The 96333-nt window shown below is 61.8% G+C and carries 61 protein-coding genes and 3 pseudogenes; 30 read left to right on the forward strand and 34 right to left on the reverse strand.

Annotated features, from left to right (window positions below; all coding sequences use genetic code 11):
* Window positions 1–226 precede the first annotated feature (226 nt).
* Window positions 227–1183: a threonine dehydratase gene (locus tag ACTJK7_RS25550; protein ID WP_064382254.1), complete on the reverse strand. Its 957-nt coding sequence runs from the start codon at window positions 1181–1183 to the stop codon at window positions 227–229.
* A 97-nt stretch (window positions 1184–1280) separates the two neighbouring features.
* Between ACTJK7_RS25550 and ACTJK7_RS25555 the strand changes: the two genes are divergently transcribed.
* The gene (locus ACTJK7_RS25555) at window positions 1281–2126 is read left to right on the forward strand and encodes a helix-turn-helix transcriptional regulator (protein ID WP_440780863.1); all 846 of its coding nucleotides are present in this window, start codon (window positions 1281–1283) and stop codon (window positions 2124–2126) included.
* A 170-nt stretch (window positions 2127–2296) separates the two neighbouring features.
* Entirely contained in the window at window positions 2297–3136 is an 840-nt protein-coding gene (yghU, locus tag ACTJK7_RS25560) for a glutathione-dependent disulfide-bond oxidoreductase (protein ID WP_440780861.1), read from the forward strand.
* Window positions 3137–3190: 54 nt separating this feature from the next.
* Here the strand turns inward: yghU and ACTJK7_RS25565 are convergent, their stop codons facing one another.
* The 3 genes from ACTJK7_RS25565 to ACTJK7_RS25575 are packed head-to-tail and all read right to left on the reverse strand — an operon-like array spanning window position 3191 to window position 5503.
* Window positions 3191–3682 (reverse strand): DUF2269 family protein, encoded by a 492-nt coding sequence (locus ACTJK7_RS25565; RefSeq protein ID WP_440780860.1) that lies wholly within the window; start codon window positions 3680–3682, stop codon window positions 3191–3193.
* A gap of 2 nt (window positions 3683–3684) precedes the next feature.
* Window positions 3685–4812: a saccharopine dehydrogenase family protein gene (locus tag ACTJK7_RS25570; protein WP_440780859.1), complete on the reverse strand. Its 1128-nt coding sequence runs from the start codon at window positions 4810–4812 to the stop codon at window positions 3685–3687.
* A gap of 49 nt (window positions 4813–4861) precedes the next feature.
* Window positions 4862–5503: a LysE family translocator gene (locus ACTJK7_RS25575; RefSeq protein ID WP_440780857.1), complete on the reverse strand. Its 642-nt coding sequence runs from the start codon at window positions 5501–5503 to the stop codon at window positions 4862–4864.
* Window positions 5504–5658: 155 nt separating this feature from the next.
* Here ACTJK7_RS25575 and glcD point away from each other — a divergent pair, with 155 nt between their 5' ends.
* The 5 genes from glcD to ACTJK7_RS25600 all read left to right on the forward strand — a co-directional run bounded on the left by glcD (window position 5659) and on the right by ACTJK7_RS25600 (window position 13122).
* A complete protein-coding gene (gene glcD / locus ACTJK7_RS25580) occupies window positions 5659–7158 on the forward strand; it encodes a glycolate oxidase subunit GlcD (RefSeq protein WP_440780856.1) in 1500 nt (499 codons plus the stop codon).
* Window positions 7158–8222: a glycolate oxidase subunit GlcE gene (glcE, locus tag ACTJK7_RS25585; RefSeq protein ID WP_440780854.1), complete on the forward strand. Its 1065-nt coding sequence runs from the start codon at window positions 7158–7160 to the stop codon at window positions 8220–8222. Before glcD ends, glcE begins: the two co-directional genes overlap by 1 nt.
* Before the next feature lie 3 nt (window positions 8223–8225).
* On the forward strand, window positions 8226–9443 hold the full coding sequence (gene glcF / locus ACTJK7_RS25590) for a glycolate oxidase subunit GlcF (RefSeq protein ID WP_108561288.1): 1218 nt from the start codon (window positions 8226–8228) through the stop codon (window positions 9441–9443).
* A gap of 105 nt (window positions 9444–9548) precedes the next feature.
* Window positions 9549–12167, forward strand: a complete 2619-nt coding sequence (locus ACTJK7_RS25595; protein ID WP_108561285.1) for a bifunctional diguanylate cyclase/phosphodiesterase — start codon at window positions 9549–9551, stop codon at window positions 12165–12167.
* 184 nt (window positions 12168–12351) lie between these two features.
* Window positions 12352–13122, forward strand: coding sequence for a helix-turn-helix transcriptional regulator (locus ACTJK7_RS25600; protein ID WP_323151844.1), 771 nt, complete (start codon window positions 12352–12354; stop codon window positions 13120–13122).
* Between the two features lie 67 nt (window positions 13123–13189).
* Here ACTJK7_RS25600 and ACTJK7_RS25605 read toward each other — a convergent pair whose 3' ends face one another.
* The 5 genes from ACTJK7_RS25605 to ACTJK7_RS25625 form a co-directional block, all read right to left on the reverse strand.
* The gene (locus tag ACTJK7_RS25605) at window positions 13190–15145 is read right to left on the reverse strand and encodes a MacB family efflux pump subunit (protein WP_323162387.1); all 1956 of its coding nucleotides are present in this window, start codon (window positions 15143–15145) and stop codon (window positions 13190–13192) included.
* Window positions 15146–15147: 2 nt separating this feature from the next.
* The gene (gene macA, locus ACTJK7_RS25610; protein ID WP_323151818.1) at window positions 15148–16296 is read right to left on the reverse strand and encodes a macrolide transporter subunit MacA; all 1149 of its coding nucleotides are present in this window, start codon (window positions 16294–16296) and stop codon (window positions 15148–15150) included.
* A 66-nt stretch (window positions 16297–16362) separates the two neighbouring features.
* A complete protein-coding gene (locus ACTJK7_RS25615; protein WP_440780853.1) occupies window positions 16363–24663 on the reverse strand; it encodes an amino acid adenylation domain-containing protein in 8301 nt (2766 codons plus the stop codon).
* Window positions 24660–37658, reverse strand: a complete 12999-nt coding sequence (locus ACTJK7_RS25620; RefSeq protein ID WP_440780852.1) for an amino acid adenylation domain-containing protein — start codon at window positions 37656–37658, stop codon at window positions 24660–24662. Before ACTJK7_RS25620 ends, ACTJK7_RS25615 begins: the two co-directional genes overlap by 4 nt.
* Window positions 37659–37826: 168 nt before the next feature.
* Complete coding sequence (locus tag ACTJK7_RS25625) at window positions 37827–44237, reverse strand: amino acid adenylation domain-containing protein (protein WP_440780851.1); 6411 nt, start codon at window positions 44235–44237, stop codon at window positions 37827–37829.
* Window positions 44238–44729: 492 nt separating this feature from the next.
* Here ACTJK7_RS25625 and ACTJK7_RS25630 point away from each other — a divergent pair, with 492 nt between their 5' ends.
* The 4 genes from ACTJK7_RS25630 (at window position 44730) to ACTJK7_RS25645 (ending at window position 48234) form a co-directional block, all read left to right on the forward strand.
* Window positions 44730–45524, forward strand: a complete 795-nt coding sequence (locus ACTJK7_RS25630) for a helix-turn-helix transcriptional regulator (RefSeq protein WP_440780850.1) — start codon at window positions 44730–44732, stop codon at window positions 45522–45524.
* A gap of 58 nt (window positions 45525–45582) precedes the next feature.
* Window positions 45583–47001: an AdeC/AdeK/OprM family multidrug efflux complex outer membrane factor gene (gene adeC / locus ACTJK7_RS25635; RefSeq protein WP_440780849.1), complete on the forward strand. Its 1419-nt coding sequence runs from the start codon at window positions 45583–45585 to the stop codon at window positions 46999–47001.
* A 151-nt stretch (window positions 47002–47152) separates the two neighbouring features.
* Complete coding sequence (locus tag ACTJK7_RS25640) at window positions 47153–47758, forward strand: SCO family protein (RefSeq protein WP_440780848.1); 606 nt, start codon at window positions 47153–47155, stop codon at window positions 47756–47758.
* The gene (locus tag ACTJK7_RS25645; RefSeq protein WP_085655746.1) at window positions 47758–48234 is read left to right on the forward strand and encodes a copper chaperone PCu(A)C; all 477 of its coding nucleotides are present in this window, start codon (window positions 47758–47760) and stop codon (window positions 48232–48234) included. The genes ACTJK7_RS25640 and ACTJK7_RS25645 overlap by 1 nt, the downstream gene beginning before the upstream one ends.
* 166 nt (window positions 48235–48400) lie before the next feature.
* Here ACTJK7_RS25645 and ACTJK7_RS25650 read toward each other — a convergent pair whose 3' ends face one another.
* Window positions 48401–49414, reverse strand: coding sequence for an ABC transporter substrate-binding protein (locus tag ACTJK7_RS25650; RefSeq protein WP_108561264.1), 1014 nt, complete (start codon window positions 49412–49414; stop codon window positions 48401–48403).
* Between the two features lie 438 nt (window positions 49415–49852).
* On the opposite strand from ACTJK7_RS25650, the gene ACTJK7_RS25655 reads away from it, so the two are divergent.
* Complete coding sequence (locus ACTJK7_RS25655) at window positions 49853–52063, forward strand: LTA synthase family protein (RefSeq protein WP_108561261.1); 2211 nt, start codon at window positions 49853–49855, stop codon at window positions 52061–52063.
* A 96-nt stretch (window positions 52064–52159) separates the two neighbouring features.
* On the opposite strand, the gene ACTJK7_RS25660 is transcribed toward ACTJK7_RS25655, so the two are convergent.
* Entirely contained in the window at window positions 52160–52537 is a 378-nt protein-coding gene (locus ACTJK7_RS25660) for a hypothetical protein (RefSeq protein ID WP_108561258.1), read from the reverse strand.
* A 275-nt stretch (window positions 52538–52812) separates the two neighbouring features.
* Between ACTJK7_RS25660 and katG the strand changes: the two genes are divergently transcribed.
* Window positions 52813–55080 (forward strand): catalase/peroxidase HPI, encoded by a 2268-nt coding sequence (gene katG / locus ACTJK7_RS25665; protein WP_440780846.1) that lies wholly within the window; start codon window positions 52813–52815, stop codon window positions 55078–55080.
* 62 nt (window positions 55081–55142) lie between these two features.
* Here the strand turns inward: katG and pepN are convergent, their stop codons facing one another.
* The 6 genes from pepN to ACTJK7_RS25695 are packed head-to-tail and all read right to left on the reverse strand — an operon-like array spanning window position 55143 to window position 61656.
* Window positions 55143–57800 (reverse strand): aminopeptidase N, encoded by a 2658-nt coding sequence (gene pepN, locus ACTJK7_RS25670; RefSeq protein ID WP_108561253.1) that lies wholly within the window; start codon window positions 57798–57800, stop codon window positions 55143–55145.
* Between the two features lie 10 nt (window positions 57801–57810).
* Window positions 57811–58641, reverse strand: coding sequence for a DUF2797 domain-containing protein (locus tag ACTJK7_RS25675; RefSeq protein ID WP_108561250.1), 831 nt, complete (start codon window positions 58639–58641; stop codon window positions 57811–57813).
* Window positions 58638–58898, reverse strand: coding sequence for a YeaC family protein (locus tag ACTJK7_RS25680; protein ID WP_011333626.1), 261 nt, complete (start codon window positions 58896–58898; stop codon window positions 58638–58640). Before ACTJK7_RS25680 ends, ACTJK7_RS25675 begins: the two co-directional genes overlap by 4 nt.
* Window positions 58899–58928: 30 nt before the next feature.
* Window positions 58929–59798, reverse strand: a complete 870-nt coding sequence (locus tag ACTJK7_RS25685) for a rhomboid family intramembrane serine protease (protein WP_197871522.1) — start codon at window positions 59796–59798, stop codon at window positions 58929–58931.
* A complete protein-coding gene (locus tag ACTJK7_RS25690) occupies window positions 59795–60769 on the reverse strand; it encodes a metallophosphoesterase (protein WP_170929009.1) in 975 nt (324 codons plus the stop codon). The genes ACTJK7_RS25685 and ACTJK7_RS25690 overlap by 4 nt, the downstream gene beginning before the upstream one ends.
* Window positions 60766–61656, reverse strand: coding sequence for an NAD(+) kinase (locus ACTJK7_RS25695; RefSeq protein ID WP_011333623.1), 891 nt, complete (start codon window positions 61654–61656; stop codon window positions 60766–60768). Before ACTJK7_RS25695 ends, ACTJK7_RS25690 begins: the two co-directional genes overlap by 4 nt.
* Window positions 61657–61771: 115 nt before the next feature.
* On the opposite strand from ACTJK7_RS25695, the gene ACTJK7_RS25700 reads away from it, so the two are divergent.
* Window positions 61772–62722, forward strand: a complete 951-nt coding sequence (locus tag ACTJK7_RS25700; RefSeq protein ID WP_440780844.1) for a DUF1853 family protein — start codon at window positions 61772–61774, stop codon at window positions 62720–62722.
* 112 nt (window positions 62723–62834) lie between these two features.
* Here ACTJK7_RS25700 and ACTJK7_RS25705 read toward each other — a convergent pair whose 3' ends face one another.
* Complete coding sequence (locus tag ACTJK7_RS25705; protein WP_236197188.1) at window positions 62835–64118, reverse strand: arsenic transporter; 1284 nt, start codon at window positions 64116–64118, stop codon at window positions 62835–62837.
* Window positions 64119–64288: 170 nt separating this feature from the next.
* Entirely contained in the window at window positions 64289–64846 is a 558-nt protein-coding gene (locus tag ACTJK7_RS25710; RefSeq protein ID WP_011333620.1) for an NADPH-dependent FMN reductase, read from the reverse strand.
* 185 nt (window positions 64847–65031) lie between these two features.
* On the opposite strand from ACTJK7_RS25710, the gene ACTJK7_RS25715 reads away from it, so the two are divergent.
* Together ACTJK7_RS25715 and ACTJK7_RS25720 are read left to right on the forward strand one after the other, a co-directional pair.
* The gene (locus ACTJK7_RS25715) at window positions 65032–65268 is read left to right on the forward strand and encodes a hypothetical protein (protein ID WP_007956926.1); all 237 of its coding nucleotides are present in this window, start codon (window positions 65032–65034) and stop codon (window positions 65266–65268) included.
* 85 nt (window positions 65269–65353) lie between these two features.
* Window positions 65354–66247 (forward strand): LysR family transcriptional regulator, encoded by an 894-nt coding sequence (locus ACTJK7_RS25720; RefSeq protein WP_440780843.1) that lies wholly within the window; start codon window positions 65354–65356, stop codon window positions 66245–66247.
* Here the strand turns inward: ACTJK7_RS25720 and ACTJK7_RS25725 are convergent.
* From ACTJK7_RS25725 to ACTJK7_RS25745, 5 genes are all read right to left on the reverse strand, one after another.
* The gene (locus ACTJK7_RS25725; protein ID WP_085655769.1) at window positions 66213–66827 is read right to left on the reverse strand and encodes a GNAT family N-acetyltransferase; all 615 of its coding nucleotides are present in this window, start codon (window positions 66825–66827) and stop codon (window positions 66213–66215) included. The two genes, ACTJK7_RS25720 and ACTJK7_RS25725, sit on opposite strands and share 35 nt — an antisense overlap.
* A 14-nt stretch (window positions 66828–66841) precedes the next feature.
* Complete coding sequence (locus ACTJK7_RS25730; RefSeq protein WP_440780841.1) at window positions 66842–69097, reverse strand: Orn/Lys/Arg decarboxylase N-terminal domain-containing protein; 2256 nt, start codon at window positions 69095–69097, stop codon at window positions 66842–66844.
* A 152-nt stretch (window positions 69098–69249) separates the two neighbouring features.
* Window positions 69250–70008 carry a DNA polymerase III subunit epsilon gene (gene dnaQ, locus ACTJK7_RS25735; RefSeq protein ID WP_064382286.1) on the reverse strand — a complete coding sequence of 253 codons (759 nt, stop codon included), beginning with the start codon at window positions 70006–70008 and terminating at the stop codon, window positions 69250–69252.
* Between the two features lie 82 nt (window positions 70009–70090).
* Entirely contained in the window at window positions 70091–70552 is a 462-nt protein-coding gene (gene rnhA, locus ACTJK7_RS25740; RefSeq protein WP_011333615.1) for a ribonuclease HI, read from the reverse strand.
* Window positions 70553–70645: 93 nt separating this feature from the next.
* Window positions 70646–71404 (reverse strand): methyltransferase domain-containing protein, encoded by a 759-nt coding sequence (locus tag ACTJK7_RS25745; RefSeq protein WP_085655771.1) that lies wholly within the window; start codon window positions 71402–71404, stop codon window positions 70646–70648.
* A gap of 65 nt (window positions 71405–71469) precedes the next feature.
* On the opposite strand from ACTJK7_RS25745, the gene gloB reads away from it, so the two are divergent.
* The 8 genes from gloB to fabI all read left to right on the forward strand — a co-directional run bounded on the left by gloB (window position 71470) and on the right by fabI (window position 82186).
* Window positions 71470–72237: a hydroxyacylglutathione hydrolase gene (gloB, locus tag ACTJK7_RS25750; protein WP_064384124.1), complete on the forward strand. Its 768-nt coding sequence runs from the start codon at window positions 71470–71472 to the stop codon at window positions 72235–72237.
* A gap of 99 nt (window positions 72238–72336) precedes the next feature.
* A complete protein-coding gene (locus ACTJK7_RS25755; RefSeq protein ID WP_108561224.1) occupies window positions 72337–73815 on the forward strand; it encodes a transglycosylase SLT domain-containing protein in 1479 nt (492 codons plus the stop codon).
* Between the two features lie 175 nt (window positions 73816–73990).
* Window positions 73991–75823 carry an extracellular solute-binding protein gene (locus ACTJK7_RS25760; protein ID WP_108561222.1) on the forward strand — a complete coding sequence of 611 codons (1833 nt, stop codon included), beginning with the start codon at window positions 73991–73993 and terminating at the stop codon, window positions 75821–75823.
* Window positions 75820–77661: an extracellular solute-binding protein gene (locus ACTJK7_RS25765; protein WP_440780839.1), complete on the forward strand. Its 1842-nt coding sequence runs from the start codon at window positions 75820–75822 to the stop codon at window positions 77659–77661. The genes ACTJK7_RS25760 and ACTJK7_RS25765 overlap by 4 nt, the downstream gene beginning before the upstream one ends.
* 4 nt (window positions 77662–77665) lie before the next feature.
* Window positions 77666–78739, forward strand: a complete 1074-nt coding sequence (locus ACTJK7_RS25770) for a microcin C ABC transporter permease YejB (protein WP_007956943.1) — start codon at window positions 77666–77668, stop codon at window positions 78737–78739.
* Window position 78740: 1 nt separating this feature from the next.
* Window positions 78741–79760 carry an ABC transporter permease gene (locus tag ACTJK7_RS25775; RefSeq protein ID WP_007956945.1) on the forward strand — a complete coding sequence of 340 codons (1020 nt, stop codon included), beginning with the start codon at window positions 78741–78743 and terminating at the stop codon, window positions 79758–79760.
* A gap of 1 nt (window position 79761) precedes the next feature.
* Entirely contained in the window at window positions 79762–81372 is a 1611-nt protein-coding gene (locus ACTJK7_RS25780) for an ABC transporter ATP-binding protein (RefSeq protein WP_064382291.1), read from the forward strand.
* Window positions 81373–81391: 19 nt separating this feature from the next.
* Window positions 81392–82186, forward strand: a complete 795-nt coding sequence (gene fabI / locus ACTJK7_RS25785; protein ID WP_003202751.1) for an enoyl-ACP reductase FabI — start codon at window positions 81392–81394, stop codon at window positions 82184–82186.
* Window positions 82187–82250: 64 nt separating this feature from the next.
* Here fabI and ACTJK7_RS25790 read toward each other — a convergent pair whose 3' ends face one another.
* The gene (locus ACTJK7_RS25790; protein ID WP_440780836.1) at window positions 82251–83462 is read right to left on the reverse strand and encodes a hypothetical protein; all 1212 of its coding nucleotides are present in this window, start codon (window positions 83460–83462) and stop codon (window positions 82251–82253) included.
* A 212-nt stretch (window positions 83463–83674) separates the two neighbouring features.
* Window positions 83675–83857 (reverse strand): annotated as a pseudogene (locus ACTJK7_RS25795) (helix-turn-helix domain-containing protein); the annotation flags it as partial.
* Between the two features lie 90 nt (window positions 83858–83947).
* Between ACTJK7_RS25795 and ACTJK7_RS25800 the strand changes: the two are divergent.
* A pseudogene (locus ACTJK7_RS25800) lies at window positions 83948–84046 on the forward strand (VOC family protein); the annotation flags it as partial.
* Window positions 84047–84170: 124 nt separating this feature from the next.
* Here the strand turns inward: ACTJK7_RS25800 and ACTJK7_RS25805 are convergent.
* The 4 genes from ACTJK7_RS25805 to ACTJK7_RS25820 all read right to left on the reverse strand — a co-directional run bounded on the left by ACTJK7_RS25805 (window position 84171) and on the right by ACTJK7_RS25820 (window position 88413).
* Window positions 84171–85136 (reverse strand): diguanylate cyclase domain-containing protein, encoded by a 966-nt coding sequence (locus tag ACTJK7_RS25805; RefSeq protein ID WP_440780835.1) that lies wholly within the window; start codon window positions 85134–85136, stop codon window positions 84171–84173.
* Window positions 85137–85197: 61 nt separating this feature from the next.
* The gene (locus tag ACTJK7_RS25810; protein ID WP_108561204.1) at window positions 85198–85776 is read right to left on the reverse strand and encodes a hypothetical protein; all 579 of its coding nucleotides are present in this window, start codon (window positions 85774–85776) and stop codon (window positions 85198–85200) included.
* Window position 85777: 1 nt separating this feature from the next.
* The gene (locus tag ACTJK7_RS25815; protein WP_064382296.1) at window positions 85778–87940 is read right to left on the reverse strand and encodes a xanthine dehydrogenase family protein molybdopterin-binding subunit; all 2163 of its coding nucleotides are present in this window, start codon (window positions 87938–87940) and stop codon (window positions 85778–85780) included.
* A 17-nt stretch (window positions 87941–87957) separates the two neighbouring features.
* On the reverse strand, window positions 87958–88413 hold the full coding sequence (locus ACTJK7_RS25820) for a (2Fe-2S)-binding protein (protein WP_007956954.1): 456 nt from the start codon (window positions 88411–88413) through the stop codon (window positions 87958–87960).
* Window positions 88414–88653: 240 nt separating this feature from the next.
* Here ACTJK7_RS25820 and ACTJK7_RS25825 point away from each other — a divergent pair, with 240 nt between their 5' ends.
* Window positions 88654–89484: an alpha/beta fold hydrolase gene (locus ACTJK7_RS25825; RefSeq protein ID WP_323151475.1), complete on the forward strand. Its 831-nt coding sequence runs from the start codon at window positions 88654–88656 to the stop codon at window positions 89482–89484.
* A gap of 35 nt (window positions 89485–89519) precedes the next feature.
* Here the strand turns inward: ACTJK7_RS25825 and ACTJK7_RS25830 are convergent, their stop codons facing one another.
* Window positions 89520–89912 carry a GFA family protein gene (locus ACTJK7_RS25830; RefSeq protein WP_011333604.1) on the reverse strand — a complete coding sequence of 131 codons (393 nt, stop codon included), beginning with the start codon at window positions 89910–89912 and terminating at the stop codon, window positions 89520–89522.
* A gap of 109 nt (window positions 89913–90021) precedes the next feature.
* Between ACTJK7_RS25830 and ACTJK7_RS25835 the strand changes: the two genes are divergently transcribed.
* Window positions 90022–91170 carry a GGDEF domain-containing protein gene (locus ACTJK7_RS25835; protein ID WP_236197179.1) on the forward strand — a complete coding sequence of 383 codons (1149 nt, stop codon included), beginning with the start codon at window positions 90022–90024 and terminating at the stop codon, window positions 91168–91170.
* A 38-nt stretch (window positions 91171–91208) separates the two neighbouring features.
* Window positions 91209–91880 (forward strand): class I SAM-dependent methyltransferase, encoded by a 672-nt coding sequence (locus ACTJK7_RS25840; protein WP_323151476.1) that lies wholly within the window; start codon window positions 91209–91211, stop codon window positions 91878–91880.
* A gap of 4 nt (window positions 91881–91884) precedes the next feature.
* On the opposite strand, the gene ACTJK7_RS25845 is transcribed toward ACTJK7_RS25840, so the two are convergent.
* Together ACTJK7_RS25845 and ACTJK7_RS25850 are read right to left on the reverse strand one after the other, a co-directional pair.
* Window positions 91885–93039 (reverse strand): NnrS family protein, encoded by a 1155-nt coding sequence (locus tag ACTJK7_RS25845; protein ID WP_440780832.1) that lies wholly within the window; start codon window positions 93037–93039, stop codon window positions 91885–91887.
* Window position 93040: 1 nt separating this feature from the next.
* Window positions 93041–93289 (reverse strand): transmembrane sensor/regulator PpyR, encoded by a 249-nt coding sequence (locus tag ACTJK7_RS25850; protein ID WP_108561186.1) that lies wholly within the window; start codon window positions 93287–93289, stop codon window positions 93041–93043.
* Between the two features lie 263 nt (window positions 93290–93552).
* Here ACTJK7_RS25850 and ACTJK7_RS25855 point away from each other — a divergent pair, with 263 nt between their 5' ends.
* Together ACTJK7_RS25855 and ACTJK7_RS25860 are read left to right on the forward strand one after the other, a co-directional pair.
* Window positions 93553–94056 carry a VOC family protein gene (locus ACTJK7_RS25855; protein ID WP_108561183.1) on the forward strand — a complete coding sequence of 168 codons (504 nt, stop codon included), beginning with the start codon at window positions 93553–93555 and terminating at the stop codon, window positions 94054–94056.
* 35 nt (window positions 94057–94091) lie between these two features.
* On the forward strand, window positions 94092–94925 hold the full coding sequence (locus ACTJK7_RS25860; RefSeq protein WP_108561180.1) for a helix-turn-helix transcriptional regulator: 834 nt from the start codon (window positions 94092–94094) through the stop codon (window positions 94923–94925).
* A 114-nt stretch (window positions 94926–95039) separates the two neighbouring features.
* On the opposite strand, the pseudogene ACTJK7_RS25865 reads toward ACTJK7_RS25860, so the two are convergent.
* Window positions 95040–96333 (reverse strand): annotated as a pseudogene (locus ACTJK7_RS25865) (hypothetical protein); the annotation flags it as partial.

Raw genomic sequence — 96333 nt, forward strand, 5'->3', positions numbered from 1 at the left:
CACACGAATTGCTTGATTCAGTTGTTAAAGAGCGATTGGTTAAGATCTTTCGTCTCAACCGAGGCGCGCATTCTACAGCAGCCTCATTTGCTGTCAAGTGATTATTTTCATTTAAATTCAATCACTTGCGTCAGAAGCAACATAACGTTGCTCGCTAACCGGAGGCGAATAATACCGGATTGAAATTCGTGGTCAACCCCCGTTTGAAAATTCTTTTCACCGACAATCAACCAATCACCGTGGCATACACCGACTGGTCAATATTTCCCCCGGACAGAATCACGCCGACCTGTTTCCCCTGCATTTTTCCACGCTCCTGCATCAATGCGGCCAACGCTGAGGCACCCGCGCCTTCTGCGAGGTTGTGGGTATCGGTGTAATAGACACGCATGGCTTGGGCGATCTCGCCTTCGCTGACCGAGACGATCCTCGTCGCCCCTTCCTTATAGATGTCGAACGCCTGCGCAATCGGCTTGCGCACGGCCAGGCCATCGGCAAAGGTGTTCGCCGACGGGGTTTCGCAGATCACGTTCGCTTCAAACGACAACTTGGCAGCCGCGGCTTCTGTCGACACCACCCCCACCACCTCGGTATTCAGTCCTAGCGCGTCGCGAGCGGCGATCACACCACAGATCCCCGATCCGCAACCGATGGGCACGTAAACCGTATCCAGATCCGGCGCAGCACCGAACAACTCCAGCGCATACGTTGCCACCCCCTTTACCAGTTCAACGTGAAACGGCGGCACCAGGAAAAGGTCATGCTCCTGCGCCAGACGCGCCGCCTCCTCACGAGCCTCGTCAAAATCGCGCCCGCACTCGACCACTTCACCACCAAAGCCACGCATGGCGTTGTTCTTTTCCAGCGAATTGCCCCGCGGCACCACAATCAACGCCTTCAGCCCCGCCGCCCGCGCCGCCAGCGCCAGGCTCTGACCGTGATTGCCACGCGTCGCAGAGACAATGCCTTTGACAGCCGGATGTTCACGACGCAGCCAGTGCATAAAGGTAATACCGCCGCGCACCTTGAAGGCGCCGGTGGGCGTATGGTTTTCATGCTTGACCCAAACGGTGCAGCCCAACCGCTCGGCCAGTAACGGCCAACGGTATTGGGCGGTGGCCGGCATCACCTGATAAACCTGACGGGCAGCATTTTCAATATCATCGCGAGTCAATGCGTGCATATAGGTAGTTCCTTGAGTTTTGGCTCAGTCTAGGCACGGACGCATGACGTCGGCTTTCAAAAAACCGACCTGACTTTTGTGCGCTCCCTTCACTACTATGGTGTTCATGAGCCATCGAAACCGTCGCCATTCCATAGTCGCTGATGAGCCGATACGTCGTGTCGAAGCCGGTCCGTGGGCGATCGAGCTGCTGCCCGGCGCTGCATACTCGGTGCGATACGTGGCGACCCAGTCCGCGATTGGATTTGCCTTCGACAGCCAGCGCGGCGTGCACGCCATTGGTACTGACCGGATACGCCCCTTCGATGCGATGCCCAATGGCCTGGCGTTTGTTCCGGCTGGATGTGACGTGTTGTCCGAGTCACCCATGGGCGGCGAGTACCTGCGAGTGATACGCACAGACGGCACGGCACTGGCGGGAGACAGTGCGTTCAACAATCGCATCGACCCGCAGGCTATTCACCTCGCGTCGCGAATGCGCAATGCGCTGCTGCAAGCCTCTCTGGATGATGACTGGGAAAGCTGGGCGCTCAACCTGGCTGAACGGGTTGAGGGCCATGAGGCCGCAATGCATCAAGGCTCGATCACCGGCAGCCGAATGCGCCTGCTGGACGAGTTCATCGACGCCGGCCTCGGCAGCCCGCTCAGCGTCCCGGAAATGGCGCAATTGCTGGACTTGTCAGAGGGCTATTTCATGCGCGCCTTCAAGCAGGCGACCGGCAAAAGCCCCCACAGTTACCTGATCGACAGGCGGCTGACCAAAGCCCGAGCGTCGATGCGCGATACAACGGCCAGCCTCTCGCAGATAGCTCTCGCTTGCGGCTTCAACTCACAGGCGCATATGACCACAGCCTTCAAACAGCGCCTCGGCGTGAGTCCGGCGCAATTGCGCACAGATTCGCGCCATAGCTCTGCTACCGACACACAACATTCTTCTATATAGAAGAAGCGGCCAGAAGACCGGCACCCGCCGGGCTCGTTTTTTACCCAAACCATTTCAGCGAACAACCAGTGGCATTCAAACGCCCTTCTATGGTGTCCTGTTCGACAAGAGCCCGGCACGCTCCCTGCCCGGCTCACGTCATCCAGCATACAACCGATGAGGTCCGTTTCATGAGCAAGGCGCCCTACGCTCCACCCAAGGTCTGGAAACACATCGCTCCGTCCGGCGGCCAGTTCGCCAGCATCAATCGTCCGATTGCCGGGCCGACGCATGAAAAAACATTGCCAATTGGCAAACACCCGCTGCAGCTCTACTCGCTGGCCACACCCAACGGCGTGAAAGTGACCATCCTGCTTGAGGAGCTGCTGGCGCTCGGACACACCGGCGCCGAGTATGACGCCTGGCTGATCCGCATCAACGAGGGCGATCAGTTCTCCAGCGGCTTTGTCGATATCAACCCCAATTCGAAAATTCCGGCGCTACTGGATCGCAGCGCAGAACCGGCCATTCGCGTCTTCGAATCCGGCTCGATCCTGCTTTATCTGGCGGAAAAATTTGGCGCCTTCCTGCCTACCGACCTGGCGGGACGCACCGAAACCCTGAACTGGCTGTTCTGGCAGATGGGCTCAGCGCCCTACCTCGGCGGTGGCTTCGGACATTTTTATGCGTATGCGCCGGAGAAACTCGAATACCCGATCAATCGATTCACCATGGAAACCAAGCGGCAGCTGGATGTGCTCGATCGCCGACTGAGCGAAAGCCCTTACCTTGCCGGCAACGACTACACCATCGCCGACATCGCGGTCTGGCCTTGGTACGGGCAATTGGTGCGCAACAATGTCTATTCTGCCGCCGAGTTCCTTTCCGCTCACGAATACACTCACGTGCAGCGCTGGGCGCAAGAGATTGCCGAACGGCCTGCGGTGATTCGTGGCCAGCGCGTCAACCGGACGTGGGGCGATGAAGCGAGCCAGGTTCCGGAGCGGCATCAGGCGAGCGATCTGGATTGAGCTTCGCCTGATACGACGCGACGTCCGGTACGAGTGTATCGGGCGTTGCGTTCGCTAGACCAACAGGTCGGCCCACTGCCCCGGCGTCATCTTCGTCACCATCAGCAGCACGATCACGAACATCCCCAGAAAACCGGCAACACCCATCCAGAACCACTTTCGATAAACGCAGCGGTAGTCATCAGCGAGCCCTGCCCCAGTCTCGACTGCGCTTGAAGCCATCACGTACAAACGCTTCTGAAGCACCAAAACCGGCAACCAGAGCGAGCCGACGCACAGGAAAATGATCAAGGACGTCAGTACCCACTCCGTGGTCAAGGGTATTGCGGCAAGCCTGGTCAACCCGTAACCCGTCGCGACCTGAATAAAGCCCGCCGGCGTGGTGATCCAGGCGTCGAATCGTACGACCATTCTCGCCACGTGCGCGATCACCAGAGGGTTGGCTGTACGGCTCGCGGCGATCAAGTAGAGGTACGACCCCATGCCGAATCCGAACAGAAAAACCGCGGCGATGATATGAATGTATTTGAGGCATAGGTAGAGCACGGTCAGTTCTGCCCGTCAGAGAAATGCATCGACAGGCTCAGATTCTGCGGATCGTTGATGGCCGCCATGTACTCGTCAACGCTGACCTCTCCTACACAAGGACGTGCGCCAGCCTCGGGCTGGTATCCCTGCGCGATTTTCGCGGCCAGGGCAACGGCTGCGCAGCTGGGGATTTCCGGTCCCTTGTCATTCCGGGCGGTGAGCTGCACCGTCATGGCCAGCGGTTTTCCGTCGATACCGAGTCCTGTCACGTCGATATACATTGCGCTTTTGCCATCACCGAATCGCTCGAACCAGGTCCCCCAACGATGAAGCCGCGCGGCCCAGGGAAGATGATCACGAAACGCACCAAACCTGCGGGCCAGCGCGAACAGACCGTTGGCCACACCACCCAGCTTCAGGCCCGCACCCGCCTTGAAACTCAAGGTTTGTGCGCCATAGCGTTTAGCGAAGATATCCATGTCCGGCACGTCGACATTCGCCAGCACCCGAACGCCCAGGTGAGGCATCTTGCGCAACGTCAGGTCCAGCCAGCCTGCCACCTCATGAACCTGGCCATTCCTGAGTTGCCTGATCGGCTTGCCGGCGTAGGCCAGAACACCTTCAACCGTCGACAGGCCCGGCATTTTCGCCGACGAGGAAATACCATGTTCGATCGAATCGATGCGGGAGAAGCGATGCCGCTGTTCATCGATAAGAGCCGATGAAAGTGTCGGCACCGAACTGCAACCGCTGAGAATCGCCACCCCGGCCTGTTTCGCGCGGGCATCGAGGATTCCGATGTCGTTGACAAATGTTCGGCAGTCGGACAAATCGCAATAATGCACACCCGCGCCAATGCAGCGCTCGGCAACCGCATAGGATTGCCCTTGAAACGGGCCGCCGGTGTGGATGACCAGTTGAATGTTCAGCGATTTCAGAGCTGCGTCAAACCCGTCCCCCATCGCGTTGCCGCACCAACTCTCGCAGACAACGCCCGACCGGGCTTTCAGCTCGTCGACTTTGTGCGCCAATTTCTGCGGATCGCGGCCTGAGATCACCAGCTCGATGTCAGGCATCTCAATCAAATGCCGACTGACAATGCTGCCGAAATTTCCATAACCGCCGACCACTAAAACCCTGAGTGCCACGCAATGCTTCCTTGAAATGGATGACTGATTTCAGTCGGACAGCTTTTACTTACGCGGCCTGCCGACGCATCGTCAGAATCGCAGCCCCGAAACCGATAAACGTAGTTCCCACCACCCGACTGACCCAGCGGGACAGCGCAGGCCGGGTCAGCACGCCCTTGGCCCGCGAGGCGAGCGCTGCATAAAGCGTCAGCGACGTCACCGACAACGCCATAAAAATCGAGGTGAGGATCAGAAACTGCGGCAGCAATGTCGCGCCCTGATCGATGAACTGAGGAAACAGTGCGGTGAAGAACATTGTTGCCTTGGGATTGGTCACGGCCGTCAGGAACGCTGACTTGTACAGTTTGCTGCGAGTAGGCCGGACCTTTTTCGACTCATCTTCAACGTGCTCCGGGAGCATCGAACCTTTTTTGAACAACTGCCGGATCCCGAGGTAGAACAGATAACCGGCACCGATGATTTTCACCGCGTTGAACAGCATTTCGGAGCTGGCCAGCAAGGCCCCAAGTCCCAGCATCGCTGCAGCCGAGAGGCAGAACAGGCCACTGGCATTGCCGAGGGATGACCAGATTGCACTGCGTTGACCATGGGCCAGGCTGTTGTTGATCGCCATCAGGGTCGCGGGCCCCGGGCTGGCGATCGCAATCGTGGCAACCAGGGTAAAGGCCAGAATCGAGTGAGAATCCATTTTCCATGCTCGTTGGGGTGAGGTGGCGGCATATTACAGGAGCGCGGGAGCCAACGGACCTCCGGCCGCTACGCTTTACTTCTCGGTGTCAGCAGCCCAATGATGGAAACCGGCACCGACCTCGAATAACGACAACGGAGGGTCGTCCAACGATCATGAACATTCTCTACGACGAACAGGTCGACGGCGTTTTGCCCGACGTCGACAAGACTGCACTTCTGCAAGCCCTGCTGCACCAATGGCCAGACCTGGAAGTGTTGCATCAGCGCGAAGAATTGAAGCCTTATGAATGCGATGGGCTGTCCGCCTATCGCACCACGCCGCTGCTGGTGGTACTGCCACGACATATCGATGAAGTTCAGGGCGTGTTGCGGATCTGCCACGAACGACGTGTGCCGGTGGTGGCCCGGGGCGCCGGGACCGGATTGTCCGGCGGCGCTCTACCGCTGGAAAAAGGTTTGCTGCTGGTGATGGCGCGTTTCAATAACATCCTGCACATCGATCCCGCGGCGCGTACTGCACGGGTTCAACCCGGTGTGCGCAATCTGGCGATCTCCCAGGCCGCGGCGCCGTTCGGGTTGTATTACGCGCCTGATCCTTCCTCGCAAATCGCCTGCTCCATCGGCGGCAATGTGGCGGAAAACGCCGGTGGCGTGCACTGCCTCAAGTACGGACTGACCGTGCATAACCTGCTCAAGGTCGAGATTCTAACCGTCGATGGCGAACGCCTGACATTGGGATCGGACGCGCTGGATTCCCCCGGTTTCGACCTGCTGGCACTGTTCACCGGTTCCGAAGGCCTGCTCGGGGTGATTACCGAAGTCACGGTCAAGCTCTTGCCCAAACCGCAGACGGCCAAAGTGCTGCTGGCGGCATTCGACTCCGTGGAAAAGGCCGGCCGCGCAGTGGCCGACATCATCGCGGCCGGCATCATCCCCGGCGGCCTGGAAATGATGGATAACCTGGCGATTCGCGCGGCCGAAGACTTCATCCACGCCGGTTATCCGGTGGACGCCGAGGCGATTCTGCTTTGCGAACTCGATGGCGTTGAAGCCGATGTCCACGATGATTGCACGCGGGTCCGGCAAGTGCTCGAACACGCCGGCGCCACCGAACTGCGCCAGGCCCGGGACGAAGCCGAACGCGTGCGATTCTGGGCTGGACGCAAGAATGCGTTCCCCGCCGTGGGCCGGTTGTCGCCGGACTATTACTGCATGGACGGCACAATTCCGCGCCGCGAATTGCCCGGTGTACTGCACGCAATTGCGCAGCTTTCAGCCGAATATGGCTTGCGGGTCGCCAATGTATTCCACGCTGGCGACGGCAACATGCACCCACTGATTCTGTTCGACGCCAACCAGCCCGGCGAGCTGGAACGTGCCGAAGCGCTGGGTGGCAAGATCCTCGAACTGTGCGTGAAGGTCGGCGGCAGCATCACCGGCGAACACGGTGTGGGCCGGGAAAAAATCAACCAGATGTGCGCGCAGTTCAACGGTGACGAACTGACCCTGTTTCACGCCGTGAAAGCGGCGTTCGATCCGAGTGGCTTGCTCAATCCCGGCAAAAACATTCCGACCCTGCACCGCTGTGCCGAATTCGGCGCCTTGCACGTACACCACGGGCAGTTGCCCTTCCCCGAACTGGAGCGGTTCTGATGGGCGATACAAAGGATTTCGATGACAGCGCCACTCTGCTGGAACAGGTCAAGCTAGCGCTGGAAAATGCCACGCCGCTGCGCATTCAGGGCGCCAACAGCAAGGCTTTTCTGGGACGCATCGTCGGCGGTGAAATTCTCGACACCCGCGCTCACTGCGGCATCGTCCGCTACGACCCGACCGAACTGGTGATCACCGCGCGCTGCGGCACTCCGCTGGCAGAATTGCTGGCGGTGCTGGACGCCTCGCAACAGATGCTGGCCTGCGAACCGCCGGCATTCGCCGACGACGCCACCGTGGGCGGCATGATCGCCAGCGGGTTGTCGGGCCCGCGTCGCCCGTGGTCGGGATCGGTGCGCGACTTTGTGCTCGGCACACGGATCATCACCGGTCACGGCAAACACCTGCGCTTTGGTGGCGAAGTCATGAAGAACGTTGCCGGTTATGACCTGTCGCGCCTGATGGCCGGCAGTTACGGATCGCTTGGGGTGATCACCGAAGTCTCGCTAAAGGTGCTGCCCAAACCGCGAGCGTGCCTGAGCCTCAGTCTGGAGATGTCCGGCGAACAGGCGTTGCTGCGTCTGGCCGAATGGGGCCAGCAGCCGTTGCCGATCAGCGCTGCCTGTCACGATGGCCGGCAACTGCACTTGCGTCTGGAGGGCGGCGAAGGCTCAGTGGCGGCCGCCCATGATCGACTTGGCGGCGAGCTGATCGACAGTTCGTTCTGGGCCGATCTCAACGAACAGCATCTGGGCTTCTTTGATCAAGACCAACCGCTCTGGCGCCTGTCCGTGCCGCTCAACACCCCGCCGCTGAACCTGCCCGGCGAGCAGTGGCTTGACTGGGCCGGTGCGCAACGCTGGCTCAAATCCACGGCAGAAGCGGCGAACATTCGCAAAGTGGTCGGCCACGTCGGCGGCCACGCGACCTGCTACAGCCACGGCCTGATCGATGAACCGTTCCATCCTCTGGCACCCGCCCTGCTGCACTATCACCGCCAACTCAAACGACAACTCGACCCCCGGGGCATTTTCAACCCCGGGCGTCTGTACGCGGAGCTTTGAGCCATGCAGACCAACCTCAGCCCGCAAGCCCGACAACTGCCCCGTGCCGAAGAGGCCGAAAGCATCCTGCGCACGTGCGTGCATTGCGGGTTCTGCAATGCGACCTGCCCGACCTACCAATTGCTCGGCGATGAGCTGGACGGCCCGCGCGGGCGCATCTACTTGATCAAGCAAGTGCTCGAAGGCAACGAAGTCACGGCCAAAACCCAGCAGCATCTGGATCGCTGCCTGTCGTGTCGCAACTGTGAAACCACCTGCCCTTCCGGCGTGGACTATCACAACCTGCTCGACATCGGCCGGGCGGTGGTCGACGACGCCGTTGCGCGGCCGCTCGGGCAGCGTCTGTTGCGTGAAAGTCTTCGACGCGTCGTGCCCAATCCGCAGATGTTCAAAGGGCTGATCAAAGCCGGCCGGATGTTCCGGGCGCTACTGCCCCATTCCCTGCAAGACAAACTGCCACGCAACGTGGTGCTGCCTGCACCACGTCCCGTCATCGGTCATGCGCGACAAGTGCTGATGCTCGAGGGTTGCGTGCAGCCAGGCGTGTCACCCAATACCAATGCCGCAGCAGCCCGGGTGCTGGATCGTCTGGGCATCAGCGTGATTCCTGCCCGCGAGGCGGGTTGTTGCGGCGCGGTGGATTATCACCTCGACGCCCAGGCCAGCGGTCTTGAGCGCGCGCGCCACAACATTGATGCGTGGTGGCCGGCCATCACACAGGGCGCCGAGGCGATCGTACAGACTGCCAGCGGTTGCGGTGCGTTCATCAAGGATTACGGGCACTTGCTTCGCACCGATCCGGCTTATGCCGAAAAGGCCAAAGCCGTCAGCGCGCTGGCAAAAGACCTGGTTGAGGTGCTGCGCGAGGAGCCGCTCGAGTCCTTCGGCATCCGCGCCAATCAACGTGTAGCTTTCCATTGCCCCTGCACTTTGCAACATGCACAGAAACTCGGCGGTGCAGTGGAGTCGGTGCTGACCCGCCTGGGCTTCGACCTGACTGCCGTCCCCGACGCTCATCTGTGCTGCGGCTCGGCGGGTACTTATTCGATCACCCAACCGGCGCTGGCCAGGTCACTGCGCGACAACAAACTCGATGCGCTGGAGAGTGGTCATCCCGAGATCATCGCCACCGCCAACATCGGCTGCCAGATCCACCTCGACGGCGCCGGCCGCACGCCCGTCAGGCACTGGATCGAGTTGGTGGACGCGCATTGTCGATGAAAGTCCGAAGTGCCTGCTACCCTTCAAACGGTGGCGCAGACAAGACTGAACATTGCGTCGATCCAAGTGTTCTAGATGCCGTAATCACGGATCAAGGATGAGCGAATGGACTTTTCCACTCATGCGGCCCCGCTCCCCTCGCCTCAACGTAACGCCACCCGACGCCTGGCCTTTGCCGTAGGCGTGCTGTTCATAGCCGGTGTCATCACCGCCGTCGGTGCCCTGTTAAGTATTGCGACGCGGCTCGATGACGACGATGTGAACGACAACCTGTTCTATTCGACCCGAGCCCTGGAAAACCGCATCCTGGCTTCAAAAAACTACATCACCAGTTACGCCTACTGGACAACGGCCTATGAGCATCTGAGCGCTCAGGTCGACACGAACTGGGCCTACGTTGAACAAAACCTCGGCAAAACCCTGTTCACCAGCGATGGCTATGACGGCGTATTTGTCCTGAACCGGGAACAGACCAAATATGCGGTGGTGCGCGGCCAATTGGTCGAAGCAAACATTTCCGGTTTTCTCAAGGCGTCGGCCACTGCACTGGTCGACCAGGTACAGCTGCAGAGCGACCTCACCAAGCCCGTCAGTACCTATTCGTTGTTTGAAGACTGGCCGGCGCTGGTGACGGCGGCGGCCATCATTCCCAATGACGAGCGCCCCACCGAAGAACCCCGTAACACCTCCGTGCTGGTATTCGTCGACAAGCTGACGCCTGCCAAACTGCGGAAGATCGGCAGCGGCTTCGGCCTGAACAACCTGACCCTGGCCCCGGACGAAACCATCGAAGCGGGCCAGCCCCGAGTGCCGCTGGACAGTACCGGTTACAGTCTGGTCGCAGACCTCGAGCGTCCGGGGCAACAGTTGCTGTGGTCATTGCTGCCGACGCTTGGCAGCATTTTGCTCATCCTCATGCTGTTGACCGGCTACTTTTTCCGGCATGCCTTGCGCTCGTCGCAGTACGTGGACAACAGCTTCGAAGCGATGCAGACCTCACACCGCGCAATGCAAGCGGCCAATCAGGCACTTGAGGCCAGTGAAGAACGTTTTCGCGCCGTGGCTGAAGCGGCTTCGGACTGGATCTGGGAAATCGACCGGCACCTGTCTCTCACCTATCTCTCGGCGCGCTTCAGTACTGTGACCGGTTACCCACGTGAACAGTGGCTGGGACAGGACATCATGCAGTTACTGTCCTGCGATACCACGCCGCTGGAGCTATGGCTCAAGAAACTGAACGAAGAGGTCAACGCCAGTGACCTGCGCTGTACCTACCGCGATGAAACAGGACAGCAACGCTATTGCCGGCTGTCCGCCAGGCCGATCGTCGAAAGCCATTCCATCGTCGGGTATCGCGGCACCGCCAGCGACATTACCGATGAAGTGGCGGCCCATGCACAGATCCAGCACCTGTCCATGCACGACGCACTGACGGGGCTGCCCAATCGCAACAAACTGGCGCGCTATCTGGAAGAGGCCCTGCAACTCAAAGAGCATGCCGCGCCCCTGTCACTGCTGATGATCGATCTGGACAACTTCAAGCCGATCAATGACTCACTGGGGCATCCGGCCGGTGATGCGGTCCTGCAGGAAGTCGCCAGGCGCCTGCGCGAATGCACGCGTGATCACGACATTGTTGCGCGGCTGGGCGGCGACGAATTCGTCGTCGTGCTCAGTGGCATGGACTCGCATCAGGAAATCGACCGGTTCTGCACACGTCTGATCGGCAGCCTGCATGAGCCGGTGATGTTCGAGCATCATCCGTTGCACATCGGTGCCAGCATCGGCATCACCCTGAGCCGGCGCCACGGCTTCGAAGCCGCAGAGCTGATTCGCTGCGCCGACATCGCGCTCTATCAGGCCAAGTCGGAGGGCAAGAACACCTGGTGCTATTTCGAAGCGCACATGAGCGACCAGATTCAGACGCGTCGACAAATGGAAGACGACTTGCGCAAAGCGCTGAAAGACAACGAACTGGTGCTGCACTACCAGCCCCGCTACAAGGTGGACGGCAAGGAAATTGTTTCGGTTGAAGCCCTGGTGCGCTGGCAGCATCCGACGAAAGGGCTGCTCGGTCCCGATCTGTTCATTCCGCTGGCGGAGCAGACGGACCTGATCGTCCCCCTCGGTCGCTGGGTATTGCGCGAAGCCTGCCAGACCGCCCTGACCTGGCCTGCAGAAATCCTCCTGTCGGTGAACCTCTCCCCTGCCCAGTTTGCACTGAGCGATGTCGTCCAGGATGTGCGCGAGGTACTGGTCGAAACCCGCTTTCCGGGCAGTCGTCTGGAACTGGAGATCACTGAAAACGTCATGCTCAACGACACCGACGGTGCATTGACAACCATGAACGCGCTGAAAGAGCTGGGCGTGAGGTTGAACATGGATGACTTCGGCACCGGCTACTCCTCGCTGGGCTACCTGCGCGCCTATCCGTTCGACGGCATCAAGATCGACAAGCGTTTCATTGCTTCGATCAGCACTGGCAGCAATGATCGTGCGGTGGTGCAAGCGATCATCGGTCTGGGCAAGGCAATGGGCCTGAATGTCACGGCCGAAGGCGTCGAGACCGAGGAGCAACTGGCCATTCTCGGCAAGGATCAATGCAACGAAGTGCAGGGTTATTTCATGAGCCGACCCATCGACAAAATGGCTTTTGCCCGTCTCCTGCAAACCTCAAAACACTCTGGAGCCGTCAATCATCGCTCGAACACCGCGCGCTCATGAGGACCGGCGCCTGCCCGGCCATTGAATGTTCGGGTTATGAGCTAATAGCCCCTTCATTAATCCGTCGCTCAAACGTTGTACTAGGATAGGATCCAAATTTCCCGATTTGTGGTCGCCGGCCAAGGACATCCGCCGGAGACTCGGGAAAGCGCAATTCCCCCATTGCTACTCATGGATGAAACACATGAACTCACACCTGTTCCCTCACATCGGCAAAGTCATCGCCAGCACTGGCAGCCGGCATTTTCCGCGGATGCTGCACGACCTGATCCTCACCCAACTGGCCGTGGATGCCACACACATCCGGCAGATGCGCGTGGAGCCGGTCGGACGTACGCAACCGCGCATCGACCCTGAATGCCCCAAAGAGGCGGCACTGACGGCCGAGACGGTGTATTCCGAACTGAGCACCGATCCCGGCAACAGTGACGTGCCCGCCCCCGAACCCTCCACGGTCACCGATGCTTCGCAGTTGCACCTGACCCGGCGCAAGGACGGTTACCGTTATGTGATTTCCGTGTACCGCTGCGGGCCGTCGAAGCGATTTTCCGCCCGGGAGCGTAGCCTGTTGCAGGACATCTCCCCGGTGCTGCTGCCGATGGTGGAAAAGCATATCCACGCGCTGCAACCGGCGAGTGCGGATCCCGAAGTGCAAGCCGCAGCGACCGAAGCATCGCTTCAAGGCCTGGAGACCCTGCGATTGCGCTTTTGCGAGCGCGTTCAACACCTGGGCCTGAGCCTGTCGAACCGAGAGATGGAAGTGTGCGTGGGTCTGCTGGCCGGGCGCACCGCGCCTGAACTGGCCGAGCAATTGCAACTGAAGGTCAACACCGTCGAGAGCTACCTCAAGCGCGCCGCCATCAAACTGGGGATCAGCGGTCGCCATTCGCTGATGCGCTGGATGTATTCGCCTGAGGACTGCCCGGCCGCCTGCGACCCGTCCAACGCGGCCTGATCGATCACGCGCCTGTAAAAAAACCGCCGTCCTGCCAGGGACGACGGTTTTTTTCATGTCCGGCCCCTCAGTCCCGCGCCAAGGCCTCGATCGGGTCGAGCCGCGAAGCATTGCGCGCCGGCACGAAGCCGAACACGATGCCGATCAGCGTCGAGCAGAACACCGCTGTCAGCACCGAGCCCAGCGAGAACACCATCTCCCATTCCTTGATGAACAGCGAAAACAAATGGCCGATGGCGTAACTCAACGAAATTCCAATCGCCCCGCCCAGCAGACAGACCATCACCGCCTCCACCAGAAACTGCTGGCGGATGTCCGACTGCCGCGCCCCCACCGCCATGCGAATGCCGATTTCCCGGGTACGTTCAGTGACCGACACCAGCATGATGTTCATCACCCCGATGCCACCCACTACCAGCGAAATCACCGCAATCAGCGACAGCAACAGCGCCAGCGAGCGGCTGGTTTTCTGCACCGTCTGCATCACGCTGTCGAGGTTGTTGGTGAAGAAATCCTTGGTGCCGTGGCGCTGCAGCATCAGTTTGTTGACGTTGTCTTCCACCACCTTGCTCGGCTGGCCGTCCTTGATCCGCACGCTGATGCTGTCCAGGTAACGCTGGCCCAACAGCCGGCCGGCGGCAGTTTCATAGGGCACCCAGACATTGAGCGACTTGCTCGACGAGAAGATGTTCTTGTTCTCTGCCGCCACGCCAATCACGGTGCACGGCAGGTTGCCGATCAGGATCACCTGCCCCAGCGGATCGACTCCCTCACCGAACAACCGTTGGCGAGTGTTGTGATCGATCACCACCACCTGAGCCTGGCGCCGGGCATCGCTTTCGCTGAAAGGGATGCCCGACTCCATCTTGATCCCGCGCACCTGGAAGTACAGATCGCTGACGCCGTTGACCTGCGCATCGAGGTCAATGTTGCGATAGCGCAGCAAGAGATTGCGCCCGACCACCGGCGTGGCGCTGTCGACGTAATACAGCTGATTGAGCGCCGCCACATCCGCCGGCACCAGGGTTTCGATGGCCGCCGAGCGACTGTCGCCGAAACTGGTGCCGGAATAGATATCGATGGTGTTGCTGCCGATGGCCTGAATGTCCTTGAGCACATAGCGTTTGGCCCCCTCGCCGATGGCCGAGATCGATACCACCGAGGTAATGCCGATGACGATCCCGAGCATGGTCAGCAAGGTGCGCATGCGATGGGAAATCAGCGCGACCCAGGCCATGTTGAAGGCTTCCTTGAACAACCCGAGGCTGGCCACCAGACGCCGTGCTGCTGTGGATTTGGGTACCGCGTCCTCATTGCTCAATGCCGTGCTGTCGCGCTCGTTGCGCCGGTCGCTGAGGATTTCGCCGTCGCTGACTTCAATGATGCGCTCGGCGTTGGCCGCGACCTTGGGGTCGTGAGTCACCAGAATCACCGTGTGCCCGGCCGCGTGCAGCTCCAGCAGGATGCGCATCACCTCCTTGCCGCTGGTGGTATCGAGGGCGCCGGTCGGCTCATCCGCGAGAATCACTTCGCCGCCGTTCATCAAGGCCCGGGCGATACTCACCCGCTGCTGCTGACCGCCCGAGAGTTGGCTCGGGCGATGGGTCAGGTGCCCTTCCAGCCCAAGGCGCGCCAACAATTCACGGGCCCGGGCATGGCGCTGTGGCTCCGGCGTGCCGGCGTAGATCGCCGGCATCTCGACGTTGTGCATCGCGCTCAAGTGCGGCAGCAAGTGATAGCGCTGGAAGATGAAGCCGAAATAGTCGCGACGCAGTTCGGCCAGCGCCTGATTGTCCAGATCCCGGGTTTCCCGGCCGTTGATCCTGTAGCTGCCAGCCGTGGCGTAGTCGAGGCAACCGAGAATGTTCATCAGGGTCGATTTGCCGGAGCCCGAGGCACCGATGATCGCGACCATTTCCCCGGCATTGATCGTCAGGTTGATGTTCTTCAGCGCGAGAAATTCACGATCGCCAGCCGTGAAACTGCGGCTGATGCCGGTCAGTTGCAGCAGAGGTTCGCTCATGCTCATGCCCCTGCCACTTTCGCCACCGGATCACCGATCACCACCCGGTCGCCTTCGGCCAGGCCGTCGTTGACCTGCACCTTGACGTTGTTGTTGATCCCGGTCTGCACGTTGCGCGACTGCGCCTGGCCCTTGGCGTCCAGCACCCGCACCGGGAAGCTGCCATCGCTGTTGCGTGGGCCCAACGCGGCGACCGGAATCGTCAGCACCGACTTGGCGGTGTCGAGCACCACACGCACCTGAGCGGTCATGGAAATACGCAAACGGTGATCGGGATTCGGCACCTCGAACAGCGCGTTATAGAACACCGCGGTGTTCTGTTTCGGCGTGCCGGCGGGCGGCGTTTCCAGGAAGTTCTGCGGCGCAGGTTCGGTACCGCGCAGTTTGCCGTAATAACGTTTTTCCTCGCCGAGAATGGTGAAGTACACCTCCTGCCCCGGTGCGATGTGAATGACATCGGCCTCCGACACCTGAGCCTTGACGGTCATGGTGTCCAGGTCCGCCAGTTTCAGCAGGATCGGCGCCAGCTGGTTGGCGATCACGGTCTGGCCTTCCTGAGTCACGATGCCCACCACGTCGCCGTCGATGGGCGCGACGATCCGTGTGTAGGCCAGATTGACCTTGGCGGTGTCGATCTGGATGTGCGCGCTTTTGATTTGCGCATCCAGCGACATCAGGTTGGCCTGCTGCACTTCGTAGTTCGACTGCGCGGTTTCGAAATCCTGCCGCGAGATCGAGGCGTCCTCCTGCAGGTTCTGATAGCGCTCGTAGATCGCCTTGGTCTGGCGCAACTGAGCCTGGGTCGCCCGGCGCTGGGCTTGCAGGTTTTCCTCATCGACCTGTGCCTGACGCAGGGTGTTCTGCAGCACCAACGGGTCGATTTCCGCCAGCCACTGGCCCTTCTTGACCTTGTCGCCAACCTTGACCTTCAGCGACTTCAACTGGCCAGAAACCTGGGCACCGACGTCCACCTGCTTGATGCCCTCCAGCAGACCGGTGGCCAGCACTGCGTTTTCAATGTCAGCGCGTTCGACCGTGGCGGTCAGGTATTGCGGTGCTTCGGCCGGCGCCTGCACCGTGTAGAACACCAACCCGGCCACCAGCGTCAACGCGACTCCCAGACCGACTTTGCGCACCTTCGACTGTTCCATAAATGACCACAATTCCGTTCAGGGTTGAGCCCGGCCAGCGGCCGGGTTCCAGGATAAAAACGTCAATCAGGACAACACTTGCCCCGCCGCCACCGTCAGCCCGTCATGCCACCACGCCGCGAGACTGAAGACGTTGGGTGCCTTGAGAATCGTGAAGTGGTTGCCCGGGCCGTACCACACCGCCAGATCCCTGGCCTCACGCTGCCAGCCTTCGAGCATCGCCGCCTGTTCGCGCCGGTTGCCCGAGGCGTCCAGCGTCGGGTCGTCCACCAGCGCCAGACGCACCGGACCGGTGTAGGCCAGCGCCGGCCGATAAACCGTGCGCAGCGCGGTGGCGAAGGTGCGCACCGGGCCGTGCATCGCATCGGCTGATGCACGTTCGGACAGCACACCCGCGCGCACCATCCCCTCGTGCAGCAGGCGCATTTGCGTGCTGTCGTCGGCTTCGGCGAAGGACAGCGCATCGATGCCCAGAGACTTGCCGCTGGACAGTTGCAGCGACTCGATCAGGCGTAACGACGCCGCCGTCGTGGTGTACGGCTTGCCCACCACGCTGTTGCCGCCCGGTGATTCGCTGTCGATCAGGCTCAGGGACGCCACCTCGCGTCCCGCCGCCTGCAGCTGAGCTGCCATGGCGTAGGCCACCCAGCCACCGAACGAATGCCCGATCAGATGCACCGCCCCCTGCGGGTACAACTGCTCAAGCGCCCGTACATAGAACGTGGCGGCGCTTTCAACCCGGCTGTGCGGCACCGTCGCGCCGTCGAGGCCTCGCGGTTGCAGCCCATGAATCGGCCACTCCGGCCCCAGCGCCTCGGTCAGGTGGATGAACCCGGTGACACTGTCGCCGGCCCCCGGCACGCAGAAAATCGGTGCATGCCCGGTGTGACCGGTCTGAATGGTCAGGATCGGCTGATACGCCGCTGGCGCTGGCGCAGTTGCCGTTTCCAGCGCCTGAGTCAGGGCCTGCCCCAGCGCCTGAACGTGCGGTGCTTTCATCATGCTCTGGTGATCGCCCGGTACGTCGATGCAGTTCAGCTTCACACCTGGCAATTCTTCTGCCCAACCGCGCGTGGGGCTGAGTCGTGACATTGGCGCCGAACGCTCCGTGGCACGCAGCAGATGCAATGGCAAACCGATCGGGTTGATCCGGTAATGGGCCAACGCATGCCCGTGGGCCACTTCCCGGTCGAGGTATTGCCAGGCATCCGCTGCCGAGACAGCTGCCAGCTCGGGTCTGAGCAACTGCTGCTCGTGACAGTGGTTGAACAAATCGGCGAACGCCCACTGCTCAAGTTCGGTCTGCAACACGGCCAGACGCGCCAGTGCTTGCTGCTCCTGTGTCTCGTGCCCGGCCCAATGCGCCGTGCAATGCAAAAGCAATTGGCGCTTGTGCACATGTGCATCGTTCCACTGCGCCTTGTTCGGATCGGCCAGGCGCGGCACATAGGTGTCGATCAGCCCGACGAACGCCACTGACTCGTCCATCCCGAGCAGTTGCGCCGCGATTTCATAAGCCAGCACGCCACCGAACGACCAGCCGGCAAGCCGATAGGGGCCGTGGGGTTGTCTGGCGCGGATCACCTCGACCAGCCGGGCCGCCAGGCACTCCATGGTGCGCAGTTGCGCCATACCGGGATCGATACCCGGCAAGCCGTAAATCGGGAACTCGCCGCCGATGTGCAGGCCCAGCGCCGGGAAATACAGGTCACGGCCACTGAACTCATGCACCAGGAACAACGGCGTGCCTTGGTCACTTGCACGCACCACGACCACGCCGTCATGCAGCGGCACAGCGTCGCTGCGCTGACACAGCAGCGTGGCAGTCCCCTCGACCGTGGGATGCTGGAACAGCTCGGCCAACGAAATCGGCCTGTCGGACTTTTGCATCAGATCGACAAGCCGCACCGCCAGCAGCGAATGCCCGCCCAGTTCGAAGAAGTTGTCATGGCGGCCTACCCGCTCGACTTGCAACACTTGCGCCCAGAGCCCGGCCAGTGATTCCTCAAGAGGATTGGCCGGCGCTTCATAGTCACGCATGACCAGCGCTTGGTGTGTCGGCGCCGGCAACGCTTTGCGATCGACCTTGCCGTTGTTGTTCAGCGGCAGGCTCTCCAGCGCCACCCAGGCGGTCGGCACCATGTACTCCGGTAACCTGGCTTGCAGCAGCGCGCGCAGTGTGGCGCCCTGCAATGCAGGATCGTGCGCCGTGTAATAGGCCACCAGACGCGTTGGTTCCTGTCCGTCGCGTCGGGCCAGAACCACCGCTTCCTTGACCCCCGGACAGCTCAACAGACGGTTTTCGATTTCTCCGAGCTCAATGCGGAAGCCGCGGATCTTCACCTGGTCATCGTTGCGGCCGATGCATTCCAGTCGCCCCGGCGCCTGCCAGCGCACCAGGTCGCCCGTGCGATACATCAAGGCCTGCGGATTGTCGCTGAACGGATCACGGAGGAATTTCTCGGCACTCAGTCGAGGCCGATTCAGATAGCCCAGCGCTACCCCCTGACCACCGATGTACAACTCGCCGGTGACGCCGAACGGCACCGGTTGTTGCCGGTTATCCAGCACATACACGCGGGTATTGCCGATGGGGCCGCCAATCGAAACGCTGTCCGCATCCGGCGCCACCTCACGCACTTCGAAGGTGGTGGCGTACGTCGTGGTTTCGGTCGGGCCATAACAATGCACCAGGCGCAGGTCCGGTGCTTCGGCGAGCAGCTTTCGAAACGCCGCCGGATCGCCACGCTCCCCACCGCACAGCAGGATGCGCAGCCCTTTGAGCGCCTCGGGAATCAATTGCACGTACTGATTGAACAACGCGGTGGTGACGAAGAGGATTGTCGCCCCGCAGCGCTTCAGTTCCCGACCGAATGCCTGCGGGTCGAGCAAGGTCGCATGATCGATGACGGCCACCTGGCCACCGTTGAGCAAGGCGCCCCAGATATCCATGGTGCTCGCATCGAACGCCGGGTTCGAAGCGAATGCCACCCGGTCACTCGAGTTGAAATCGGCGTAGCCGCAATCGATCACAAGGCGGGTAATGCCGCGATGCGGCACCATGACCCCCTTCGGGGTGCCCGTGGAGCCCGAGGTGTACATGATGTACGCCAAGGCCTCCGAGGACTGAGGCACGTCCGGGTTGTGCGAAGGACTCTCGGCAAGCGCCAGGGTATCCAGATCCATTCGCCGTACCGGGTACTCGATGACCTGACCGCTGCCGGTCAACAGCGCGACCGCCTGACAATCCTGCACCATGAATGCCTGACGCTCGGCTGGTGCGTGGATATCCAGTGGCACATAGGCCGCCGCACACTTGATGATCGCCAACTGCGCGACCAACAGCTCCAGCGAGCGTGGCAACAGAATCGCCACATGATCGCCAGGCCGTACACCTTGAGCGATGAGATGATGAGCCAGGTCGTTGGCGCTGCGGTTCAGTTCTGCGTAACTCAACACCTGCGTCCCGTGCACCGCCGCGACGGCTTGCGGATGCTCGGCGGCCTGCATCTCGAATACACGGTGCACGGTCAGCACTTGCGGACTGTTCCGCGCGGTGGCGTTGAATTCGTCGAGCAACTGCGTGCGTTCCTGATCCTCGATTATCTGCGCGTGTTCCAGCACGGCCTGGTCGTTGTTGACCATGGCCTGCAACAGGCGCTGGAAGTAACCGGCATAACGCCGTGCCGTCTCCTCATCGAAGAGCGCTGTGGCGTACTCCATCCAGCCATTTATCCCGTTGGGCGATTCACCCAGGGTCAGGGTCAGGTCGAACTTGGCGAAGTGACTCGGCTCCGCCACCGCTTCCAGGGTCAGATCTCCCAGCGCCAACACCGGTCCGTCGCTGTTGCGCCAGTTGAACATGGTCTGGAACAACGGGCTGTGGGCCAGGCTGCGGGCCGGGCGGGCAATTTCGACCACTTGCTCGAAGGGCAGGTCCTGATGGGCCTGGGCCTGCAGGGTCAGCGCCTTGACCCGCGCCAGCAGCGCTTCGGTACTCAACTCACCGGAGGTATCAATGCGTAACGCCAGGGTGTTGACGAACAACCCGATCAGTCCGTCGATTTCGGCCCGGAAACGGTTGGCCACCGGCGAGCCGACCACGACGTCCGATTGCCCGGCCAAACGACCGAGCAGCATCGCCCACGCGCTCAGCATCGTCATGTACAGCGTCACGCCATGGCGCTGGCTCAAGGCTTTGAGCCCGGCGCTCAAACGCTCGTCCAGGCACACTTCGACGCTGCTGCCGGCGTAATCCTGTTGCGGTGGCCGCGGTCGGTCGGCAGGCAACGTCAGCAAGGCAGGCGCATCGGCCAGCGTGCGTTGCCAGTATTCGCTCTGGCGCTGCAGAACCTCCCCGCTCAGCCAACGTCGCTGCCAGACGGCATAGTCGGTGTATTGCAACGCCAGCGGCGGCAAAGGGTCCGCCAACCCCTGACTGAAAGCCTGATACAGCGCCATCAGCTCGCGGGTCAGCACCTCCATCGACCAACCGTCGGAGATGATGTGATGCAAGGTGATCAGCAACACATGGTGATCGTCGGCCATACGCACCAGTCGTCCGCGAATCAACGGATCGTCCTGCAGGTCGAACGGGCCGGAAGCTTCCCCCTGAATCAGCGCCTGCAAGGCTTCGTCGGCCTGCGGGTGCTGGCGCAGGTCCTCGACCCGCAGCAGCACACCGCTGTCGGGCGGAGTAATCAACACCTGGGCTTCGCCGTTGTACGGCGTGAAACGGCTGCGCAGGCTTTCGTGCCGGGCGACAATCCGGGCCAGCGCCCGTTGCAGTGCATCGGCGTCGAGCACACCGCGCAGACGCAGACCGATCGGAATGTTGTAAGCCGTGTTGGCACCTTCCATCTGCGCCAGAAACCAGAAGCGCTGCTGGGAAAACGACAGCGGCAATACACCGTCCCGAGGTACCGGAAGGATCGGTGGCTGCGTCGAGCGTCCGGCCCGGGCAAGCGACTGCGCCACCGACGCCAGCTCGGCATTGGCGAACAACTCGCCGAGCGCAAGCTCCACGCCCAGCCGCTGACGCACTTGCGCGACCATGCGCATGGCCAGCAGCGAATGGCCGCCCAGCTCAAAGAAATGATCCTGTCGGCCTATCCGTTCAACCTGCAGAACCTCGGCCCAGATCTGCGCCAGCGTGCATTCCAGCTCGCCTTGCGGCGCCTCGTATTCGCGTATGAGCAGAGCCGTGCGCTCCGGCAAAGGCAAGGCTTTGCGGTCCAGTTTGCCATTGGCGGTGAGCGGCAGGCTGTCGAGCCGGACGAACGCGACCGGCACCATGTACTCGGGCAACTGGCCCAGCAGATGCTCGCGCAGTTGCGCCACAGCCAGTGGCTGCACCTGCGCCTGCTCGGTGAAATAGGCCACCAGCCGTGGTTGTCCGGGCTCATCTTCACGGGCCAGCAGCACCACTTCCTGAATGCCGGGAAGCTGCTGCAGACGGCTTTCGATTTCCCCCAGTTCGATGCGCATGCCGCGGATTTTCACTTGATCATCGTTGCGCCCCAGGTATTCGATCGTCCCGTCCGGGCGCCAGCGGGCAAGGTCACCGGTGCGATACAGACGCGCATTCGGGCGTTGACTGAACGGGTCCGGCAGAAAGCGTTCAGCGGTCAGTTGAGCACGGTTCAAATAGCCACGCGCCACGCCTGCGCCACCGATATACAGCTCTCCGGACACACCGATCGGCACCGGACGCTGTTGCTCGTCGAGCAGATACACCGAGGTATTGCTCACCGGTTTACCGATGTGCAGCGCCTCCCCCGCCTCGATCCGTCCGGACGTTGCGACTACGGTGGCTTCGGTCGGGCCATAGTTGTTGATCACATCGAAATGCTGATTGCGCGAAAACTGACGCAAGCGGTCGCCGCCGATCAGCAAGGTGCGCAATGTCGGGTGCTCGAGATGCCGGCTGAAGGCGTATTCGGCGACCGGCGTCGGCAGGAAACTCACGTCCAGCGGTTGCGCGCACCACCAGGCCAGCAGCCCGTCGACGTCTTCGCCGCCGTCCTGCGCAGGTGCCAGGTGCAGGGTCGCGCCGACGCACAGAGCTGGCCAGACTTCCCATGCCATTGCGTCGAAGCCGAACCCGGCCAGACTCGACGTATGGCGACCGGCACACAGGTCAAAGGCGTTGCTGTGCCAGTCGACCAGATTGGCCAGTGTCTGGTGTTCGACCATCACGCCCTTGGGCAAACCGGTGGAGCCCGAGGTGTAGATCACATAAGCCAGGTTCGCCTCGGACAGACCTGGTACCACGGGGTTTGCGTCATTGCCGGAGCGCCAGGTGCGCGGATCAAGATCGAGTACCGGCAGCTCCTGTCCCGGCAGCCGTGCGAGCAGGTCACTTGAAGTCAGAATCGCCACTGGCTCGCAATCGCTCAGCAGATAATTCAGGCGTTCGGCCGGATGCGCGGGGTCGATCGGCACATACCCGGCGCCTGCCTTGAGGACGGCGAGCAATCCGGCCAGGGTATCCAGCCCTCGCCGGGCGACAATGGCTACCCGGTCATCCGGTTGCACGCCCAGTTCGATCAAGCGATGTGCCAGAAGGTTGGCCTGGCGGTTCAGTTCGTGGAACGTCAGTTGCTTGTCCAGGTGCACCGCCGCCAGCGCTTGCGGTCGCGCGACGACCTGCGCCTCGAAGCGTTGATGAATCGTCTGTCCGCGAACGTATTCGACATCGCTGGCGTTGAACCCCGTCAACAGCTGTTCGCGCTCCGGGGCGGGCAACACCGACAGTTGACTCAGCGGCGTATCCGCCGCGTGCTCCAGCGCCTGCAACAGGTTTTCCATGGCACACACCATATAGCCGCAGATCCGCTGCGCCTCGACTTCACGACTGGCCAGCAGCGTCAGGCTGAAGTGATCGCCAAAGTCATCGATGCTCAAGGTCAGCGGGTAATTGGTGCGTTCCTCCGCATGCAGGACGCTGATCCCCTCCCAGGCCGAGAGCGCTTCGGCACTGGCATTGGCGCTCGAGGTGCTGTGCCGATAATTGAGCAGTGAACTGAACAGCGGCGATGACCCGACCACCCCGCTGCAACGCTGGGCCAGCACCAGCGGGGCGTGCTCATGGCGCATCAGACGGGTCAGACGTGCATGGGTGGCCTTCACCGACTCACCCGCTGCCAGCGCGTCGACCTCGACCCGCAGCGGCAAGGTGTTGATGAAAATGCCCAGCGCGCGGTCGGTCGACTCCGCCCCTTGCATCCGCCCCATCAGCACGGTACCGAACACAACAGCAGATTTTCCGGTGAGTGCGTTGAGGACCTGCCCCCAGCCGAGATGGAACAGACTCGCGACACTCACCCCGAGCGACCGGGCACTGGCTCGCAGGCGCTGCCCCAGCAACGGGTCAAGTGGCACACCGCACTCTTCGATGTCGCTGCCGTCGCCATGCACGCCTTGCAGGCCGAACGGCAACGTCGGCTCGTCGATGTCACCGAGCATCTCGCGGAAAAAAACCTCGTGCTCCGACTCGCTGATGCCTAGCCGCGCCTGGGCGACATAATTGCGAAACGGTACGGGCGCTCCCAGTCTGGTGCTCTGTCCTGACAGGCACGCCTGCATTTCCTCGCTGACCACCGCGAGCGCCGAATGATCCATTGCCATGTGGTGAAACAGCAATATCGCGACGATACGCCCGGTGCCTGCATCCCAGGCATGGGCCAGGCGCAATAGCGGCGCGCGTGTCACGTCGAGACGAAAGTGCCGGGCGTCGAATCGCGCATGCAACTGCTCCAGGACATCGCCTTGAGCCGCATCAAGCTGCACGTTTTCCAAAGGTAACTCGACACTTCGCAGGACGACCTGCACCGGCGTGTCCAGTCCTTCCCAAACGATGGCGGTGCGCAGAATGTCGTGGCGCTCGATGACAGTCTGCAGGGCCTGGACGAATGCCTCGAACCGCTCGGGTCCGCTGAACGCGAATTTCGCCTGCATCACATACGGATCACCCTGTGCAGCGCTCGCGTGGTGGTAGAGGATGCCCTCCTGCAACGGCGTCAGCGGATAGATGTCCTGGACGTTGGCGCCGCCGCCAGGGATCTGCGCGACAATTTGATCGAGGGTGTCCTGGTTCAGGTCAACCATTGTCAGCATCGCCGGGGTGACCCGTGTTGTGCCCGGTGAAATGCCATTGACCGGCACTGCAACCTGCCCCTCTCGTGCGGCCGAGTAACCGCCCGCCTCGATCAGCTCGATCAATGCCGGTTTGTGCTCGCGTAATGCAGCCAGCAACGCCGGTTCACTCAGGGCCTGCTTGTTGCCATTGACCCGCAACTGCCCGTCCGTGATTGCCAACTGGATGTCTTTTGTCTTCAGCGTCGCCAACAGTTCATTCAGGTTCACAGGACGATCTCCATTCTTTCCGTGATAGCCGCGTAACCAGCCAGAGTCGGTTGCTCGAACAACGTCCGGACATCGGCTTCGATACCTGCCTGTTGCAGGCGCCCGATCAGGCTGACCGCCAGCAACGAATGCCCTCCCAGCTCAAAGAAATGGTCTTGCCGCCCGACGCGCTCGACTTTGAGCAATTCGCACCACAGTCGCGCAAGGAGAACTTCCATCTCGCCGACCGGCTCTTCGTATTCGCGGTGACTGACCGCAGCCTGATCCGGTGCGGGCAATGCCTTGCGATCCACCTTGCCGTTGGGACTCAGCGGCAGGCGGTCTAGCGCGACGAATGCCGACGGCACCATGTAATCCGGCAAACGTGCGAGCAGGTGTTCGCGCAACACCTCGATCCCCGGTTGCCCCGCCTCGGCGCTACAGGTGAAGTACGCCACCAGACGCTCCTCACGCACCAGCACCACGGCTTCGCGCAGCGCCGGATGGCTGAGCAGTTGCGCCTCGATTTCACCCGGTTCCAGACGCAGGCCACGCAGCTTGACCTGGAAGTCGTTGCGCCCGATGAATTCGAGCTGCCCATCGGTGCGATAGCGCACCCGGTCGCCCGTGGCGTATAGCCGATCGCCGGCCACGAACGGGCTCGGGATAAATCGTTCGGCCATCAACTGCGGCAACCCCAGGTAGCCCCGCGCAACCCCGGCACCGCCAATGAACAACTGACCGATCACGCCCATCGGTACCGGCCGCTCGGCAGCATCGAGTACATACAGACGGGTGTTGTTGATCGGCCGTCCGATCGGCAACGCGCTGTCCGGTACCGGCATCGACGGCTCCAGCGTCCACACCGTGCTGTCGACCGTGGCTTCAGTCGGGCCGTAAACGTTGTGCAGACGCACCTGCGGTAAACGCTCACGTACCAGACGCGCCAGCGCCGGCGTCAGGTCGCCACCGCCACAGAACACGTCGGTGAGGCTGCTGCACTGGCTGACGTCATCCTGCTCGAGGAACTGTTGCAACAGCACCGGCACGAACTGGATCACGCTGATCTGCTGCTCGCGAATCACCTGCGCCAGATACGCCGGCTCGCGGTGCCCGTCAGGACGCGCCAGCACCAGACGCAACCCGGCGCTCAGCGGCCAGAACAGTTCCCAGACCGAGGCGTCGAAACTGAACGGGGTCTTCTGCAACAGGGCGCCGTCCGCCACGACGGGACACAGCTGCGAACTCCAGTGCAGCAGGTTGCCGACGCCACGATGCTCGACCATCACCCCTTTCGGCGCACCGGTCGAACCGGAGGTGTAGATCACGTAAGCCAGGTTCGAAGCGCTCAGGTTCGGCACTTGCGGGTTGTCATCCGGGTTGAATGTCCAGTGGTCCTGATCCAGATCGATCACCCGCGCGGTGCTCTCGTCGAGCAAGGCGCGAGTCGCCCCATGCACCAGCACCGCCACCGGGGCGCTGTCCTTGAGCATGTAATCCAGACGCTCCTTCGGATACGCCGGATCCAGCGGCACATAGGCACCGCCGGCCTTGAGGATACCGAGCAGACCGACGATCAGTTCCAGCCCGCGCTCGACACAGATTGCCACCCGCGAATCCGGCCCCACGCCCAGCTCGCGCAGGTGATGCGCCAGTCGGTTGGCTTGAGCGTTGAGCTCGGCGTAGGTCAGCCGCTGTTCACCGGCCTGCAAAGCAACGGCTAGTGGCGTGCGTTGCACTTGCACCTCGAACAGCCCGTGAACGGTTTGCTCCAGATTGTCGGCGGTGCCGGTGACGTTAAGGTCGTAAAGCACCCGCTGACGTTCTTCGCCGTCAAGGATCGGCAAGCGGTTCAGCGGCTGATCCGGTGCCTGTTCCAGAGCATCCGCCAGTGTCTCCAGCGCGGTCTGCATGTAGTCGCAGATCCGCTGCGAACCGATGCTCGTCGGGGTCATGGCGGTGAGCACAAAACCGCTGCCCAGATCATCGACGCCCATGCTCAATGGATAGTTAGTGCGTTCTTCGCTGCTCAGGGTCTCGATGCCCTGCCAGGCCTGACGCACGCTTTGCTGTTGCGCCTCGTCGGCGCTGTGCCGGTAATTGAGCATCGAACTGAACAGCGGCGACGGCGCGGCCACGCCGCTGCAACGCTGGGCCAGCGCCAGTGACGCGTGTTCATGGCCGAGCAGCGCACTGAGCCGCGCATGCGTCTCCCGAGCGCCTTCGCGCACCGGGGTTGCCCCCAGATCGACCCGCAGTGGCAAGGTGTTGATGAACATCCCCAACGCCCGGTCGGCCCCGTTGCCGCCCTGCATCCGGCCCATCAGCACCGTGCCGAACACCACCCGCTCCTGTCCGGACGTCGCCGCCAGCACCTGCGCCCACGCGAGGTGGAACAGGCTGGCCACGCTGATGCCCAGTTGCCGCGCGAGACTGCGCAGACGCTGGCCGGTGGCGGCGGTCAGGGCCTGTTGTGTTTCCTCGATGTCGCGACCGTCTCCCTGCACATCCTGCAAGCCGAAAGGCAGGGTCGACTCGTCGATGTCGGCGAGCATTTCCCGGAAGAACACCTCGTGCTCCTGCTCGCTGACACCCAGCCGCGCCTGCGCCACGTAGTTGCGGTAAGGCACGGCCGCGCCCAGCGAAGCCTCATGCCCTTGCAGGCAGGCGAGCATTTCCTGTTGCACCACATCCAGCGCGGTGTGATCGAGCACGAGATGGTGGAACAGCAACATCGCGACCACCCGACCGTGGGCTGGATCACGGGCATACACCAGACGCAGCAACGGTGCCTGGCTGATGTCGAGGCGGTAGTGCCGGGCATCGAAATGCTCGTGCAACTGCTCGAGAACGTCGCCATCCGCCGGGTCGAACAGGATCTCCTGCACCGGCAACTCGACGTGACGCCATACCACTTGCATCGGCTCGGCCAGTTTCTGCCAGATCACCGCCGTGCGCAGGATGTCGTGGCGTGCAATGACCTTGCGCAGCGCCGCCGCGAAGCTGTCGAGCCGCTCGAGGCTGTCGAAGGCCAGCCACGATTGCAGCAAGTACGGGTCGCCCTGCTCCGCGCTCAAGTGGTGATAAAGGATGCCTTCCTGCAACGGCGCCAGCGGATAAATGTCCTGCACATTGGCAGCGCCACCCGGCACCGTGGCAACGATCCGGTCGATGCTTGGCTGATCCAGTTCGGTCAGGCTCAGCAACTCCGGAGTGATGCGGGTGCAGTCGGCAGGAATGCGGTTGGCCGGCACTTCGATCTCGCGCCCGCTGCCCACCGCAGCCGCCAGGGCGGCCAGGGTCGGCTGGCTGAACAGCACGCGCACGTCGGTGTTGAGGCCGATCTGGCGCAGGCGTTCGATCAGGGTGACGGCAAGCAGCGAATGGCCGCCCAGTTCGAAGAAGTTGTCGTGGCGTCCGACCTGCTCCAGTTTCAACACATCGGCCCAGATCTGCGCCAGCGCAGTTTCCACCGCGCCTTGCGGGGCTTCGTATTCACGGCTGAGCCAGGCGCTCTGATCCGGATCCGGCAAGGCCTTGCGGTCGAGTTTGCCGTTGGCGGTCAGCGGCAAGGCGTCGAGGCGCACGTAAGCCGCCGGGATCAGCGCTTGTGGCAAGCGGGTTTGCAGATGATTGCGCAGGGCTTCGACATCGGTCGGCGCACGCTCGGTGAACCACACCAGCAATTGCCCGTCGCGTACCAGCGCTACTGCGTCCTGCACTGCCGGATGACTGGCCAGCGCTGCTTCGATTTCCCCCAGTTCGACCCGCACACCGCGCAGTTTGACCTGATCGTCGTTGCGGCCCAGGTATTCGATGTTGCCATCTGCCAGCCAGCGTGCGAGGTCGCCAGTGCGGTACATGCGTCCTTCGTTGAACGGATCCTTCAGGAAGCGTTCGGCGGTCAGCTCGGGACGGTTCAGGTAACCCCGCGCCACGCCGGCGCCGGCGACGTACAACTCCCCCGTCACACCTACTGGCACGGGGCGTTGCTGGTCATCGAGCAAGTAGATACGGGCATTGGCCATCGGCCGGCCGATGTGCAGCGGTTGCCCGACTTCGACCGGACCAGAGGTGGCGACCACCGTGGCTTCGGTCGGGCCGTAGTTATTGATGACCGCGAAAGTCTGTTCGCGGTTGAACTGCCGCAGCTTGTCGCCGCCGATCAGCAAGGTACGCAGGGTCGGGTGTTGCAGCTCGCGGCTGAAGGCGTATTCGGCCACCGGCGTCGGCAGGAAACTCACTTGCAACGGCTGCGCCCGCCACCAGTCGAGCAGTTCGTCCAGATGTTCATTGCTCACCGATTCCGGCGGCAGGTGCAACGTCGCGCCGACGCACAGCGCCGGCCAGACTTCCCAGGCCATCGCATCAAAGCCAAACCCGGCCACGCTGGCGGTGTGGCTGCCGGCGTGCAGGTCGAAGGCGTCGGTGTGCCAGTGGACAAGATTTTCCAGGGTCGCGTGCTCGACCATCACGCCTTTTGGCTGGCCAGTGGAGCCCGAGGTGTAGATCACATAGGCCAGGTTGTCCGGCGTAAAATCGGCGACCTGCGGGTCAGCATCCGACAGGCCTTGCCAGCTCTCATGAGCGAGATCAATCACCGGCACACCTGTCTGATTCGGCAAATCCACGTCGCGAACCAGTACCACTGCCGGCGCACTGTCGGCCAGCATATAAGCGATGCGCTCGGGCGGATAAGCCGGGTCGACCGGTACATAAGCGGCGCCGGCCTTGAGGATCGCCAGCAACCCGACCAGCATCTCCGGGCTGCGTTTGAGACAGATCGCCACTCGCGTATCGGTGGTAACACCTAGCCCCCGCAGATGATGGGCCAGGCGATTGGCGCGCTGGTTCAATTGCCTGAACGTCAGGCGCTGCGTGCCCGCCTGAACCGCCACGGCCTCCGGCGTGCGCGCAACCTGCGCTTCGAACAGACGATGAACACCTTGCGCTGACGGGTAAACCGCCGTGCTCGCGTTGAAGTCGCCAAGCAGCTGCGCGCGCGCCGCCGCTGACAGGACGTTGAGACGTTCAAAGGCCTGTCCGGGGTTGTCAGCCAACGCTGCCGCCAGTTCCGTCAGAGCGCTGTGCATCAGCTCGCAGACCCGCTGCGCCCCCACATGATCCGGGGTCAGCACCGACAGGCTGAAGGCATCGCCCTGGTCATTGATGCTCAGGGTCAGCGGATAATTCGTGCGTCCGTCCTGGGCCAGGAATTCGATGCCCTGCCAGACCGGATCAATCGTCTGTCGCGCAGCGTCGTGGCCGCTGTGTCGATAGTTGAGTACCGCGCTGAACAGCGGCAAAGGCGCGGCCACGGCGCTGCAACGCTGAGCCAGTGCCAGCGAGGCATGTTCGTGTCCCAGCAAAGCCGCCAGCCGCTCATGAACCGTGCGAACCGCTTCACTCACACTCTGTCCGTCTACCTGCACGCGCAGTGGCAAGGTGTTGATGAACATCCCCAAAACCCGATCCGCGCCCTCGCCGCCTTGCATGCGCCCCAGCAGCACGGTGCCGAACACCACGTCCCGGCGTCCGGAAGTCGCCGCCAGCACCCGCGCCCAGGCGAGATGAAACAGGCTCGCGACGCTGACCCCGTATTGCCGCGCCTGGCGACGCAAGTGCCGATTCAATTCCACCGGCAGCGTCAGCGAGTGCTCCTCGATGTTGCGACCATCGCCCTGGACGTCCTGCAAGCCGAACGGCAGGGTCGGCTCGTCAATATCACCGAGCATCTCGCGAAAGAAGCTTTCGTGTTCGTCCTCGCTGATGCCCTGGCGGGCCTGATGGACGTAGTTACGATACGGCGCGGCGGGCGGCAAAGACTCAAGCTGTCCCGGCAGATACACCTGCATGTCCCGGCGAACCACCTCCAGCGCCGTGTGATCCAGCACGACGTGATGGAACAACAACACGCCTGCCACCCGGTCATGCAGCGGATCTTCGGCGTACATCAGACGGATCAGCGGTGCCTGACCGAGGTCGAGGCGATAATCCCGGGCATCGAATCGTGCACGCAACTGATGGAGGATATCGCCATCCAGCGGATTCAGAGCGACCGGTTGCACCGCCAGCGCAGCCTCTCGCCACACCACTTGCTGCGGGCTCGGCAATCCTTCCCAAACCAGACTGGTGCGCAGGATGTCGTGGCGCGCGATCACCTTTTGCAAGGCGTTGGCAAAAGCGTGCAAGCGCTCGACGCTGGCAAAGGCGAGGCATGATTGCAGCAAGTACGGATCGCCCTGCTCTGCGCTCAAGTGGTGATAAAGGATGCCTTCCTGCAACGGCGCCAGCGGATAAATGTCCTGCACGTTGGCGGCACCGCCCGGCACCGTGGCAACGATCCGGTCGATGCTTGGCTGATCCAGTTCGGTCAGGCTCAGCAACTCCGGGGTGATGTGGGTGCAGTTGGCAGGAATGCGGTTGGCCGGCACTTCGATTTCGCGACCGCTGCCCACCGCAGCCGCCAATGCTGCCAGAGTCGGCTGGCTGAACAGCACGCGCACATCGGTGTTCAGACCGATCTGGCGCAAGCGTTCGATCAGGCTCACGGCCAGCAGCGAGTGGCCGCCCAGTTCGAAGAAGTTGTCGTGGCGTCCGACCTGCTCCAGTTTCAACACGTCAGCCCAGATCTGCGCCAGCGCAGTTTCCACCGGGCCGTGCGGGGCTTCGTATTCGCGGCTGAGCCAGGCGCTTTGATCCGGATCCGGCAAGGCCTTGCGGTCGAGTTTGCCGTTGGCGGTCAGTGGCAAGGCGTCGAGGCGCACGTAAGCGGCCGGGATCAGGGCTTGTGGCAAGCGGGTTTGCAGATGATTGCGCAGGGCTTCGATATCGGTCGGCGCACGCTCGGTGTACCACACCAGCAACTGGCCGTCGCGCACCAGCGCTACTGCGTCCTGCACCGCCGGATGGCTGGCCAGCGCCGCTTCGATTTCCCCCAGTTCGACCCGCACACCGCGCAGTTTCACCTGATCGTCGTTGCGGCCCAGGTACTCGATGTTGCCGTCCGCCAGCCAGCGTGCGAGGTCGCCGGTGCGGTACATGCGCCCTTCGTTGAACGGATCTTTCAGGAAGCGTTCGGCGGTCAGATCGGGACGGTTCAGGTAGCCCCGCGCCACGCCGGCACCGGCGACGTACAACTCGCCGGTGACGCCTACCGGCACCGGACGTTGCTGGTCATCGAGCAGATATACCTTGGCGTTGGCCATCGGCCGGCCGATGTGCAGCGGCTGGCCGACTTCGACCGGCCCGGATGTGGCGACCACCGTGGCTTCGGTCGGACCGTAATTGTTGATCACCGCGAAACTCTGTTCGCGGTTGAACTGCCGCAGCTTGTCGCCGCCGATCAGCAAGGTGCGTAGGGTCGGATGTTGCAGCTCGCGGCTGAAGGCATATTCGGCTACCGGTGTCGGCAGGAAGCTGACCTGCAACGGCTGCGCCCGCCACCAGTCGAGCAGTTCGTCCAGGTGCTCGTTGCTCACCGTTTCCGGCGGCAGGTGCAGGGTCGCGCCGGCGCACAGCGCCGGCCAGACTTCCCACGCCATGGCATCGAAACCAAACCCGGCCACGCTGGCGGTGTGGCTGCCGGCGTGCAGGTCGAAGGCGTCGGTGTGCCAGTGCACAAGGTTTTCCAGGGTCGCGTGCTCGACCATCACGCCTTTCGGCTGGCCGGTGGAGCCCGAGGTGTAGATCACGTAGGCCAGATGTGCCGGGGTCAGTTCCGGCAACTGTGGATTGCTGTCCGGCAGATGCTGCCAGGCGTCACTGTCAAGGTTGATCAGCGGCAAGGCGCCCAGCAGGTCGCGGGTGGCCGTCTGTGCCAGTACCGCCACCGGATCGCTGTCCTGCAACAGATAAGTGATCCGTTCTGCCGGATGTGCCGGATCGACCGGGACATAGCCGGCGCCAGCCTTGAGGATCGCCAGCAGCCCGACCAGCATCTGCGGACCACGCTGCACGCAGAGCGCGACGCGATCGTCCGGTTGCACACCGAGGCCGATCAGGTGATGGGCCAAGCGGTTGGCGCGGCGGTTCAAGCCGTCGTAGCTCAGACTTTGCCCGCCCTGCACCACTGCCACAGCGTCGGGTTGGCTCGCCGCTCGCGCTTCAAACAATTGGTGCACCACATGGCCGTGGGCAAAGTCGCGACCGGTGACATTGAAACCGACCAGCACGCGCTGGCGTTCGGCCGCCGACAGGATCGACACCTGATTCATTAACGCATGGCGATCCTGCTCCAGCGCGCTGAGCAAATTGTCCAACGCCGTTTGCAGATAATCGCAGACCCGCGCGCCATCCACGTCGGGCACTGCCTGGACAGAAAGCCGGAAGCCCTGTCCAAGGTCGTCGACGCTGACCACCAGCGGATAGTTGCTGCGCTCACGAGAATCGAGAATCCGGATGCCTTCCCATCCCGGCGTCGCCGTCTGTTGCGCACTGTGGCGATAGTTGAGCAAGGTATTGAACAGCGGTTCTGAACCCGTCACGCCGCTGCAACGTTGGGCCAGCATCAGCGGCGCCTGCTCATGCACCAGCAGTTGCGCCAGACGCTCGTGGGTCGCCCTGACACCCGCCTCCACCGCCATCGCCCCGACATGGACCCGCAGCGGCAGGGTGTTGATGAACATACCCAACGAACGATCGGCGCCCTCTCCCCCCTGCATGCGCCCCAGCAACACCGTGCCGAATACCACCTCCTCGCGCCCGCAGACCTGCGCAAGCACCTGGCCCCAGGCCTGATGCACCAGACTCGCAACACTGATGCCCAGCGTGCGGGCCTGATTGCGCAAGCGCCCGGCAAGACGCTCATCCAGTGCCCGTTCGCTGTCCACGATGCCGGTGCCATCGCCGAGTACATCCCGCAGGCCGAACGCCAGGGTCGGCTCAACGATGTCGCCGAGCATCTCGCGAAAGAACGCCTCATGGGCCTCCGCATTCGAGCCGAGACGAGCCTGAGCGACATAGTTGCGGTATTGCACGGGGGACGGCAGCGCACCGACTTGCCCGTGAAGGGCATCGCTCATCTCGGCCACCAACACCTCAAGCGCGGTGTGGTCGAGGACGATGTGGTGCAACAGCAGGATCCCGACCCAGCGGTTTTGCAACGGGTCTTCGGTGTAGGCAAAGCGCATCAACGGCGCACGCTGCAAGTCCAGGCGATAGTGTCGCGGATCGAAGCGCGCCTGCATTTGCTGCAACACATCACCGTCCTGCGGATCGGCATCCACCCGCTCCAGTGCCAGCGGCGCCGCACGCCACACCACTTGCACCGGCTCCTCGAGGTTTTCCCTGACCACGCTGGTACGCAAGATGTCGTGCCGGGCGATGACACTGTTCAGCGCGCGAACGAACGCCTTGATCTGCGCCAGCCCGTCGAAGGCGAACTGCGCTTGCAGCACGTACGGGTCACCGTCGGCAATGGCCAGATGGTGATAGAGGATTCCCGACTGCAACGGTGCCAGGGCATAGATGTCCTGCACGTTGTCGATACCGCCCTCGACGGTCTCGACGATACGGTCGATGGCCGCTTGATCCAGCGTGGCCAGCGGCAGCATGTCCGGGGTGATGCGGGTGCAACCGGGTTCGATGCGGTTGGCCGGCACGCTGACCGTGGCGTCCCCTCCCAGCGTCGCGGCGAGTGCCGCCACGCTTGGCTGGCCGAACAGCACGCGGACGTCGCACTGCATGTCCTGCTGACGCATGCGCTCGATCAGCTTCACCGCCAGCAGCGAATGACCGCCCAGCTCGAAGAAATTGTCATGCCGGCCCACCCGCTCGAGCCCGAGCAAGGTCTGCCAGATCACAGCGATGCGGGTTTCGATTTCGCCGAGCGGTGCTTCAAATGCCCGCCGGGCGAAGGCTTCGTTGTCCGGCTGCGGCAACGCCCGGCGATCGAGTTTGCCGTTGGCCGTCAGCGGGAAGGCATCGAGGCGCACGAACGCGCCCGGCACCATATGCTCAGCCAGCGATGCCAGCAGGTGATCGCGCAATTGCGCAACGCTCGGTTCGACACCTTCGGCGGCCAGCCAGTAGGCCACCAGACGCGTGTCGCCGGGGCTGTCCTCGCGGGCGATCACCAGCGCATCGCGCACGCCGTCGCAGGCGGCAAGACGTGCCTGGATTTCGCCAAGTTCGATACGGAAACCACGGATTTTCACCTGATCGTCGTTGCGTCCCAGGTATTCGAGTTCGCCCTCCACCGTCCACCGAGCCAGATCGCCGGTCTTGTACAAACGCGCTTCGGCATGCCCGCTGAACGGATCGGCGATAAAGCGCTCGGCGGTCAACGCCTCACGATTCAGATACCCACGGGCAACCCCGGCGCCGCCGACGTACAACTCACCGGTCACTCCGGCCGGCACGGGTTCTCGCCGGGCATCGAGGACGTACAGCTGCAGGTCGGGAATGCGCACGCCGATCGGACTGCTGGCGGTCAATTGCGCGTCTGCCGCCACCAGCGGTCGATAGGTCACATGCACCGTGGTTTCGGTGATGCCGTACATGTTCACCAGCCGGGTGCCGGCGTTACCGACCCGCGCATACCAGGGTTTGAGCGATCCCGGATCCAGTGCCTCACCGCCAAAAATCACTTCGCGCAGCGAATGCTGCAACGGGCTGCGGCCCTGCGCGGCGACCAACTGGCGGAACGCGCTTGGTGTCTGGTTGAGTACGGTGACACCCGAGCGGCAGAGCAACGCATAGCACTCGTCCGGCGAGCGACTGATGTGTTGCGGCACCACCAGCAACTGTCCGCCGTACGCCAGCGCACCCCAGATTTCCCAGACCGAGAAGTCAAAGGCAAACGAATGGAACAACGCCCAGACGTCTTGCGCATTGAACCGGAACCAATCGTGGGTCGCGCCAAACAGGCGTGCCACGTTGCGGTGCTCGACCATCACCCCTTTGGGCAGCCCGGTGGAGCCAGAGGTGTAGATCACGTAGGCCAGATGCGCCGGATTCAAGTCCGGGATCTGCGGGTTGAATTCAGGTTCGGTCTGCAAATCGTCGTTATCGAGGTCGATCTGCGGCACGGGTAGCCCGGCAATCCGATCCAGAGTCGCGGCCTGCATCAGCACCGCCACCGGCGCACTGTCTTGCAGGGTGAAGGTGATGCGCTCCAGCGGATAAGCCGGATCGATCGGCACATAACCGGCGCCCGCCTTGAGCACACCGAGCAGGCCGACGATCATTTGCGGACCGCGCTCAACGCAGATCGCTACCCGGTCATCCGGACGAATGCCGAGGGCGAGCAAACGGTGGGCCACTTGGTTGGCCTGGCGGTTGAGGGCTTCATAAGTGTAAGTACGGCCCTCGAACAGCAAGGCGACCGCCTCGGGCCGGGTGTGCGCATGGGCTTCGAATTGCTGATGGATCAAAGGCGTGTCGGCAAACTTCGCCTTTGGTGTATTGACGCCATGCAGCCAGTGTTCTCGCTCGGCAGGCGGCAGTATGTTCAGGCTGTGCAATGCGGCTTGCGGATCGTTCTGCAACGCATCGACGAGACTTTCCAGTGCCGTGCGCAGGTAGCCGGCGATGCGTGAGGCGCCAAGCGTCACGTCGGCCAGCACCGTGATGCGCAGGTCCTGACCAAGGTCATCGATGTTGACCGTCAACGGGTAATTGGTGCGCTCGCGGGCGCCCAACACGTGCACCCCCGGCGACAGCTCGATCACCTCGGCGACTTCCTCCACGCTGCTGTGGCGGTAGTTGAGCATGGCGCTGAACAGCGGCGTCGGCACCGCCACGGCGCTGCAACGCTGGGCCAGCGCCAGGGACGCCTGCTCATGGGCGAGCAGCGCGGTCAGGCGCCGGTGCGTCGCCAACACGCCGTCATGAACGCTCGACCCGCCGACATCCACCCGCAAAGGCAGCGTATTGATGAACATCCCCAAGGCCTGTTCGACACCGTCAGCCGCGTTCATCCGGCCCAGCAGAACGGTGCCGAACACCACCACCGAGCGCCCGCACAGCTGACCCAGCACCCGCGCCATGGCCAGGTGCATCAGGCTCGCCACGCTCACCCCCGATTGTCGCGCGTGGGTACGCAGGCGCTGGCTCAGATCGCTGTCGAGCATGCACGAAACTTCCTCGATGCCCTGCCCGTCACCTTGTACATCGTGCAAGCCACCGGGCAGCGTCGGCTCGTCGATGTCGCCGAGCATCTCGCGGAAAAAGTCTTGATGCGCTTGCTCATCCGACCCCAGACGTGCCCTCGCCAGGTGGTCGCGAAACGGCACCGCCCTCGCGACTTCGGCATCGCGGCCTGACAGGTAGGCCTGAATTTCCCGGCGTACCACATCGAGCGCGACGTGATCCATGATCATGTGATGGAACAGCAACAATGCGACCACCCGGTCGTTGGCCGGATCCTCGGCGAACACCAGCCGCAGCAACGGGGCCTGTTGCAGATCGAGGCGGAAGTATTGTGGGTCGTGGCGTGCCAGCAATTGCGCGAGTACATCCTCACGGTCATTCAGATCGACTTCCTCACAGACCAGCGGGGCTTCACGCCAGACCACCTGCACAGGTTCGTCCAGATGCTCCCAGAGGATGGCGGTGCGCAAAATGTCATGGCGCTCGATCACCCGACGCAACGCTTCGGTGAATGCCTCCAGCCGTTCGCGACTGTCGAACGTGAACCGCGCCTGCGACACATAGGGATCCCCCTCCGGCGCGGAGAGATGGTGATAAAGCAACCCCTCCTGCAGCGGCGCCAGCGGATAGATGTCCTGCACATTCACCACGCCGCCCGGCACGGTGGCGACGATACGGTCGATGGCCGACTGATCCAGCTGCACCAGCGGCAGCATGTCCGGGGTGATGCGCAGCGCCGGGCTCGACCAGTCGCCGCCGTGGCTCGCCACCAGCTCCAGCAACTGCGCCTTGTGTTTGGCGAGGCTGTCCCACAACGCATCGTCCAGTGCGTCGTCATCGCCCAGAATGACCAGGTCTTCATCGTCCTGTTGAAGGCGGATCGCATGGGTGGAAATAACAGCCATCAGCTCGCGAAATTGCATGGGGGTAACCTGCTGTAAATTCAGAAAAAAGGAGCGCGCAGCGGCGAGTCCGTACGGCGGCGCGCAGCCTGGAAAAGCTAAAACATCGGGGCTTGGGTGTCTGACATGGGAAGCGGGGACAAGACCCGTGACCGACCAGTCATGGCGTCGATTNACGCCGGTGTCGGCTCAGAGCCGGCGTTTGCGGCTGAGCGTTGGTATGGTGGTTTGCGGGACTTCCAGCTGCTTTGCCTGGTCCGAGGTCTGCGCCGCCAGCGCGGCCAGGGTCGGCTGACTGAACAGCGTCCGCGCATCGACGTGCAGCCCGGCCTGACGCATGCGCGCCACCAGACTGACCGCCAGCAACGAATGCCCGCCCAGCTCAAAGAAGTGGTCGTTACGCCCGACCTGCTCCAGTTGCAGCACTTCGGCCCAGATCTGCGCCAGCCGGATTTCGACTTCGCCCTCGGGCGCCTCGTAGCGGCGACTGAGCACCGCCTCAGCCCCCGGTGCCGGCAAGGCTTTGCGGTCGACCTTGTCGTTGGGGGTCAGGGGCAACGCGTCGAGTTTCACGTAAGCGCCCGGCGCCATGTACTCCGGCAAACGCTCGAGCACATGGGCGCGCAAGGTTTCGATGCGCGGCACATCCAAGCCTTCACGCACGGTGAAATACGCCACCAGCCGCTCGTCCCGCACCAGCACCACCGCTTCACGCACTGCTGGATGGTCGATCAGTCGCGCCTCGATCTCCCCCGGTTCCAGACGCAGGCCGCGCAGCTTGATCTGGAAGTCGTTGCGCCCGAGGAATTCGAGGTTGCCGTCAGCCCGGTAACGCACCAGATCGCCGGTACGGTACAGGCGATCACCGGCCACGAACGGGCTGTCGATGAAGCGTTCGGCCTGCATGTCCGGCAAGCCCAGATACCCCCGCGCGACCCCGACCCCGCCGATGTGCAGGTGGCCGCTGACACCGAATGGCACCGGTTGATCGTGGGCATCCAGCACGTAGAGTCGGGTGTTGCTCAGGGCCTTGCCGATTGGCACCACGGCCTCCGGCACCGGTTGGTCCGGCTCCAGCGTCCAGCCGGTGCTGTCGACCGTGGTTTCGGTCGGGCCATAGACGTTATGCAGACGTACCCACGGCAGGCGCTCGCGGACGCGCCGGGCCAGTGCGGCGGTCAGCTCGCCGCCACCGTTGAGCACGTCGGTCAGACTGGTGCACTGGCTGACATCCTCCTGTTCGATGAACTGTTGCAGCAGCGCCGGCACGAACTTGACCACGGTGATCTGCCGTTCGCGTACCACCTGGGTCACATACGCCGAATCGCGGTTGCCGTCGGGACGCGCCAGCACCAGCCGCAGGCCGGAACACAGCGGCCAGAAAATCTCCCACACCGAACTGTCGAAGCTGAACGGCGCTTTCTGCAACAGCGCGCCGTGCTCGGTCGGCGGGCTGATCTGCGAGCCCCAGTGCACCATGTTGCAGGCGCTTCGATGCTCGATCATCACGCCCTTCGGCGTGCCGGTGGAGCCCGAGGTGTAGATCATGTAGGCCAGGTTTGAAGCGCTCAGACCCGGTATTTGCAGGTTTTCAGTCGATGCGCCCTGCCAGGTGCAGCGGTCGAAATCGATGACCGGCACACCCGGCTCGCCCAACAGATTGCAGGTGGTTTCGTGTACAAGCACCGCAACCGGCGTGCTGTCCTGCAACATGTAATGCAGGCGTTCCAGCGGATAGTCAGGGTCCAGCGGCACATACGCGCCGCCGGCCTTGAGAATGCCGAGCAAGCCGATCACCAGATCCAGGCTGCGTTCGACACAGATCGCCACTCGCGAATCGGGCTGCACGCCTTGCTCGCGTAGATGATGCGCCAGACGGTTGGCCTGTTCGTTCAGTTGCCGATAGGTCAGTTGTTGCTCGCCAGCCTGCAATGCGATGGCGTCCGGCCTGCGCTGGACTTGTTGCTCGAACAGCACCTGAAGCGGCTGATCGAGCGGGCAATCGACTTCGCTGGCATTGAACTCGACCAGCAGTTGCTCAAGCTCTGCTGCCGGCAGGATCGGCAAGCGATTCAGCGGCTGTTGCGGTGCCTGCTCAAGGGTATCGACCAGTGCCTGCAACGCGGTCTGCACGTAGTCGCCGATGCGCCGGGCACCGATGCTGATCAGGGTCCGCGTGGTGATCTGCAAGGCGTTGCCCAGATCATCGACGCTCAGGGTCATCGGGTAGTTGGTGCGCTCTTCGTTGTCCAGAGTCTGGATGCCTTGCCAGGCTGGGTCCGACGCCGATTCCTGCGCCTCAAGGTCGGTGTGCCGATAGTTGAGCAACGCACTGAACAGCGGTGCCGGTGACGCAACGCCGCTGCAACGCTGGGCCAGCGCCAGTGATGCATGTTCGTGCCCGAGCAAGTCGGTCAGTCGGGCGTGGGTGAGCAGCACCGCATCGCGCGCGCCCCGGTCCATGTCCACCCGCAATGGCAAAGTATTGATGAATACCCCGAGCGCCCGATCCGCGCCCTCGCCGCCTTGCATGCGACCCATCAACACGGTGCCGAACACCACGTGTTGCTGCCCCGAGGTCGCGGCAAGCACCTGCGCCCAGGCCAGGTGCATCAGGCTGGCCACGCTGACGCCGGCCTGTCGCGCCTGAACACGCAAACGTCGGTCCAGTTCAGGCGCAAGCGTGCGTACGGCTTCATCAATACCGCGCCCGTCACCCTGCACGTCCTGCAAACCGAACGGCAGCGTCGGCTCGTCGATGTCGGCAAGCATCTCGCGGAAGAACGCTTCATGTTCCTGCTCGCTGACACCGAGCCGGGTCTGCGCTACGTAATTGCGATACGGCACCGCTGGCGACAGCGGTTCATCAAGCCCCAGCAAGTTGGCGCGCATTTCATGGCGCAGGACTTCCAGCGCGATGTGATCCAGCGCCAGGTGATGGAACAACAGAATCGCCACGATCCGCCCGTGGGCCGGGTCGCGGGCATACATCAGCCGGATCAGCGGCGCCTGACTGACATCGATGCGATACCGCCGGGCATCGAAGCGCTCATGCAGTTGCGCAAGGACATCGCCCCCGACCGGATCCAGCGTGACTTCCTGCACCGGCAACTCGGCTTCGCGCCAGACCACCTGCAGCGGAGTGGTCAAACCTTCCCAGACCACCGCAGTGCGCAGAATATCGTGGCGCGCCATGACCTGACGCAGCGCCGCCGCATAGGCCTCGACCCGCTCGACGTTGTCGAACGCCAGTTGCGATTGCAGCAGGTATGGATCGCCCTGCGCGGCAGTGATGTGGTGATAAAGGATGCCTTCCTGCAACGGCGCCAGCGGATAAATATCCTGCACGTTGGCCGCCCCGCCCGGCACGGTGGCGATGATCCGGTCGAGGGTGACCTGATCCAGTTCTACCAACGGCAACAGGTCCGGGGTGATCTGCGTGCAACCTGGCGCAATACGGTTGGCCGGCACTTCGACCTCGCGGCCACTGCCCACCGATGCGGCCAGTGCCGCCAGGGTCGGCTGGCCAAACAGCACGCGCACATCGCTGCTCATGCCGAGCTGGCGCATTCGCTCGATCAGGTTGACCGCCAGCAGCGAGTGCCCACCCAGTTCGAAGAAGTGATCGTGACGCCCTACCCGCCCCACTTGCAGCACCTCGGCCCAGATCTGCGCCAGGAGGATTTCGATATCGCCTTGCGGGGCCTCGTACTCGCGGCGGATCAACGCCTCTGGCCCCGGCGCCGGCAACGCCTGGCGATCCAGTTTGCCGTTGGCCGTCAGGGGCAACGCCGTCAAGCGTACGTAAGCCGATGGCAGCATCGCGCTGGGCAGACGGGTCTTGAGGTGAGCATGCAGCTGCGTGATATCCAGCGGCTGGCGTTCGGTGAACCAGGCCAGCAACTGCCCGTCGCGTACCTGCACCACCGCATCGCGCACCGATTCATGGCTGCTCAACGCGGCTTCGATTTCACCGGGCTCGATGCGCACGCCACGGATTTTCACCTGATCGTCGTTGCGGCCCAGGTATTCGATAGTGCCGTCAGGGCGCCAGCGTGCGAGGTCGCCGGTGCGGTACATCCGCGCGTTGGGCTGGCGGCTGAAAGGATCGTCGAGAAAACGTTCGGCGGTCAGCTCAGGGCGGTTGAAGTAACCCCGCGCGACGCCGGCGCCACCAACGTACAACTCGCCGGGAACGCCAATCGGCACCGGGCGTTGTCGGTCATCCAGCAGATAGGCCGTGGTATTGCTCACGGGTTTGCCGATGTGCAGCGGCCGGCCCGGTTCGATTCGGCCCGAGGTGGCGACGACTGTGGCTTCGGTCGGGCCGTAGTTGTTGATCACCGCGAACGTCTGCTGGCGATTGAACTGGCGCAGGCGATCACCGCCGATCAGCAGCGTGCGCAGGGTCGGGTGTTCGAGGTGGCGGCTGAAGGCGTACTCGGCAATCGGGGTCGGCAGGAAACTCACGTCCAGCGGCTGCGCGCGCCACCAGTCGAGCAGCGCGTCGATGTCTTCGCCGCCGTCACGAGACGGCGCCAGGTGCAAAGTCGCCCCGGTACACAATGCCGGCCAGACCTCCCAGGCCATGGCGTCGAAACCGAAGCCGGCGAGGCTTGAAGTGTGGCGGCCAGCGCACAGGTCGAAGGCTGTGCAATGCCAGTCGACCAGATTCGATAACGTGTGATGTTCGACCATCACGCCTTTCGGCTGGCCGGTGGAGCCGGAGGTGTAGATCACGTAGGCCAGGTGCGCGGTGGTCAGCCCCGAGACGTCAGGGTTGAGATCGTTGATCGGCCAGCCGCGTGGATCGATTTCGATAAGCGGCACGTCCAGCACCGGCAAGCGTTCGCGCAGATCGCGCTGGGTCAGGATCACGACCGGAGCGCTGTCGCTCAACAAATAGCTCAGCCGTTCCGCAGGGTGGGCCGGATCGACCGGCACGTAAGCGGCGCCGGACTTGAGGATCGCCAGCAGCGCAACCAGTGTGTCCAGCCCTCGGCGGGCGATGAGTGCAACGCGGTCATCGGGTCGTACACCGAGCCCGATCAAGTGATGAGCGAGAGCGTTGGCCTGTCGGTTCAGCTCGGCATAGGTCAGCCGCTGTCCCTGGGATTCGGCCGCTACTGCATCCGGCCGCGTCGCCGCTTGCGCTTCGATGCGCTGGTGAATGGTCAGGTCTTGAGGATATTCCGCGCGTGTGTCATTCCATTGCTGCAGCAACGCCGTTTCGGCCGGCAGGCTCAGGTTGAAATCGCCCACTGCCAGCGCGGGTTCTTCAAGCCCCTGCTCCAGCACCCACAGCAAGCGCCCGCTCAGCGCCGCGATTTCATCGGCGTTAAAGTAGGCTTCGTTGTACACCATGTACAGACTGTCCTCGTCGTCGCCCCGGCTGCTGCGCAAGTGCACGGACAGCGGCGTACCCTCTTCGTGGTTCGACACTTTGACCACTCGCCCCTGTGCTTCGCCATAGCGATATTCATGGGCGTCGCGCTCATAGGACACGGTCACTTCGAACAGCTGCGAGCGATCCTCGCGCAGCAAGCCGAGGGCGCGGTTCATCTCGCTCAAGGGAAAACGCTGGTGGCGGAAGTCTTTTTTCAATTCGTCGTGAATCGCCTTGACCAGCGTCTTGAATGACAACTCGCGACCAAACCCCATGCGCACCGCGCTGACCTGGGTGAACAGCCCCAGGGTTGATTTGAACCGGGCGCCGGAGCGGTTGAGCAGCGGCACCCCCACCACCCATTCGTCACGCTGGGCGCTGCGGCTGAAATACACATGGATCGCTGCCAGCAGCACATGAAACGCCGAGGCGCCGTACTCCCGGGCCACCTGCTTCATGCGCTCGTGCAAGCGAGCCGGAAACACCTGCGAGAAAATCCGCGTCGGTGCGGCAGCGTCGGCAAAGCGTTCCTGATAACGCGGCAACAATAACGGCTCGGGCCGGTGCTGGTATTTGTCCAGCCAATACGTACGGTCGCGGGCGTAACGGGGGGACTGAAAATATCGCGCATCGTCATGGATGAAATCGACATAGGACGGCGCCGAATCGGGCGGCTGCTGTCCGAGCGCCAGCGCGTTGTAAATCTCGTCGAGGGATTTGAGCATCTCGCCGAACCCCCAGCCATCGACGATCAGGTGATGGGCCTGGAGTGAGAGCCAGTGACAGTCGTCATCGAGCCAGATCAGACAAAACCGGTACAACGGCCCGCCGTCCAGCAGGAACGGCTGCTCAATGCATTGCTGACTCAGCTGGCGCGCATCGGCGTGTGGATCAGGATGGCGGCGAAAATCGTGGACCTGCATCGGCACCGGCATGGCCGGGGCAAAACACTGCAACGGCAGCCCATGCTCACCGGCCCCCGGCAACAGAATCGTGCGCATGGCGTCATGCCTGGCCACGAGACCTTCAAGCGCCGCCTGCATCAGCGCCGGATCCAGCGGGCCGGTCAGTTCGACATAGCCACCGATGTTGTACATCGGCGAACTCCCCTGACGCAGTTGATCGAGCCAGATGTCGCGCTGGGCAGAGGTCAGCGGGAACGCCTCGGAAGTCGCGGACAGACCGTCCGCCGCATCGGCAGCAAATTGGTTCATAAGATCCATCTCACGTGATTTGGCGCGTATTCAAGCATCGGCCCTGAAATCCGCGTGACACGTGAAACCCGGACAACTCTCCTCACTTTGTACAGTTCTGCGAGGCAACAAGGCCGCAGAAGTCAGCGATTCCCCTAAAAGTTCGGAAAGAAATAGCTGAAAATCCTGTAGGACAATCGCCACACTTTGCTATCGGGTAGCGCCTCGCAAACTCGGAGCGCGGCGGGACGAGCCCCGGATTCCGGGGTTCGTACTAGACCGTACAGTCACGGACAACGTGAACTGACACACTCATCTGACAGAAACGTGACGCCATTTTTTCGGAGATGGTGGCATTTTGTGTCCCTGTTTTCCCCTACAGACGTAGGACAAATGCATAGGCTTAAATCCCGCTCCAGATCGATTTCATGGAGAAACGGTGGGGTGGGTGTTTCACGGGTGCATGCACGGCAGACGATTCGGCAATGGCTTTAAATCAAGGATGACAAGGATATGAATCTGACCGGCAGTCTTCGCAACATGGAAAATCCGCACTTCTACTGGCAGCTGGGGGAGTTGATTGCCAGCACCGGCAACGAGCGTTTTGCCTCGAACATGTTCCAACTGGTCGACAGCCTCGTTCCGGTCAACCGCGTCCATCTCAGTGAGTGGACCCTGGACGAACGGCAGTCCAGCGTGGTCGAGATCAAGGCGTTGGGCAGTGCGGGTTTGCCGGACACCTTTGCGCCCCCGGATCCGTTGCAGCACCCGGATGACCACCCGCTGTTGCAGCAGATGATCGAAATGAACGACTCGCTGTTGATTCAACTGAAAGCCTCGCTCCAGCATCGACACCCGCACCACAGTGTCCACCAATGCAACCTGGTATCGCGCGCGTCCAACCGCCGATGCGTCATCTCGTTCTACCGCCCCCGCACGCATCGGGTGTTTTCCCTGCCGGAACTGTCGTTCCTCAAGCGCCTGTCCGACACCCTGCTGCCCTTGATCGAACGCCACGCGCACATCAGTCGCCAAGTCACCGCCCGCCAACTCCGCGCGCCACAAGCCGATCAACCCCAGACGCCTTTGCAACAGGTGTTCGACGAGCGTCTGGCGCTAGGCGACATCACCTTGTCGGTGCGTGAGAAAGAGGTCTGTCTGGGTCTGCTGACCGGCGGCACCGTGCCGCAGATGGCGGAAAAATTGCGGGTCAAGAACAGCTCGATCGAGACCTACCTCAAGCGTGCGGCCGCCAAGCTTGGGGTCAGCGGGCGACACGGTCTGGCGAAATGGATGGCCGGGGCCTGATCCGGCGTTTCTCATTTCGGGCGCCCGGCGTCCGCTCTTTCATGAACGAGGCTGTTTGATGTCCAGGTTGTCGATTTCCCTGCTGTGCGCGGCGCTGCTACTGGGCGGCTGTACGTTGATTCCCGATTACCAGCGACCGGCATCGCCGAGCGCTGCGCAGTATCCGCAAGGTCCGGCGTATGCAGCGCAATCCCCGGCCACTCTGCGCCTCGATGACTGGCGCGCGCTGTTCAATGACCCGGCGTTGCAGCAATTGATTGAAAGCGCGCTGGTCAACAATCGCGATCTGCGGGTAGCTGCCCTGAATGTCGAGGCGTTTCAGGCGCAATACCGCATCCAGCGCGCCGACCTGCTGCCGGCGGTGTCGGCCAACGCCAACGAGCTGCGTCAGCGGCTGCCGTCCAGCGTGACTCGCACCCAAGCGGCAATCACCTCGACCTACTCGGTGAATCTGGGCATCAGCGCCTATGAACTGGACTTTTTCGGCCGGGTGCGCAGCCTCAGCGAGCAGGCGCTGCTGACCTGGCTGTCCACCGAAGAGGCGCGGCGCAGTGCGCAATTGAGTCTGGTGGCCAATGTCGCTAATGCCTACCTGACCTGGCGCGCCGATCAGGAGTTGTTGGCGCTGGCTCAGGAAACGTTGGCCGCCGACGAGCGCAGCCTGCACCTGACCACTCGCAACCGCGAGGCCGGCAAGTCCTCGGCGCTGGATCAGATTCAGGCGCAGACCAGTGTCGACAGCACCCGCGCGAGCCTGGCCCGTTATCAGCGCCAGGTCGCCCAGGACTTGAACAGCCTGACGTTGCTGGTGGGCGCGCCGGTGCCCGAGCACCTGCCGGCGCGTCCGCTGGACAGTGATCTGGTGGCAACCGTGCCGGCCGGGTTGCCGTCGGATCTGCTGCAACGCCGGCCGGACATTCTCCAGGCCGAATACAAGCTGCGCGCCGCCAATGCCAACATCGGCGCGGCGCGGGCGGCTTTTTTTCCGAGTGTCAGCCTGACCGCCAATGCCGGGACATCCAGCCGCGATCTGTCCGGGCTGTTCAAGGGCGGCTCCGGGGCCTGGACGTTCCAGCCGCAGATCAACCTGCCGATTTTCAACGCCGGCAGCCTGCGGGCCAGCCTGGATTACGCGAAGCTACAGAAGGACATCACCGTCGCCGAGTACGAAAAGACCATTCAGACGGCATTCCAGGAAGTGTCCGACGGCCTCGCAGCGCGCCAGACCTACGAACAACAGCTCCAGGCCCAACGCGATCTGGTGCAGGCAACCCAGGATTATTACGACATGGCACAACACCGCTATCGCAGCGGCGTCGACAGCAGCCTGACGTTCCTTGATGCCCAGCGTTCGCTGTTCAGTTCCCAGCAAGGACTGATTACCGATCGGTTGGCGCAGCTGGTGGCGCAAGTGAATCTGTACACCGCGCTGGGCGGCGGCTGGAGCCCGGTCGAGCCACTTCCGCCAACACCTTGAGTCATTTTTTCTTACACCTTTTGTCGCCCGTTCCGACATTGACGGGTGATCAAAAACCGACCTGCCGGATCATTTTGGTATCATGCGCCGCTTTTACGGTTAACCCGCCCGCCTGTCCTGCCGACCGGCGGGCTCCAAAGGGCGGTATGAAATGACGGCTTTGTTGACTCGCCGCAAGGTGCTTGCGGGAATGGGCGTGCTCGGTCTCGGCCTGCTCGCCGGCTGCGACACCCGCGGCGAACTGTCGTACAAGTATGGCAAGGATCTGAGCGACAAGATCCTCGGACGCACCTTCAAGCTCAAAGACACCGAAGGCAACACCGTGACGCTGTCGAGCTTTCGCGGCCTGATGCCGATGATCTTCTTCGGTTTCACCCAGTGCCCGGCGATCTGCCCGACGACGCTGGCCCGCGCCGCGAAAATCAAGAAGCTGATGGGCAAGGACGGCGACATCCTGCAAGTGGTGTTCATCACCCTCGACCCGGAACGCGACACGCCGGAAATCCTCGACTCCTACGTCAAGACCTTCGATCCAAGCTTCGTCGCGCTGTACGGCACTCTCGAAGAAACCAAGGCCACGGCCAAGGAATTCGACGTGTTCTACGAAAAAGTCCCGGCCGGCGACACCTATACCCTTTCCCACACCGCCACCAGTTATGTCTACGACACCCGGGGCACGTTGCGTGTGGGCCTGTCTCAATCGCTTTCTGCACAAGAGTGCACGGAAGATTTGCTTACCGTCATGGAGGTCTGCTGATGAACCCTTTTCTGAACCACATCAAACGTGCCGCACTGGGCCTGTCCCTGCTGGGACTGGCTTTCCAGGTATCGGCGCAGACCAAAGTCGACGACGCCTGGGTGCGTGCGACGGTGCCGAACCAGTCGGCCAGCGGCGCGTTCATGACCGTCACCGCCGACAGCGACAGCAAGCTGCTCAGCGTTGCTTCGCCGGCGGCCAAGGACGTGCAGATTCATGAGATGACCATGAAGAACGACGTGATGAGCATGGGCCCGGTGAAATCGGTCGACCTGCCGGCGGGCAAAGCCATCAACTTCGATCCGAATGGCTACCATGTGATGCTGATGGGCCTGACCGCTCAGTTGAAGGAAGGCGACAGCGTGCCGCTGACCCTGACCGTGGAAAACGCCAAGGGCGAAAAAGAAACCGTTGAAGTGAAAGCACCAGTCAAGGCGCTGACCATGGAAGGCCACGATCACAGCAAGATGCATTGATCGCCTGATCGAGCCGGCCTGCCCGCGCAATGCGGCAGGCCGTCGCTGTTTCAAACCAGCGTCACCTCGGCCTCGATGTTATTGCGCGTCGCTTTCGAGTACGGGCATACCTGATGCGCGCTCATCCGGCAAGAGGACGGGCGGATGGTTCAGCAATCACGGCAGCTCAACTCCCCGCCCCGCCATGCGCCTCTTCAAAGAAATAATCCTTCCAGCTGTCCGCCTTGTTCTTCAGCACGCCCAGCTCCTGCAATTTCTCTGCATAGATAAAGGTGCGTTGCGGCACCACGGTGAAATCGATTTCCGGATCGGTGACGATTTTCTCAACCAGCGCCAGCGGCAGTTTCGACTGTTCAACCCGAATGTAGGCTTGAGCCGCCGCAGGTTTATCGGCCTTGATGATCTTCTCGGCCTCGACCAAGGCGTCATAGAAGGCCTTGTAGGTTTTCGGGTTTTCGTCGTGGAATTTTTCCGTGGTGTAGAGCACGTTAAACGTGGCCTGACCGCCGAGCACATCGTAGGAACTCAACACTTTATGCACGTTGGGATTCTGCAACGCCTGATACTGAAACGGCGGGCTGGAGAAGTGCGCGTTGATTTCCGAGCCGCCGGCGATCAGTGCAGCCGTGGCATCCGGGTGCGGCAGGCTGACGGAGATGTCGTCGAATTTCTTGTAGTGGTCATTGCCGAATTCCTTGGCCGTTTCGATCTGCAGCGTGCGTGACTGGAAGCCCACGCCCGCCGCCGGCACGGCGATGCGATCCTTGTCGCTGAAGTCCTTGAGGGTTTTCACGTTCGGATTATTGGTCAGCAGGTAGTTGGGCATCGAGCCCAGTGAAGCGATGGCCTTGACGTTCTGCTTGCCCTTGGTGCGATCCCATACGGTGAGCATCGGCGGCACGCCCGCCGAGACCACGTCCAGCGATCCGGTGAGCAATGCTTCGTTCATCGCGGTGGCGCCGGAAATGCTGTTCCAGTCGACCTTGATGTCCAGACCCTGAGCCTTGCCGTGTTTCTCGATCAATTGCTGATCGCGCACCACATCCAGAATCAGATAACCGATGCCGAATTGCTGGGCGATGCTGATCTTGCCTTCGGCTTGCGCAGTGTTGCCGAGCAGTGCGCCGGCCAGCGAGGCCGCCAGCAGCGTCAGTGCAGAACGTTTGAACGGTAGGGTCATGACAACCTCGCAGTGATTTACAGGGAAATTTGTGAGGCGGGACTCTATCGCTATAAAAAACGAAATTTAAATACCGTTATCGCATATTGATATCACCTGAACGTCTGCCTTGCAGAAACGCTTGCAAGTCCGCGTCCTGGCCATCGGACACCGCTGCAACCCGTTGCTCGCCGACGCCTCTACGCTGACCGCTTCGGGGGAACAATGTCACACGCAGGTGAATGCCGCTTAAACAGCCTGAAACAATAAAACCGCCGCCGCAATCAGGCCGGAAAACCGCCATGACGGTCGCCAATCAAGGCCCCAGCTCATCCGGGTGGCTAACAGCGCCCTCCGGAACCAGATCACCCAGCCGTTTAAAAAGGCGATCAGACAGCCCACCCTTGGTATCATCGCCCACACTTTTATGACGGTTTAATGGCTGGAAGGTCTTTTTTTGTGAGCGCTCTTTTTCAACGGCTGCGGCGCCTGGATGCCCGCCTTCTTTCTCTGGTTTTGATGGTACTGATCGTGCCGGTGTGCCTTCGCGCGGCGCTCGGCTGGTCGAGCCTGTTCGGTTACCTCTCGGACTTGGCCATCGGCAGTCTGCTGTTGGTTTTGTTGCATCGTCGTCCCTGGTGGCTGGCGCTGCCGGTGCTGCTGTTCTGGGGATTGCTGGCGGTGGCGACCGCTGAACTGGTCAGCGCAGTCGGTCGCCTGCCGACCGTGGCAGACCTGCATTACCTGATCGACCCGCAGTTCGTGGAAAACTCCACCGGCGGCGGCTTCGCCCATCCCGGCGTGGCGGTTGCGCTGCTGGTGGCCTTGGCCCTGTGGCTGCTCAGTCATTGGACTCGACGTGCAACACCGGTTCGCGCTCTGCCCCGCACAGCCTGGGCGACGCCGGTGCTGCTGTTCTGCGCGTACTGGGGCGCGCAGCACCTGAACCCGAGCGATGCCGACCCATGGCGTCTGTACAACCTGCCGCACCAACTGCTCGCCGCGCAGGTCGCCGACGTGCAGATGCAGACCGAAGAATGGCTGGACGGCGACACTCAGGTTGCTCCCCCACCGATGGCCGGCCTCACCGATGTCGATCTGAACGGTCACCCGCTGCTGGCGGCCAAGGGCCAGGCGCGCAATGTGCTGATCGTCGCGCTCGAAGGCATTCCCGGCGCCTACATCGGCGCCAATCGCCAGGCCATCGGCAGCCATTATCAGGAAGACCTGATGCCCAACCTCAGCCGCTGGGCCGAGCGCGGCATGAACACCCCGGATTACGTGCTGCACACCCACCAGACCATTCGCGGTCTGTACGCCATGCTCTGCGGCGATTACGACAAGCTCGACAACGGCACGCCCAAAGGCGTGGAAATGCTGACCCAGCACGAGCGCAATCAGGCCTGTCTGCCGGCTCAGTTGCGTCAGCACGGTTTTGCCACTCACTACCTGCAAGGCGCAGGGCTGCGGTTCATGGCCAAAGACAAGATCATGCCGCACATCGGGTTCGATGCGACCCATGGCCTGGAGTGGTTCACCAACGCCAACTACCTGGAATTCCCGTGGGGCAAGGATGACAAGGCGTTCTTCGAAGGCGCGCTGAAATACGTCGGCGACCTGAAAAAGCAGAAACAGCCGTGGATGCTCACGCTGCTGACCGTCGGCACCCACCAGCCCTACTCCGCGCCGGAGGAATACCTGCAACGCTACGACACACCCAAGCAAGCCGCCGTCGGTTATCTGGACGATGCACTGGAACAGTTTCTCAGCGGCCTCGAACGCCAGGGCGTGCTGAAAGACACGCTGGTGGTCATCACCTCGGACGAGTCCCACGGCATCGACGGCGTACGCCTCGCGTCGTCCTGGGGCTTCAACCTGACCCTCGCGCCGGAGCAGGCGCAACTGCCGCGCCTTAACGCCGGGGTCTACGGTCACGTCGACCTGAGCGCGTCGATTCTGGATTACTTCGACTTTCCGGTGCCTTCCGCCCTCAGCGGTCGCTCGCTGTTTCGCGATTACGATTCGGGCCGCGAAATCATGTCGTTCACCAACGGCAAGCTGCGTTATCACGACGGTCGCGGCCTCCTGACCGAATGCGACATGCCACGCCGTTGCCGCAATTACGCCAGTGAAGGATTCATCGCCGAAAGCGCCACGTTCAAGGGCAACGCCAGCGGCCAGAATGCCCGGGACATCGCCGCCCGCGCCTCCGCCCTGGACCTGTCGCTGCTGCGCACCCCGCTCAACCAGCGCTATCAGTTCGGCAGCGCCAACGTCATCCCGCTGCAAGCGCAGATCAAGGACGACTGGGCCGACAACCTGATCGGCGCGCAATACCTGGAAATGCCCAAGGGCTCCCACACCCGCGTGCGCCTGACCGTGCGTTCGGTGGATCCGCAGCAGGCGGCGTACATTCAGCTCAAGGCCAAGGAGTTCGAGCAGGACGTGCAACTGGGCCTGCCGACCGAGATGGTCGCAACGGCGGATCAGCCGCTGGAAATGGACTTCAGCTTCGACAACCCGCAACCGCGCAAGGCGTTTTCGTTCCACTTGTTGGGGTATGGGCTGGGCGCGGTGGAAGTCAGTGACTTCAGCGTGATCACCGAACTGCCGGGGCAGGAAGATATGCTGGATGAAACGCCGGCTGACGAGACGGCGCAATCCAGTTGATCGCCGTGGACAATGCAGGAGCGACCCGAAGGCTGCTCCTGGATGGTAAAGCGCACCGGCCGCCGCATTGTCTGCCTGAATCGGCTTCTTATTGGGTTAAACCAGGTTAGTGATATTAAAATCCCCGGTCACCGTCCCTTCATCATCCTGCAAAACGAGATTGACTGTACCATTTACGCTTTCGTGAACTTGGTCAAAAGTTACGATCACATGCCCGGATTTGATAGGAAAAATTTGATTGCCGATTTGGACGGTCCACGCGACCGGTGCGTTTTTGTCAAACATCACTTTATGTGGCCCTCCCGCTAATAGTTCAACAAAAACAACTATGAAATTATTGTTATTGTCATAACCTTGAATGATGTCCCCATTGTTTGTCTCGTGAAATTTAACCAAGGTGCTGGTAAGAAACTTCACGCCATTGAGAGAGGCCTCGAAAGTACCTTTGCTGGGTCTATTTACATTTTGGCTCATACAAACTTCCTTCTTTAAGGATGGAGGGACTTTTACATGTTTCACAACTCAAACCTATACTTGACGACTGCACGCCCCAACTGTCATTTACGACAGTTTTTTATCACTATTCGAAGTAAGCACCACGATCATCATTACTCATCGTTGTTTGTGAGAGAGCAGGTCTATCAGATCCCAATACTTCGCCTATTAGCTGACTCGCCGAGTCGGGTCTAGCCTTACTAGTCCGAAGTCGGCACGGGCCGGCCGCAGAAGACCTGATAAGGATCCCGAACATGGCAAATGAATCGAAATGCCCGTTCAATCACGCCGCCGGCGGTGGCACGACGAACCGCGATTGGTGGCCGAATCAACTGAACCTGAAAATCCTGAGTCAGCACTCGCCCGCATCCGATCCGATGGGCAAGGACTTCGACTACGCCAAGGCTTTCAAAAACCTGGATTTCCAGGCCCTCAAACGCGATCTGACGGCGCTGATGACCGACTCCCAGGAGTGGTGGCCAGCGGACTTCGGCCACTACGGCCCACTCTTCATCCGCATGGCCTGGCACAGCGCCGGCACCTATCGCACCGCTGACGGCCGGGGTGGCGCCGGCTCCGGCCAGCAACGTTTCGCCCCGCTCAACAGCTGGCCGGACAACGTCAGCCTCGACAAGGCCCGTCGCCTGCTGTGGCCGATCAAACAGAAATACGGCCGCAACATTTCCTGGGCCGACCTGATCGTTCTCACCGGCAACGTCGCGCTGGAATCCATGGGCTTCAAGACCTTCGGTTTCTCCGGTGGCCGCGCGGACGTCTGGGAACCGGACGAAGACGTGTACTGGGGCTCGGAAAACAAATGGCTGGGCGGCGACAACCGTTACGGCAAGGATCCGGAATCCATGCAGCCGCCGGGCGAAGGCACACTGGTAGCCGAGCCCGCCGAACACGGCAATGAGGAAAGCCGCACCAACCAGGGCGAACGCAACCTCGAGAACCCGCTCGCCGCCGTGCAGATGGGCCTGATCTACGTGAACCCGGAAGGCCCGGAAGGCAATCCCGACCCGGTGGCCTCGGCCAAGGACATCCGCGAAACCTTCGGCCGCATGGCCATGAACGACGAGGAAACCGTCGCCCTGATCGCCGGTGGTCACGCCTTCGGCAAGACTCACGGCGCAGGCCCGGCCGATAACGTCGGCCCGGAACCGGAAGCCGCCGGCCTCGAAGAACAAGGCCTGGGCTGGAAAAACAGCTTCGGCACCGGCAAAGGCGCCGACACCATCACCAGCGGCCTGGAAGTGACCTGGACCACCACCCCGACCAAGTGGAGCAACAACTACCTGGAAAACCTGTTCGGCTTCGAGTGGGAACTGACCAAGAGCCCCGCCGGCGCCCATCAGTGGAAACCGAAAAACGGCGCCGGCGCTGGCACCATTCCTCACGCCCATGACCCGAACAAACGCATCGACCCGACCATGCTCACCTCCGACCTGGCCCTGCGTTTCGACCCGGCCTACGAGAAGATTTCGCGGCGCTTCCTGGCCAATCCCGATCAACTGGCCGACGCCTTCGCCCGCGCCTGGTACAAGCTGATCCACCGCGACATGGGCCCGCTGTCGCGCTACCTCGGCCCGGAATTGCCCCAGGAAGAACTGCTGTGGCAAGACCCGATTCCCGAGGCCACGCATCCACTGGTGGACGACAGCGATATCAGGGCGCTGAAAGGCAAGGTACTGGCGTCGGGGCTGTCCGTTTCGGAACTGGTCTCCACCGCTTGGGCGGCCGCATCGACCTTCCGGGGCTCGGACAAACGCGGCGGCGCCAATGGCGGGCGCCTGCGTCTGGCACCGCAGAAATTCTGGCAGGCCAACCAGCCGGAGCAACTGGACAAGGTATTGAAAGTCCTCGAAGGCATTCAGAACGAGTTCAACGCCGGGGCGGCAGGCAAGCAAGTCTCGCTGGCGGACCTGATCGTGCTGGCCGGTAATGCCGGGGTCGAACAAGCGGCGCAAAACGCCGGGCACACGGTGACCGTGCCGTTCAACCCGGGGCGCACCGATGCGACTCAGGAGCAAACCGACGTCGAATCGTTCGGCTTCCTTGAACCGCACACCGACGGCTTCCGCAACTACGCGGCCAGCACTTATCGCGTGCCGGCCGAAGCGTTGCTGATCGACAAGGCGCAACTGCTGACGCTTTCGGCGCCGGAAATGACCGTGTTGATCGGCGGCCTGCGCGTGCTGGACACCAACGTCGGCAAGACCCAGCACGGCGTGTTCACCGACAGACCCAGCACCTTGACCAACGACTTCTTTCGCAATCTGCTGGACATGGGTGTGGAATGGAAACCAACGTCCAAAACCGAGTTCGAAGGCCGCGACCGTAAAACCGGCAGCGTGAAGTGGACGGCGACCCGGGTCGATCTGGTGTTCGGTTCCAACTCGGTGCTGCGGGCGCTGGCCGAGGTATACGCCAGTTCCGATGCGAAGGAACAGTTCGTCACGGACTTCGTTGCAGCCTGGGCGAAGGTGATGGATCTGGATCGGTTTGATCTGCGCAAATAGTTTTCACCCACCCACAAAAACGCCGCTCATCGAGCGGCGTTTTTTATTGCCCTGAAAAGACTTCAGGCAAGGCTTTTGCTGACCACTTCATACACATCGCTGGACAGCTGCCCCGAAGCCAGAATCCGCTCCAGCTCCGCCTTCATCAGCGCCTGACGAGCGCTGTCGTACTTGCGCCAGCGGGTCAGCGGCGCCAATTGGCGAGAGGCGATCTGCGGGTTGAAGCCGTTCAGTTCGATCACCAGATCCGCGAGAAAGCGATAGCCCGAGCCATCCGCCGCGTGGAAGTTGATCAGGTTCTGTCCGGCGAAGGCACCGACCAGCGCACGCACCTTGTTCGGGTTCTTGATGTTGAACGCCGGGTGCTGCATCAGTGCCTTCACGCGCTCCAGACCGCCCGGCAAGGTGCTGCCGGCCTGCACGCTGAACCACTGATCCATGACCAGCGGATTGTCCTTGAAGTGCTCGGCGAAACTGGCCAGGGCTTTGGCTTTCTGCTCGTCGAACGGCGAGTTGACCAGCACCGCCAGCGCGGTCAGGCGCTCGGTCATGTTGTCGCAGCTGTCGAACTGTTCCAAGGTTGCCGCCAGGACTTGCGGCTTGCCGCTGAGCATCAGGTACGACAGCGCGATGTTCTGCAACGCGCGACGGGCGAAATGCTCGGCCTCGGCCACATACGGGGTTTGCTTCGACAGGTCGCGGTTGGCTTGATAACGCAGCCACAGTGCCTCGAACAGGTTGTCCGACAGTTGCTGACGGGCGAATTCGCGGGCGGTGTGGATCGCGTCCACGTCGGCGATTTCACTGATTTCGGTCAGGTACGCTTCGCTTGGCAGCGAGAGCATTTCCGCGACCATCGCCTGATCCAGCGTTTCGTCCGACAGCACCGTGCGCAAAGCGGAAACCAGACGTGGGTCGAGCACCAGGCTTTCGCCCTTTTGCTGCTGGCCGATCAACTCTTGCAGCACCTGCACCGACAGTTGCTGACCGGCATCCCAGCGGTTGAAACCGTCGGTGTCGTGTTGCATCAGGAACATCAACTGATCGCGGTTATACGGGAAGCTCAGTTTCACCGGCGCCGAGAAGCCACGCAGCAAGGACGGCAGCGGTTGTTCGGCGATGTCGACGAAGGTGAAGGTCTGCTCGGCTTCGGTCACCGAAATCACCCGGGTGGTGCCTTGAGCCGAGTCTTCGCCGGCCAGACGCAGGGCAATCTCGTTGCCCTGGCGGTCGAGCAGGCCCAGTTCCACCGGAATCACGAACGGCAGCTTTTCAACCTTGTCCGGGGTTTCCGGGCAGCTCTGGCGGAAGGTCAGGCTGTAGGTTTTCGCAGCGGCGTCGTAAGACTCGCTCACCGCCAGACGCGGTGTGCCCGCCTGGCTGTACCAGCGCTTGAACTGGGTCAGGTCGACGCCGTTGGCATCTTCCATGGCCTTGATGAAGTCATCGCAGGTCACGGCCTGACCGTCGTGGCGTTCGAAGTACAGGTCGCTGCCCTTGCGGAAGCCTTCGGCGCCCAGCAGGGTGTGGATCATGCCGACCACTTCCGAGCCCTTTTCGTACACGGTCAGGGTGTAGAAGTTGGAAATCTCGATGAAACTGTCCGGGCGCACGGCGTGGGCCATGGGACCTGCGTCTTCGGCGAACTGGTGGGTACGCAGGTACGCCACGTCCTGAATGCGCTTGACCGTGGCCGAATTCATGTCAGAGGAGAAACCGGCATCGCGGAACACCGTGAAGCCTTCCTTGAGCGACAGCTGGAACCAGTCGCGGCAGGTCACGCGGTTGCCCGACCAGTTGTGGAAGTATTCGTGGGCGACGATCGCTTCGACCCGCTGGTGCGCGGCGTCGGTGGCGGTTTCGGCGCGGGCCAGTACGGCGCTGGAGTTGAAGATGTTGAGGCCCTTGTTCTCCATGGCGCCCATGTTGAAGTCGTTCACGGCAACGATCATGAAGATGTCCAGATCGTACTCGCGACCGTAGACCTCTTCGTCCCAGCGCATCGACTTCTTCAGGCTGTTCATGGCGTGCTGGCACTTGTCGATGTTTTCCGGCTCGACATAAATGCGCAGCGCCACATTGCGGTTGGTCATGGTGGTGAAGGAGTCTTCAACGCACCACAAGTCACCGGCCACCAGCGCAAACAGGTACGCCGGTTTCATGAACGGGTCTTCCCAGGTCGCCCAGTGCCGGCCATCTTCGCCGGGGCCGCTGGCGATCGGGTTGCCGTTGGACAGCAACACCGGATAGCTGTGTTGCTCGGCCACTACGGTGGTGGTGAACTTGCTCATCACGTCCGGGCGGTCGAGGTAATAGGTGATCTTGCGGAAGCCCTCGGCCTCGCACTGGGTGCAGAACATCGTGCCGGACTTGTACAGGCCTTCCAGTGCGGTGTTGGTTTCCGGATGGATCCTGACGCTGGTGTCGACCGTGAAGGTTTCGCTGGCCGGTTGCAGGGTCAGGTGGTTCTCGGTCAGCTGGTAATCGTCGGCGCTCAGTTCCTGGTCGGCCAGGGTCACCGAGAGCAGTTCCAGCTGCTGACCATCGAGCACCAGCGGCGGCAGGCCCGGGCCACGGGCCGGGTTGCGGCGCATCACCAGTTGCGCGTGGACCAGACTGTGGTCCTCGAACAACTCGAAGGTCAGGTGTGTTTCATCGATCAGGTACTCGGGCGCCTGATAGTCCTTCAGGTAAATCATCTTCGGTTGTTCGGTGCGCATGCTGAAGTCCTTATTGATGCACGGCAAGCTGATAGGCCGTGTACTTGCGAATGTTGATCACGCCGGTGTCGAAGATCAGGTACTGGCCCTTGATCCCCAGCAGCGTGCCTTCGGCAATCGGGTTCTTGTCCAGGTTGAAGCTGACGATCTTGGCCGGGTACTGCTCGACCGGGTAGCGGATTTTCAGCGGCTCGACGTCGGCGATGGTCTGAATGGCCTGGAGACCGAATCGCTCCTGCAAACCTTGCAGACCCGGGGCGCAGCTTTCGAACAGTTGATCGCGCACCTGCGCCAGATCCACCGCCGCCGCGTCACCCTTGAGCAAGGCGCGCCAGTTGGTCTTGTCCGCCACCTGGCTGCGGAACAGGTCTTCGACGAAACCCGACTGCTGCCGCGTCGAAACGCGCATGATCGGCAGCGCCTGACTGGCGCCCTGGTCGAGCCAGCGGGTGGGCAACTGGGTGGCGCGGGTGATGCCGACCTTGATCCCCGACGAATTGGCCAGGTAGACGACGTGGTCAGTCATGCAGAATTTCTCGCCCCACTCCGGCTCACGGCAGGTGCCGGCCTCGAAGTGGCAGCGCTCCGGGCTCATGATGCAGATGTCGCACTGAGCCAGTTTGGTCATGCACGGGTAGCAGTAACCCTGACTGAAACTGGTCTTGGTCTTGCGCCCGCAATGGGTGCAGTGGATCGCCCCCAGGTATTCCAGACGCACCGTGCTGCCGATCAACGGGTTGACCGGCACCTCGACGTCATCCAGACGAAACGCGTACTGCACGTTCGGCCCGTCCAGGCGCGCCGACATTTTGCTGATTGCACCGCGGCCGAGCTCGATCAATGGAGGGCGTCCGACTTGAACAGGATGTTCGGCACTTCGATCGACTTCGACGCGCATTCCTGCGGGCCCATGTAACCGGTGCGCTCTTCCTCGGGCAGGTTCTGCATTTCCCAGGCGATCATCGCCTGCAACGACAGTTCACGCTGTTCGGCGGTGAGCTTGCCACCGTCCGACCATTTACCGATCTCTACGGCCAGTTTCAGGCTCTGGTAGATGTCGGGGGTGATGTTCTTGATCAAATCGTTAAAAGAGGACATCAGGGTCTCCGTGCTCTTTATTCAAAAAATTCAGGCGGCCAGTTTACGGCGGTTGTACAAACCGCCCAACAAACCGGTGAAGCATCCGATGAGTAACCCGCCGACGTGGGCGGCGTTGGCGATTTCGCCGAAACCGATCATCGAGACCAGCCCCGACATGCACACCAGCAACCACACCAGCATCATCGCCAGCACGCCGCGCGGCAGGCGATAGGCCGGGTTCGGCGCCAGCAGCTGGAAGATCCAGCAATGACCGAGCAGCCCGTAAAGTACGCCGGACAGGCCACCGAACAGGCTCGGGCCGCTCCAGGCGAACTGCGCATAGTTGGAAACCAGGCCGAACAACAGCGTCAGGCCGATCAGGTTGACGCTGCCCTGGCGCGACTCGATGCGCCGCCCCAGTTCCCAGTACCACATGCCGTTCATGGCCAGGTGCAGGATGCCGAAGTGGATCAGCATCGGCGTAAACAGGCGCCACCACTGCCCCGCTGCCAGGCTGTCGGCCAGTGGTGTGAAGTGGATGTAGTCGCCGACCACGCGGAAATCGAGGAAGGTCAGCCAACGCATGGTGTCGAGGTTATCGCCAAGGAAGGTCAACCCGCCGACGATCAGGCTCAGCAGCAGAATGAACCCGGTGGCTTTGGCATGTTTCAGTTGCTCGGCGAAGCTCGGGCGCTTGAGCGTCGGCGCCGCCGGAATTTCCAGCTGCTGATCGGGGTCACCCGCCGGGAAACGCTCGTACAGCGAGCGCACGTCGTCGCTGATTTCCGACGGCACCCACAACACCTGCTCGCCCGCCTCTTCGCTGACACGATGGGGCACTTGCATGCGTTGCAGCAGTTTGACGAAACCACTCAGGTCCGCCGCCAACGGCACACGCAGGACGGCTATGGCACTCATCGCAGCACCTCCGGCCGCTCGACGTCGACCCAGACAAATTTATGCGGATCGAGGCGGGTTTCCTGATCCAGACGATAGGCCACCAGTTTGCCGTACAGCACCGCGCTGTAATCCAGGCACGCGAGGTTCGGGCGGATCGGCGCCGGTTTGCCGCTGCGCCAGTAGTGGCCGACGAACAGCAACGGCTCATCGATACCGTAGCGCAGCAGGGAATTCTTTTCGCTGGAGGTCAGCGGCTTTTGCGCCACTGGTTCCGGCAGTGCATCGGGCTGGAACACGATGTCGCCGTAAGTTTGCGGGTCGTCTTCCCAGAACTTGGTGCGGAAGAACGAACGCACCAGGCCGTCGCCGCTGGTCATGGTCAGGCCATCCGGCAGGCGCATGTCAGTGCCGCGCAGCAGGCGATCGAACACGGTGCAGGCGAAACTGCCCGGCACGGCCGAGGCCTGGAGGAAGTGTTCATCAATGCAGCCATCGGGGAACAACCCGCGCAACGGCTCGATCAGGCCGGCATCCCAGCAGGCATGCACCACGCGGAAGCGTCCGGCGTCGACGAACAACGGCAGTTGGTAGAACCACTGCTGGAAATCGTGCCAGTCGCGCGGATGGTTTTCGAATTGGGTCAGGGTTTCATGCAGCAAACGGGCGTGGCGCGGGGTATGTTCACGGACGAACTGCTTACCGCTGCCCGGAGGCGCCGGAGTGCTCCAGCCGAGCGCGTTGAATTCGTGGTTGCCCATGATGCACAACGCCTGACCGGCTTCGACCATGTCGTGAACGATGTGCAGCGCCTCGCGAATCCGTGGGCCACGGTCGATGATGTCGCCGACAAACACGGCCATGCGCGACGGATGCCGCCAGACTCCGCCCTGCTTGTGATAACCGAGACGGTCCAGCAGGTGTTCCAGGGTCAGGGCGCATCCGTGCACGTCACCAATCAGGTCATAACTGCGCGCGGGATCGAGCATCAGTCGCCTCCACCACCCAACTTGCTGCCCCAGCCGAGCTTGGTCCGGCAGACTTCGTAGTAGTTGTGGTCGAGCGGATGAATCAGCCGCAGCTTCTGCGCTTTCTTGCTGACGGTGATGGTGTCGCCCGGCGCGCAGGTGAAGTGGTTCTGCCCGTCGCAGGAGACCTGCGGGTAGATCTGCATATCTTTGGACACGACGATTTTCAGCTCACTATTGCCATCGACCACGATCGGTCTGCCCGACAAGGTATGGGGGTACATCGGCACAATCACAATAGCGTCAAGCTTGGGATGCATGATCGGGCCACCGGCGGACAGTGCGTACGCGGTGGAACCGGTCGGGGTGGCGACGATCAGGCCGTCGGCCTTCTGGCTGCAGACGAACTGGCCGTCGATGTACAGCTCGAACTCGATCATCCGCGTCGATTTGCCGGGGTGCAGCACCACGTCGTTCAGCGCATCGCCCTGGCCGATGGCCTCGGCGTGGCGCCGGACTTCGGCTTGCAGCAGGAAGCGGTTTTCCACCAGATAATGGCCATCGAGCACTTCGGCAACCTTGATTTCCAGCTCGTCGGGGCGGATGTCGGTGAGAAAACCGAGGCTGCCACGGTTGATCCCGAGCACCGGAATATTGTGTTTGGCCAGTGCCCGCGCCGCGCCGAGCAGGCTGCCGTCACCGCCGACCACGATGACCATGTCGCAGACTTCGCCGAGCATCTTGCGTGACGAAGTTTGCAGGCCATGGCCCGGCAGGACTTCGGCGATGGTGTCTTCGAGAATCACATGCAGGTGACGATCAAGCAGGAAGCGTTTCAGTCGGCGGACGGTATCCAGCACCTGGGAGCTGCCCAGGCGACCGATGATGCCGATATTACGAAATTGCTCCATGGGACTCCTGCGGGGGACTGAGACGGCGAAAAGCACGATTATGGGCGAAAGCGCCGGATAGACAAAATCCTTTCAGCCCCGAGGCTGCACCGGTGTTTGAGGCTATGCTCGCAAGATGATCCTATTTCCCGATTTGCTTCAGCTGCCCCACGAGTTACGCCACCCCGAGGTGCGCGATCTGGCGTGGGTGATCCTCGCCCCGCCGATGCTCGCCGCCACCCCGTGGCCGCAGCGCCATCCGCTGGCGGGCAGCGACTGGGTCAGCGACCCCGAACGTCTGGAACACTGGTTGCGCCAGCTCGACCGCGACAGTTACGGCCTGCTGCACTGGCTGTCCCAGGCCCGCACCCGGCGCCTGGGCCTGTATTACGAGCGCTTGTGGCAATTTGCGGTGGAACACGCGCCGGGCATCGAACTGATCGCCGCCAACCTGCCGATCCGCCGCGAAGGCCACACCCTCGGCGAGCTGGACATGCTGCTGCGCGACCGCGACGGCGTGCATCACCTGGAACTGGCGATCAAGCTCTACCTCGGCCCGCAGAACGGCGACGGCCATGATCCGGCGTCGTGGCTGGGGCCGGGCTGCCATGATCGACTGGATCGCAAACTGGCGCATTTGAGTGAGCATCAGCTGCCGATCTCCGCTCGCCCGGAAAGCCGCGAAGTGCTGGCGGCACTGGATGTCGGGTCGTTCAGTGCGCAACTGTGGCTGGGTGGGTATCTGCTGTATCCGTGGCCCGGTCAGTCCGTGCCGCCCAGCGGCGCCCACCCACAGCACTTGCGTGGCAGCTGGCTGCATCAGAAAGACTGGCCGGCGTTCGTCGCCCAGCGCCCGGCCGGACGCTGGCAACCCCTGCCCCGCCACGCCTGGCTGGCGCCGGCGCACTACCCGGCGGATCAGACCTGGAGCAACGGTCACTTGCAGGCCTGGCTCGATGAACTGGAACCCCTGGCCCCGGCGCAATTGATGGTGCGCCTGACCGAAAACGCCCGGGGCGAGTGGGAAGAAGCCGAACGGCTGTTTCTGGTGTCGGATCTGTGGCCGAATGTGCCCGGCCAGTCCTGATTTTTTGCGGCGTCTGAACAGGCCTCATCGCTGGCAAGCCAGCTCCCACAAATCCCGTGTTCACCGCATAACCTGTGGGAGCTAGCTTGCTAGCGATTGAAGCCAACCTGTTCTAAAGGGATAACCGCACGGCGAGTGCCGCCAGGGTGACCAACAGAACTGGCACGGTCAACACGATCCCGACCCTGAAGTAATACCCCCAGCCAATCCGGATGTCCTTGCGCTCCAGCACATGCAACCAGAGCAAGGTCGCGAGGCTGCCGATCGGGGTGATTTTCGGCCCCAGGTCACTGCCGATCACGTTGGCGTAGATCATCGCTTCCTTCACCACACCCGTGGCCTGGCTGGCATCGATCGACAGCAGACCGACCAGCACCGTCGGCAGGTTGTTCATGATCGACGACAACAAAGCCGTCAGCACCCCGGTGCCCATCGCCGCGCCCCACACACCGTGACCGGCGAACACATTGAGCCACCCGGCCAGATAATCAGTGAGCCCGGCATTGCGTAGCCCGTAGACCACCAGGTACATGCCCAGCGAGAAAATCACGATCTGCCACGGCGCCTCTTTCATCACCTTGCGCGTGGAGATCTTGTGCCCGCGCGCGGCAATCGCCAGCAACAGCGCCGCGCACACCGCCGAGATTGCACTGATCGGGATTCCCAGCGGCTCCAGCGCGAAACAGCCGATCAGCAGAATGACCAGCACCGCCCAACCGGCGTAGAACGTGGCTTTGTCGTGGATGGCGGTTTCCGGGTGTTCAAGTTGCTCCGGGTCGTAGGCCTTGGGAATGTCGCGGCGGAAGAACCACAGCAACATGCCCAGCGTGGCCGCGACGCTGACGAAGTTGACCGGCACCATCACCGCCGCATACCGGTTGAATCCGATGTGAAAGAAGTCGGCCGAGACGATATTCACCAGGTTCGACACCACCAGCGGCAGGCTCGCGGTGTCGGCAACGAAGCCCGCGCCCATGACGAACGCCAGGGTCGCCGCCGGGGAAAAACGCAGGGCCAGCAGCATGGAAATCACGATCGGCGTGAGGATCAGCGCCGCGCCGTCATTGGCGAACAATGCGGACACCAGTGCACCGAGCAGCACCATGAAAGCAAACAGCTTGCGCCCGCTGCCGCGCCCCCAACGCGCTACGTGCAACGCGGCCCAGGCGAAGAACCCGGCCTCGTCGAGCAACAGACTGATGATGATCAGCGCCACAAACGTACCAGTGGCGTTCCAGATGATTTGCCACACCAGCGGGATATCGCTCAGGTGCACCACGCCGAAAATCAGCGCGACGATGGCGCCGAACGTTGCACTCCAGCCGACCCCGAGGCCTTTGGGTTGCCAGATCACCAGGGTAATGGTCAGCAGGAAAATCAGTGACGCAGCGAGCATTCGCGACAGCCTTCAATCAGGTTAGAAAAACGAGCCACAACAAAATACCTGTGGGAGCGAGCTTGCTCGCGATGGCGGCGTGTCATTCAACTGAAGTGTCAGCTGATACACCGATATCGCGAGCAAGCTCGCTCCCACAGGGTATCGATCTTGTCAGAAAAAACAGCGAATCACTTCTTGTGCTGCGCCACCCACTCACCAAAGGCATTGATGAAACTTTGCAGGAACGGTTTCACCGATTCGTTCAGCTTGCCCGCCTCATCGAATGCCGTGCCCGCGCCGCCCAGGTAGGCTTCCGGCTGCTGCATGCACGGCACGTTGAGGAAAACAAAGGACTGGCGCAGATGCTGGTTGGCGCCGAAACCGCCGATGGCACCCGGCGAAACGCTGATTACCGCCCCCGGTTTGCCGCTCCAGGCGCTCTTGCCATACGGCCGCGAACCGACGTCAATGGCATTCTTCAAAGGCGCCGGCACCGAGCGGTTGTACTCCGGAGTGACAAACAGCAGAGCGTCGGATGAAGCCACTTTCTGACGGAAAGTGCTGTAGGCTGCCGGCGGTGAATCGCCGTCGATGTCTTCGTTGTAGAGTGGCAGATCGCCAATTTCGACAATGTTCAGCTTGAGATTGGCCGGTGCCAGTTCCGCCAGCGCCAGGGCGACTTTGCGGTTGATGGACGCCTTGCGCAGGCTGCCGACCACTACTGCGACGTTATAGACATTGCTCATTGGGAGACTCTCGACTGTCCGTGGGAGGAGCCAGTAGTTATAGATGATCCGATGACGATTCCACCAGACGTCGAAGGTTATTTCCCGCGTCTGGAATATTTTTTTCCTGTAGGAAAACTTACCAAGCTCGATGAAGGTCTACCAAGCCGCAAATCAAGCGTTTTATCTCCAGAGGTTCTAAGCAGATGGCAGCAGTACTCGTCGGTCAGTTCCATGCAAGAGATGCGGAAGGCCGCGTTTATTCCGTGCATGAGTTCCAGGAATCCAACCCGTCGGCAGACGGTTTCACCGGCACGGAGCCCGTTACCACCTACAAACTGGCGATTGGCGACCGCGTCAACAAGATCGACGACAACGAGTTTTTGCTGGTTCAGTCGGGCATCACCCTGATCCGCGAACCCGAGCCATCGGTCGCTTCATAACCGATCGTTATGAGCAGAAGTCATCCGCGCCGAGTTGGGGTAGGATTCAGCCACTGACCCCAACGGCCGGACATGGACTTCACGCATGCGTTTACGTCATATCGAAGTGATTCAGGCGCTTTTGCAGACCGGCCACGTGGGCACCGCCGCCGAATGGCTGCAACTCCCGGCGCCCGAGGTCGAGGAGCGTTTGCGCGAAGCCGAGAGTCAGCTTGGTTTCATGCTGTTCGCCAGCGTACGCGGACGACTTCAGCCAACCCCGGAGGCCCGGGCGCTGCAAGTCGAGATCGGCCACATCTATGAAGCGCTGGAGCCGGTGCAACGGCTGGCCAGCAGCCTCAAGCAATACCTCGCCCCGCCCCTGCGGATCATCGGCACCCCGCCGCTGGCCCAGCAACTGCTGCCGCAAAGCCTCGCGGCCCTGCGCCGTCGCTTGCCCGACGTGCCCTGCACCCTGCTCAGCGAACCGACCCGCGACATCGTCAGCCACCTGCTGCTGCGCGACAGTGATCTGGGCCTGAGCCTCCACGACCCACAACATCCCGATATTCATTGCCAGCCGCTGGCCCAGGGCAAGTTGCAATTGCTCGCGCCCCACGGCTGGCTGCAACCGAAGCAGAAATACATTTCTCTGCAGGACCTGGCCGGCCAGGCGATGGTCGGCCTCGAAGGCCAGGACCCGCTGAGTCCGGCCCTGGAAAACAAGCTCCAGGCCCTGCGCCCGGCGCCGACCATCCAGACCCGCGTGCAAACCCACCAGATGATGCGCAGCATGGTCGAGGCCGGCGAAGGCCTGGCGATCGTCGATCCGTTCACCGCCCTCGGTGCACGGGCGAGCGGTCTCGATGTCTGCCCACTGTCGCCGGCAGTGCCGATCAGCCTCTATGCCCTGACCTTCAAACACGCCACGCCGTCAGCGGCGATTCAGACGCTGCTCGGTATCGTCACGGAACAAGCCGAGGCGATGCTGGCGAACTGATCGGATGCTCCAGCGGGTTATCGAACAATCGATACCAGAACAACGCCACTTCGGCGGTGTTCGGATCGATGCCGCGATAACGCAAGTGGTCGATGCCGCCGATCACATACCCGCAACGCTCATACAGACGGCAGGCGCCGAGGTTGTTGTTCTGGGTTTCCAGCATGATCCCCGGCAGTTTTTTCTTGCGGCTCCAGAACTGCGCCACGTCGAGCAAGGCCTTGGCCACACCATGGCGCCGCGCCGGGGCGTGCACCGCCAGCTCATCGATATGAGCGAATCCGTTCCAATTGGTGCTGATCACCAGATGCCCGACCGGCTGATCTTCCAGGTACGCCATGAAAATCGCACTGTCGGCGGCATCGCGAAAGTTGCTGAATTCCTCCGGATCGATGCCGTAGCACTTGCGATACGGCACGATGGGCGTCATGGCCCATTGCGCCACGGGCTTGCCGATTTCGGCCGTGCCGTAGGCGGCCACCTCGAAGCTGAAATCGCTGCCCCAGATATATTCGGCAAAACCCTCGTCGGCGACCCGCACCGACAGCCCTGGGTATTTCGGATTCATGACCGGTTGCATACTCGGAAAAGCCCTCATTCCTTGACGCAATCGACGGTGTAGTGCCGCCCATTGCCCTCATCTTCGTGTTGCAGACCGTGCACATCGACCACGAACCCCGGAAACGTTGCGTCGAACGTGCGGGCAAACCTGAGGTATTCGATGATCGAGCGCGTGGATTCGGTAAAACGTTCGCCGGGCATGATCAGCGGAATGCCCGGCGGGTACGGCACCAGCATCACCGCTGCCACCCGGCCTTCCAGCTCATCGATCGGCACCGCCTCGACTTCGCCGCGCACCAGTTGGTCGTAGGCGTGGGCCGGTTTCATGGCGATTTCCGGCAGCACCGTGTACATGCGCTTGAGGTGTCTGGCGGTGGCGTTGCTGCGGTAGCAGGCGTGGAGCTGATCGCACAGATCGCGCAGGCCCTTGCCGCGATAGCGCACAGGATCTTCCTGGGCGACACACTTCAGGCAGGTGTCGAGGCTGACGTTGGCGTCGTAGCTGCGTTTGAACTCCAGCAGTTCGGTCAGGAGCGTGCTCCACTTGCCTTTGGTGATGCCCATGGAGAACAGCACCAGAAATGAATACAGACCGGTTTTCTCCACCACCAGCCCGCGCTCCCAGAGGAAACGGCTGACCACGGCCGCCGGAATGCCCTTGTCGCTCAAAGCGCCGCCAGCAGTCAGGCCCGGCATGACCAAAGTGACCTTGATCGGGTCGAGCAGTACGTAGTCGTCGCTGACCTCGCCGAAACCGTGCCAGTCCGCATCAGGTTGCAGCAGCCAGTCCTCGGTCTGCACCCGGTCGATGCCTTCGACGCCCGGTGGCTGCCAGATCGAGAACCACCAATCGTCAGCGGCGATGTGCTGACGCAGATTGGCCAGGGCCCGGCGAAAGCTCAGGGCTTCGTCGAAGGTTTCCTGCAGCAGCGAACGTCCGGCCGGCCCTTCCATCATCGCCGAGGCGACGTCCAGCGAAGCAATGATGCTGTACTGCGGCGACGTCGAGATGTGCATCATGAACGCTTCGTTGAACCGGTCGCGATCCAGTTGCCGCGCGCCGCCGTCCTGCACATGAATCATCGACGCCTGGCTGAACGCCGCCAGCAGTTTGTGGGTTGAATGGGTGGTGAACACCAGCGGACTGTCCTCGCTGCGCGAGGTGGCCATGCCGTAACGGCCGGCAAAGAATTCGTGAAACGCCGCATAGGCGTACCAGGCCTCGTCGAAATGCAGGACTTCGACGCTGTTGCCTAGACTCTGCTTGATCAGTTCGGCGTTGTAGCAGAGGCCGTCGTAGGTGGAGTTGGTGATCACCGCCAGTTTGACTTTCGGTTCGCGGCCCTTGGTCAACGGGCTGGCGTCGATCTTGGCCTGGATCGATTCGCGGCTGAATTCACTGAGCGGGATCGGCCCGATGATCCCCAGCTCGTTGCGCTCCGGGCACAGGTACAGCGGAATCGCGCCGGTCATGATGATCGCGTGCAGCACCGACTTGTGGCAGTTGCGATCCACCAGCACCAGATCATCGCGCCCGACCATCGAATGCCAGACGATCTTGTTGGCGGTCGAAGTGCCATTGATCACGAAAAACGTGTGATCGGCGCCGAAATTGCGCGCGGCTCGCGCTTCCGCCTCGGCCAGCGGCCCGGTGTGATCGAGCAAGGAACCCAGCTCCGGCACCGAGACCGACAAATCCGAACGCAGGGTGTTTTCCCCGAAGAACTGATGAAACGCCTGCCCCACCGGACTCTTGTGATAAGCCACCCCGCCGCCGTGACCGGGGGTATGCCAGGAATAATTGGAATCGGCGGTGTGCTGTACCAATGCCTTGAAGAATGGCGGCAGCAACCCATCTAGATACTTGCGCGCCGCTCGTGCCACCTGGCGGGCGAGAAACGGCACGGTGTCTTCGAACAGGTAGAGAATGCCGCGCAGCTGGTTGAGTTCGGCCATGGCATCGGCCGGGGCGTTTTCCAGGGTAACTTGCTCGCCGAGAGCAAAGATCGGCAGATCCGGCGCCCGCACCCGGGCCAGACCGATCAGTTCGGCCATGTTCTGCAACAGATGGGAGTTGGTGCTGGCGTCTTCGGCGGCGATCAGCATGCACGCCAGACCATGGTGGGTCGACGCCACGAGCCGGCCTTCGGTGTAGTCGGTGGCCGAAACGATACTGAAACCTTCCAGCTCCAGCTCTCGGGCGATTCCGCGGATGCGGTCACCGGCAACCGTGTCGGCCTTGATGTCGCGGTGGACGATCAACACCGGGAACTTCAAATCTTTGTACATGAGGCTCAGTGTCCTGAGGCGGCGGAGAGTGATCTGCCAATGTCCTCAGGGTAGAGGGTCGGAGCCGATGTGGCGAGGGTGGCCAGTTGTCAGTACTGACAAAAAAAGGATCGTCCGGACACGGCTGAGTGTCTGGACGATCCTTTTCTGTATTACGCCTGGGCTTCGGCTTCCAGCAACTGAGTCCACAGCGCGGGGGCGCCAGCTGACTTGGCGATGATTTCCAGGCGCACCTGGTGTTCGGCCAGCTCGGCTTCGGTGGCGCGAATGATTCTCCCCGGCTGACGATCTGCCGGCAGACGGCGGATTTCGGTGGCGGAGTTGTCCGCGCCCTCGCCCGTGCCATTGCCGTCGGAGGCGTTGCCGGCCAGCGACAGGCTGGTCTGGCCACCGGTCATGGTCAGGTAGACGTCGGCGAGAATCTCCGAGTCGAGCAACGCGCCGTGCAGCTCACGACCGGAGTTGTCGACGCCGTAGCGTTTACACAGGGCATCGAGGCTGTTGCGCTGACCCGGGTGACGTTCCCGGGCCATCATCAGGGTGTCGAGGATCGTGCAGTGCTGCGTGATGTCCGCGCGATCCTGCTGGCCCATCAGCGCGAATTCGTTGTTGATGAAGCCAACGTCGAACGCCGCGTTATGGATGATCAGCTGCGCGCCGTTGATGAACTCGAAGAACTCGTCGGCCACTTCGGCGAAGCGCGGCTTGCCGACCAGGAACTCGTTGGTGATGCCGTGAACGGCAATCGCGCCTTCGTCACTCTCGCGATCCGGTTGCAGATAAACGTGAAAGTGCCGGCCCGTCAGACGTCGACCGATCAGCTCGACACAACCGATTTCGATAATCCGGTGGCCGTCGGTCACCGGCATGCCGGTGGTTTCGGTATCGAGTACAACGGATCTGGTGGCCATCAGTGTTCAGCTCTCAACGGGGTCAATCGTGCAAAAGCGGCGATGTTAACACGCTCGCCGGGAGTGTTTCAGCGAGAAGGATTCAGCTCTGCTTGTAACCGCGAACTTCATCCACCCCACGGTTGGCCAACTGGTCGGCGCGTTCGTTGCCATGGTGGCCGATGTGGCCGCGGACCCATTTCCAGGTGACTTTGTGGCGGTTGACCTGCTCGTCGAGCGCTTTCCACAGATCGGCGTTTTTGACTGGCTCCTTGGCAGCGGTTTTCCAGCCGCGTTTCTTCCAGTTGGCCATCCATTCGTTGATGCCCTTCATCACGTATTGCGAGTCAGTCACCAGCAGCACTTCGCACGGACGCTTGAGGGCTTCCAGGCCGCGAATCGCGCCGAGCAGCTCCATGCGGTTGTTGGTGGTGTTGGCTTCGCCGCCCCACAGTTCCTTTTCGACGCCCTTGCACACCAGCAAGGCGCCCCAGCCGCCCGGGCCGGGGTTGCCCTTGCAGGCGCCGTCAGTGAACAGTTCTACGCTATCGACGCTTTCGCTCATGCCTGTCTATCCAGAAAAAATGCGTGGCCTCGCCGATCACGGATCGACGATGGCCAAGGCCGGGATATACCCGGCCATAAATATAAAGAAGGTTTACGGTTCGACGCGCCGGCGGTTGACCTTGGCCATCGGCAGCGGAATCAGCTTGCCCATCGGCTCGCGGCGTTCCTGACGCACCGGACGCAGGCCGACCACAATCTTGCGTGCGACCAGTAAATAGAAACCGCCGCCCGACAATTGCCAGTCACCGGCCTTGCGCTCCCAACCGGCCAGACGGGCCTGCCACTTGGGTGAAGCGAGCGGCGGACGATAGCACCCGAAGCGGCGTTTCTCCAGCGCGAAGCCCAGCAGATTGAGCCAGTCCGCCACCCGCGATGGCGAGATGCAGCGCGCCTGATGCAAGGCGTCATGGGCGAACACGTGGCGCAGCCCCCAGGTGCTCCAGGGGTTGATGCCGACGATCAGCAGATGCCCGCCGGGGCGCACGCTGCTGGCCGCTTCACGCAACAAACCATGGGGCGACAGGCAGAAATCCAGGCCGTGCTGCAACACCACCACATCGGCGGCGTGCTCGCTCAACGGCCAGGCCTGTTCTTCGCAGACGATCTCCACGCCCGGCAAGGGCGCGCCCAGCCGCACGTTGCGCTGCACCTGCGGCGCTGACGGCGGTGTTTCGGCGGACGGGCCGTAATGCACCAGATAACCGCCGAAGAACCGACCCAGCTCGTCTTCGAGCATGCGCCGTTCTTCGTCCAGCAGAAATTGCCCGAGGGGGCCGGACAGCCATTCACGGGCTGCACCGATCAGCGCGAGCCAGTCAGGATCGGCCTGAGCGAACGCTTTATCGATCATTGCATTCTCCAACACGCCAGGAACCTCTAAGATGCGCCAATGTTACCCGCTTGGCGAATTCGACGATGATACAGATCAGTGCCCTGCCCGCCTTCACCGACAACTACATCTGGTTGTTACAGGATCATGCCACCCAGCGCTGCGCAGTGGTCGACCCAGGCGATGCCGCCCCGGTGCAGGCGTGGCTCGACGCGCATCCGGGCTGGGTGCTCGGCGACATCCTCATCACTCACCATCACCACGACCATGTCGGCGGCGTCGAGACGCTGAAGAAGGCCACCGGCGCCACGGTCTACGGACCGGCCAGCGAAAGCATTCCGGGGCGGGACGTGGCTCTGAAGGACAACGACACGGTGCGCGTGCTCGGCTGGGACTTCGATGTCTATGCCGTTCCCGGCCACACCCTCGGACACATCGCCTACTACCATCACGGCCTGCTGTTTTGCGGTGACACCCTGTTCGCTGCCGGCTGCGGCCGTCTGTTCGAAGGCACGCCGCAACAAATGCACCAGTCGTTGAGCCGTCTGGCGGCGCTGCCGGAAGACACGCTGGTCTACTGCACCCACGAGTACACCCTGAGCAACCTGAAATTCGCTGCTGCCGTGGAGCCGGACAACCGGGACATCGCCGCCCGTCTGGAAAAAGTCAGCCAGCAACGTGCCAGCGGCGTGATGACCCTGCCCTCGACCCTCGCGCTGGAAAAGCTCACAAACCCGTTTTTGCGCACCGGTGAAATATTAGTTACACAAAAAGTGGACGAACGGAACGGCCCTCAAAACCGGGCGCCGAGTGAGGTTTTTGCGGCTCTGCGGGCATGGAAAGATACGTTCTAAGTGGCTCACTGCCTGGTACAAAAATTCTGAATGGTTGACCGCAGGGGGTGCGCTTTCTAGAATCGCCCGACATTTTTGCCCGGAACTTACTTCCAGCCAATGTCGTCATCCATACGTAAGTCCGTCAATTCAGATGCATTGACCCGCCTGGCGCAAGCCATCGCGGTGGCTGTGTCCGCCACGCTGGCGGGCTGTTCCAGCCATGCTCCGCAGACTGAAGCGACGCATACGCCGAACATTGCTGCGCGAGCCAAGCAGAAGCCCATCTGGCTGTCGGAAAAGCCCAGCCCGCAGGTGCCTCAGGACATCTGGGAGCGCATGCGCAGTGGTTTCCAGCTGCAGGAAGGTCTGGGCGTGAACCCGCGCATCGAGCAACAGCGCCTGTGGTTCGCCAGTAACCCTTCCTTCCTCGAAAACGCCGGCGAACGCGGCAGCCTCTACATTCATTACATCGTCGAGCGCCTCGAAGAACGCAACATGCCGCTGGAACTGGCGCTGCTGCCGGTCATCGAAAGCGCCTACAACCCGATGGCCTATTCCCGAGCCGACGCGGTGGGCCTCTGGCAGTTCATCCCGTCCACCGGGCGCTACTTCAACCTGCGCCAGACCCGCTTTTACGATGGCCGTCGCGACATCACTGCCTCGACCACGGCAGCGATGGACTACCTGACCCGCCTGCATGACATGTTCAACGGCGACTGGCTGCTGGCCCTGGCCGCGTACAACGCCGGTGAAGGCACGGTCAGCCGCGCCATCGAGCGCAACGAAAAGCTCGGCCTGCCGACCGACTACTGGAACCTGCCACTGCCGGCGGAAACCCAGGCTTACGTGCCGAAACTGCTGGCGCTCTCGCAAGTGGTGCTGACGCCCGAAGCCTATGGCGTGAACCTCAACCCGATCGCCAACGAACCGTATTTCCAAGTCGTCGAAATCAACCAGCGCATGGACCTGTCCAAGGTCGCGGCGGTGGCCAACATCGATGAAGACGAGCTGTTCCAGCTCAACCCGGCGTTCAAGCAGCGCACCACCATCGACGGCCCGCAGCACCTGCTGGTGCCGACCTCGAAGGCACAACTGCTGACCGCCAGCCTGCAGACCATGCGCCCTGAAGAGCTGATCAGCCCGCGTTCGCTGAAACCGGTGTTCGAAGGCGCCGATCCAAGCGAAATTGCACAGGCCAAGCGCGCCTATCGGGTCAAGCGCGGCGACAACCTCGGCTCCATCGCCAAGGCCAACAAGGTCGAGGTCAAGGACCTGCAACGCTGGAACAAGCTGACCGGCAAGAACCTCAAGGTCGGCCAGACCCTGGTCATGCAGGACACCACCAAACGCACCCCGGCGCGTAACAGTGGCGGTCGCATCAATACGGTCATCGCGGCCAACAGCAAGACCAGCAGCAAGGCCAAAGACAAGGACGACACCAAACAGCAGACCCAGTACAAGGTCAAACGTGGCGACACGCTGTACGTGGTGGCCAAGCGCTTCAACGTCGAGATGCAACATCTCAAGCGCTGGAATCCGGGCGCCGGCAAGGCGCTCAAGCCTGGGCAGATGCTCACGGTCTACCAGCCGCACTGACAAAGAGCCCCTGAATTTCAGGGGCTTTTTTTCGCCTGTCATTTTTTGATATTTCCGTAGATCGGGGCAGATAGTTCCCACAATTAACCGCGCATTAAGCCCCTGTCTTTTTCCTGTCCATACAAGCTGTTACTGTACGGCCCACAAAGCCCAAGCCGCCTGGATCGGATCTGACTTGAAGCGTCCCCTCCTCCTGCTCCTGATCAGCCTGGCCTTGAGCTCCCCCGTCAGCGCGACGATCACCGAAAGCCACGGTTATGCGCAGTTCGGCACGCTCAAGTACCCGGCCAGATTTACCCACTTCGACTGGGTCGACCCGCAAGCGCCCAAGGGCGGCACCTTGCGGGTGATGGCGTTTGGCACCTTCGATACGCTCAACCCCTACACGTTCAAGGGCACCAGCCCGGTCACCACGGCGAATTTCCTGCAGTACGGCATCAACGAGCTTAACGAGCCACTGATGGTCGGCACCGGGCAATACGCTCCGTCCGGTGACGAACCGGCGTCCAGTTACGGTTTGATCGCCCAGTCGGTGGAGTACAGCGAAGACCGCAGCTGGGTGGTGTTCAACCTGCGCCCGCAAGCGCGCTTCCACGACGGTACGCCGATCACCGCGTACGACGTGGCGTTCTCCTATCGCCTGCTGCTCAAGGAAGGTCATCCGCTGTACCGCACCGCCCTTCAGGAAGTGCTGCGGGTCGATATCCTCAACCCGCAGCGCATCCGGTTTGTGCTCAAGCGCAGCGGCAATCCGTTGCTGATCCTGCGTCTGGGCGAATTGCCGGTGCTGCCCCAGCATTACTGGAAGGGCCGCGACTTCAAGGCCACCACCTTCGAGCCGCCGCTGGGCAGCGGGCCGTACCGCATCACCTCGGTCACGCCGGGGCGGCAGTTGATTTTCGAGCGGGTCAAGGACTACTGGGGCAAGGACCTGCCGGTCAATCGCGGCAAGTACAACGTCGACCGCATGGAAGTCGAGTTCTACCGCGACAGCGATGTGGCCTTCGAAGCGTTCAAGGCCGGCGAATTCGACATTTATATTGAGCATCAGGCCAAGAACTGGGCCAACGGCTACAACTTCCCGGCGATCCGTCGCGGCGACGTGATCAAGGCGCAGATCCCGCACCAGATCCCGACCCAGAGCCAGGGCCTGTTCATGAACACCCGGCGCCCGGCCTTTGCCGATATCAAAGTGCGCGAAGCGCTGGGCCTGATGTTCGACTTCGAATGGACCAATCGCGCGCTGTTCAGCGACGCCTACAAGCGCACCACCAGCTACTACCCCAACAGCGAGTTCAGCGCCGTCGGCCTGCCGGTCGGTCATGAATGGCTGATGCTCAAACCGTACAAGGATCAACTGCCGGCGCGCCTGTTCACCGAGCCGTTCACGCTGCCGCAGACAGACGGGCGCGGCATTCCCCGGGAAACCATGCGCAAGGCCCTGGCATTGCTGGCCGAGGCCGGCTGGAAGCTCAACGGTCAGCGCCTGCAGAACGCCGCTGGCCAGCCGCTGCGGTTCGAGCTGCTGCTGGTCAATCCGAATCTGGAGCGGATCCTTCAGCCATACATCGAGAACCTCAACAGCATCGGCGTCGACGCGCGCCTGCGCACGGTGGATCGCGCCCAATACAAACAGCGTCTGGACCAGTTCGATTTCGACATGATCCTGATGACCCTCAACCAGACTCTCAGCCCGGGGCTGGAACAATGGCAGTACTTCCACTCCAGCCAGGTAAACGTCAAGGGCAGCAAGAATTACGCGGGCATCGCCAACCCGGTGGTCGATCATCTGCTTGAACACTTGCTCGCCGCGCAAACCCGCGATGAACAGGTCGCCGCCGGCAAGGCGCTCGACCGCGTGCTGCTCTGGCAGCACTACAGCATTCCCAACTGGTACCTCAATTATCACCGTCTGGCGTACCGCAACCGGTTCGCCTTCGTCACTACGCCGCCCTACACCCTGGGCCTGAGCGCGTGGTGGCTGAAATCTTCGGAGAAAGATCGATGAAGCCTATCCGCGCCCTGCTCGTGCAGGCCAGCGGTCTGCTGTTCGCCGGGCTGGCCTGTGCCGCCCCGCAACACGCCGTGACCCTGTACAACGAGCCACCGAAATACCCCGCCGACTTCAAGCACTTCGATTACGTGAACCCCGACGCGCCCAAGGGCGGAATCTTCCGCCAGGCCGGCTTCGGCGGTTTCGACAGCCTCAATCCGTTCATCAGCAAAGGCGTGCCGGCGGACGATATCGGCCTGATCTACGACACCCTGGCCAAACAGGGTCTGGACGAGCCGTTCACCGAATACGGCCTGATCGCCAGCAAGATCGAAAAAGCCCCGGACAACAGCTGGGTACGCTTTTACCTGCGTCCCGAAGCGAAGTTTCACGACGGCCACCCGGTACGCGCTGACGATGTGGTATTCAGCTTCCAGACCCTGACCAAGGAAGGCTCACCGATGTATCGCGGCTACTACGCCGACGTTGAAGAAGTGATCGCCGAAGACCCGCTCAAGGTGCTGTTCAAGTTCAAGCACACCAACAACCGCGAGTTGCCGCTGATCCTCGGTCAGTTGCCGGTGCTGCCGAAGCACTGGTGGGCCGAGCGTGATTTCAACAAGGGCAACCTGGAAATCCCCTTGGGCAGCGGCCCGTACAAGGTCACCCAAGTGAAGGCCGGACGCTCGGTGCGTTATGAGCGGGTCAAGGATTACTGGGGCAAGGACCTGCCGGTGAATCGCGGCTTCTACAACTTCGACGTGATGACCACCGACTATTACCGCGACAACACCGTCGCGCTGGAAGCGTTGAAAGCCGGGCAATTCGATTACTGGCTGGAGATGGCCGCGAAAAACTGGGCCAACGCCTACAAAGTGCCGGCAGTGACTGAAGGGCGGCTGATCAAGGAACAGATTGCCAACAGCAACCCGACCGGCATGCAGGGCTTCGTCTTCAATTTGCGCCGGCCGGTGTTTCAGGACGTGCGGGTACGCCAGGCCCTCGGCCTGCTGTTCGACTTCGAATGGACCAACAAGCAATTGTTCAACGGCGCTTATGCGCGCACCCGCAGTTACTTCGAAAACTCGGAAATGGCCGCCACCGGCCTGCCTGATGCAGAGCAGGTAGCAATCCTCGATCCATTCCGCAGCCAGCTGCCGGCGCAGGTGTTCAGCGAAGCCTTCGAGAATCCGAAAACCGACGCCAGTGGCATGATCCGCGCACAACAGCGTGAGGCGTATCAGTTGCTGCAAGAGGCGGGCTGGAAAATCGTCGACGACAAAATGGTCGACGCCACCGGCAAACCGGTGGTCATCGAATTCCTCCTGGCGCAGACCGAATTCGAGCGCGTGTTGTTGCCGTTCAAGCGCAACCTCAGCGACCTCGGCATCGACCTGGTGATCCGCCGTGTCGACGTCTCGCAGTACGTCAATCGCGTGCGTTCGCGGGACTTCGACATGATGGTCGGCAGCTTCCCGCAGTCCAACTCGCCGGGCAACGAGCAGCGCGAATTCTGGATGAGCGCCGCGGCAGACAAACCCAGCAGCCGCAATTCGATGGGCCTCAAGGACCCGGTGGTCGATCACCTGGTGGAAAGCCTGATCAACGCTGATTCGCGCAAGAGCCTGGTGGCCCACGCCCGTGCTCTGGACCGTGTGCTGCAATGGGGCTACTACGTGATCCCCAACTGGCACATCAAGACCTGGCGCGTGGCGTACTGGAACCACATCGGCCACCCGAAAGTCTCCCCCAAGTACGACATCGGCATTAACACCTGGTGGGTCAAACCCGATGCGAAACCGGCGGTAGAAGTCGAAACCCAACTGCAAGCCGACCCTGTGGGCACGGAGTAATCAGATGCTGGCGTACATTTTTCGGCGACTGCTGCTGATCATCCCGACCCTGTTCGGCATTTTGCTGATCAACTTCGTGATCATCCAGGCCGCGCCCGGCGGGCCGGTGGAGCAGATGATCGCCAAGCTCGAAGGCTTCGAAGGCGCCACCAGCCGCATTGCCGGCGGCGGTGCCGAAGTGTCGGTGGCCGGCTCTTCCTATCGCGGTGCGCAGGGTCTGGACCCGGCGCTGATCAAGGAAATCGAGAAGATGTACGGGTTCGACAAGTCGGCCCCGGAACGTCTGTGGATCATGGTCAAGAACTATGCACGGCTGGATTTCGGCGACAGCTTCTTCCGCGACGCCAAGGTCATCGACCTGATCAAGGAGAAGATGCCGGTGTCGATTTCCCTCGGGCTGTGGAGCACGCTGATCATGTACCTGGTGTCGATCCCGCTGGGGATCGCCAAGGCCACGCGGCACGGCAGCCATTTCGACGTCTGGACCAGTTCGGCGATCATCGTCGGTTATGCGATTCCGGCGTTCCTGTTTGCAATTCTGCTGATCGTGGTGTTTGCCGGCGGCAGTTACCTGGACTGGTTTCCTTTACGCGGACTGACCTCGAACAACTTCGATGAGTTGAGCCTGGGCGGCAAGGTTCTCGATTACTTCTGGCACCTGGCGCTGCCGGTGACGGCGCTGGTGATCGGCAACTTCGCGACCATGACCCTGCTGACCAAAAACAGCTTCCTCGACGAAATCAACAAGCAGTACGTGGTCACCGCCAAGGCCAAGGGCCTGACGCGCCACCGCGTGCTCTACGGCCATGTGTTCCGCAATGCGATGCTGCTGGTGATCGCCGGTTTCCCGTCGGCGTTCATCGGCATCTTCTTCACCGGATCGCTGCTGGTGGAAGTGATCTTCTCCCTCGACGGCCTCGGCCTGATGAGTTTCGAAGCGGCGATCAACCGCGATTACCCGGTGGTGTTCGGCACCCTGTTCATCTTCACCCTGCTGGGGTTGGTGGTGAAACTGATCGGCGACCTCACCTACACCCTGGTCGATCCGCGCATCGACTTTGCCAGCCGGGAGCATTGAGATGAACCTGTCCCCTCTCAACCGCCGGCGCTTCGAACTGTTCAAGGCCAACAAGCGTGGCTGGTGGTCGTTGTGGCTGTTTTTGATCCTGTTCGGCCTGAGCCTCGGTGCCGAGCTGATCGCCAACGACAAGCCGCTGGTGGTGCATTACGACAACAACTGGTATTTCCCGGCGATCAAGCGCTACCCGGAAACCACTTTCGGCGGCGAATTCCCGCTGGAAGCCAACTACAAGAGCCCGTACATCCGCGAACTGCTCAAGGCCAAGGACGCGTGGGTGCTGTGGGCGCCGATTCCGTTCAGCTACCAGAGCATCAACTACGACCTGAAAGTCCCAGCCCCCGCCCCGCCGTCGGCGGACAACCTGCTGGGCACCGACGATCAGGGCCGCGATGTGCTGGCGCGGGTCATCTACGGCTTCCGGGTGTCGGTGCTGTTCGCCCTGACCCTGACCGTGCTCAGCTCGATCATCGGCGTGATCGCCGGCGCCTTGCAGGGCTTCTATGGCGGCTGGGTCGATCTGGCCGGCCAGCGTTTCCTGGAGATCTGGTCGGGCTTGCCGGTGCTGTACCTGCTGATCATCCTCGCCAGTTTCGTCCAGCCGAACTTCTGGTGGCTGCTGGGGATCATGCTGCTGTTCTCGTGGATGAGCCTGGTGGACGTGGTGCGCGCCGAGTTCCTGCGCGGGCGCAACCTCGAATACGTGCGCGCAGCCAGAGCGCTGGGCATGCAGAATGGCGCGATCATGTTCCGCCACATTCTGCCCAACGCGATGGTTTCGACCATGACCTTCATGCCGTTCATCCTGACCGGCGCCATCGGCACCCTCACCGCCCTGGACTTCCTCGGTTTCGGCTTGCCGGCCGGCAGTCCGTCGCTGGGTGAACTGGTGGCCCAGGGCAAATCCAACCTGCAAGCGCCGTGGCTGGGCATGAGTGCGTTTGCGGTGCTGGCGCTGATGTTGAGTCTGCTGGTGTTCATCGGCGAGTCCGCTCGCGATGCCTTCGACCCGAGGAAGTGACATGAATCAGGACAATCTGATCGAAATCCGAGACCTGGCCGTCGAGTTCGGCATCGGTGATCGCGTGCAACGGGTGGTCGAAGGCGTGAGTTTCGACATCAAGCGCGGCGAAACCCTGGCGCTGGTGGGTGAAAGCGGCTCGGGCAAGTCGGTGACGGCGCATTCGATCCTGCGCCTGCTGCCCTACCCGCTGGCGCGGCATCCGGCCGGCAGCATCAATTATTCCGGGCAGAACCTGCTGGAGCTGGGCGAAAAGACCATCCGTCACATTCGCGGCAACCGGATCGCGATGATCTTTCAGGAGCCGATGACCTCGCTCAACCCGCTGCACTCGATCGAGAAGCAGATCAACGAGGTGCTGGGCATCCACAAGGGCCTGACCGGCAAGGTCGCGACCAAGCGCACGCTGGAGTTGCTGGAGATGGTCGGCATCCCCGAGCCGCACAAGCGCCTCAAGGCCCTGCCCCACGAATTGTCCGGCGGCCAGCGTCAACGGGTGATGATCGCCATGGCCCTGGCCAACGAGCCGGAACTGCTGATCGCCGACGAACCGACCACTGCGCTGGACGTGACCGTTCAGCTGAAAATCCTCGATTTGCTCAAGGAATTGCAGGCCCGATTGGGCATGGCGCTGTTACTGATCAGTCACGATTTGAACCTCGTGCGAAGAATTGCGCATCGTGTATGTGTCATGCAGCGCGGTTGCATCGTCGAACAGGCATCGTGCGAAGAGCTGTTCCGTTCGCCGCAGCATCCGTACACTCGGGAACTGCTTGGCGCGGAGCCCAGCGGAGGCCCGGCGAGCAATAAAATCGGGGCGCCGCTGCTTGAAGTCGAGGATCTGAAAGTCTGGTTCCCGATCAAGAAAGGCCTGCTCAAGCGCACGGTGGATCACGTCAAGGCAGTGGACGGCATCAATTTCAGCCTGCCTCAGGGTCAGACCCTGGGGATCGTGGGGGAAAGCGGTTCCGGTAAATCCACCCTCGGCCTGGCGATCCTGCGATTGATCGGCAGTCAAGGCGGGATCCGTTTTGAGGGCAAGCAGCTAGACTGCCTGACGCAGAGCGAAGTCCGGCCGTTGCGCCGGGAGATGCAGGTGGTGTTTCAGGATCCGTTTGGCAGCCTGAGCCCGCGGATGTGCGTGAATGACATCGTTGGCGAAGGTCTGCGGATTCACAGGATGGGCACCGCCGCCGAGCAGGAAGCGGCGATTATTGCGGCATTGAAGGAGGTAGGTCTGGATCCGGAAACCCGGCACCGCTACCCCCACGAATTTTCCGGTGGGCAACGGCAGCGAATTGCCATCGCCCGGGCCCTGGTGCTCAAACCGGCGCTGATCCTGCTGGACGAGCCGACTTCGGCCCTCGACCGGACGGTGCAGCGGCAAGTGGTGGAGCTGTTGCGTTCACTGCAAGCCAAGTACAACCTGACGTATTTGTTCATCAGCCATGACCTGGCTGTCGTCAAAGCGCTGAGCCACCAGCTGATGGTGGTCAAGCATGGCCAAGTGGTCGAACAGGGAGACGCGCAAAGTATCTTTGCCGCCCCCCAACATCCGTATACACAGCAGTTGCTGGAGGCCGCTTTCCTGGCACCAGCCACTGCGCAATAACCTGAAAGAGGAGCAACACATGGGTTTTCTCGCCGGTAAGCGCGTACTGATCGTCGGTGTCGCCAGCAAGCTGTCCATCGCATCCGGCATCGCTGCCGCCATGCATCGCGAGGGCGCTGAGCTTGCCTTCACTTATCAGAACGACAAACTGAAAGGTCGCGTCGAAGAGTTCGCACAGGGCTGGGGTTCGAGCCCTGAGCTGTGCTTCCCGTGCGACGTGGCCAGCGATGAAGAAATCGCCAAGGTCTTCGAAGAACTGAGCAAGAAGTGGGACGGCCTGGACTGCATCGTGCACTCCGTCGGCTTCGCCCCGGGCGACCAACTGGACGGCGACTTCACCGAAGCCACCACCCGTGAAGGCTTCCGCATCGCTCACGACATCAGCGCCTACAGCTTCGTGGCTCTGGCCAAAGCTGGTCGCGAAATGATGAAAGGCCGCAACGGCAGCCTGCTGACCCTGTCGTACCTGGGCGCCGAGCGCACCATGCCGAACTACAACGTGATGGGCATGGCCAAGGCTTCGCTGGAAGCCGGCGTACGTTACCTGGCCGGATCCCTGGGCCCGGACGGTACTCGCGTCAACTGCGTATCGGCCGGTCCGATCCGCACCCTGGCAGCTTCCGGCATCAAGAACTTCCGCAAGATGCTGGCCGCCAACGAAGCGCAAACTCCGCTGCGCCGCAACGTCACCATCGAAGAAGTCGGCAACGCCGGCGCCTTCCTGTGCTCCGACCTGGCGTCGGGCATCAGCGGTGAAATCATGTACGTGGACGGCGGCTTCAACACCACCGCCATGGGCAACATCGAAGAGTAATCTTCGGCTAGCCGCTAAAAAACCCGCCAGTTCTGGCGGGTTTTTTTTGCTCGCGGGGGCCCCTTCATCCCACGAAACCCAACACCCGCGCCAGCGGTTTACCCGCAGGATCAATCTCGTCAGCAGCAGCGATGATTCTCCCTGTAATGCTCTGGACAATGCAGTCATTCATGCGCCACCCCTCCAACCTGGCAACGCCTCCATCCCCGAAGTCCTCATCGCGTTCACCGTTTTCCAGAATACGCAGAAGGGTCAGCACATGGTCGGAACGCACCCCCACAATGATGCTTCCATCTGGTGGAACGACCACGTTTTGAATAGTCACGACGCGTCCATTCATGTCGATCCGCAGTACTTGGCCATTGTTGAAACGGGGATCGGGTGTTCCATCATTCTGCAAGCGTACAGTTGCGACGCTAATTCCTTCGGCAGAAAGTTCGGATGCCGCAAAGGTTATTCCGCGAGGCGATACGCCCACGTTGTTAGATAAACTGTATTCCTCAGAAATCTTGTACAGACCGCCTGTTGCAAACCCTTTGTCCAACTTTCCGTTTACGTCAAAACTAGCCAGAACACTTTTGGGTTCTGATTGATTGCCGGTGGAGTTATCGAGCGATCCACTGACTATGAACCCTCCCTGCTGCTTCGGCTTGATGCTCTCGATACTCGAGTAGCGTGCGTTGTCGAATATGATCTCAGCTTCGCCATTTCTACCGAATGTATCGTCAAGATCGCCATTAGGGCGATAGCAGCGGATGGTTCCACTCCCCTCAACGGCAACTCCTGTTCCGTCATACAGAATGTGACTTTGACCCAACAGGACACGCCCATCGGAGAGGGCACAACCCTTTGCTTCATGGGTTATCACTCTTTGCCCAGGGGCAAGTGGAATGTCGGGAAAGATTTTCGTGCCAAAGACCAGATTCTGACTGCCGTGCTCATTGAACTTCGTGACTGCAGCTAACCGGTTAAAGTCATCGCCAGTGCTACCGATAGCAACGATACTGTCATCGTCTTGAATCGCAAGTTGACGCGAAGCGGAATATTTTGGCCCAAATTGCCAAAGTGGATTCACGAATGAAGGGTCGAAAGAACCATCGCCGTAGGCCCGAATCAGCTGCAATCCGCCTGCCGAATCATAAACATAAACAATACGTCCAGTTTTTGTCTCCACCACGGAGCCGCAACTGCCTGGTCCGATATTAATGACTCCATCTTCGGCAAAAATTGGATCCAGATCACCAGCATTGCGATGTGTTTTGCCCAGGGTTGACATGGAGTTTTCCTCTGATTGTCAATATTCTCCGCCCTGAGAAAAACAACCAGTCTTCCCGACTCCAGCAGAATGTCTTTTACAGCGCCCACGCTAGCGCCTGAAAACAGATAAAGACACTGTCAGGACTGACAGTTGACTTTCATCAGAAGGGCTTTTCGCTTTCGATCTGCAGACATTTGTTGAACATTATTCGCAGCGGCAAGTTGCGGCAGTTGTATCGCTGGATGATCAATCGCCTGCCGCCCGGTGCGATCGAACAGACGCACGCCCAAGGCCTGCTCCAGATTGCCGATCTGCGCGCTGACCGCCGATTGCGTCAGGCCGACATGCAGACCGGCCGCCGCAAACGTGCCATGCCGTGCCACCGCCAGAAAGGTTTTCAGTTCACGCAGCATGGGCGCCTCGACTGATCGAAATAATTTGAGCTCGACGCAAAAACTATCGTCTTCCAATCGAAAAGCACAGCGCTAGACTCAGTTCATCCCAAGGTGGGCGAACAGGCGACGATGTTCTTGTTTGACCCGTGTGGGAACGCCTTGGAGTTCAAGGCGTTCAAGGACATCAGGCAGTTGTTTGCCAGATAATACGCGACGTCCGGAATGACGCCTTCGCGGGCAAGCCCGCTCCCACAGGGTTCGCGGTTTATCGAAAATATAAGCAACACCGAAGATCACTGTGGGAGCGAGCTTGCTCGCGATGAGGCCGGAACTAACAACGCTTCAACGCCTGCTTGTGCGCATACATCGCTGCATCCGCATCCGCCAGCAACTTATCCACGGAGTCATGGCGCTGCGGGTTGTATTCGATCTGGCCGACGCTGAAGCGAATCGCGTAACCGCGGTGCAACGTGGCATTGCGTTCTTCGAGGATTTCCTTGAGTCGCGCCATGATCGCCGTGGTTTCGACTTGGCTTGAGCCGGTCAGCAACGCCACGAACTCATCACCGCCCAGCCGTCCCACCACATCGCTCTCGCGAAAGGCGATGCGCAGCACATCGGCGAAGGTCTTGAGCGCGCTGTCGCCCTCGGCGTGCCCATAAAGGTCGTTGATCTGCTTGAAATCATTGAGGTCGAAAAACAGCAGCGTCGCCGGTTTTTCCAGGCGTGCGCAGGCATCGAGCGCATGCTGGGCGAGCATCTTGAAACCGCGACGGTTGGACAGCAGCGTCAGCTCGTCCATGCTCGCCATCTGCACGGCCATCAGTTCCTGCTCGGCCATGCCCGCCAGATCGCGCAGCAGGGCGCGCTCCTCTTCGTCGAGATCGCGGGGTTTGGTGTCGATCAGACACAAGGTGCCCATCTTGTTGCCGCTGGGTACGGTCAGCGGATAACCGGCGTAGAACCGGATGTGCGGTTCCCCGGTAACCAAAGGGTTGTCGTGGAAACGCTCGTCCTCTCGGGCGTCAGGTACCAGCATAAGCTCGTCCCTGAGAATCGCATGGGCACAGAATGAAACAGAGCGTGGCGTTTCGGTCGTGTCCAGACCTACGCAGGACTTGAACCATTGCCGCTCCTTATCCACCAGCGTGACCAGTGCGATCGGCACGTTGAACAGACGCTTGGCCAGTCGCGTCAGCCGGTCGAAGCGCTCCTCCGGTGCGGTGTCGAGCAGCTTCAAATCATGCAGCACTTGAACTCGGACAGCTTCATTGGCAGGTTTGCCGGGTACCAGCATCACACACTCCTTTGTCGTCGATGCCTTTGAGCTTAGCCCGAATCAGCGATGACTCAACCTCTCATCCGCCGGCCACCGGACACGGCCCGCCCGCATCGGCCCACAGTTTGAACTGGGTCACGAAGATATCGTGCGGCACCGGCACCGGCGCGCGCCCTGCCCCGGGATTCCAGCCCCAGAGCACCAGTTTGTCTTCGCTGACGTGTTTGATCAGCGCGGCGAAATCCCGGTCGCCGTTGCTGGCGCGGTCCTTGATCATCGTGCACAAGCGATCCGGCGGCAGACCGATCCAGGCCATTTTGTGGGCGGCCGGCGGCAGGCTCCAGTGCGGCGCCCCCGGTGGCGCATGGGGGCCGTAACTGGCCGGCGGATTGCTTTCGGCGTGACAGGTGGCGCAGGGCAAACCGGCGGCGCCCTTGCCGTCCATGCCGCGTACCACGTTCATCGCGTGGGGGATGCCGGCGTCGAACTGCAACGGCGAATCGCCGGGAATGTGGCAGTTCTGGCAGCGCGGGCTCTGGAAGACTTTCTGCACCGTGCCGAAAGCTTTCAAGGCTTCCTGATCGTCAGCGAACAGATCCGACGCGTAACCGCCCAGTCCAAGCAGAATCACCGTGCCCAACAACAGATGTCGTTTCATCTCACACCCCCGACAGTTGCAGCGGCAGTTCCCGCAGGCGTTGCCCGGTCAGGGCGAACACTGCGTTCGCCACCGCCGGCGCCGTGGGCGGCACACCGGCCTCGCCGATGCCGCCGGGTTTCTCGCTGCTGGGCACGATGTGCACCTCGACCAGCGGCATTTCATTGAGCCGCAACACCTGATAGTCGTGATAGTTGGACTGCACGACATGGCCGTCCTTGAGGGTCAGTTTGCTGTGCAGCGCCATGCCCAGGCCGAAGGTGATGCACGACTCCATCTGCGCCGCGATGCTCTGCGGGTTGACCGCAATCCCGCAGTCCACCGCGCACACCACGCGATGCACGCGGATCGCCAGATTGTCCTGGGACACCTCGGCCACCTGCGCCACGTAACTGCCGAACGACTCGTGCACGGCTACGCCCAGCGCATGGCCGTCCGGCAGCGGGGCTTTCCAGTTAGCCTTCTCCACCGCCAGGTTCAACACGCCGAGATGCCGGGCATGATCCTTGAGCAGCGTTCGTCGGTACTCCACCGGATCCTTGCCCGCCGCCGTGGCCATTTCATCGATCAGCGACTCCATGACAAACGCGGTGTGGCTATGGCCCACCGAGCGTAGCCACAACACGTTGATCCCGGTGGTCGGCGAATGCAGATCGACCTGATGATGGGCCAGGCCCTTGATGTACGGGCTGTCCGAAACGCCCTCGACCGAGGTCTGGTCGACGCCGTTCTTGACCATGGTTTTCTCGAGCATGGTGCCGGCCATGATCGATTGCCCGACCAGCACATGCTGCCAGGCCAGCGGCAAGCCGTCGGGGCCGAGGCCGATCTTCGCCTGATGCAGGAACATCGAGCGGTAGTAACCACCGCGAATATCGTCTTCACGCGACCACACGGTTTTCACCGGCATCGCCGCAGCCTTGGCCACTTGCACCGCTTCGGCGACAAAATCCGAGGTCGGGTTGGCCCGCCGGCCGAAACCACCACCGAGGAATTCGGTGTGAATCTCGACCTGCTCCGGTTTGAGCCCGGTGATTTTGCCGGCGACCATCTGATCCAGGGTCTGGAACTGGGTGCCGGTCCAGATCTCGCACTTGTCGGCGCTGATCTTCACCGTGCAGTTGAGCGGCTCCATCGGCGCGTGGGCCAGGTACGGCACGCTGTATTCAACATCGATTTTCTTCGCTGCCTTGCCGAAGTTGCCCTTGGCATCGCCGGCCTGCGCCGCCGAGGTGCCCGGCGTGGCCGCCAGTTTGCGGAAACTCGCCAACAGCTTTTCACTGCTCAAATCAGCGTTCGGCCCCAGGTCCCAATCGACCTTCAGCGCATCACGACCGAGTTTCGCCGCCCAGTAATGCTCGGCGACCACCGCCACACCGGTCGGCACCTGCACCACTTTGTGCACGCCGGGAATCGCCAGGGCTTCTGCGCCTTCGAAGGATTTCACCGTGGCGCCGAACGCCGGCGCCCGCGCCACCATCGCGGTCATCAGTCCATCGAACTGCACGTCCATGCCGAACTTGGCGCGACCGGTGATTTTTTCCGGGGTGTCGAGGCGTTTGGTGGGTTTGCCGATGACTTTCCAGTCCTTGGCTTCCTTGAAGGTAATCGACTTCGGATCCGGCACTGGCAGTTGCCCGGCGGCGTCCGCCAGTTCGCCATAGGTGGCGCGGTTGTCTCCGGCAATCACCACGCCGGATTCAGTGCGAATCGTCGACGGTGCCACGTTGAAACGCTTGGCCGCCGCTTCGATCAGCATCTGCCGCGCCGTGGCGCCGGCGAGTCGGTAGCGGTCGAACTCCATCCAGGTTGAAGTGGAGCCGCCCGTAATCTGCATCCCGCCAAACGCCGGCATGCCGTAATCGGCGGCCGAAGCCGGGGAATGCTCGACGCGGATCTTCGACCAGTCGGCGTCCAGCTCTTCGGCGATCAACATGGTCAGGCCGGTCCAGATGCCCTGGCCCATTTCCGAATGGCCGAGCAGCACGGTGACGCTGTTGTCCGCTGCAATCCGCAGGAACGCGTTCGGCGCAAACACCTTGCCTTCATTCTCGGCCGCCATGGCAAAGCGGTTGCCGCCGGGCACCACGAACGCCACCACCAGACCACCGCCCAACACCGCACTGCCCTTGAGAAATCCGCGACGGGATACAGGACTGTTCATCACTCACCTCCCCTCGCTCAGCCGATGTCGGCGGCGCGTTTGACCGCCGCGCGGATTCTTGGATACGTGCCGCAGCGGCAGATGTTGCCGGAGAGCGCCTGATCGATATCGCTGTCGGTGGGTTTGGGGATTTTCGCCAGCAACGCGGCGGCGGACATGATCTGCCCGGACTGGCAGTAGCCGCATTGCACCACGTCCAGTTCGGCCCAGGCCTGCTGCACCGGGTGCGAACCGTCGCTGGACAGGCCTTCGATGGTGAGGATTTTCTGGCCATGGGCGACGGCCGTGGCCGGGGTGATGCAGGAGCGCAGCGGTGCGCCATCGACGTGCACGGTGCAGGCACCGCACTGGGCCATGCCGCAGCCGAATTTGGTACCGGTCAGGTGCGCGACATCGCGCAGGACCCAGAGCAACGGCATGTCCGCGGGGACATCGAGCTCCTGATCCTTGCCATTGATGTTCAAGGTCAGCATCGGGGACTTCCTCAGACTCACGGTGTTCTGAAGGGCGCTGCTACGGCCATCGTTGGCGGTGCGCGCCTCGGCTTATCCCTTTCAGCTAAGCGCATTTTGACCCGACGACCAGCCGCCGCGACCACCGGTCATCCGGCACCGTTCGGAAAATCATCGATCAGGGTGTCGTTTTTGCTCCTACAGTTGATACCGCTTGTCACCGTAAGAACTGCCCTTTCACACTTTCCAGGAGTCGCGAACATGGGATTTGTCACAACGAAAGACGGCGTCGAAATCTTCTACAAGGACTGGGGCCCCAAGGACGCCCCGGTCATTCACTTCCACCACGGCTGGCCGCTGAGCGCGGACGACTGGGATGCGCAAATGCTGTTCTTCCTGGCGCAGGGGTTCCGGGTCGTGGCCCATGATCGACGGGGTCACGGGCGTTCGAGCCAGGTCTGGGACGGCCACGACATGGATCACTACGCCGACGACGTGGCGGCGGTGGTCAACCATCTGGGGACGCAGAAAGCCGTGCATGTCGGCCACTCCACCGGTGGCGGCGAGGTGATTCATTACATCGCCCGGCATGGCGAGGATCGGGTGTCGAAAGCCGCGATCATCAGCGCCGTGCCACCGCTGATGGTGAAAACCGAGAGCAGTCCCGGCGGCCTGCCCAAATCAGTGTTCGACGATCTTCAGGCGCAACTGGCAGCCAATCGTGCGCAGTTCTATCGCGACGTGCCCAGTGGGCCGTTCTACGGCTACAACCGCCCCGGCGCCAAGCCATCGGAAGGGATCATTGCGAACTGGTGGCGCCAAGGCATGATCGGCAGCGCCAAGGCGCACTATGACGGGATCGTTGCCTTCTCCCAGACCGACTTCACCGCTGACCTCAAAAGCATCTCGATCCCGGTGCTGGTGATGCACGGCGACGATGACCAGATCGTGCCCTATGAAAACGCCGGTGTACTGTCAGCGCAACTGCTGAAAAACAGCACACTGAAGATCTACCCGGGCTTCCCCCACGGGATGCCGACCACCGAGGCGCCGACAATCAACGCGGATCTGCTGGCGTTCATTCGCGGCTGATAGTGGCCGGGGTCAGGCGCCCTGTCTGCCCCCGGCTATTCTTCGGTTCGCCCCGTTCTCTCGCGATCGCGCACGTAGTGTCTGGCCAATGGAAAGGCCGGTAGCCACGACTCGCGACGCAGCGTCCACAGCTCGTACGTGGGCTGGAATTGATCCGGTGCATCCAGCGCACCGAGATTGACCTCGACTTCATCGCCACTGCGGCCGAACACCGACGAGCCACAGCGCGGGCAGAAATGTCGCCCGGCATAGTCATGGGTTTCGCCGCTGATCGTCACCGCATCCTCGGGAAAGATCGCCGACGCGGCAAACAGCGCGCCCTGGTGTTTGCGGCAATCCAGACAGTGACAAACGCCAACCCTGTAGGGGCGCCCTGACGCCTCGATGCGCACTTCGCCGCACAGGCAACCGCCGGTCAATCGATCCATGGGACACCTCGTCTGAAAATGGAATATCCGGTGAGTGAAAATAGCAGCCCAAAGGGGGAACGCTTACAATCGTGGCCCATTAATACTACTCAGGCAGACCCGTTCTTTCATGGCGCTCGATCCTCTCACGATGCTCACCATTTCCACCGCCCTGGCCGCGGCGGCCGCCCTGTATCTGGCGGTCGAATGGCGCAGCATCCGCGAATCCTCCCTGCTGTTCTGGAGCGCCGGTTTCGCCACCATCACCGTCGGCTCGAGCCTGGCCCTGTTGCGCGCCAATGGTTATCCGCTGATCGGCATCTGGTTCGCCAATGGCCTGCTGGTGGTCGCGCACTGGCTGTTTCTGCTGGGGGTCGCGCGGTTTACCCAGCAGCGCTTGTCGCGGGCCTGGTACTTGATGTTCCTGCTCTGGCTGGCGTTGCTGCTGCTACCGGAAGATCCGTCGTGGTCGAAGATCATGCTTATGGCCAACTCGCTGCTGGTGGCCGCGTTGATGCTGCGGGCCAGCCTGTTGCTGCGCCCGCACGGCAAATCGTTGAGCGTCGGCGCGGTGCAACTGCGTTATGTGCTGCTGATCCACGGCGCGTTCTATTTCATCAAGGCGATCATCGCGGTGATTCCCGGCACGTTGATCGATCTGGCGTCGCTGCGTGGCGAAATCATTCAGATTTCCCTGGTTGAAGGCGCGATGGCGATCATGCTGATCGCGCTGTCGATGACCGGCACCGAGCGCTACCGCCGGGAAAAGCAGATTGCCGAACTGGCCGCCCGGGATCCGCTGACTGCGCTGTACAACCGCCGCGCCCTGGAAGTCCGCGCACCGCGCCTGCTCGACGAAGTCTCCAGCGCCCGCCCCGGCGCGCTGCTGTTGATCGACATCGACAACTTCAAACTGATCAACGACCTGTACGGCCACACCGCCGGCGACCGGTTGCTCATCGCCCTCAGCGAAATGATCCGCGCAGTGCTGCCCAATGGCGCGCTGGCGGCACGGCTGGGCGGTGACGAATTCGTGATGCTGCTGGGCGATGCGTCCCACGCCCAGATCATGGATCTGGGCAGTGCGCTGCGTGAGCAGTTCCAACAGATGACTTCCCAGACCTACACCACCCCGCAAGCGGTCACCCTGAGCATCGGCGCCAAGGTGTTCGATCAGCCGCCGGCCAGCCTCGCAGCGTTGATCGAACAGGGTGACAGCGCGCTCTACGAATCCAAGCGCGGCGGTCGCAACCGGATTCAACTGGCCGACTACACCTGACCTATCCTTGCCTGCATCCCGCGATCACGGAGTCCGTCATGTCCTCGCCTGAATCCACCCTGCTGCAGAGCTGGCACCACAACGCCCGGGCCTGGACCGAAGCTGTACGCAGCGGCGCCATCGAGAGCCGCCGGCAGGTGACCGATCAGGCCATTTTGCTGGCGGTGATGGGGCGCCAGCCCAAGCGTGTGCTCGATCTGGGGTGCGGCGAAGGCTGGCTGCTGCGGGCGCTGGCCGAGCGAGGATTCGAGGCGGTCGGCGTAGACGGTGATGCGACGCTGGTCGAGGCCGCGCGAGTGGCCGGCTCATCGCCCGCGCATGTCGCCAGTTATGAGGATCTGGTTGAGGCGAAGGTTGATATCGGCCGTGATTACGACCTGATCTGCGCGAATTTTTCCTTGCTGCATCAGGACATCATCCCGCTGCTCGCGGCGATGAATGCGCTGCTCGTGCCCGGCGGTGCGCTGGTGATCCAGACGCTGCATCCGTGGTCGGTGGCCGCCGGTGATTATCAGGACGGCTGGCGGGAAGAAACCTTCGACGGGTTCCAGGGCGAGTGGCAGCCGATGCCGTGGTATTTCCGCACCTTGTCCAGCTGGCTGAATGCGCTGGACATGGCCGGGCTTCAGTTGATCAGTCTGCGCGAGCCGCAGCATCCGCAAAGCCCGGTGCCGCAATCGTTGTTGATGATTGCCGAGCGTCGCGGGTAAAACGCTAGAGCCTCGGCTTGAGCAGAATCCCGGTGTAATGCCGCAAAAATAGCGTGAACCCCGCGCACCAGAGCACCACGGACAGCCCCAGCCCCAGACTGGAAAACGGCACCAGCAACACCCGGCAACCCGCCGCGAACAGCACCAGCGCAAAACCCAGCGCCATGCCTTTCGAGGGCTGCAACAACCGGCCGGTATGCCCAAGGCTGACCCGCGCGATCATCGCCAGAATCAACCCGCCCACCCCGCCGACCGCCAATGCATGGGTCGCAAGGCTTTGCTGGCCGATCAAGCCCAGATGCCACAGTGCCATGGCCCAAATCGCCAGCACCATCCAACCGTAAGCCAGGTACAGCGACCAGAGCAGCGGCATCCGCCACATCCCGCGATCATGCCAGCGGATCAGCCGCATCAACTGCAAACTGCCGGTCAGCATGAACAGCCCCGCCAGCCACCACCGTGGCGAATCATTGAGGCCTGCCGCAAAAGTGACAGCGGTCAGCAGACTGCCGATCAACAGCAAGCGGGTTGGCAGTGGATTGGCGGCCGGTGCCGGCGGACGGTTCAAGCCGCGCTGGATAAAGAACGGAATCACCCGCCCACCGATCACGGTCATCAGCGCCGCCACCAGCCACAACGCGCCCAGCACGCCTTGGCGCTGCAAACCGGCGTCATCGTTGAACAAGCCAATCAAGGTCAGCGCCTGACAACCCGCCATCAGCGCGAGCACCAGCACAATCGGGTAATTGTCGGGTTTGCGCGCGGCGACCAGATCCCGCGCCAGCATCACCGCCAGCAGCGGCAGAAACCCCCATTGCAGTGCAAGAATCAGCCCGGTCGGCAACGGCAGCCACCACGCCAATCGACCGACCACCCAGACCGACACCAACGCAATCAACGCCCCGCCGCGCACGCCGGGAATCCCGGTCCAGTTGGGCACCGCCGTCAACAGGAATCCGGCAACAATCGCCGCCGCAAAACCAAACGGCATTTCATGCCGATGCCAGGCCAGCATGCCGCCCGCCGGTTGCAGATCGAACCAGTGGCCGTAAAGCCACAGGCCCCAGATCAGAATCGCCAGCGCGGCGAATCCGGCACCGGCCAGAAACAGCGGCCGAAAGCCCAGGCTGAACAGCGGTGCCGCAGCAAGTCTGCGCATCTCAGGCCACCGCCAGTGCGGGTGACTGGCCCAACCGATACTGCGACAGCAGGCGCATCACATAGCCAATCTTGATCAGCGTCGGGCCGACGATGGTCATGGCGTGCATCCCCACCAGCAACGCAATCGGCATGTGGCCCTGATACAGATAAGCGCCGTAGATCCCGGCCAGCAACATGACCAGACCGGCGACGAGCACTTTGCTCGACAGGTGCAGAACGTTCAGCGGACTCTCGAAGAAAGTGAACATGTTTCGTACTCCTGAGCGGATCAGTTTGTACGTAAGGCAACTCAACTTGCGTGCCAGATTTTCAGCCCAGCAAAATCAGTTAGTTGCGAAAATACGAGTCTTTTTGACACAAGCATAGAAGAGTCTTTTTGACACCGATTAAAGTCAATACGACTACATTCCACCCTAACGACAGCCAACCACTCGACCCATGGCGCTGCCAGCTGACCACAGACTGACTACGCTTTTAATCCAGCGTGTCCAACCTGCCGAGGATGACTGCCATGCAACGCTTTCAAAAGCTGACTCCGTGCCTGTGGTTCGACGATCAGGCGGAAGCGGCGGCGAAATTCTACTGCTCGATCTTCGACCACTCGAAAATCACCGCCCTCACCCACTACAGCAAGGTCGGCCAGGAATTTCACGGCCGCCCGGAAGGCTCGGTGATGACTGTCAGTTTCGAACTCGACGGCCACACCTTCACCGGGCTCAATGGCGGGCCGGTGTTCAAGTTCAATGAGGCGATTTCGTTTCAGGTCAATTGCCAGAACCAGGAAGAAGTCGACCATTTCTGGGGCAACCTCAGCGCCGGCGGGCCGGCGCAAGCGCAACAATGCGGCTGGCTCAAGGACCAGTTCGGCGTTTCGTGGCAGATCGTGCCGGTGGCGTTCATGCACATGATGACCGACCCCGACCAGACCAAAGTCCAACGGGCAATGCAGGCCATGTTCGGGATGAAAAAACTCGACATCGCCGAACTGGAGCGAGCCTTCGCCGGCCAGAGCTAATACACTCGGGCACTGGCCTGCCGAGAACTCCAACGATGAAACACGCTGCCGCCAAGAACCCCGAACAAGCCCCGCGCTTCTGGCGCGACGACGCCCTGCCCTTCATCGAAGCGCGGGCCATCGCCGATGGGCGTGAGGTCTGCTATTCACGGCACTCCCACGCGCACTTTTCCATCGGTGCCATCACCGCCGGGCGCAGCACCTATGTGCATGAGCAATCGTCGTTCGAAGTGGCGGCCGGCACCGTGGTGCTGATGAATCCGGGGGACGTGCACGCGTGCAACCCGATCGATGATCAGCCGTGGTCGTATCTGATGTTGTATGTGGAAACGCCGTGGCTGACGGATCTGCAGCATCAGCTGGGGTTCAGCGCGGAGCTTGAGTTTCGGCGGTTTGCCGATACCCATTTGAATGACGCCCACCTGTTTCGCGATTTGAATGCGTTGTACGGCGTGTTGGTCGATGATCAGCAAAACGTGCTGCGCAAACAGAGCGCCGCCGTGGAGTTTTTCAGCGAGCTGCAACTGCGCCTGAACCCCATCGAACAATCCATCCGCGAACCGAATTTCAAACTCGAGCGCGCCGCCGACTTCATCCGCCAGCACTGCACCGACCTGCTCAGCCTCGACGACATCTGCGCCGCTGCCGAACTGTCACCGTCCTACCTGATCCGCGCCTTCAAACAGCACTTCGGCATGACGCCCCATGCGTTTTTGGTCAATCAGCGAATTCAGTTTGCCCGCGAGCGTTTACGGCGCGGGCAGTTGATTGCGGATGTGGCGCTGGAAGCGGGGTTTGCTGACCAGGCGCATTTTCAGCGGGCGTTCAAGCAGCATCTGGCGGCTACGCCGGGGCAGTATCGGGGATGAAAACAAAACCGCCCGCATCGCTGCGGGCCGTGAGGGTAATCGGTAAGATCCCTGGCCATGAATCTGTCGCAGGTAAATAAATGCGTCCCCTTTTCCCTCCTTTTCCCTCCGAGGTTAAACCCAACGAAGAACAAACTCCCCACCGTAAACAAATGCTGGAGCCGGGTCAAAGTCATGCGCTTTGTCCGAGGTATCGGCCCAATAGTACATAGGGGCGCCTTTGCTCGGCGCACCATAATCGTGAGTACCAGCCGGAGGGCTTCCCAAGGGGCCCCGAATCACAGAAATATTACTACCATCGGGAAACCATGAAATCCATATCCGATGGAAAGTATGACTAGTAGGAACGTCCTTCAAATAGAAAGTAACCATGCTGAGTAACGGGACGCTGGCACCTGAACTTAACAACTGACCGTTGGGGTTACGATCACCTCGACGTACTTCAAGGAATGCTGCCTTTTTAACTACACTCAATCCCCACGCAGGCGATACCGGCGACGCTCCACCCTGCCCCTTGACCGTGTAACTGCGTGCGCCCAACGTCGCATCCACGTGGGTGTACGAGAACACACCTTGAGCACTCGCCGGGACCGTGGCAAGCAAAGTATTCTGATTGCGCACCTCGACCGGTTGACCCGCAACCGCCGGACCGCTGATCACGAGTGTGTTCGCCTTGGTCAAGCCTCCGTTCGGAATGAGCGCACCGGTGGCGGTGTTTTCGTTCACCTTGGTGATGGTTGCGTTGACGTTGGCCACCACCGTCAGGGTCCAGACATTGGAATAAACAGTCCCGGGGTGATACAGCGACTTAATGTAGAACCGATGGGCGCCCTGCGCGACCGTGATGGTGATCGAATAGTCGCCCGCCGCGTTGGCCGTCACCTTGCCCAACGACTTCGCACTCGCACCGCTGCCATCCCACAACTCACCCTGCTGGCCAAGGCTCAGCTTGCCGCTGATCACCAACGTGGGCGCGATGGTCGATCCTCCGATCGCAACGGCCGCACCGGTGGCGGTGTTTTCGTTCACACGGGTAATGGTCGGATCAATAACCGCCGTCACATTGAAGGTCCGCGGTGTCGACGATTGTCCGGAGCCGTACAAGGCTTTGGCCGAGAAACTGTGTCCTGTCAGGGACATGTCGGTAATCGTCAGCGTCCAGATGCCGGTCACTAGATCGGCAGTGGACTGGCCTTTGGGTGTCGTGCCATCAAACACCTCGACCCTCTGCCCCTTGGCGGCGCTGCCTTCGAACGTCGCGCTGGTTTCGACGGTGGTTTCACCTTCGCGGATTTCCTCATTGCTTTGAAAGCCCTTGGCCGAGGTGATTTGCGGCTTGTCATCCGCCGCCGTCCCTACGACAAACTCCAACGGATTCGAATAGCTGGTCTTGCCCGTCGCATCCCGA

The organism is Pseudomonas sp. 22085 (assembly GCF_052045815.1).
GTDB classification, from domain to species: domain Bacteria; phylum Pseudomonadota; class Gammaproteobacteria; order Pseudomonadales; family Pseudomonadaceae; genus Aquipseudomonas; species Aquipseudomonas glycinae.

Excerpts from the sequence above, each read along its gene's own strand:
- ACTJK7_RS25780 (WP_064382291.1), top strand. The coding sequence starts at position 79,762 with ATGAATCAGGACAATCTGATCGAAATCCGAGACCTGGCCGTCGAGTTC.
- ACTJK7_RS25835 (WP_236197179.1), top strand. The coding sequence starts at position 90,022 with ATGGCGCTCGATCCTCTCACGATGCTCACCATTTCCACCGCCCTGGCC.
- ACTJK7_RS25605 (WP_323162387.1), bottom strand. The coding sequence starts at position 15,145 with ATGAGCGAACCTCTGCTGCAACTGACCGGCATCAGCCGCAGTTTCACG.
- macA (WP_323151818.1), bottom strand. The coding sequence starts at position 16,296 with ATGGAACAGTCGAAGGTGCGCAAAGTCGGTCTGGGAGTCGCGTTGACG.
- ACTJK7_RS25805 (WP_440780835.1), bottom strand. The coding sequence starts at position 85,136 with ATGCTGGTACCCGGCAAACCTGCCAATGAAGCTGTCCGAGTTCAAGTG.
- ACTJK7_RS25650 (WP_108561264.1), bottom strand. The coding sequence starts at position 49,414 with ATGACCCTACCGTTCAAACGTTCTGCACTGACGCTGCTGGCGGCCTCG.
- ACTJK7_RS25575 (WP_440780857.1), bottom strand. The coding sequence starts at position 5,503 with ATGGATTCTCACTCGATTCTGGCCTTTACCCTGGTTGCCACGATTGCG.
- ACTJK7_RS25770 (WP_007956943.1), top strand. The coding sequence starts at position 77,666 with ATGCTGGCGTACATTTTTCGGCGACTGCTGCTGATCATCCCGACCCTG.
- ACTJK7_RS25745 (WP_085655771.1), bottom strand. The coding sequence starts at position 71,404 with ATGATCGATAAAGCGTTCGCTCAGGCCGATCCTGACTGGCTCGCGCTG.
- ACTJK7_RS25660 (WP_108561258.1), bottom strand. The coding sequence starts at position 52,537 with ATGAGCCAAAATGTAAATAGACCCAGCAAAGGTACTTTCGAGGCCTCT.
- ACTJK7_RS25850 (WP_108561186.1), bottom strand. The coding sequence starts at position 93,289 with ATGTTCACTTTCTTCGAGAGTCCGCTGAACGTTCTGCACCTGTCGAGC.
- dnaQ (WP_064382286.1), bottom strand. The coding sequence starts at position 70,008 with ATGGCCACCAGATCCGTTGTACTCGATACCGAAACCACCGGCATGCCG.
- ACTJK7_RS25710 (WP_011333620.1), bottom strand. The coding sequence starts at position 64,846 with ATGAGCAATGTCTATAACGTCGCAGTAGTGGTCGGCAGCCTGCGCAAG.
- glcF (WP_108561288.1), top strand. The coding sequence starts at position 8,226 with ATGCAGACCAACCTCAGCCCGCAAGCCCGACAACTGCCCCGTGCCGAA.
- ACTJK7_RS25625 (WP_440780851.1), bottom strand. The coding sequence starts at position 44,237 with ATGAACCAATTTGCTGCCGATGCGGCGGACGGTCTGTCCGCGACTTCC.
- ACTJK7_RS25830 (WP_011333604.1), bottom strand. The coding sequence starts at position 89,912 with ATGGATCGATTGACCGGCGGTTGCCTGTGCGGCGAAGTGCGCATCGAG.
- ACTJK7_RS25595 (WP_108561285.1), top strand. The coding sequence starts at position 9,549 with ATGGACTTTTCCACTCATGCGGCCCCGCTCCCCTCGCCTCAACGTAAC.
- ACTJK7_RS25840 (WP_323151476.1), top strand. The coding sequence starts at position 91,209 with ATGTCCTCGCCTGAATCCACCCTGCTGCAGAGCTGGCACCACAACGCC.
- ACTJK7_RS25620 (WP_440780852.1), bottom strand. The coding sequence starts at position 37,658 with ATGCAATTTCGCGAGCTGATGGCTGTTATTTCCACCCATGCGATCCGC.
- ACTJK7_RS25855 (WP_108561183.1), top strand. The coding sequence starts at position 93,553 with ATGCAACGCTTTCAAAAGCTGACTCCGTGCCTGTGGTTCGACGATCAG.
- fabI (WP_003202751.1), top strand. The coding sequence starts at position 81,392 with ATGGGTTTTCTCGCCGGTAAGCGCGTACTGATCGTCGGTGTCGCCAGC.
- ACTJK7_RS25640 (WP_440780848.1), top strand. The coding sequence starts at position 47,153 with ATGACGGCTTTGTTGACTCGCCGCAAGGTGCTTGCGGGAATGGGCGTG.
- ACTJK7_RS25810 (WP_108561204.1), bottom strand. The coding sequence starts at position 85,776 with ATGAAACGACATCTGTTGTTGGGCACGGTGATTCTGCTTGGACTGGGC.
- ACTJK7_RS25765 (WP_440780839.1), top strand. The coding sequence starts at position 75,820 with ATGAAGCCTATCCGCGCCCTGCTCGTGCAGGCCAGCGGTCTGCTGTTC.
- rnhA (WP_011333615.1), bottom strand. The coding sequence starts at position 70,552 with ATGAGCGAAAGCGTCGATAGCGTAGAACTGTTCACTGACGGCGCCTGC.
- ACTJK7_RS25700 (WP_440780844.1), top strand. The coding sequence starts at position 61,772 with ATGATCCTATTTCCCGATTTGCTTCAGCTGCCCCACGAGTTACGCCAC.
- ACTJK7_RS25715 (WP_007956926.1), top strand. The coding sequence starts at position 65,032 with ATGGCAGCAGTACTCGTCGGTCAGTTCCATGCAAGAGATGCGGAAGGC.
- ACTJK7_RS25820 (WP_007956954.1), bottom strand. The coding sequence starts at position 88,413 with ATGCTGACCTTGAACATCAATGGCAAGGATCAGGAGCTCGATGTCCCC.
- ACTJK7_RS25645 (WP_085655746.1), top strand. The coding sequence starts at position 47,758 with ATGAACCCTTTTCTGAACCACATCAAACGTGCCGCACTGGGCCTGTCC.
- ACTJK7_RS25555 (WP_440780863.1), top strand. The coding sequence starts at position 1,281 with ATGGTGTTCATGAGCCATCGAAACCGTCGCCATTCCATAGTCGCTGAT.
- ACTJK7_RS25725 (WP_085655769.1), bottom strand. The coding sequence starts at position 66,827 with ATGCAACCGGTCATGAATCCGAAATACCCAGGGCTGTCGGTGCGGGTC.
- ACTJK7_RS25860 (WP_108561180.1), top strand. The coding sequence starts at position 94,092 with ATGAAACACGCTGCCGCCAAGAACCCCGAACAAGCCCCGCGCTTCTGG.
- ACTJK7_RS25730 (WP_440780841.1), bottom strand. The coding sequence starts at position 69,097 with ATGTACAAAGATTTGAAGTTCCCGGTGTTGATCGTCCACCGCGACATC.
- ACTJK7_RS25790 (WP_440780836.1), bottom strand. The coding sequence starts at position 83,462 with ATGTCAACCCTGGGCAAAACACATCGCAATGCTGGTGATCTGGATCCA.
- ACTJK7_RS25680 (WP_011333626.1), bottom strand. The coding sequence starts at position 58,898 with ATGTCCTCTTTTAACGATTTGATCAAGAACATCACCCCCGACATCTAC.
- glcD (WP_440780856.1), top strand. The coding sequence starts at position 5,659 with ATGAACATTCTCTACGACGAACAGGTCGACGGCGTTTTGCCCGACGTC.
- ACTJK7_RS25755 (WP_108561224.1), top strand. The coding sequence starts at position 72,337 with ATGTCGTCATCCATACGTAAGTCCGTCAATTCAGATGCATTGACCCGC.
- ACTJK7_RS25630 (WP_440780850.1), top strand. The coding sequence starts at position 44,730 with ATGAATCTGACCGGCAGTCTTCGCAACATGGAAAATCCGCACTTCTAC.
- ACTJK7_RS25695 (WP_011333623.1), bottom strand. The coding sequence starts at position 61,656 with ATGGAGCAATTTCGTAATATCGGCATCATCGGTCGCCTGGGCAGCTCC.
- ACTJK7_RS25600 (WP_323151844.1), top strand. The coding sequence starts at position 12,352 with ATGAACTCACACCTGTTCCCTCACATCGGCAAAGTCATCGCCAGCACT.
- yghU (WP_440780861.1), top strand. The coding sequence starts at position 2,297 with ATGAGCAAGGCGCCCTACGCTCCACCCAAGGTCTGGAAACACATCGCT.
- ACTJK7_RS25845 (WP_440780832.1), bottom strand. The coding sequence starts at position 93,039 with ATGCGCAGACTTGCTGCGGCACCGCTGTTCAGCCTGGGCTTTCGGCCG.
- ACTJK7_RS25705 (WP_236197188.1), bottom strand. The coding sequence starts at position 64,118 with ATGCTCGCTGCGTCACTGATTTTCCTGCTGACCATTACCCTGGTGATC.
- gloB (WP_064384124.1), top strand. The coding sequence starts at position 71,470 with ATGATACAGATCAGTGCCCTGCCCGCCTTCACCGACAACTACATCTGG.
- ACTJK7_RS25720 (WP_440780843.1), top strand. The coding sequence starts at position 65,354 with ATGCGTTTACGTCATATCGAAGTGATTCAGGCGCTTTTGCAGACCGGC.
- adeC (WP_440780849.1), top strand. The coding sequence starts at position 45,583 with ATGTCCAGGTTGTCGATTTCCCTGCTGTGCGCGGCGCTGCTACTGGGC.
- ACTJK7_RS25550 (WP_064382254.1), bottom strand. The coding sequence starts at position 1,183 with ATGCACGCATTGACTCGCGATGATATTGAAAATGCTGCCCGTCAGGTT.
- ACTJK7_RS25815 (WP_064382296.1), bottom strand. The coding sequence starts at position 87,940 with ATGAACAGTCCTGTATCCCGTCGCGGATTTCTCAAGGGCAGTGCGGTG.
- ACTJK7_RS25685 (WP_197871522.1), bottom strand. The coding sequence starts at position 59,798 with ATGAGTGCCATAGCCGTCCTGCGTGTGCCGTTGGCGGCGGACCTGAGT.
- ACTJK7_RS25775 (WP_007956945.1), top strand. The coding sequence starts at position 78,741 with ATGAACCTGTCCCCTCTCAACCGCCGGCGCTTCGAACTGTTCAAGGCC.
- pepN (WP_108561253.1), bottom strand. The coding sequence starts at position 57,800 with ATGCGCACCGAACAACCGAAGATGATTTACCTGAAGGACTATCAGGCG.
- glcE (WP_440780854.1), top strand. The coding sequence starts at position 7,158 with ATGGGCGATACAAAGGATTTCGATGACAGCGCCACTCTGCTGGAACAG.
- katG (WP_440780846.1), top strand. The coding sequence starts at position 52,813 with ATGGCAAATGAATCGAAATGCCCGTTCAATCACGCCGCCGGCGGTGGC.
- ACTJK7_RS25825 (WP_323151475.1), top strand. The coding sequence starts at position 88,654 with ATGGGATTTGTCACAACGAAAGACGGCGTCGAAATCTTCTACAAGGAC.